This window comes from Paracoccus sp. SSJ (genome assembly GCF_030234105.1).
Lineage (GTDB): Bacteria > Pseudomonadota > Alphaproteobacteria > Rhodobacterales > Rhodobacteraceae > Paracoccus > Paracoccus denitrificans.
The window spans coordinates 1-111435 of the sequence record NZ_JASSPE010000010.1 but is presented as its reverse complement, the minus strand read 5'-3'; the positions used below and the strand labels follow the sequence as shown (position 1 = coordinate 111435).

The following is a 111435-nucleotide window of genomic DNA, read 5'->3' as shown; positions in this document are numbered from 1 at the left end:
ATGTCGGGCGGACGCCGGAATGGCAGGGCATCCCGGCGGTGGCGAACGGCCGGGTCTACCTGGCGCCCGCGGCGCCCTTCGGCTTCATCGACGCGCCGCCCTCGGTCAACCGGCTGGCGGGCTTGGTCTGGCTGTCGCACAAGCTTTACCCCGCCGCCGCAACGGGCGACCTGCGCGCCGAGATCGCCGATTTCTACGACCTCTTCTATGGCATGCGCCCCGACGAGGCTGCGCTGACGGGCCTGCTGGGTGAGTGACCGGCGCCTGACCGGGATGCTGGCGCTGGGGCTCGTCGTGGCGATGATGGCTGCGGCGGCGATCGGGCCCTTCGCCCTGTCGCCCGGCCGGATTCTGGCGGTTCTGTCCGGCGACAGGTCGGATGCGCAGGCGGTCACGGTGCTGTGGAACATCCGCCTGCCGCGGGTGATGGCCGCCGCCATGGTCGGCGCAGCGCTGGCGGCGGCCGGGGCGGCCTATCAGACCACGTTCCGCAACCCGCTCGTCTCGCCGGATATTCTGGGCGTGTCCGCGGGCGCGGGCTTCGGCGCGGTGCTGGGCCTGCTGCTGGGCCTGCCGGTGATGGCGATCCAGCTTCTGGGTTTTGCCATGGGGCTGGCCACGGTGGGGCTGGTCCTGGGCCTGACCCTGGCGCTGCGGGGCACCGGACAGGTGCTGGTCATGGTGCTGTGCGGCATCGCCATCGGGGCCCTGGCGGGAGCCGGCATTTCGCTGGTCAAGCTGCTGGCGGACCCCGAGCAGCAATTGCCCGCGATCACCTTTTGGCTGATGGGCAGCCTTGCCGGCGTGAAGCGCCCCGATCTGGCGGCTGCGCTTCCCGCGCTGCTGATCGGCGCCGCACCGCTGCTGGCCCTGCGCTGGCGGATCGGGCTGCTGGCCATGGGCGATGACGAGGCCCGGGCCATGGGCATCGATGCGACGCGCCTGCGGCTGCTGGTCATCGCCTGCGCCACGCTGATGACGGCGGCAGCGGTGGCGCTGGCCGGGGTGATCGGCTGGATCGGGCTGATGGTGCCGCATATGGCACGGCTGCTCACCGGGCCGCGCTTCGACCGGCTGCTGCCCGCCGCCATCCTGATCGGCGCGGGCTTCATGGTGCTGGTCGACACCGCCGCCCGCAGCATCGCGACGCTGGAAGTGCCGCTGGGCATCCTGACGGCGGTCTTGGATGCTCCGGTCTTCGTCTGGCTGCTGGCACGCGGGGCAAGGCCATGGAGCGAGTGACCCCGCTGATCGAGGCCCACGGCCTTGCCGTCGGCCATCGCGGCAGGGCACTGATCGCAGGTATCGAGCTGCGCCTCGATGCGGGGCGGGTGCTGTGCCTTCTGGGTCCGAACGGCGCCGGCAAGACGACGCTGTTCCGCACCCTGCTGGGCCTGATCCCGCCCATCGCGGGCGAGATCGCGCTGGACGGCCGGCCGCTGGCCCGGCTGACGCGCGCCCGGATCGCCCGCCACCTGGCGCATGTGCCGCAGGCGCTGGCCACGCCCTTCGCCTTCAGCGCGCTCGACATCGTGCTGATGGGTGCGGCCGCCGGCCTGGGGCCCTTCGACCGTCCCGGCAAGGCCGAGGCCGAGCGGGCCATGGCGGCGCTGGATACGCTCGGCATCGCCGATCTCGCGCATTCCGAGGTGACGCGGCTGTCGGGCGGCCAGCGCCAGCTTGTGTTGATCGCCCGCGCGCTGGCGCAGGATGCCGGCGCCATCGTCATGGACGAGCCGACGGCAAGCCTTGATTTCGCCAACCGGATCCGGGTGGGCCGGGCGGTCCGGGGGCTGGCACGCGCGGGCATCGGCGTGATCCTGTCCAGCCACGACCCCGACCAGGCGGCCGCGCTTGGCGACGACGCCCTGCTGATGAATCGCCACGGCGTGATCGCCTGCGGTCCCGTCGACGAAACCATGACCGCCGGGAACCTGACCCGGCTTTACGGCATCAGGGTCCGGCGCGAGCAAGGCTCGGACGGGCGCCTGCGCTTTTCCTGACAGGCCCCGCAGGCGGCCCGCCGGTCGGTCACTGCCGCGCCAGCCAGTCGGTGATGCTGCGGCGCAGGTTCGTCTCGCCCAGGGCGCGGGCATCGTCGATCAGCCGCCTCAACTCGCTCAGGTCGACCCGCCGGATCAGGTGCTTGACCGGCCCGATCGAGGCCGGACGCATCGACAGTCGCCGGAAGCCAAGCGCCGCCAGCGTCACCGCCTCGATAGGCCGGCCGGCATCCTCGCCGCAGAACGACACCGGCACCCGCGCCTCGTCGCAGCGCTGCACGATCTGGTCCAGCAGAGAGATGAACGAAGTGTTCAGCGTGTCATAGCGCCGCCGCACCCGCTCGTTCTCGCGGTCGGCAGCAAAGAAGAACTGCTTCAGGTCGTTGCCGCCGACCGAGATGAAATCGCACATCTCGAAGAACTTCTTCGGCGCAAAGGCCAGCGAGGGCGTCTCGAGCATCGCGCCGACCCGGATGTCCGAGGGCATCGCATGACCCAGCCGCTGTTCGCGCGCCAGTTGCTCCATCAGCAGCTTGTGCGCCTCTTCGAACTCGCCCATCTCGGTGATGAAGGGGAACATCACATGCAGCGGCCGCCCGACCGCGGCGCGGATCAGCGCCTGCAGCTGCATCCGCAGCACGCCGCGCTTGTCCAGCCCCACGCGGATCGCCCGCCAGCCCATGGCCGGGTTCGGCTCGTCCTGCGGCTTCATGTAGGGCAGCACCTTGTCCGAGCCGATGTCCAGCGTGCGGAACATCACCGGCTTGCCATGGGCGTTGTCCAGGACATAGGCGTAAAGCGCCGCCAGCTCGCCCCGGCGCGGCACACGGGTCCGGGTCAGGAATTGCAGCTCGGTGCGGAACAGCCCCACCCCTTCGGCGCCCGAGCTTTCCAGGCTGGGCAGGTCGGCCATCAGTCCCGCATTCATGTAAAGCTGGACCGTCGCGCCGCATTTGGCGGTGGCAGGCAGGTCGCGCAGCCCGGCGTAGCGTTTCTGCGCCTCGGCCTGCATGGCCATCTTGTCGCGAAACGCCTTGGCGACCGTTTCCTCGGGGCGCAGATGCACCACGCCCATGTCGCCGTCCACCAGGATCGGATCGCCGTTCAGCGCCTCGGAGGTGATGCGCTCGGCATGGATCACCAGCGGGATCGCCAGCGCCCGGGCCACGATGGCAGCATGGCTGCCGACCGAGCCCTCTTCCAGCACCACGCCCTTCAGGCGCCGGCCGTAATCCAGCAGCTCGGCCGGGCCGATGTTGCGGGCGACCAGGATCGGATCGTCGGGCATCTCGGCGCCAGTGTCGCGACCCTGCCCGGTCAGGATGCGCAAAAGCCGATTCGACAGGTCGTCCAGGTCGTGCAGCCGGTCGCGCAGATAGGGATCGGCGGCGCTTTCCAGCCGGGCGCGGGCCTGGCTTTGCTCTTTCTCGACTGCGGCTTCGGCGGACAGGCCCAGATCGATCGCCTCTTCCATCCGGCGCAGCCAGCTGCGGGAATGGGCGAACATGCGATAGGTTTCCATGACCTCGGCCGAATCGCCCGCCCCCATGTCGGTGGCGGCCAGCATCGAATCGACCGTGGTGCGCAGCATGGCCACGGCCTCGTTCAGCCGGGCCTTTTCCTTCAGCGGATCGTCGGCGACCGGGTTCGTGACCACGACGCGCGGCTCGTGCAGCCAGACGCGGCCCTCGGCGCAGCCCTCCTGCCCGGTGCCGCCGCGCAGCATGACCGGAAAGCGGTGGAGATGCGGCAGGCTGTCGGCCTGGGTGCCCAGAAAGGCGCCCAGCTCGGCCATCTCGGCCAGCACCATGGCGACGACTTCCAGGCCATAGACCTCGTCCTCGCTGAACTGGCGGGCGTCGCGGGACTGCACCACCAGCACGCCGAGCTTTTCGCCGACGCGCTGGATCGGCACGCCGAGATAGCTGGAATAAACCTCCTCGCCGGTCTCGGGCATGTAGCGGAAACCGGGCTCGGCGGGGGCGTTGGCGGTGTTCACATGCCGCCCGGTGCGGGCGACGCGGCCGACCAGCCCCTCGCCCAGGCGCAGCCGGGTCTTGTGCACCGATTCGGGCTTCAGCCCCTCGGTCGCGCACAACTCAAGCGTGTCGGGATCGCGGAAAAGATAGATCGAGCAGACCTCGGTCCCCATCGAATCGGCGATGTGATGGGTGATCTGGTCCAGACGGTCCTGGCCGCCCCCGGGGGCGGCCAAGGTTTCGCGCAGCCGCAGCAGCAGCTTGCGCGAGTCGCTTTCCTTGCGTTCGGGCATAATCCTCCCGCTTCAGCCTATCGGCCCGGATTCAGGGCTTTTCCAGTTCGAAGGCATCATGCAGCGCCTGAACCGCCAGTTCCATATACTTGCGGTCGATCAGCACCGAAATCTTGATCTCGCTGGTGGAGATCACCTTGATGTTGATGTTTTCATCGGCCAGTGCCTTGAACATGCGCGCGGCGACCCCGGCATGGCTGCGCATGCCGATGCCCACGACCGAGACCTTGGCGACCTCGGTGTCCACGACCAGGTCGTCATAGGCGATATGGCCGGCGGCCTTGGCATCCTCCATCGCCTTGCGGGCGCGGGCCACCTGGTTCACCGGGCAGGAAAAGGTCATGTCGGTCACCGAGCCGGGGTGATCCTCGTAATCCTTTTCCGAGATGTTCTGCACGATCATGTCCACGTTCACGCCGGCCTCGGCCAGCGGCGCGAAGATCGCGGCCGAGATGCCGGGGCGGTCCTCGACGGTGACCAGGGTGATCTTGGCCTCTTCGCGGGAATAGGCGACGCCGTTGACGACTTTCGATTCCATGATTTCATCCTCATCGCAGACCAGGGTGCCGCTGTTCTCGTCGGTTTCCTCGAACGAGGACAGCACCCGCAGGCGGACCTTGTAGCGCATCGCCAGCTCGACCGAGCGGGTCTGGAGCACCTTGGCCCCCAGGCTGGCGAGTTCCAGCATCTCCTCGAAGGCGATCTTCTTCAGCTTGCGCGCTTTCGAGGTGATGCGCGGATCGGTGGTATAGACCCCGTCCACATCGGTATAGATGTCGCAACGCTCGGCCCCGAAGGCGGCGGCGAAGGCGACGGCGGTGGTGTCCGAACCGCCGCGGCCCAGCGTGGTGATGCGGTTGTCCGAGCCGAGGCCCTGGAAGCCCGCGACCACGGCGACCCGCATGCCCTCGGCGAATTTCTGGTCGATATTGTCGCGCGGGATGCTGACGAACCGCGCCGCAGAATGCTGCGAGGTGGTGTTGATCGGCACCTGCCAGCCCTGCCAGCTGCGCGCGGGCACGCCCAGCTCCTGCAGGGTCAGCGCCATCAGCCCGGCGGTGATGTTCTCGCCCGAGGCGACGACGGCGTCGTATTCGCGGGCGTCGAACAGCGGCGAGGTCGCCTCGACCCAGCCGACCAGCTCGTTCGTCTTGCCCGACATGGCGCTGACGATGACGATCACGTCGTAGCCACGCTCGACTTCGCGCTGAACCTTCAGCGCTGCGTTCTTGATGCGGTCCAGGTCGGCAACCGAGGTGCCGCCGAATTTCATCACCAGAAGCGGCATTCCCTTGCCCCCAGCATCACCAGTTTTCCGGGGCGCCTTCTAGGGTCGGGACGGAAAAAGAACAAGGGGCGGCAGGCAATTCCCGAACTTTACAGTGCATTATTTTGCCTGCGCCGCCGCCGGGGCGGGCGGGATCTTGATACGACACGCGCCGGGCCGCAAAAGGACGGTCATGAAAGTGACGCATGACGAATCCACCTTTACCCTGACCGGAACGATCTGGTCGGCCACCTATCCCCTGGACGAGCTGCCGAAATGGCTGGCCTTCTATCGCGGCCGCAAGGCGCGCTTTCCCAAGGCCGGCAACAGCTATGACGCCACCATCGCCGCGCTGGAGGAACTGGAGCGGCGCCTGGCCGCCAAGACCTAGGCGCCGCTGCGGTCGCGCCAGCGGCTATGGATGTTCTCGCAATGGGCCGTTTCGGAAAAGACGCGGTCCATCAGCACCATGAAGGCGCTGCGCCAGGGCGACGGCGGCTGCCGATAGACGCGCGAGCAAAGCGGCTCGGATTGCTGTCCCCCAAGCGTCCGGTTGATGCAGACGGACGCGCTCCACCAAGCGTTCATGAGAACCTCACCTACTCATCAAAACACCTTCGATCAGACGAATGTGACGCCCGGGAAACAGCTGGGCGCCCATCCCGATATGAAGCGGCTGTGATGCAGCAAAGTCACGCTGGCTTTTTCGGCAGGCGGACCCGGAAACGGGCGGCCCGTGGGTCCCAAAGCACGCTGCGGAAAGGAAAGTGGTCGGGGCGAGAGGATTCGAACCTCCGGCCTACGGTACCCAAAACCGTCGCGCTACCAGGCTGCGCTACGCCCCGGACCTGTCGCGCTGTCTAGCGGCAGACCGCGCGGGGGGAAAGGGAAAACTGACGCCGTTCGTTCCGACGCGCCGCCTCAGTCGCAGGGCGCCAGCGCGCCGTCCTGCGGCAGGCGCGGATGCGACAGCACCATGCCGGGGCGGATGCCTAGCCGCGCCGCGTCGCCCCCCGGCACCTCCAGCACCATCAGGCGCTCGGGTTCAGGATCGCCGGGCGCGGCGCCGGGAATCTCGGTCTCGTCCAGCGGCTGCGCCATGGGATGGACGTGACGCACCTCGCCGCGCGCGTCGATGAAGATCATGTCGAGCGGGATCAGCGTGTTGCGCATCCAGAAACTGATTGGCTGCGGCGATTCGTAGATGAACAGCATGCCCTGCCCCGGCGGCAGGTCGCGGCGGAACATCAGGCCCCGCGCGCGTTCCTTGCCGGAATCGGCAATCTCGACCGAGACTTCGACGGGCGCGCCCCTGCCTTGGAACAGCGCCCGATCGGGATGGCATGTGGCCGCAAGGGCCAGGGATGGATTGTAGGCAAGAAGAGCTAGAAAAACCGTTGCGGCCCGCAACTTCATACCGCGCCCGCGACCAGCCGCAGTTTAGCGAGCGCGGCCGCTCCCCCCGGTTGCGACTGCCGCGCCTCGATCGCGGCTCTTTCCCAGGAAAGGATTTGCGCGGCCATCATCCCCCGCCGCCCATCGACCACCCGCAGCGCGATGGCCTCGCCCACGGCCAGGTCGGCAAAGCCCGAATGGCGCAGCACCTCGACGTGCAGGAACACGTCGGCCTTGTCGGCAAAGATGTTGGCAAAGCCGAATCCCTTGGCCTTGTCGAACCATTTCACCCGTGCCGGCAGCAGCGGCAGCTGCGCGATCTCTTCCGGCGTGGCCGAGCACAGATCGGCGATGGCCGGCATCGGCTCGCTGGCCGGGGGCGTGATCTCCAGCACCTCGACCGCCTGCATGCCGCGCGGCGTCTTCTGAATGATGGTAATGACATGAGAGCCCTCGGCAACCGAGCTCTGACCGAAATTCCTCAGCACGTTGGCGTGCAGCAGAATGTCGGCGCCTCCATCGGGATCGGTCAGGAAACCGAAGCCCTTGCTGCCATCGAACCATTTCACGACGCCCGCAATCTTGCGCTGTTGCCCGTCGTCTTCTTCCATGTCGTCCTGTCACCCGTTTGAAACCAGAAACAACCCGAAACTCCGGTTCCAGATCCTTCGATCTGGACTGAACGAAGGTGGAGCCGAATTGGTCAGGTTTTCCATACCATGGATAAATCCCGAACCCGCATCAAGGGCTAAGACGGCAGACTTGCCATAAACTTTGCGGAACTTCCTGCCCCTCATCCCGCAAGGCACTGTTTTCGCCCTGATAACTGGATTTTGTCCAGCGAAAGCGGTCATGCAGGCGGAAGGCGCCATCAGCCCAGAACTCGATCTGGACCGGATGAATTCGATAGCCGCCCCAATGCGGCGGACGCGAAGGATTCAACCCAAGGCTGATTCCCAGCCGCGCAACTTCGGCCATCAGCGCACCGCGGCTGGCCAAGGGCCGGCTCTGCCGCGAAGCCCAGGCGCCGATCTGCGATTGCAAGGGACGCGAGGCGTAATAGGCATCGGCCAGCTCCGGCTCGACCCGGGTGACATGGCCGCGCACGCGAATCTGCCGGCGCAGGGATTTCCAGTGCATGACGAAGGCGGCGACGCCGGTGGCCTCGATCTCGACCCCCTTGGCACTTTCGTAATTGGTGTAGAAGACAAAGGAACCGTCCGCCGCACCGCCCTCGATATCCTTCAAGAGCACCATGCGCGCATCTGGCAGGCCGTCCGCATCGACGGTGGCCAGCGCCATGGCGTTGGCGTCGTTCGGCTCGGTCCTCTCGGCCTCGGCCAGCCAGCTGCGCGCGATGGCGAAAGGGTCGTCGCCCGCGAAAATTCCGCCACGATCGCTCATGGCTGCCTGCTTGCCGACACTTGATGCCTCCTTGCAGTTGTCCTAATCCTGCTGAAAACCGAAGAAGCGCGAAGGACAGTAGCATGTCAAGTGACGGCGGGAATGGGCTGATGAAGGGTCGCCGCGGCCTCATCATGGGTCTGGCGAACGACAAGTCCATCGCCTGGGGCATTGCCAGGGCATTGGCCGAGCAAGGCGCCGAGTTGGCCTTTTCCTATCAGGGCGAGGCGCTCAAGCGCCGGGTCGAGCCGCTGGCCGCCCAGATCGGTTCGGACCTGCTGGCCGAATGCGACGTCTCGGACGAGGCATCCATCGACGGGCTGTTCTCGACCATCGCGGAACGCTGGGACAGCCTGGACTTCATCGTCCACGCCATCGGCTTTTCCGACAAGGAACAGCTGCGCGGCCGCTATGCGGAAACCACGCGCGACAACTTCCTGATGACCATGGACATCTCGGTCTATTCCTTCACCGCCGTGGCGCGCCGCGCCGCCGCGATGATGCAGAACGGCGGCTCGATGCTGACCCTGACCTATTACGGGGCCGAGCGGGTGATGCCGCATTACAACGTCATGGGCGTGGCCAAGGCCGCGCTCGAGGCGTCCGTGCGCTATCTGGCCGAGGATTTCGGCAAGGACGGCATCCGCGTCAACGCCATCTCGGCCGGGCCGATCAAGACCCTGGCCGCCAGCGGCATCGGCGATTTCCGCTATATCCTGAAATGGAACGAGCTGAACTCGCCCCTGCGCCGCAACGTCACCATCGACGATGTCGGCAAGTCGGCGGTCTATCTGCTGTCCGACCTGGGCTCTGGCGTGACGGGCGAAACCCATCACGTCGATTCCGGCTATCACATCGTCGGCATGAAGGCGGTGGACGCACCCGACATCGCCACGGCGAAAAAGGACTGATCCCCCGCGATGAGCGCCGAACAGGTCATCGCGCTTGTCTCGGCGCTGTCGCTGGCGATCCTGACCCCCGGCCCGGCGATCATCGCCACCGTGCAGACCGCCTTTGCCCATGGCCGCAGCCGCGCCCTGCCCTATGCGCTGGGGCTGGCCTCGGGCGCTTCGCTGTGGTGCCTTTTCGCGCTGGCGGGGCTGGCGGTGCTGTTCCGGCTGCATCCCGCGCTGTTCGCGGGGTTGAAGGTCTTTGGCGGCTTCTACCTGCTGTGGTTCGCCTGGACGCTGTGGCGTGCCTCGACCCAACCGCTGCCCAAGGCGGCAGGCGGCGTCTCCAAGGGCTATTGGGGCGGGATCGTGCTGAACCTGTCCAATCCCAAGCCCGCGCTGTTCTATGCCGCGCTGATCCTGTCGGTCTTTCCCGAGCCGATGGCGATCGCGCGGCAGGCGCTGATCTATGGCATCTGCCTGGGGACCGAGCTGTTCTGGTATGCGCTGGTCGCCGTTCTGATGTCGACAGCCATGATGCGCACGCGCTATTTTGCCGCAAAGTTCTGGATCGACCGGGCCGCCAGCGTCGCCATGGCGTTGCTGGGCCTGCTGTTGATCGTCAACCACTAAGGAGCCAGCATGAACGATCGCCTGCCCCATGAACGCGGATTCCACATCAGCTGGGACCAGCTGCACCGCGACGCCCGCGCCCTGGCCTGGCGGCTCGAGGATCGCCCGTGGCGCGCGATCCTGGCCATCACGCGGGGCGGGCTGGTGCCGGCGATGATCGTCGCGCGCGAGCTTGACGTGCGCGTGATCGACACGATCTCGGTCAAGTCCTATCGCGGCAAGGGCGGGCAGGAACGCGGCGCGGTCACGGTTCTGAAGGCCCCCGACCCGGCAGTGATGCTGGACGGCGACGGCATTCTGGTGGTGGACGACCTGGTCGATTCGGGCCGCACGCTGGAACATGTGCGCACCATGTATCCCAAGGCGCATTTCGCCACCGTCTATGCCAAGCCCAAGGGCCGGCCGATGGTCGAAACCTATGTGACCGAGGTCAGCCAGGACACCTGGATCTTCTTCCCCTGGGACATGGCGCTGCAATACGTCCAGCCCTATCGCGGCGAGGACTGAGCCCGGGGACGCACGGCGGTCGCGGGGAAATCCGGCGCGGGGCGAGGCAGCCGCCTATGCCTGCCTGAGCGGCAGGCATGTCGGCCCGCACGCCCCGCAAAGCCTCCTACTGCGCCGCCGGCTCCTGCGAGGGTTCGTCCGGCACCACCCCTTCGGGCGTGGCGCCGTCCTCCGGCTCCTGGCTGTCGCCCGAGGGGGCGGCCAGCCGGTTGTCCTCCCACTCGCCCGAGGCGACCTGGCCGGTGGCATAGCGCATCACCCCGGCGCCCTGCCGCTTTCCAGCGGTGAAATGCCCGGTATAGACGTCACCGTTGGCATAGGTCGCGACGCCCTCGCCATCGATCTCGCCCTCTTTCCAGCTACCCTCGTAGCGGAAGCCGTCCGGCGCGATCAGCCGCCCCTTGCCATGGCGCAGCCCGTCCACGAAGGAGCCGTCATAGGTCGTGCCGTCGGGATAGGTCGCCTGCCCCTGGCCATGCCGCTGCCCGTCGCGCCAGGCGCCGTTATAGACATAGCCGTCGGGATAGGTCATGCGGCCCTGCCCCTCGTTGCGGCCGCGCTTGAAGCCGCCCTCATAGACTAGGCCGTTGGCGTATTTGGCCACGCCCTGCCCCTCGATCACGCCGGCAATCCATTCGCCGTCATAGCTCGCGCCGTCCGGGTAGGTGATCAGGCCACGCCCGTCCGGCAGGTCGTTTTTCAGCGCACCCTCATAGACCGAGCCGTCGGGATAGGTGATGCGGCCCAGCCCTTCCATGCGGCCCTCGGCCCAGTCGCCGGTATAGACATAGCCGTCGGTGCCGGTGAAGGTGCCCACCCCCCACCGCTTGTCGGCACGGAAATCGCCCTCGTAGCGGTCGCCGTTGGCATAGGTGGCGATGCCCTTGCCCTCGCGCTTGCCATTGGCGAAGCGTCCCTCGTAGCTGTCGCCCGAGGGCTGGACCAGCTTGCCCTGCCCGGCCATCTGCCCGGCCGACCAGCCGCCCTCGTAGTTCAGCCCATCCGACATGGTCAGCTTGCCCTGCCCCGAGCGCTGGTTCGCCCGCATCTCGCCTTCGTAGCTGGCTCCGTCGGGATAGGTGATCTTGCCGACGCCCTCCTTGACCCCCGCCTTCCAGTCGCCCTCATAGCGATAGCCGTTGGGTTGGGTCAGCACGCCCTTGCCGTCGTGCAACGCGTTGACGAAGCCGCCCTCGTAGACCGAGCCGTTGGCGTAATGCGCCACGCCCTGGCCGGTGATCTGGCCGTCCAGCCAGTCGCCCTCGTAACTGCCGCCATCGGCATAGGTGATCTTGCCCTTGCCATGCGGCTTGCCCTTGGCAAAGGCCCCCTCATAGACCGACCCGTTGGGAAATTTCGCCGTGCCCTGGCCCAGGATCTCTCCCTCGACCCAATCGCCGGTATATTCGTAGCCCGAGGGCAGCCGGTATGTGCCGCGGCCATGCTGCTTGCCGTTGCGGAAGGTGCCCTCGTAGACGCCGCCGTCGTCGTATTGCTTGGTGATGACCGCCTGCGCGCCGGCCATGCCCGCGCCGGCAAGGATCACCGCGCAGGCGACAAGGGCTGCCTTCATGGGTGCTGCACTCCGCCTCGTTGCTGCTTTTGCCATCGGTTTATCCCAAGGGGTGCGCCGGCGCAAAGCCCGACTTTTCCTTTGCCGCGCCCTCGCCTATCAACGGGGGCAAGATCCGGTAAGGAAACGCCATGACCGACACGTTCCGCATCACCCTTGGACAGTTGAACCCGACCGTGGGCGATTTGCCCGGCAATGCCGCCATGGCGCGCGAGGCATGGGCCAAGGCACGCGAGGCCGGCGCCAACCTGCTGGCCCTGCCCGAGATGTTCATCACCGGCTACCAGACCCAGGACCTGGTGCTGAAACCCGGCTTCACGCAGGAAGCCATGGCCCATATCGTCGACCTGGCGCGGGACTGCGCCGACGGCCCCGCCATCGGCATCGGCGGCCCCTATGCCGAAGAGGACCGGCTCTACAACGCCTACTGGATTCTCAACGGCGGCAGGGTGGCGGCGCGGGTGCTCAAACACGAATTGCCGCACAAGCAGCTGTTCGACGAATGGCGGCTGTTCAATGTCGGGCCGATCTCGGGGCCCTACAGCCTGGACGGGCTGCGCATCGGCAGCCCGATCTGCGAGGACGCCTGGTGGCCCGAGGTCTGCGAAACCCTGGCCGAGACCGGGGCCGAGATCCTGCTGGTCCCGAACGGCAGCCCCTACCATCGCAACAAGCTGGACCTGCGCATGGGGCACATGGTCGCCCGCGTGGTCGAGACCGGCCTGCCGCTGATCTACCTGAACTCGGTCGGCGGGCAGGACGACCAGATCTATGACGGGGCAAGCTTCGTGCTGAACCCGGGCGAGGATGGCGGCGTGGTCAAGGTCATGCAGCTTGCCCCCTTCGACGAAATGCTGGCCCATGTCGATTTCACCCGCACGCCGCAGGGTTGGCGCGCGGCTCCGGGCCGGATGGACCACCAGCCCGACGAATGGGAACAGGACTACCGCGCCATGACGCTGGGCCTGCGCGACTACATGCGCAAGTCGGGGTTCCGCAAGGTGGTGCTGGGGCTGTCGGGCGGCATCGACTCGGCGCTGGTCGCAACCATCGCCAGCGACGCCGTCGGCCCCGAGAACGTGCGCTGCGTCATGCTGCCCAGCGAATACACCTCGCAAGCCAGCCTGGACGATGCCGCCGATTGCGCGGGACGGCTGGGCACGCGGCTGGACACCGTGCATATCGAGGGCGCCCGCGACGCGGTGGGCGATGCCCTGGCGCATCTTATGGCGGGCACCCAGCCCGACGCGACCGAGGAAAACATCCAGTCCCGCCTGCGCGGCGTGATGCTGATGGCGCTGTCGAACAAGTTCGGCGAGCTGCTGCTGACCACCGGCAACAAGTCCGAGGTCGCGGTCGGCTATGCCACGATCTATGGCGACATGGCCGGCGGCTACAACCCGATCAAGGATCTCTACAAGACCCGCGTCTTTCAGACCTGCCGCTGGCGCAATGAAAACCACCGCGACTGGATGCTGGGCCGCGCGGGCGAGGTGATCCCGCCGCAGATCATCTCGAAGCCCCCCTCGGCCGAGCTGCGCCCGAACCAGAAGGACCAGGACAGCCTGCCGCCCTATGAGGTGCTGGACGCGATCCTGGAGGGGCTGGTCGAAAAGGACCTGGCGCTCAAGGATCTGGTCGCGCAGGGCTTCGAGCCCGAGACGGTCAAGAAGGTCGAGACCCTGCTTTATGGCAGCGAATGGAAGCGTTACCAGGCCGCGCCGGGGCCGCGCATCTCGACCAAGGCTTTCTGGCTGGACCGCCGCTATCCGCTGGTCAACCGCTGGCGCGACCGGCTCTAGCGCGACGCGACCGCCCTGCCCTGGCCGCCGAACCCGGGGGCAGCCACCGCTGATGCGCGATCAGCCAGGTCTTGCCGCATGACGGCGGCCGATCTCGTTCGACGGCCGTCCGCCGCCTCCGGCAAGCAGTATGCGCCGGCAGCGACAAGGCGCCGACCGAGCCGGCGGATCAGACCACCACCGCCATGCGCTGCTGCTGGCCGACGTCGAAGACGCGCTTGTAGCGCTCGATCTCGTCCTGGGGGCCGGTGGCCTTCTCGGGATTGTCGGAAAGCTTGACGGTCGGCCGTCCCTCGGCCGCCACCGCCTTGCAGACCAGCGAAAACGGCGCCAGCCCGTCGCCCGGCACCAGCCCGCGAAAATCGTTGGTCAGCAGCGTGCCCCAGCCGAAACTGACCTTGGCCCGACCGTGGAAGCGGTGGAACAGGTCCTTGATCTTGTCCACGTCCAGACCGTCCGAAAAGATGATCAGCTTGTTGCGCGGGTCCTCGCCGCGCTCCTGCCACCAGCGGATCGCCGTCTCGGCGCCCTCGGCCGGGTCGCCGCTGTCGACGCGGATGCCGGTCCAGCCTGCCAGCCAGTCGGGCGCATGGTCCAGGAATCCCTTGGTGCCATAGGTGTCGGGCAGGATGATGCGCAGCATCCCGTCATGCTCCTCGTGCCAGTCGGCAAGCACGCGATAGGGCGCCTGGCGCAGTTCGGCGTCACTGTCGGCCAGCGCGGCATAGACCATGGGCAGTTCATGGGCATTGGTGCCGATGGCCTCGATGTCGCGGCGCATGGCGATCAGGCAGTTCGAGGTGCCGATGAAGCGCTGGTCGCCCAGCCCCTCGACCATGGCCTGAACGCACCAGTCCTGCCACAGGAAGCTGTGCCGCCGCCGCGTGCCGAAATCGGCGATGCGCAGGTCGGGGCCGAGCTTGCGCAATTCCTCGATCTTTTCCCAAAGCCGGGCCATGGCGCGGGCATAGAGCACCTGCAGCTCGAACCGGCCCATGTCCTTGAGGACGGCGCGCGAGCGCAGTTCCATGATGATCGCCAGCGCCGGGATCTCCCACAGCATGACTTCGGGCCATTTGCCCTCGAAGACCAGCTCATACTGGCCGTCGCGCTTTTCCAGGTGATAGGCCGGCAGGCGCAGGTTCTCGAGGAACTCCATGAAGTCCGGGCGGAACATCTGCCGCTTGCCGTAGAAGGTATTGCCGCGGAGCCAGGTGCTTTCGCCCCGCGTCAGCGACAGGCCGCGCGCATGGTCCAGCTGTTCGCGCAGCTCGCCTTCGTCGATCAGCTCGGCCAGGCGGATGCGACTGCTGCGGTTGATCAGGCTGAAGGTGACCTGCGTGTCGGGCCGGTTGCGGAACACCGACTGGCACATCAGCAGCTTGTAGAAATCGTCGTCGATCAGCGAGCGGACGATCGGGTCGATCTTCCATTTGTGGTTATAGACGCGGGTGGCGATATCGACCGTCGGGATCATCATGCCAGTGTCACCCCCGCCTTGCGCATGTCCTCGCGCGCCGCCTCGCGCGAGCCGTTCAGGTCGATGGCGCGGGTGGCGTCCTCGATCACGGTGGCGCGGAAACCCAGCTTCGCCGCATCGATGGCCGACCAGGCGACGCAGAAATCATGCGCCAGCCCGACAAAGGTCAGGTCGTCCATGCCGCGGTCGCGCAAGTATCCGGCAAGGCCGGTGGGGGTGCGGTGATCGTTCTCGAAAAACGCGGAATAGCTGTCGATATGCGGACGAAAACCCTTGCGGATCACCAGATCGGCGCAATCGGCGGCCAGCGTCGGGTGAAAGCCCGCGCCATCGGTCCCGATCACGCAATGCGCGGGCCAGAGCACCTGCGGCCCGTAGGGCATGTCCACGACCGAAAATGCCGCCGCGCCGGGATGGTTGTCGGCAAAGCTGGCATGGTCGTGGGGGTGCCAGTCCTGCGTCAGCACCACGGCGTCGAAATCCGCCATCAGGTCGTTGATCGCGGCGACGATCTCGTCCCCGCCGGCCACGGCAAGCCGCCCGCCCGGGCAGAAATCCAGTTGCATGTCGATGACGATCAGGGCCTTGGCCATCGCGCCTCTCCTGTTTCCCAGGAAAATTGGTAGGCGCAGGCGGCGGGGGCGTCAATGCGGCAACTTGATTGCACCCCCGCGCGGCGCTATGGCCAGCCCATGCTGATCGTCGCCGCGCTTTACCATTTCACCCGCTTTCCCGACCCCGAGGCGCTGAAGGCGCCGCTGGCCAGATGCGCCTGCACGAACGGGGTCAGGGGCACCTTGCTTCTGGCACGCGAGGGGATCAACGGCACCATCGCCGGCACGCGCGCAGGCATCGACGCGGTGCTGGCCCATGTCCGCGCCCTGCCCGGCTGCGCGGGGCTGGAATGGAAGGAAAGCACCGCCGAGACCATGCCCTTCGGCCGCATGAAGGTCCGCCTGAAGCGCGAGATCGTGACCATGGGCCAGCCCGACGTGGACCCCACCGCCGCCGTCGGCCGCTATGTCACGCCGCAGGACTGGAACGCGCTGATCAGCGACCCCGACGTGGCGGTGATCGACACGCGCAACGATTACGAGGTCGAGATCGGCACCTTCGCCGGCGCCGTCGATCCGGGCACGCGCAGCTTTCGAGACTTTCCCGCCTGGTGGCGCGAGAATGCGCATCGTTTCCACAACAAGCGTATCGCCATGTTCTGCACCGGCGGCATCCGCTGCGAGAAATCGACGAACTTCCTGCTGGGAGAGGGCGTGCCCGAGGTCTTTCACCTCAAGGGCGGCATCCTGAAATACCTCGAGGAAGTGCCCGAGGAGGAAAGCCTCTGGCGCGGCGAATGCTTCGTCTTCGACAAGCGGGTGAGCCTTGGCCACGGGCTGCGGCAGGGCCGCCACGAGCTTTGCCATGCCTGCCGCCGCCCACTGGCGCCCGAGGATCGCGCCCGCCCGGAATATGAGCCCGGCGTTTGCTGCCACCGCTGCGCCGGCGAATATACCGAGGCCGACCGCGCCCGTTTCCGGGAGCGCCAGCGTCAGGCCGAGCGGGGCGAGTGCTTCGTCGGGACTGTCGCCGATGATGAAGCCAACGAGACGGCAGGCTGAAATATCGATCCCTTTCAGTCCCTTGCAGAATATCTCGGATCACGCATCACGCCCCATCACGCCGGCTTGAGTCCGAACCCCCTGTATCGGCAGGCTTTTCCCCCGGCCCTTCGCCTGCTCGGCTAACGGCCCGTCACTTGTCCGTGCCGCGGCGCCGCAAAGCCTTCCAATCCGGGGCCCGGGTGGTAGGCAGGCGGTCCGAGTTAAATGGAGAACTCACCATGAAGAAAGTCGGATACGCAGCTTTGGCTTCGCTGATCGCCGGTGGCGCCTATGCGGGTGGCTATGTCGCCCCCGTGGTCGAACAGCCGGTCGTGGCGCCTGCACCCGTGACGATCACCCCCGAAAGCGACTGGACGGGCTTCTATGCCGGTCTGCAATACGGCAAGGGCAGCGGCGATCTTGGCAATCGCGGTGCGCTGGCCGATTTCGGCGATTACGACGGCTATGGCCTGCATGCGGGCTATCAGCGCGACCTGGGCCGCTTCGTCCTGGGCGGCGAGCTTGACTACAACAAGATCTCGCCCGACGAGAATTACGATGACGGCGACCTGACCCGGCTGCGTCTGCGTGCCGGTGCCGACATGGGCCGGTTCCTGCCCTATGTCACGCTGGGCGCGGCCAAGATTTCGGTCGATGACTTCTCGGAAACCGGGCTGACCTATGGCCTCGGCGCCGATTTCAAGGTCACCGAGCGCTTCACCGTCGGCGCGGAATACAGCCGCAGCGACTTCAAGGACGTGCTGGAGGACGAAACCGGCATCAGCGGCCGCGACCTGGACACCGATCTGGTGCAGCTGCGCGCCTCGTATCGGTTCTGATCCCACCGCGACAAGCAAGGCGCCCCTGCTCCGGGGGCGCTTTTCGTTTCGGGCGGCCGGTTATTTCACCTGCCCCAGCCGGCCTGCCGCGATGGCGGCCATGTTCAGGATATCGTTCACCGTCGAGCCGGTCGAGCAGATCTGGATCGGCAGCGGCACCCCGGTCAGGATCGGGCCGATCACCGTCGCCCCCGCCATCTCTTGCAGAAGCTTGACCGAGATCGAGGCCGAATGCCGGGCCGGCACCACCAGCACGTTGGCCGGCTCCTTCAGCCGCGAGAACGGGTATTTGGCCGCCTGCGAGGGGTTCAGCGCCACATCGACGGTCATTTCGCCCTCATACTCGAAATCGACCTTGCGCGTGTCCAGCACTTCGGTCGCATGGGCCATCTTCACCGCGCGTTCGCTGATCGGATAGCCGAAGTTCGAGAATGACAGGAAGGCCACGCGCGGCTCCAGCCCCAGCCCGCGCGCGACATGGGCGCCGCGGGTGGCGATGTCGGCCAGGTCCTCGGCTTCGGGCCATTCATGGACCAGCGTATCGCCCATCAGGACGACCCGGCCGTTATGCAGGACGGCGGTGATGCCCACGGCGCCATCGGCGGGGGTCACGTCGAAGACCATGCCGATCTGGGCCAGCACATGCGCGTTCTTGCGCGTCGCCCCCGTCACCAGCCCGTCGCCATGGCCATGCGCCAGCATCAGCGAGGCAAAGACGTGGCGGTCGCGATTGGCCAGCTTGACCGCATCCTCGCGGTCATAGCCCTTGCGCTGCAACCGGGTGTAGAGTGCCTCGTGATACTGGTCGAGATGGCGCGAATTGCCGGCATTCACCACGGTGATCTCGCGCGCGGCATCGCCAAGCCCGGCTGCCTCCAGCTTGTCCTTCACGTCGCTTTCGCGGCCGACGACGATGGACTGGCCCATGCCGCCGCGCTGCCAGGCCACGGCGGCGCGCAGCACGCGCGGGTCGTCGCCCTCGGCAAAGATCATCCGGGCCTGTGCCTGGCGGGCGCGGGCGTGGATGCCTTGCAGGATCGCCGCGGTCGGGTCCATGCGCGCCTTGAGCGACTGGACATAGCCTTCCATGTCGATGATCGGGCGACGGGCGACTCCGGTCTCCATGCCGGCCTGGGCCACGGCGGGCGGCACGACATGGATCAGCCGCGGGTCGAAGGGCGTCGGGATGATGTAGTCGCGGCCGAATTGCAGCTTGCGGCCATAGGCGACGGCGACCTCGTCCGGCACGTCCTCACGCGCCAGTTCGGCCAGCGCGCGGGCGCAGGCGATCTTCATCTCGTCGTTGATGGCGCGGGCATGGATGTCCAGCGCCCCGCGGAACAGATAGGGAAAGCCCAGGACGTTGTTGACCTGGTTGGGATAGTCCGAGCGGCCGGTGGCGACGATGGCGTCGGGGCGGACGGCATGGGCCTCTTCCGGCGTGATCTCGGGATCGGGGTTGGCCATGGCGAAGATGACCGGGTTCTCGGCCATGCCCTGCACCATCTCCTGCGTCACCGCGCCCTTGGCCGAGACGCCCAGGAACACGTCGGCGCCCTTCATCGCCTCTTCCAGCGTGCGGGCCCCGGTCACGACGGCATGGGCGGATTTCCACTGGTTCATGCCCTCGGTGCGGCCTTGGTAGATCACGCCCTTGGTGTCGCACATGATGCAGTTTTCATGCCGCGCGCCCATGGATTTCAGCAGTTCCAGGCAGGCAATGCCGGCGGCGCCGGCGCCGTTCAGCACGATGCGCACGTCCTCGATCTTCTTGCCCGACAGTTCCAGCGCGTTGATCAACCCCGCCGCGCAGATCACCGCCGTGCCGTGCTGGTCGTCATGGAAGACCGGAATGTCCATGAGTTCCTTGAGCCGCTGCTCGATGATGAAGCACTCGGGCGCCTTGATGTCCTCGAGGTTGATGCCGCCGAAGGTCGGACCCATCAGCCGCACGGCATCGACGATCGCGTCGGGATCTTCGGTGTCCAGCTCGATGTCGATGGCGTTCACGTCGGCAAAGCGCTTGAACAGCACCGCCTTGCCCTCCATCACCGGCTTGGAGGCCAGCGCGCCAAGGTTGCCCAGGCCCAGGATCGCCGTGCCGTTCGAGATCACGGCAACCATGTTGCCCTTGACGGTATAGTCATAGGCGGTCTCGGGGCGTTCGGCGATGGCCTCGACCGGCACGGCAACGCCGGGGGAATAGGCCAGCGACAGATCCCGCTGCGTCGCCATCGGGGTCGAGGCCACGATGTCGTATTTGCCCGGACGCGGCTCCAGGTGATAGGCCAGTGCCTCTTCCCGCGTGATGCGGGACTTGCGCGGGGTGTTGTCGTCGCTCATCCGGTGCCTCCTCCTCGTGACGTCCCGCAGCAATAGCGTCAGGGCCAGCCGAACCGAAAGGGGTAAAATCACCCGGCGGCGGCGTCAGGGGGTCATGGCGGCCAGAACCGCATCGCGATGCCCGCTCAGCGCGGTCGCCGCCGCGACCAGAGCAACCACGCCGGCGATCAGGTCGTGGCGCGGATCCCAGCTGCCATGGCGGCGCGCGATCCAGACCGTCACCGGATAGCATAGCACCTGCGACAATGCCTGGCCGATCAACAGCCCCGGCAGGCCGTAAAGCACCGCCCCGCTGGCGACCAGCGCGAAATAGATCGCCGCGCGCGAGGATTGCATGACGAAGAAGCCGCGCGAATCCCCGGCCGCCAGCGCCGCCTGCTCATAGCTGATCGGGATGACTTGCAGCATCTGGATGCAGGCGATGGCGACCAGGATGCCGCCCGCCGCCGCGTAGCGCGGATCGTAGAGCAGTTCGACCAGCGGCGGGCCGGCCCAGGCCAGCACCACCGCCACCACCAGCAGCAACGCCGTCAGCCCGGCGCGGGTGCGCGCCAGGATGCGGGCGTTCCCGGCGCTTTCGGCGGGCGGGTGCTGGCGATAGATCGGGATGAACAGCCGCCCGGCGATGGCCGAGCCCAGCATGGCCGGCACCGTCGCCAGGAACAGGCCGATATTGTAGATGCCCAGCTGGTTCAGGCTCAGCACCCGGCCCAGGATGATGCGGTCGCCCTGGAACAGCAGGAAACCGCAGATGGTGCTGAAAAAGATCCATTTGCCGAACTTCATCACCTCGGCGCGGGCCTCGGGCTCCATCCGCAGCCGGTTGCGGTGCCCGGGCAGGAACAGCCGGAACATCAGAAGCTGGGCAAAGGCGCCCAGCACGTTGCCCCAGACCAGCGCCCAGACCGATTGCAGGATCAGCGCCGCGGCGATGGTCAGCAGAATGCCGACAAGCTGGTTGCAAAGCTCGATCACAGTCAGCCGGCCCAGTTGCAGGTGGCGCGCGGCGGTGTCGATGCGCGTGGGGAAAAAGCCCCCCACGATCATCGAGCTGGCCGCCACCGGGAACACCCAGCCGAAAAGCGGCGCGTCGTAAAAGACCGCCAGCGGCCAGGCCATGAGCATGGCCGCTCCGAAGATCAGGAAGCCGCGGATGATCTTGAGCGTCCAGATCGTGTCGAGGAAATCCGGGTCGTCGCCGCGCTTGCTCTGCATGATCGAGGGGCCGAAGCCCATGTCGCTGAACATGGTCAGGCCGATCAGGAAGCTGGTGACCAGCGCCATCAGGCCGAAATCGTCGGGGCTGAGGATGCGGGTCAGGACCAGGTTGGACCCCAGCCGCATGATCTGGCCCAGCCCGAAATTGGCCATGGACCATGCGCCGCTGCCCAATGCCCGCGACGCGATGCTCTTGCCCGGAGCCGAGGCCGCGGCTGCGGTGTCGCTGCCATCCTGCCGGCTCATCAGCCCATCCCGTCGGTCGGCATGCTGACCACGCCGGGCGAAGGCAGGCCGGGGATCTGGCCGATCAGCCACAGGGCGATGAAGACGCCCAGCACCAGCAGCAGGATCATGTAGATGTTGCGCAGCCGGCGCTTGCGCAGATCGGCCGCCGTCAGCCGGTAGGGCAGCGACACCACCGGCCGGGTGCCGGTGACGCGGGTGAACTGGTCGCCGCGGCGCAGGACGGGATTGAGCAGCTCCAGGACAAAGGCCACCGCCAGAGCCAGGCCCATGCTGGCCCCTGCCCCCATCACCGCGCTTTTCTTGCGGTTCGACATGGCGGGATATTCCGGCGGCAGGGCGCGTTCCAGCAGCACGAAACGCTCGGCCTGGTCGTTTTCCATCAGCATCTGCTGGGTCTCGACCTGGGCCAGCTGGCGCGAGATCTCGTTATAGCGGTCCTGCAGGCGGCGCTGCTGGCGGGTCATGGCCTCAAGCTCGCGGCTGACCTCGGGCGCACGGGCGCGGGCATGGTCGATCTCGGTCCGGCGGATGGTGATCCCGGCCTTTTGTTCGTTCAGCTTGGCCAGTTGGGCGTCGATCAGCTCGGCCTGGCGGCGGATCACGTCCGAGCCGCCGCTAGCGACGCCGCTGTTCAGCCGCTCAAGCGTCCCTTCCAGCCGCTTGATCTCGGGATGGTCGGGCGACAGGGTCCGGCGCGCCTGCGCCAGCTCGACCTCGGCCGAGCGGATCTGCTGCACCAGCGAGGCCGAGGGCCGCGTCTCGGTCGCCAGGCCCCCCGCCTCCAGCGACAGCCGCTCGCGCTGCAAGGTCATGATGTCGCGGTCCAGCGCCGTCTCCATCTCGGTCAGCTGCGCCAGTTCGGTTTGCAGGAACTCCTGCGAGCTGGGCAGCGAATCCTCGTTGCGGGCGCTGAACTCGACCGCCTGCCGCTCCTGCTCGGAAAGCTGCTCGTTCAGGCGGCGTTCTTCGTTGCGCAGATATTCCTGCGATTCCAGCATGCGCAGCTGGCGGTTCTCGCGGTCGCGGTTCACCACGCTGTCGGCAAAGTCGTTGGCGATGGCGGCCGCGGTGGCCGGCGTCTCGGCCTGGGCGGTGATGACGATGGCGGCCAGCGACATGCGGGACTCGACCGAGACGCCGGGGGCGGTGATGCTTTCGATCCGGGTCGAGCTGCGCAGCGCGCCCAGCTTTTCGGTCTCGCTGAGCTGGGTATCGGCGAAAAGCCCCAGCCGCTGGATCACCTCGCGCAGGTTGGCGCGCGCCATCAGGCGCTGCTCGATCAACTGCACCCGGCGCGAGGCGGGCAGCGAGCTGTCGCTGCCCTGGTCGATGGCGGCCGGCATGTCCAGCTGGATGACCGCCGAGGCCTGATAGATGCGGGGCGAGGAAATGATCAGGTAAAAGGAAATCAGCACGCCCAGGACCATGATCGTCAGCACCAGCGGCAACCGCCGCCAGATCATCGAGATCAGATCCTGCAAGGATTGAATCGGTCCCAAATCTTGAACCCTGTCTCTCTCTGCTCAGTCTTCCGACTTGTTGAGGACCACGCCCATCACCGGCGGCATGCCGACCAGCAACCGCTCGCATTCCGCCATGTCGGCGGCGGTGCCGCGGCGCCCGTCGGCGACCAGCAGCAGCGCGTCGGCCAGCGGCAGGGCCGCCAGCGCCGCATCCTCGCCCAGAAGCGCGGCGGTGTCGATGACGGCGATCTCAGCGGGGTGACTGTCGTGCAGCCGCAGCATGGCCCGGGCCAATGCCTCGTCCTGCAAAAGCTCGGCCGCGCCGGGCTCGGCCCGCTCCGGGGCCAGCACCGACAGGTTCGGCACCTCGTCCACCCGCGAGACCAGCGGGTCCAGATCGCCGCCCTCGCGCAGCGCGGCCGAAACCGAGGCGCAGCCCGGAATGCCAAGCTGGCCGGCCACGCTGGGACCGCCCAGGTCGAGGTCGATCAGCGCCACCTGCGTATGCGGCTGGCGTGCCAGCGCCAGCGCCAGGTTCACCGCGACAAAAGTGCCGCCGGCGCCCGGCGTCACCGGAACCACGGCCAACCTGCTCCAGCCGCGGCTGCGCATCTCGCGCAGGATGCGGGTGCGCAGCAGCGAAAAACGCTGGGCGCTGACCTTGGCATGTTTCGCATCCGAGGCGGCCAGCGCCGCCTCGCGCCGAATGAACTTGCTCGATACGCGACCGCGCGTCGCATCGGGCGCAGCCGATCCTGCCGGCGTCCTGTCCGGGTCGTTCCCTTTCGCGGGCGTCAAACCTGTGGCCCCTCTGCCTCTGGTGAAATGGCGCCGCCCCAGGGGCGGCGGCCTGCCGATGACTTTCCCGGCAGCGTCATGGTAGCGTCCTCGCCATGAACGCGACAACCGAAAACACGCCCGATTCCGACGATGCGCCGCATTTCCCCGTGTCGCGTGGCCGATTCCTCATAGCCGGCCGGGCAGTCACCCTGGCGGGCGCCTCAACCTGTGATTGCCGCGCCGTGCGATTCGGCCGCGGCCGGTCCGCAAGCCCGGTGACCGCCCGATGACGCCCTGCACCATCATCCTGCCGGCCCATGACGAGGCCGGCTATATCGAAGCCTGCCTCGACAGCGTCCTGGCCCAGGATCACCAGGGGCCGGTCGAGCTGATCCTGGTCGCCAACGGCTGCACCGACGACACCGCCGCACGCGCACGCACCCATGCGCCCGCTTTTGCCGCGCGGGGCTGGCATCTGCGGGTCGAGGAACTGGCGCAGGGCGGCAAGATCGGCGCGCTGAACCATGGCGATTCCTGCGCCGGCCCGGGCGCGCGGCTGTATCTGGACGCCGACATCCGCATGACGCCGCGGCTTTTGTCGGGGATCATGCGCGTGCTGGACGTGCCGCAGCCGCGCTATGCCGGCGGGCGGCTGGTCGTCGCCCCGGCCCGCAGCGCCCTGTCGCGTGCCTATGCCCGGTTCTGGCAAAAGCTGCCCTTCGTGGCCCAAGGCGTCACAGGCGCCGGGCTGTTTGCGGTCAACGAGGCCGGGCGCGCACGCTGGGGGGCATTCCCGCCGGTCATCTCGGACGACACCTTCGTCCGGCTGCAATTCACGGAAACCGAGCGTTTCCTGGTCGACGAGCCCTATGAGTGGCCCCTGGTCGAGGGCTTCTCGCCGCTGGTGCGGGTGCGCCGGCGCCAGGATCAGGGCGTGGCCGAGATCGCCCGGCTGTTCCCGGAACTGCCCCCGCGCCAAGGCCATGTCCGCCCCGGCAAGGCAGAACTCGTGCGGCTTGCCGCCGCCGATCCGCTGGGCTTTGCCGCCTATGCCGCCGTCGCGCTGGCCGTGCGGCTGGGGCGCAACCGGCAAGGCTGGGCGCGCGGGCGCTAGCTGCCGCCGAACTCTTGCGCCACCTGCCAGGCAAGCTCCTGAAGCGCGGCCGCCTGGTCCTTCGGCACCGCGGGATAGGGGCCGCCGTCGCCGGGGATCTGGTTGGTCAGCCCGACAGGGCTTTTCCCGGTCAGCGTCGCGTAGTGGATCATGGCGATATAATAGTGTCCCCTCGCCTCGGACGGATGAATGTCGTCATCGAAGAAGTCGCGGATCGAGCCGGCGCCAGGAATGTCGCCGGCTTCGATGGCGTCGTGCAGCCGCACCATTCCCAGCCCGGCCGGGACCAGCCGCATCGGCTCGGCCCCCTGGGGCAGATCGCGGTTCACATGGTCGACGATCGACCGCCACAACGGCAGGTCCGCGACGATCCGGTCGCGCCAGGGCTTGGTCGGACCCGGTTCGATATAGTCCCAGGTCTGGTAGAGATAGGGCTTCACATCCGGGTTGGACTGCCGTGCCAGATCGACCCATTTCGTGGCGTAGCCGAGGCTGTCGTGATACTCCAGCGCCGGTGCCAGCGGCACGCGCTCGGTGATGACCAGCGCCTCCACGGCGTGACCCGGCAGCCATTCGCGCCCGTTCACCCCCTGGGCGTGACCGGCCTCCTTCCACTGCACCTCCAGCGGGGCGCCGTTGAGGATCTGCATCTCGACCGGCTCTTCCAGCAAGTGCTTCATCATGCCGGGAAGCGTCGGGCTGACGAGACTGTGCCCGATATAGAAAGCCGAGACGCTTTCAATTAAAAATTGCATGACCCCGGTCATATGAACAACCCTCGATTGCGAATTGGCTTTCGCAAGCATGGCATTCCCGCATTGCGGAATCCACTCAATTCAACCAGCAGTTGCCAATATAAATTCCAGACAACCGAATTGACGGCAGTTATGACGGGGAAACGAATTTTGCCCAATATGACCGCCCCGCTCCCGCCTCGGTCTTCCCTTGGGGAAGTTACTGTAAGATATTGTTTTTAAAAGAACCTATACTTTTGGTCAGTGTGAGAATTCGTTCTAGTTTTATTCAAATGCAAAGCTATACTGCCCTAGTAGTGATGAGGGCAGGTTTTCAAATGCGGCACACCACGGATTTCGATATAGAGACGTTCGACTCGGTGCTGCAATCAGCCCCCCATGAAAACACCATCAAGCCTGCCGGAGTCCGGTCCCTCTACGCCCGCTTCGGCAAGCGGCCGCTGGACGTGACCGCCGTGCTGCTGGCGGCGCCGATCGTGCTGACCGTGGTGCTGATCCTTGCGCTCGTCATCTGGTGGCATGGAGAGAAGCCCTTCTACACCCAGTTGCGGGTCGGCCGTTCCGGCCGCAGCTTCCGGCTGTGGAAGCTGCGCACCATGGTCGAGGATGCCGACAAGCGGCTGGCGGAATACCTGGCCGCCAACCCCGAGGCCAAGGCGGAATGGGACCTGACGCAGAAGCTGAAGAACGATCCGCGGATCACCGCGACCGGCCGCTTCCTGCGCAAGACCTCGCTGGACGAACTTCCGCAGCTGTGGAACGTGCTGCGCGGCGACATGAGCATCGTCGGCCCGCGGCCGATGATGATCGAGCAGGCGCCGCTTTACCCGGGGGCCGATTACTATCACCTGCGGCCGGGCGTGACCGGCCTGTGGCAGATCTCGGATCGCAACGACAGCACCTTCGCGGCTCGCGCCACCTTCGACGCCCGCTATGCTGCCGACCTGAGCCTCAGGGGCGATGTCGGGATCATCGCCAGGACCGTGGGCGTGGTGCTGCGCTGCACCGGCTACTGAGCGGTGCGGCCTGGCCGCATCTCATGCCGCTCGACACACCTGAAGCGCCGCCAGGCGACGAAAAGCGTGGCAGCCGTGCCGCTGACGACATAGACCAGCAGCGCAACCCAGAACGACAGATCGAAGGCGGCAAGCCCGATCAGCACGCTGGCCAACGCGACTGCGACACCAATGGTCAGGATGCCAGTCAGAGGCTTTCTCCACAAATGCACATGTGCTCAGATCAATAGTGCCAAAGAAACCCGGAATCGCTAGACAAACTTTAGTCCGTCCTGTGGGCATGCTGCATATTCGCCCATTGTTGGGCAAAAATAGGCGCCAACCAGCCGAAATGACCGGGCAATATAGCGGTGCGCCAGCTTTTCTTCCTGGATAGGGGATACCCTCCTTGCGAATCGGTTATTTGATCAATACTTACCCTCGCCCCTCGCACAGCTTCATCCGGCGCGAGATCGCCGCGCTCGAGGGCGAGGGTTTCGAAATCCACCGATTCGCCATGCGCGGGGACAAGGGCGCGCTGACCGATCCTGCGGACCTGGCCGAGCATGCCCGGACCGAGCGGGTGCTTGAAGCTGGGGCCAGGCGGCTTCTGGCGGATCTTTACCGGCAGGCGCTTGCAAAACCTGCGCAATTCGCGGCAGCCCTGCGGCTGGCCCGCCGCCGGGCCCGGGCCGGGGAATCCAGCCTTGCCCGGCAGTTGATCTACCTGGCCGAGGGCGCGCGCATCGCCGGCCGTGCGCAGGCGCTGGGGCTGGCGCATATCCACGCGCATTTCGGCACGAATTCGGCCAGGGTCGCCGCCTATTCGCGCCTGCTGGGCGGTCCGCGCTTCAGCTTCACGGTTCACGGACCAGAGGAATTCGACAATACCCTGGCGCTGGACCTGGGCGGAAAACTGGCGCTGGCCGAATTCTGCGTCGCCGTCAGCAGCTATGGCCGCTCGCAGATCGGTCGCTGGGCCGAGGCCGGGGATTGGGAAAAGATCCGGGTCGTGCATTGCGGGCTGGACCTGAACCGCTGGGCCGAGCCGTCCCCCCTGCCGCAGGGTCCGTTCCACATGGTCGCCGTCGGCCGTTTCGCCGAGCAGAAGGGCTTCGGCCTCTTGATCCGCGCCTTTGCCCTGGCATGGCGCCGCGACCCCCGGCTGCGCCTGTCGCTGGTCGGCGACGGAGAACTGCGCCCGCAGATCGAGGCGCTGATCGCGGCCGAGGGCATGGGCGGGGCCGTCCACCTGCTCGGCTGGCAGGACGAGGCCGGCGTCCGCGCCGCTATGGACGCAGCCCATGCGCTGGTCACCCCCAGCTTTGCCGAGGGCCTGCCGGTGGTCATCATGGAAGCCATGGCCTGCGCCCGTCCGGTGATCGCCACCTATATCGCCGGCATCCCCGAACTGGTCCGCCCCGGGCAAGAGGGCTGGCTGGTCCCCGCCGGCGATGCCGGGGCGCTGGCCGAGACCATGCTGCAAGCCTCCGAAACCGACCACGAGACGCTGGAGCGCATGGGTGCCTCGGCCCGCGCCCGCGTGGCGGAACGCCACGACATCCGCGAATCCGCCCGGCGGCTGGCCGCGCTGTTCAGCCGCTCCACAGGCTGAGCGCCAGCCAATAGCCTGCCGCCTGCCCCCAGCGCCCGCCGATCAGCCGGTCGCCCATGCAGGCGCGAAAGCGACGGGGCCCGATCACCGCCGGCACCGCGCGGAAATCCAGCATCCGCCCGGTCAGCGGATATTGCGCCTTGAACATCGCTTCCTTGGCGCAAAAGGCCAGCAAGGCATCCTTGGGGCCGCGCAGGCGGAAGGGCATGATGGTCTCGGCCAGACCTTCGGGAACGGAACGGTCGCAGGGCTCCAGATCGATCCCGACGCTTGCGCCCCCCGGCGGGGCGGCGATGGCGATGCAGTAATCGCCACCATGCGACAGGCTGGCGCGGATGCCCGGCGGCAGGTCGGGCTGGCGGTCGGCCCGTGCCGCAATGGGGCGCGTCGCCGGCAGGTCGTGCCCGGCCTGACGGATCGCCGCCCGCAAGGCCATGCGACCCAAGGCGAATTCGCGCCGCCGTTTCGGGACGGCGCGGGCGATGGCTCCGGCCTCCTCGGGCAAAAGCGGCGCGGGTTCGGCCGCAAGCGGCAGCACCGCACAGCCGTAGCCCGCAGGCAGCAGGCGCCGCGCCAGCGCGTCCAGCGCCTTGGCGCCGCTCACCGCGCGCCGCGCAACTGCGCCCGCAAGGCCCGGCGCCGGGCCATGGCATCGTCGGCCGCCAGAGCCGGCTCGGGCGCCATCGCCGGAGCGGCGGCCACCGGCGCAGCGACGGGCGCCGCCGGCGCGGTGCTGTTCGCCGGCGCCAGCGAGGCGACATGCTTCAGGAAGTCCGCCATGACCGGGAAGCGGAAGATATCCGTCACCCCCAGCCGCGGCAGCGCCAGCCGGTCGCGCATGGTCCGGTGCAGCTGGATCGCCAGCAGCGAATGCCCGCCCAGCGCAAAGAAATTGTCGCGCGGGCCGATCTGCTCCACGCCCAGCACCTCGGACCAGAGCGCCTGCACCGCCTGCGCCAGATCCTCGGTCGGAGCGGCATTTGCGGCAGCGGTGGCGGTCTCGACGGCCGCCGGAGCAGCCGCGGTCGGGACCAGGGCGACAGTCCCCGGCACCGGCAGATGCTTGCGGTCGATCTTGCGGTTCGGGGTCAGCGGCATCTTTTCCAGCCGCACGATCCGCCCCGGCACCATATGCGCCGGCAGATGCGCGACCAGCGCCTCGCGCAGCGCCTTTTCGCACAGATCGCCAGCCCCGGTGACATAGGCCACCAGCCGCTTGTCGCCGGGCGTGTCCTCGCGCACCAGCGCCACCGCCTCGCGCACGCCGGGCAGGGCCGCCAGTTGCGCCTCGATCTCGCCCAGTTCGATGCGGAAACCGCGCAGCTTTACCTGGTGATCGGCCCGGCCGATATAGTCCAGCCCGCCATCCTCGCGCCAACGCACCAGATCGCCGGTGCGATACATGCGCGCGCCCCAAGGCGCGGCACGATCCGCGGGCACGAAGGGATCGGGCCGGAAGGCCGCCGCCGTCAGGTCATCGCGCCGCCAATAGCCCCGCGCAACGCCATGACCGCCGATCCAAAGCTCGCCCTGCGCGCCGGGGGGCACCGGCACGCCGTCGCCGTCCAGCACATAGACCTGGGTATTGGCGATCGGCCGGCCCAGCGTCACCTCTGCGCCATCGGACAGGTCGGCCACCGTGGACCAGATCGTCGTCTCGGTCGGGCCATACATGTTGAGCACCCGCGCGCGCGTCGCCGCCTTGATCTCGGAGAGCAGCGAGGGCGGCAGCGCCTCGCCGCCGACCATCACGCATTTCAGCCCCGCCATCGCCGCCGCGACCTGCGGGTCCGAGACCAGGATCCGCGCCATGCTGGGGGTGCATTGCAGATGCGTCACCTTCCAGCGCCGGATCTGCGCGGCGATCGAGAAATCGCCGTCCTCGGGTTCCGCGCCATGCGGGTTCACCTGGGCCCGCAGCCGCGCCAGCAGCGGGAAACCGGCCATGACCTGCTCGGGTGCGATGCCATAGTCGATCAGGCAGGCGATCTCGCCCACGCCGATGGCCTTCAGTTGCTCGACCCGGGCGATGCCATCCTCGATGGAGCCGAAAAGGCCGGAATCCTCGAAATAGCGCAGGAAGGCGAATTCCAGGATGCCATCCAGTTCCTCTTCGGACAGCGAACCCAGGTCGATGGCCATCGGGTTGGTCATGCCCGCCGGACGGCGAAAGGCCGGAAAGTCCCAGGCATATTGCTTGACCAGCGCCGCGGCGCTTTTCAGGTAGTTCTTCATCGGCTCGCGAGCGATCTCGCGCGCCGTCTCGCGATCATCGGCCAGGCAGGTGTGCAGCATCAGCGTGACGGTAAAGCGCGCCGGATCATGGCCGGCCTCGCGCAGCGCCGCGTGATAGTCCTTGATGCGGCTTTCCACCGTATCGATGCTCTGCCCCAGCAGGTGGGTCAGCACGTTCATGCCCAGCCGCCCGGCCTCGACCCAGGTCTCGGGGTTGCCGGCGACGGTCATCCACAGCGGCAGTTCCCTTTGCACCGGACGCGGCTGCGTCACCACGCCGAACAGGCTGCCGTCCTTGCGCGGGAACTCCACCGCCTCGCCGCGCCACAGCCGGCGCAACTGGTCCACGCCCTCGGCCAGCGCCGCCTTGTTGTTCGGCGGCGCGTTCTCGGGGCGCAGCACGAAATCGTCCGGCTGCCAGCCCGAGGCGATGGCCAGCCCCGCCCGCCCCGAGGTCAGGTTGTCGATCACCGCCCATTCCTCGGCCACGCGGGCCGGGTGATGCAATGGCAGCACGCAACTGCCGGCGCGGACGGCGACGTTTTTCGTGACCGCCGCAACCGCCGCGCCCGAAACCGCCGGGTTCGGATAGGGTCCGCCGAAGGCGTGGAAATGCCGTTCCGGCGTATAGACCGCGACAAAGCCGTTCTGATCGGCGAAACGCGCGCCCTCCAGCAGAAGCTGGTATTTCTTCGGGCCGGGACCGTCGTCGTTGCCCCAGTAGAACAGGCTGAAATCCATGCCGCCCGAAACCTCGCGGCGCGGCTGGGTCGGCGCCGAGGACACCGCCAGCCGCGATTCCTCGCCCGCGATCACCAACCGCAATCCGCGCGCCAGCGACCAGAATATCTCGAGCACCGAGATGTCGAACGAAAGGCTCGTCACCGCCAGCCAGGCATCGCCCTGCTGGTGCGGGATCACCGCATCCATGCCGGCAAAGAAGTTCGCCACGTTGCGATGCTCGACCATCACCCCCTTGGGCCGCCCGGTCGAGCCCGAGGTATAGATCAGATAGGCCAGGTTCTGCGGCCCGACCGCACTGACCGGCGCCGCCACCATGCCATGCGGCAGGTCGGTCGGGATGGTCACCACCTGCGCGCCATGCGCAGGCAGCCGGTCGGCAAGGCCGTCCTGCACCAGCACCACCCCGGCGCCGCTGTCCTCGATATAAAGCTCGATGCGGTCGGCGGGGTAGTCCGGGTCCAGCGGCACATAGGCGCCGCCGGCCTTCCAGATCGCCAGCGCCCCGATCACCAGTTCAGGCGAACGACGGGCAAACAGCCCGACCGGCTGGTCCGGGCCGACGCCCATCTGCACCAGCTTCGCCGCCAGCGCATTCGCCGCGCGGTCAAGCTGGCCGCGGGTCAGCGTGCGATCCTCGAAGGCCAGCGCCACGGCATCCGGGTCGGCCCCGGCCATCTCGGCGATCAATTCGTGGATGCAGGCCAGCCGCACGTCCACCTGCGTGGCGTTGCGGGCGACCAGCAACTCCTCGCGCTCGCCCGCGTCCATCAGGGGGATGTCGCGCAACGCCGTGGCGCCGGGCAGCGCCAGGCCCCCGTCCAGCGCGCGGGCCAGCCGCTGCGCCTGCGCGGACGTGACCCGAGCCGGATCATGGTCCAGCCAGGCACCGTTTTCGGACAGGGTCACGGTCAGCGCCGCGCCCTTGACCGGGCCGCGGGCATCAAGACTGATCGCCAGATCCGGCACCGCCATGTCGCGCAGTTCGGGCGCGCGATGCAGCAGGTCGGCCATGAAAAAGCCGCGCTTCGCCTGATCGGCGATCTGCCCGGCCAGCGCCTGCCCCAGATCGGCCAGGGTCCGGTGGCCCGCCGCCTCGATGGCCAGCGGCTGCCAATCGGCGACGATCCCCGCCGCCTCGGGCCGGCCCTGGGGTCGCAGCGCCAGATCGAACCCGGCCTGCCCCGCCAGCCGCGCCAGCAGCGCGGCCGCCAGCGCGATCCGCTCGGGCGCGGCGCCGGGCATCAGTTGCACGCGCCGGATCGAACCCGAATCCTCGCCCGGCAGCACCGCCGGGTTCATCCGCGCCAGCCGCGCGCGCCAGAAACCGTCATGCTTCGCGGCCTGCTCGCCCAAGGCGGTCAGATGCGCACGTTCCTCGGCGGAAAGCGCCGGAACCACCGCGCCGACCGGCGGCAGCGCGCCGGCGAACTGTAGCCTTACCGCCCCATCCGCCGCCGCGATCAGCGCCGAGGCACCGTCATGGGACAGCACCGTGCCGGGCGGGGCGCTGGCGGGCTCGACCCCCTCGAAGCCCGTGACCAGCAACACGCTATCGGCCAGCGCCACCTTGGGCATGGCCAGCGGGTTCCAGTAGCCGCCATGGTCGAGACCGCGCACCAGCGCGCCGATCCGCGCGGCGGGTTGCGTAAAATCCAGCACCACCGCGGCTTCGGGACGCTTGTCGCGGCCGACATAACTGCGAAGCGACAGGTCCTGCCTGACCCGCTGCGGCCCGGCGCCCTCAAGCTGCGCCACCACATCGGCAAAGCTTTCGGCGCCGCGGGCAAAGCAGCGCGCATTCAGGGTCAGCGCGGTATCGTCGGGGCGGATCTCGAACAGGCGCTGGGTCAGGATGTCACCCTCGTCCACCCCGCCCTCGATCATGTGCCAGGTGATGCCGTGCTGCGGCTCGTCGCCGATGATCGCCCAGACCGGGGCGTTCAGCCCCGCCAGTTTCGGCAAAGGCCCGTCATGGAAATTGATCGCGCCAAGCCGGCCGCGCGCCAGCATCTCGGGGCGCAGAATCGACAGGTTGGCGACGCTGAAGAGCCAGTCGGCAGACGGAGCATCCGGGGCCATGGGCGCGTCCTGATCCTCGACCGCCAGCCCCGCGCCCTGCGCCCAGTCGCGCAGGTCGGGATTGCGCGTCACCACGGCGGCGATGCGATGCCCGCGCGCCAGCAGCGTCTCGGCCGCATGGCGCAGCAGGGATTCGTTACCCACCAGAATCGCGGAAAATTGCGTCATGGCTTACCCTTTTCAACATGAACGGGCTTTGGTTGCGAACGAAAGGCGTGGCGCATCAGCTGTGCCAGATGGCCCGGCGGCCCGTCCGGCTTGCGCCCCGACAACAGGCAGCGCAGGCTGAACACCCCCACGCCCCCCAGATGTGCGACCGTGGCCCAAAGCGCACCCAGCCGCCCATGATGTTTCTCGAAATAGCGCCGGCGCGAATCGTACCAGTAATCCGGCGCGCGCTTCCATTCCTTCATGCCGGTGCTGACCGAACCGATATGCAGCACCAGGCTTTCGACGACGTAATGGGTCTGCCAGCCCGCCTGCGCCGCACGGCGGCACAGGTCTGTCTCTTCGTAGTAAAGAAAGAACCCCTCGTCGAAGAGGCCGATGCGGTCCAGCACCTCCATGCGGATCATCATCGAGGCCCCCGCCGACCAGTCGACGCGACCCGATGCCTCGGGCTGCGGCAGCGCCACGATCCTGCGCCGCAGCAGGCGCGAGATGGGGCCGGTGCGGCTGGTCGCCTCGAACTCGCTCAGGGCGCTGGGAAAGCGAAAGGCGGAGCTGTGCGGCAGATCGTCGGTGCCGCGCAGGCGCGAGCAGGCGATCCCGGCCTGCGGATGCGCGCCCAGGTAATCGACCAGCGCCCGGATCGCGCCGGGCTGCGGAATCGCGTCCGAATTCAGCAGATAGACCAGGTCGGCGCGGCGCCCGTCCGGCAGGCCCAGGCGGATGCCGTGGTTGTTGCCGGCGCCGAAGCCGCCGTTCCAGCCCGATTGCACCACCGCGACGCGATCCGAAGGCCAGCCGCGCGCCTGCGCCCCGGCCTGCATCGCCTCATAGCTGCCGTCGCCGGAATCGTTGTCCACGATGGTCAGCCCGCCATCGATTCCCTGCATTTCGCGCAATGCGGCCTCGGCGGCCTGCAAGGACATCTCTGGCGTGCGCCAATTGAGCACGACGACATGGACGCTGGGCGGGGTTGCACGGGGTTCCATGGTCACTCCGCCGCCTTGATCCCGGCCGGGGCGTCCGCATCGGCATCGCGCAGGATCTCGCGCAGGACCGAGGCAAGGCGGCGCACGTTCGGCTCCAGCACCATCGAATCGTGGTCGCCCGGCACCTCGATCACCCGCAAATCGGGCATCCAGGGCGTCCAGCCGTTATCCTCGACGACATAATCGCGCCCGGAATTGATCCAGCGCCCGGCCGTCACCTTCCAGCGCTTGTCCAGCGGCGGGCGGAACATCACCACCGGCCCGGCCCAGACCGACAGCCGCATCTTGGGCAGCGCCGCGAGGAAGGCCGCCTCGATGGCCAGGTCGTGGAAGGCGCCGGTCGCCTGCGCGCCGACCTCGGCCTCGACCGCCTTGGCCTTGCTGCGGCGCCGGAACTCATAGGCCACGCGGTCGCGCAGCCATTTCCAGACGAAGCCCGGCCCGCCTTCGCGCAGCTCGCCCAGGCGGATCATCAGCCGGTCCTTGCGGCCGACCGGCTCGCGCAGCGGCAAGGGCGTGTCGAGCATGACCAGCATCGCCACCTCCTCGCCCGCCGCGCGCAACTGCCGCGCCATCTCATAGGCCGTCAGCCCGCCGCCCGAGAAACCGCCGATCAGATAGGGACCCTCGGGCTGCACCTGGCGCAGTTCCTCGATATAGTCGCGGGCGGCTTCGGCCAGATCCTCATGCGGCTTGTCGTCGCCCAGAAGGCCGCGCGCCTGGATGCCCCAGAAGCGGCGATCCGGCCCCAGCCGCTGCGCCAGCTGGCGCAGGTTCATGATATTGCCGAACATGCCGGCGACCATGAAGAAGGGCGTGCCATCGCCCCGCCCGCCCATATCGACGAGGAAGCGGAAGCGAGGCCGGGCCGAGACCGGCAATTCGCGCACATTATCGGGCGAGACCAGTTCGCGCGGGCCGGTGCGTTCCTCGACCAATGCGGCCAGTTGGGCAATGGTCGGCGCCTCGAAAAGCGTCGAGATCGGCAGGTCCACGCCGAATTTCTTGCGCAACTGGCCGAACATGCGCACCGCGATCAGCGAATGGCCGCCAAGGTCGAAGAAGCTGTCGGCGGCGCCGACCTGGGCGATGCCCAGGAGTTCGGACCAGATCGCCGCCAGTTCGGCCTGGATGCCCGGCGCCGGCGCGACGAAATCGCTGTCGAGGTCGGGACGCTCGAAGCCGCCCTCGGCGGGCGCAGCATCCTCGGTCACGCCGGCCTCGGCGATCAGCGCGGGCAGCGCCAGAGACGAGACATAGACCTGCGAAAGCCCGGTCGAGATCGCCCGGCTCAGCATCGCCGGGCCGATGGCGGCGGGGATGCCCTGGCTGATGTTGTGATGCAGGCGACGCTCGGCCGGGGACAGGCTGCGCGGCGGCTGGCTGCGCGCGGGCGTGGCGGAAATCGCCGCCGCCAGCTTGCGCAGCGCAAAGCCCTTGATTTCCGCGACAACCCCGCCGTCCGGCGCCGCCAGCACGATGTCGAATTGCGCCATGCCCTGCGCGTCGGTGTTCTCCCCGGCATTGCGGATGCGGCTGGTGACCTGCGCCGGCAAGGGCGCGTAAAGCCGGATCGAGCCATAGCCCATCGGCACCCAGAGATGCTCGGGCGTCCAGCCCTTGATCAGCTGCATGGCCCAGCCGGTGGCGATGTCCAGAAGCGCCGGATGCGCCAGCCATTCCCCGGCCTCGGCGGCGAATTCGGGGTCGAGCGACAGCTCCGCCACGCCCTCGTCGCCGGTGATGCGGAAACGGCGCAGCACCTTCCAGCGCGGGCCGAAAGCCATCCGGCCTTCCTGCGCCGAGGGGATGGCCGCACCCTGCCCGTCCCGGTCCCAGCCGCCGGCGGGTTGCAGCGCCTCGGGCGCCGCCTCGGGCAATCCGGCGACCAGCGCCGAGACATTCGGCTCGCCCTGCGGATCGTCCAGGATCTCGATGCGCATCGCATCGCCCTCGGGCGAGACGCGGGTGCTGACCAGCGCGGTGTCCGAGACCAGAACCGGGCGGCGGAATTCCAGGTCGCGGATCGCCAGCGGCAGGCTCAGCCCGCATTCCAGCGCCGCCTCGGCGACCAGTTCGATCCAGCCGGTGCCGGGCATCAGCGCCTGGCCGGCGGCGGTCTTGTGGCCGCCGATGATCCAGTCCTGCACCTTCAGCGCGGTGCGGAACTCGCGTCCGCCCGGCATAGGCAGGCTTTCGTCCAGAAGCGGCCGACCCTGCGGCACCGCCACGGCCGAGGCGGTGTCGAGCCCCATCGCCCGCGCCGCCATGCCGGCATCGGCCCAGACGCCCCAGTTGACCGCGACCACCCGGCCCAAGGCCGGCGGCGCCGAGCGCGCCACCGCGTTCAGGTATTCGTTGGCGGCGACGTAATCCGCCTGCCCCGCCGGCGCGATCACCGAAGAGGTCGAGGAAAACAGCACCGTCAGCCCGACCGGATTCTCGTCCAGCGCCTGGGCCAGCGCGCGGGTGCCCAACAGCTTCGGCGCCAGCACGTCCCAGGCCTCGTCGTCGGTCTTGGCCGCGATCAGGCTGTCGCGGATCACGCCGGCCGCATGCAGCACCACGTCGAGAAGGCCGAAGCGCGCCCGCGTCTCGGCCACGGCCCGGGCCATGTCCTCGGGCGAGGTCACGTCGGCGCGGATCGCCAGCACCTCGGCCCCCAGCGATTCCAACTGTCGCACCGAGGCGGCGACGGCGGGCGAATCCACCCGGCCGCGCGTGGTCAGCGCCAGCTTCGCCCCGCCCCGCTGCGCCAGTTCGCGCGCGATGGCCTGGCCGATGCCGCCGAAACCGCCGGTGATCAGGCAGGCGGCGCCCTGCGGGATGGCGGCCATGCCGTCATCCGTCAACGCAACCTTTTCAAGGCTTTGCTCAAAGCGGCGCCCGTCGCGCCATGCGGCGACGGCGGCGCCCGAGGGGGCCAGCGCCTCTTCCAGCAGGTTGGCGGCCAGCGCGTCCAGACCTTTCGCCGGCAGACGCACATCCACCAGCCGGGCGCGGACGTTCGGCATCTCATGCGGCATGACGCGGATCGGCCCGGTGGCGGTGGCCTTTTCGGGCACCGGCGCGGGCTCGTCCGCCACGCGCAGCGCGTCGTTGCAGACCGCGATCACTTCCAGCTTTGCATCCGGCAGTTCGGCACCGATGGCCTGCGCCAGATGCAGCAGGCCGAAGAAACCGCGCTCCAACTGGCTGTTGAGCAGGCTGGAGCCGGGGCGGAAACGCGCGCCCTGCGTCACCGACCACAGATGCAGGATGCGATCCGGCGCCATCTCCTGCCCGACCAGCGCGGCCAGCAGCATCTCATAACCCTCGCGGTCGGATTCCACCGGCAGGGTGAAGCGGCCCTGGCCCTTATCGGCAAAGGTATCGCCCACCTCGACCACCGCGACACGCTGGCCGCGGGACCGCAGCGCATCGGTCACGCGCTCGGCAAGGCCCAGCTCGTCGGCAAAGACCAGCCAGTTCTGCACACCCTGCACCATGGGCCCCTGCGGCCCGATCTCGATGGCGGGCGAGGCGAGTTTCCATGCCGGGCGCCAGCCCCAATCCGCGGGCTCCTCGATCCGGGCCAGTTCCTCGGCGGCCTCGGTCGCGGCATGGGTGGCCCGCTCGATGAAATAGCGCTTGCGCTGGAATGCATAGCCGGGCAGCGACAGGCGCCGCCGCCGCGCGCCGCCCCAGACCTGATCCCAGTCGACCTGCCCGCCGCAGGCCCAGAACCGCGCCAAGGCAGCCATGAAATAGCTGTCGTCGCCGGTGGCGTGATCGCGGTGGCGCAGCGTGGAGATCACCTGGTTGGCGGCGACCGCCGGATGCGCCTTGGCCATGGCCTGCATGGCGCGGCCGGGGCCCACTTCCAGGAACACCCGCCCCGGCACCTGCGCCAGATGCGCGATGCCGTCGGCAAAGCGCACCGTGCCGCGCAGATGCGCGACCCAATAGTCGGGGCTGGTGGCCTCGGCCGCGGTCAGCACCTGGCCCGAGCGGTTCGAGACGATCGGGATCTGCGGCGCATTCAGAGGGATCGAGGCGAGATAGGCGCGGAACTCGTCCAGGATCCCGTCGAGCAGCCGCGAATGGGCGGCAATGGAGATGGCGATGCGCTGGCATTCCACCTCGCGCGCTGCCATGCGTTCGGCAAAGCGGTCCAGCACCGCATCGGGACCCGAGACCACCGACAGGCCCGGCCCGTTCACCGCCGCAAGATCCAGCTCCAGCTCGGCCAGTTCGGCGGCGAATTCCTCGGGGGCCAGCGGGACCGACAGCATGCCGCCCGCCGGCACCCGGTCGAACAGCAGTCCGCGCAGGCGCACAAGGCCGATGCAATCCTCGAAGCTCATCACCCCCGCGATGCAGGCGGCGGTGTTCTCGCCCATGGAATGGCCGATCAGCGCGGCGGGCGTCACGCCCCAGCTGATCCACAGCTGCGCCAGCGCATATTCGGTGATCATCAGCAGCGGCAGTTGCAGCGAGGGCTGCAAGAGCCGCCGGTCCGCCTCGGCCTCGGCTCCCGGTTCGGGCAACCACAGCGCGCGCAGGTCGGTGCCATGCGCGGCCGCCATGTGGTCCAGGCCGCGGTCCATCCATTCGCGGAACACCGGCTCGGTCTGGTAAAGCCCGCGCGCCATGCCGGCATATTGTGCGCCGCCGCCGGGCAGCATGAACACCGCCTCGGCCGGGTCACCCGCCTGCTGGTGGTCAAAGACCAGCAGCGGATCGGGATCGGCCAGAAGCCGCGCCGCCTCGGCCGCCGTCTCGGCCACCAGCACGCGGCGGCGGTCGAACTGACGCCGGCCCTGCGTCAGGGTAAAGGACAGGTCGGCCATGTTCACGGCCGGGTTGGCCTGCAGCCAGCCCGCCAGCGCCGCCGAATTGGCATCCAGCGCCGCCTTGCTGCGCCCCGAGACGGCGACGATATGGAACGGCCAGTCGGATTCCCCCGACTCCTCGGCCAGCGGCGGTTCCTGCACGATCACATGCGCATTGGTGCCGCCGACGCCCAGCGAGTTCACCCCGGCCCGGCGCGGTCCCGGCACCGGCCAGTCCGAAAGCCGGTCGTTGACCTGGAACGGCCCGCCCTCGAAGTCGATGGCCGGATTCGGCGCCTCATAGCCCAGGCTGGGCGGGATCTTTCCGTGATGCACCGCCAGCGCCGACTTGATCAGCCCGGCGCTGCCCGCCGCCGTGTCGAGATGGCCGATATTGGTCTTGACCGAGCCGATGCGGCACGGCCCCTGCCGCGTGCCGTCCGAGACCCGCGCATAGGCCTGGTTCAGCGCCGCCACCTCGATCGGGTCGCCCAGCGCCGTGCCGGTGCCGTGGCATTCGACATAGCCGATGCTGTCCGACGCAAGGCCCGCCATCGCCAGCGCCTCGGCCACGGCCTGCGCCTGACCCTCGACGCTGGGGGCCAGATAGCCCGCCTTGGCCGCGCCGTCGTTGTTGATGGCCGAGCCCTTGATGACCGCCCAGATATGGTCGCCGTCGGCCAGCGCGTCCCTGAGCCGCCGCAGCGTCACCACCGCCGCGCCGCTGCCGAAGACGGTGCCCTGCGCGCGATGGTCGAAGGCATGGCAATGGCCGTCGGGCGACAGGATCTCGTTCTCCTTGTAGAGATAGCCCAGCCCGTGCGGCAGCTCGATGGTCACGCCGCCGGCCAGCGCCATGTCGCATTCGCCCGATTGCAGCGACTGGCAGGCCATGTGGATGGCCACCAGCGAGCTTGAGCAGGCGGTCTGCACGCTGATGCTGGGCCCCTTGAGGTCGAAGACATGGCTGACGCGGGTGGACAGGAAATCCTTGTCGTTGCCGGTATGGCGCAGCAGGAAATGGCCGACGCCATCGACCAGGTCGCGGTTCGAGCAGACGTTCCAGTAGTAATAGCTGCCCATGCCGCAGCCGGCCCAGACGCCGATATTGCCGGCGAAACGCTCGGGCGCGTGCGCGGCATCCTCAAGCGCGTGCCAGCAGGTTTCCAGGAACTTGCGGTGCTGCGGGTCCATGATCGCCGCTTCCTTGGGCGACAGCCCGAAGAACTCGGCGTCGAATTCGTCGAACTGCTCCAGCACCGCCGCCGAGGGGACGTAATTCGGGTCCGAAAGCCGTGCCCGGGACTCGCCTCTCGCGATCAGGTCGGCCTCGGGAATGCGCCGGATCGATTCGACCCCGCGGCACAGGTTGTCCCAGTATTCGGTGACCCCCGGGGCGCCCGGAATCTGGGCTGCCATGCCGATGATAGCGATATCACTGTCTTCAACGGCGCTTTGGTCCAAGGCCATGCGGTGCCTCTTTCAACTCGTGCAAGGCCCTTGTGGGCTGCAATGATTTAACAACTGACGCGCGTATCCGGCATAACGAATCCGGCGCTTTGGACCAACCTATAAAACCGTCCGCAGGCCTGCCTTTTTAGGCAGAATCCGCTCGGCCGCGGTCAGATCGGCCTGATCCGAGGCGCCCTGCCGCAGCCGGCGGGCATTGCCCAGCAGCGCCCCGGCGGTCAGCCAGGTCAGCGGCGTCATCGTCGCGTTCGGGATCAGGTCCAGCATGTTCATCGCCAGCATCAGCGCGACCGCACCCAGCACCACCATTTCCTTCTTGCGCGGCGGGTTCCTGCCCCCCGGCATGGCCCGCAGCAGCGCGAAGATCGGCGTCAGCAGCAGCAGGAACTGCGCCAGATAGCCGAAGATGCCGCGCGCGCCGACCATGATCACCCATTGCCCGTCCGGCACCGAGGCCAGCCGGCCGCTGTAGGGATCGTAGAACAGCGGCCGCCCCCAGCCGCCCCAGCCGAAGACCGGCCGCTCCATCGCGCGCTCCAGCAGCGCCTCTTCGTTCATCAGGCGGAATTCCAGCGACTGCCCGCGATCGGGCGAGATCGACATGGCCAGGTCCACCACGCCCTGCAGCGGCATCCAGGGTGTCGTGCGCAACGTCGGATAGGAAAAGGCCACGGTGGCCACCAGCGCCGCCACCAGCACCATCACGCGCGGCCGCGCAAAGGCCACCAGCGGCGCCGCCATCAGCGACTGCAGCAGCGCGCCCGCCGATTTGCACAGAAAGACGATGCAGCCCAAATAGATCGCGATCAGCAGGTTGCGCCGCGTGCGGTCGTTGCGTGCGATGGCGATGGCCGACAGGAAGGCGGTCATGGTCATCAGCGCCACCCACAGCGGATGCTCCAGAAAGACGATGGGCCGATAGCCGCCATAGCGGATGGTCTGGATGAAATCGTGCTGGAAATAGCCATAGACCCAGACGTTGATCTGCGGGCTCAGCCGCAGTTCCGCCAGCATGGGGATCGAATACCACAGCACGCCAAGCAGCAGGCAGCGGATCCACAACTCGGCCCCCTTGGCGTTCCAGAGCAGCCTGTAGCCCATGAAGAAGGGCAAGAACAGCAGCGCCTGCACGATCAGGTCGGCGATTCCCTGGCTGATCGACATGCCGGGGCGATAGTTTATGCCGTCGATCAGCGGATCGGGATTGGTTATCGCCGTCATGATGGGCGAGATGAAGTTCAACGCCACAAGCAACAGCACCCAAGGCCCCATGGGCGGCGGGGCCGGCTCGTCCCGGGCCTGGTCCCTGGTGACGAAATAGACCATGACGGCGGCGGCGAGCGCCGGAATCATGTGCTTGTTCAGGCCGGGAAAGGCCGGCAGGTCGATCTCGACCAGTTGCGGCAGCAGCAGGTAGCCGGCAAAGATCGACCAGATCAGCGCCCGTTCCCGCTCCATGCGCTGGAACAGGACCGCCACGACCACCGGCCAGGTCAACAGCACCATCAAGGCCAATATGGGCATGGCCCGACTCCCGTCCCGCGGCAGGGCCGCCTTCTCGACCGACGGCCGGAAGGACGTTGCAATCCCCTCGCCGCCAACACATCCTGCCGCCAGTTCCGGCCGGACCCGAGGCGTATCATGCATTTCAGCTTTCCCGACGGCAATGCCGTCCGCATCAATTGCCGGGATTCTTCCGCGCTGCTTGCCGCCGTGCGACAGAGACTGGCGGACGAGCACGGCTTCGCCATCGCCACGATCAACGTCGACCACCTGCAAAGGCTGGGCGAGGATGCCCGCTTTCGCAGCGCCTATGCCGCACATGACCTGATCTGCGCCGACGGCAATCCCATTGTCTGGCTGTCGCGGATCGCCGGCCGGCCCGTGGCGCTGGCACCCGGCTCGGACCTGGTGCTGCCGCTCGCCGCCGAGGCGGCGCGGGCCGGCCTGCCGGTGGCGCTGATCGGCAGCAGCGACGAATCGCTGGCCCTTGCCGCGCAAAGCATGCAGGCGGCGGTGCCCGGGCTGCGGGTCGCGCTGACCCATGCGCCGGGCTTTCCCTTCGACCCGATGGGCGAGGAAGGGGCCGAGATCATCGCCCGCATCCGCGCCTCGGGCGCGCGGCTGTGCTTCCTGGCGCTTGGCGCTCCGCGGCAGGAACTGTTCGCCATCCGCGCCCGCGATGCGCTTGGCGACGTGGGCTTCGCCTCGATCGGGGCCGGGCTCGACTTTCTTTCGGGCCATCAGCGCCGGGCGCCGCAGCTCATGCGCCGGCTGAAGCTGGAATGGCTGTGGCGGATGCTGTCCAATCCACGCCGGCTGTTCGTGCGCTATGCCAAAGGCTTCGCCATCCTGCCCGGCCATCTGCGCCGGGCGCTGGCGCTGCGCGCCGGAAACGACGAGGCGCCCAGATAAAAGAGGGACGCCGCAGGTCGCGGACGCCCCGAGGCTCAGGTCCAGTCGAAATGCAGGCTGTCCGCCAGGGTCAACGCATGCAGGGTGCCCGCCCCCTGCCCCTCATGCTGTGCCAGCAACTGGCGATAGGCGTCCAGAAGCTCGCCGTGATTCCAGCCGGAAGCATGCGGCACGCCCTCGGCCGGCCCGTCGAAGACCGCGCGGGCGGGCGTTGGGCCGTGCGAGGCCGGGCCGGGGGCATCCTGATCCACCGTCTCGGCAAGCGTGCCTTCCAACGGGGCGGCGGCGGCCGTCTTGGCCGCGGCGCCGTCCTCGGCCTGCATGGTCTGCGCCGCCTGCATGGTCTGCGCCGGAGCCTGGCTGTTCTGCGCAGCGGTCAGCGGAATGCCCATCTGGTTCAGCACGGCGCGGGTCAGGGTCGCCGGAGCGACGCCCTCGAGGATCAGCCGCTCGCCGTTTGGAAAGGACAGGACCGCATTGCCGTTCTGCCCGGAAATCCGGACATCGCCCACATCGACCCGATTGCCCTGCGCATCATGCAGCCCGGTGACGTTCAGCCGGTCGCCGTGGCGCAGGATGTTGCCGCCCGCGTCGCGCTCGTCGCCGACCTGGAAGGCGCGGATGGTATCGACGCCGAAGCCGTCGTTCAGGATCAGAACGTCGCGCGCCGCATCCCGCGCGGCCAGGCCGCCATTCGCGGCATGGATATCGTCGGTCATCGAGATGAAGTCGTTGCCGCGACCGCCGTTGATGGTATCGGCGCCCTGGCCGCCCTCGATCGTGTCCCTGCCGGCGCTGCCGGTGATGCGGTCGTCGCCCCAACGGGTGTTGATCTGGATGCCCCGCGCATTCACGCCGATATCGGCATTCGCCGCGCTGACCGTGTCCCGGCCCTCATGGGTCCAGAACTGCTCGAACTCGCGAAAGACCAGCGTGCCGTTGGCCTGCGGATAGCTGGCATGGCCGGCGCTGCGGCTGGTGAACACCACATTGGCGCCGACGCTGTTCTCTCCGTCGCCCTTGGCCCATATGTTCAGCAGGTCGTGGCCGGCACCGCCGACCAGCGTGTCGCGGCCGATGTTCTGGATCGGCGCCATGCCGCCATTGTTGCCCCAGCGCACATTGTCGTCGCCCGCCCCGGCATGGCCGAAGTCGTTGCCCTGCGAGGGCATCAGCAGGTCGTTGCCGTTGCCGCCATAGATGGTGTCGTTGCCGTTGCCGCCGTCCAGCACGTCGTCGCCCGGTCCGCCATGGACATAGTCGTGGCCGCCGCCGCTGTTGATGGTGACGCCATGCACCGGCGTGTGGTTGACGCCCGAGCCGCGCGCGGCGTTCAGCTTGGAGCCCTGGGCGCTGATCCAGTCGTTGCCCGCGCCGGTCTGGAGCCGCTCGAAGCCCACGAAGTTCAGCCGGTTGCCAAAGGCGTCCAGGGCATAGCCGTTCTCGCTGGTGTTGAAGGTGACGCGAAAGCCGTCGGCGCCGTTCAGGTGCAGCCGGTCGCCGCCGGCCAGGTCGCCGTAAGGATTGGGGTCGTAGCGCTCTTGCGCGCTGCCGCCGTGATAGATGTCGAGATTGCCGCGGGAGTTCGCGTCCTGATTCCAGATCAGCACATCCGCCCCCGGCCCGCCATGCACGGAATCGCTGCCTGCACCCCCGTTCAGCGTGTCGTTCCCGCCAAGGCCGGTAATCGTATCACGCCCCGCAGTTCCGCGCAGGCTGTCATTGCCCGCCGTCCCAGAAATCACGGCCATGTCTGTCCCCAGTTCGATGTCGATGGGGATAGGCTTCGAAAAACAGCACAATATCCCGCCCGTTCGCCTATCCGGGGCGGATTAGAGTGAATCGGCCAGAACCGTTGCACCTATCCTTTTGGACAGGAAACCGCCGGTTTTTCTGATGTGTTTCGCGTTGGAGTTGTGGGTTTCTAGGTGTTCCGTTCCTTTCCGTTCCATCCATGGCGTTGCGCCGACCGGCTCGTCCCGCCCGGAAACGACAGCCTTGCCGCCCCTGATCGGCGAATCGGTCGCATCCCGCGATTGAGCCTGCCCGTGTCATCACCACCGCAGGATGCTCAACCGCAATCCGTCGTGAATCCGGGGCCTTCGACGATCCCTTGGCCCGCCCTTGGATGAGGCGCCGAGGGGACACGCGAAAGACCGCCGCACGCTACGGCCGATCCGGCAGGTTTTCGCCGATCTAACCCGATCCGCGGCCGCAAGTTCAGCTGTGTTTTTGGGCAGGTGCCGGGCCGGGGGCTCAGCCGGTCAGAACCAGCCAGCCGGCCCCCGGCGCCGCAAGACGCACCTGCGCGCCGGGGCTTGGCAGTTCGGCCCCCGGTTCGTTGAAACGGTCCAGCACCACCTCGCGCCCGGCCGCCCGCGCCCGCAGGCGCTGGACCGAGCCCAGGAACTCGACGCCGGTGATCTCGGCCGGGATGCCATCGGGCGCAATGCGCAGGCTTTCGGGCCGCGCCGCCAAGGTGATGCGCCCGGCGGGCAGCGGCCGGTCCAGCGCGATCTCGGCGCCCTCGACCCGGACAAGGCCGCGGGCAGCGTCCAGCACCTCGGCCTCGAAGCGGTTCAGCGTGCCAACGAAGCCGGCGACGAAATCCGTGGCGGGCTGGTTGTAGATCTGCGCGGGCGTGCCGGTCTGGTCGGCGATGCCCTTGTGCATGACCACGATGCGGTCGGAAATCGACAGCGCCTCTTCCTGGTCATGGGTGACGAAGATGGTGGTGATGCCAAGCTGCTGCTGGATCTCGCGGATCTGGTTGCGCAAGCTGACGCGGATCTTGGCATCCAGCGCCGAAAGCGGCTCGTCCAGCAGCAGCACCCGCGGGCGCGGCGCCAGGGCCCGGGCCAGCGCCACGCGCTGCTGCTGGCCGCCCGAAAGCTGCCAGGGATAGCGCCCGCCCAGGTCGGGCAGGCCGATCAGGTCCAGCATCTCGGCCACGCGGCCGGCGCGGTCGGCGCGCGGGACGCCGGCGACGCGCAGGCCGAAGCCCACGTTCTCGGCCACGGTCAGGTTCGGGAACAGCGCATAGGACTGGAACACCATGCCGATCTGGCGCTGGTTCGGGCGTGCCCGGGTCACGTCCTGCCCGTCGATCACCACCCGGCCCGCCGTGGGCGTCTCGAACCCCGCGACCATGCGCAGCACCGTGGTCTTGCCGCAGCCCGAAGGGCCCAGGAAGGACACAAACTCGCCCTTCTCGATGGCCAGGTCGAAGTCATGCACGACCCGGGTCGCGCCAAAGGATTTCTGCAGGTGATCAAGGGTCAGGAAGCTCATGTCGGTCGTATCCGTGTGCCGAACAGGCGGGAAATCAGCTGCATCAGCCCCATGCAGCCCCAGGTGACGGCAAAGGCGATCACCGCCAGCGCCGCCGGCTCATAGGCGCGGTTCGCACCCAGAAGCTGCATGTAGGGGCCGAAGGCCGGCCGGTTCAGCAGCGCCGCCATGGTGAATTCGCCGATGACGATGGCAAAGGACAGGAAGGCGCCCGACATCACCGCGCCCAGCACGTTGGGCAGGATCAGCCGGCCGATGATGCGCACCCAGCCGGCACCCAGCGATTGCGCCGCCTCGGTCAGCGAGCGCACGTCCAGCGTCGACAGCCCGGTATCGACGGCGCGATACATGTAGGGCAGCGCCAGCGTGGCATAGCCGCACAACAGCAGCAGGTTGGTGCCCGAGGCGGTGCCGGTCAGCGGCAGCACCGACGAGGTATTGTAAAGCCGGATATAGCCAAAGACGACGACGATCGCAGGAATGACCAGCGGCAGCAGGGTGATGAACTCGATGACCGGGCGCAGCCGCGGCAGGCGCAGCCGCACCCAATAGGCGGTCGGCACCACGATCAGCACGCCCAGCACGATGGTCAGCAGCGCCATGGCCACCGAATAGCTGAAGGTGGCGCGGAAATTCGGGTCCGACAGCACCGAGCGATAGGCGTCCAGCGAATATTCCCCGCGCCGCATCCGCAGCGAGAACTCGATGGTGCCGATCAGCGGCAGCAGGAAATACAGCCCGCCGACGATCAGCGCCGCCCAGGACCAGACCCGCCTCATCGCATCCACCGTTCGGCACGGGCGCGCATGACGACATAGGCAAGATTGGCAAGGCCCGTGACGACGATCATGCCGAAGGCCATGGCATAGCCCAGATGCGGGTCTTGCAGCACGTCGCCCCGGATCTGCGCGAACAGCATGATCGGCACGATGGACAGCGACGAGCCGGTCAGCGCATAGGCCGTCGCCACCGCCCCGAAACTGTTGGCGAACAACAGCGCAAAGGTGCCCAGCAGCGACGGGAACAGGATCGGCAGCGCCACCATGCGCCAATATTGCCCGGTCGAGGCGCCCAGCACCTCGGCCGCCTCGCGCCATTCGCGCTTGAGCCCCTCCAGCGCCGGGGTGATGATCAGGATCATCAGCGGGATCTGGAAGAACAGATAGGTCAGCGTCAGGCCCCAGAACGACAGCAGGTTGAAGCCCATGGCATAGATGTTGATGCCGAACCATTGCCGCAGCAGCATGGTCACCAGCCCCACCCGCCCCAGCGTGGCGATGAAGGCAAAGGCCAGCGGCACGCCGGCGAAGTTCGAGGCGACGCCCGAGAACGTCATCAGCGGCCCCTTGATCCAGCGCGGCACGCCGCCCATGATCACCGCCGCCGCCATGGCAAAGCCGATCAGGCAGCCAAGCAGCGCCGAGGCCAGCGAGATCTTGATCGAGATGGCAAAGCTCGACACGATCCGCGGCGAGGCCAGCCCGGCCAGATTGGCCAGCGTGAACTCGCCCTGCGGGTTCTGGAATGCGCCGATGACGATGTTCATCGTCGGCAACACCAGAAACAGCAACGCAAAGGCGAAAAAGGGCACCACGCCCAGCCAGTTCCAGCCGATCTGTCTCATTCCGTCTCGCAAGTTCGGGGGCGGCCCCGCCATCCAAGCGGGGCCGCCGCGCCTTATTCCTGGACCGCCGCGCCGACGGTGCCGTCCCAGCCCTCGGTCACGACCTTCTTGTTGGCCTCTTGCTGCTCCAGCGACGGGAAGATCGCCTTTTCATAGGCTTCGGCCGGGGGCAGCGCGCCCAGCAGTTCCTGCGGGATCTTGCCGTTGGCCGCCAGATCGTTGAAGCGGATCGGGTGGCAATAGCCCTTGAGCCAACCCAGCTGGCCCTCGTCCGAATACAGGTATTCCATCCACAGCTTGGCCGCGTTCGGATGCGGCGCATAGGCCGAGATCGCCTGCACATAGACGCCCGCGACCACGCCGTCCTCGGGGATGATCACCTCGACCGGCGGGTTGCCGTTCAGGCTGTCGCGCCAGGAAAGCAGGTTGTAGTCCCAGGCGGTGACGATGGGCGTCGCACCCTGGGCGATGGTCGCCGACTTGCCGATGACCGGGACGAAATTGCCGGCCTTGTTCACATCGGCCATCAATTCCATGCCCTTCTGGCCGGATGCCTCGCCCGGCTCGCCGCCATTGGCGATGCCCGCCGCCATGACCGAGATGATCGCCTGGGCCGAGGCGCGCGGATCGCCCGCCAGCGCGAAGGCGTTCGCGTATTCCGGCTTGGTCAGGTCCTTCCAGCTTTGCGGCGCCTCGTCGATCAGGTCGGTGTTCACGCCAAAGGCCATCACGCCGTAATAATCGCCATACCAATAGCCCTCGGCATCCTTGGCATCGTCGGGAATCGTGTCCCAGGCCGCGACCTTGTAGGGCTGGATCAGCCCCTCGGCCTTGGCCTGCGGGCCGAAGGACAGGCCCACGTCGATCACGTCGGGCGCCTGCGGCCCCTTGTTGTCCTTGTTGGCGCGGATCGCCTCCAACTCGTCGGCCGAACCCGCGTCGGGGTTCAGCTCGTTGACCTTGATCTCGGGGTATTTCGCCTTGAAGCCCTCGATCACGCCGCCGTAGTTGCACCAGTCATGCGGCAGGGCGATGGTGGTCAGCATGCCCTCGGCCTTGGCGGCCTCTTCCAGCGCCGCCAGGTCCTGGGCCACGGCCGCCCCCGAACCCGCCAGCAGGGTCAGCGCGGCCAGTCCTGCCGCGGTCGATTGAATGGTCATTGGTCAACTCCGTTCCAGAACACGCCCCATCGGCGGCTGGATGCCACCTAGCGGCCCCCCATGACAGTCTTGCGACAGGAAGGCCCTGCTGGCAAAGCTTTTTTTCGCGGTTGACCCAAGGGAACCACGCCCAGCCCCGGCCGCTCAGGGCACCAGCACCAGCCCCACCTTCATGGCCCTGCCGCCGATGCGGTATTCGGCCTCGACCCGGTGGCCGGGCTGGGCGGGATGCAGCGTGCCCAGCGAACCCAACGAGATCACCGAGCCGGGCTTCAGCTCATAGCGGCCCTGCTGGACCAGCCACAACACCACGTCCAGCGGATGGCCCAGCAGCATCTCGCCCGAGCCGGTGCCGATGCTCTTGCCGTCAAGTTTCAGGTTCACCGTCAGCGCCGCCAGATCGGCGACCGGATCGCGCAATTCGGAAATCGGGATGCCCCGCCCCAGCACGCCGCGCCAGGGCGTGACGCCATAGGCCACCATCAGGGGTCCGGTCGGCACCACGTCCTTTTGCAGCGCCAGGTCGGGCAATTCGATGAAGGGCCGCACATCCTTGAGCGCGGCCGCCACCTCTTCGCGCGTCCGGGCCTGCATGATGGCGGAACTGCCCACGGTCACGACCAGATCGGCCTCGAAAAACGGGTCGCGGCCGCCCTTTAGGCTGAGCCGCGCCCCGTCCGGCAGCAGCATCGGCGCGAACAGCGCTCCGGCCACCGGCTCGGACACGCCGAACCGCTCTTGCACCGGCTTCGAGGTGAAGCCGACCTTCACCCCGACCGGAGCGCCCAGTTCCGCCTCCAGCACGCTGCGGAAACTGGCATAGGCGCAGGCCCCCTCCTCGACGGTGCGCACCAGCGGGTCGGGCAGGCGCTGGCCGGCGATCCAGCCGCGCGCGGCGTTCTGCATCAACGAGACATCCGGGCAGGCTGCGACGGCCACGCCCGCGAACGGCAGCATGATTGCGCCCAGAATCAACGATTTCATCGCCACCGCCCCAAGACTGTTTTCCCGCAGACGATGCCGCAACAAGGGGCGGCTGTCACCGGGATTCTTGCGTTGCTGCGGCAACTTGCCCGCATCCTGTTTGCATCGGCCCGCGCATCCCCTAGAAGAACGGGACCGCAGGCGACAAGGCTGGACATGAGCGACCAACCCACCCCGATGATGGCGCAGTATCTCGCGATCCGCGAGGCCAATCCCGGCGCGCTGCTGTTCTATCGCATGGGCGATTTCTACGAGATGTTCTTCGAGGACGCGGTGGCCGCCGCCGCCGCCCTCGACATCGCGCTGACGAAACGCGGCACCCATCTGGGCGAGCCGATCCCGATGTGCGGCGTGCCGGTCCATGCCGCCGAAAGCTACCTGCTGACGCTGATCCGCAAGGGCTTCCGCGTCGCCATCGCCGAGCAGATGGAGGATCCGGCCGAGGCCAAGAAGCGCGGCAGCAAATCCGTCGTCGCCCGCGATGTGGTGCGGCTCGTCACCCCCGGCACGCTGACCGAGGAATCGCTGCTGGAGGCGCGGCGGCACAATTTCCTGGCCAGCTTTGCCAGTGTGCGCGATGAATCGGCGCTGGCCTGGGTGGACATCTCGACCGGCGCCTTCCGCGTCATGCCCTGCCCGCCGGCGCGGCTGGCCCCCGAACTCGCCCGCCACGCGCCACGCGAATTGCTGGCGGCCGAGGGCGCGAACCTCGATGAGATCGCCGCCGAGGCGGGGGCCGCGCTGACGGAACTGCCCGGCGGCAGCTTCGACAGCAGCGCGGCGACGCGCCGGCTGTGCGCGCTGTTTTCGGTCGAGACGCTGGACGGGTTCGGCCAGTTTTCCCGCGCCGAACTGGCCGCCATGGGTGCCATCGCCGATTACCTGGAACTGACGCAAAAGGGCCGGATGCCGCTGATCCGCCCGCCGGTGCGCGAGGCGCTTGGCGGCGCCATGCAGATCGACGCCGCGACACGCCGCAACCTGGAGCTGACGCAGGCCCTGTCCGGCGGGCGCGAGGGCAGCCTGCTGGCCGCCATCGACCGCAGCGTGACGGCGGGCGGCGCGCGGCTGCTGGAACGCCGCATCAGCGCCCCCTCGCGCGACCTGGACGAAATCCACGCCCGGCAGGCGGCGGTGGCGCATCTGGTGGACGAGCCGCGCCTGACCGCCGATCTGCGCGAGGCGCTGTCGCGCGCGCCCGATATGGACCGTGCCCTATCGCGACTGGCGCTGGAGCGGGGCGGGCCGCGCGACCTGGCCGCAATCCGCGCCGGGCTGACGCAAGGCGCGGCCATCGCCGCAATGCTGGGCAACGACGAGATCGCCGTGCTGGCCGAGGCGGCGCGCGACCTGACCGGCCACGACGCGCTGATCGACCTGCTGGACGAGGCGCTGGTGGCCGAACCGCCCTTGCTGGCGCGCGACGGCGGCTTTGTCGCGCCGGGCTATGACGAGGACCTGGACGAAACCCGCCGCCTGCGCGACGAGGGCCGCGGCGTCATCGCCCGCATGCAAGCCGACTATATCGCCGAGACCGGCGTGCAGAGCCTGAAGATCAAGCATAACAACGTCCTGGGTTACTTCATCGAGACGACTTCGACCCATGCGGAACGGATGCTGGCCCCGCCGCTGAACGAGCGGTTCATCCACCGCCAGACCACGGCGAACCAGATCCGCTTCACCACGGTCGAGTTGTCCGAACTGGAAACCCGCATCCTCAACGCCCGCGACCGCGCGCTGGAGATCGAGCGCGAGATCTTTGCCCGCCTGTCCCGCGCCGTGCTGGACCAGGCCGGCCCCGTCGGGCAGGCGGCCCGCGCGCTGGCCGAGATCGACCTGACCGCCGCTTTCGCCGACCTCGCCTCGGGCGAGGGCTGGGTGCGCCCCGAGGTCGATGCCAGCCGCGCCTTCGTGATCGAGGGCGGCCGGCACCCGGTCGTGGAGCGTGCGCTCAAGCGCAAGGGCGAGGCTTTCGTCGCCAACGACTGCGCGCTGACCCAAGGCGAGACCCCGGCGATCTGGCTGCTGACCGGCCCGAACATGGCCGGAAAATCGACCTTTCTGCGCCAGAATGCGCTGATCGCCATCCTCGCGCAGACGGGCGGCTTCGTGCCCGCGCGCCGCGCCCATATCGGGCTGGTCAGCCAGCTTTTCAGCCGCGTCGGCGCGGCGGACGATCTGGCGCGCGGCCGCTCGACCTTCATGGTCGAGATGGTCGAGACGGCGGCGATCCTGAACCAGGCCGACGACCATGCGCTGGTGATCCTGGACGAGATCGGGCGCGGCACCGCGACCTGGGACGGGCTCAGCATCGCCTGGGCGGTGATGGAGCATCTGCATGCCACGAACCGCTGCCGGGCGCTGTTCGCCACGCATTACCACGAGATGACATCGCTGTCGGCGCGCCTGCCGGGCGTCGAGAACGCCACCGTCGCGGTGCGCGAATGGGAGGGCGAGGTGATCTTCCTGCACGAGGTCAGGAAGGGCGCCGCCGACCGCTCCTATGGCGTGCAGGTGGCGCGGCTGGCGGGGCTGCCGCCCTCGGTTGTGGATCGCGCCCGCGACATCCTGCACCAGCTGGAAAGCGGCGAGCGGCAGGGCACCGGCAAGCCCGCCGCGCTGCTCGACGACCTGCCGCTGTTCCGCGCCGCGCCGGCACCCGCAGCCGCGGGCAAGGCGAGGCCCTCGGTGGTCGAGGATCGCCTGCGCAGCCTGAACCCCGACACGATCAGCGCCCGCGAGGCGCTGGACCTGGTCTATGAGCTGCGCGGCATGCTGGATGGCGAGCCGTGACGGCGGGCGGCGCTAGATCGTCACCTTGACGAAACTGTCGCGCAGCGCGGCGGACCAGGCGGCGGACATGGCCATGAAGGCCGGGTCGCCCTCGAGGATGCGGCGCTTGTGGCTGACCCGGCAGTCGTCCTTGCGGATCACCGCAAGGTCCAGCGGCATCCCCACCGACAGGTTCGAGCGCAGCGTCGAATCCATCGACAGAAGCACCGCCTTTTGCGCATCGGCCAGCGAGGTGTCGGGCCGCACCACCCGGTCCAGGATCGGCTTGCCGTATTTATGCTCGCCGATCTGCAGAAACGGCGTGTCCTCGGTCGCCTCGATGAAATTGCCCTCGGGGTAGACCAGGAACAGCCGCATCTCGCCGCCCGCGCGCTGGCCGCCGACGATCATGCTGGCGCTGGCCTGCTGGTTCAGGTCGCGGCATTGCTCGACGATCTCGCGCCGGGTGCGGTTCAGCGTCTGGCCGATGATCGTCGCGACCTGAAGCATGGTCGCGGCATGCATGATCGAGCTGGTCTCGTCGGCCTCGGGCAGGTCGATGGCCTCTTGCAGCCGCGCGATGGTGGTCTGGGTCAGCGACAGGCTGCCGGCGGTCAGGATGGCGATCACCCGCTCGCCCGGCTGCTCGAAGAAGAACATCTTGCGATAGGTCGAGATATTGTCCAGCCCGGCATTCGTCCGGGTATCCGAGAGCAGAACCAGCCCTTCGTTGAGCTTCAAGCCGACGCAATAGGTCATGACCGTTTCCTGGCACAGAATTCCCCGAGGAATACGACCGCCCCGCGCCCCGTGCAACCGGGGTTACTGCTCCATCTCCTCGACCTGCACCCGCACGTCCAGGCTTTCCTCGCCCGAGCCGAAGGTGGTGCCGCGCACAGGCGCCGCATCGTCCGCGTCCAGCCCCGAGCCCAGCCGGACATAGCGGTCGTCCGGGCAGCAGGCATTCGCGGCGTCGAAGCCGACCCAGCCGAGGGAGCCGACATGGATCTCGGCCCAGGCATGGGCGGCGTCATGCGGCTCGCCCCCGGCATTGGAATGCAGATAGCCCGAGACATAGCGCGCCGGCAGGCCGCGTTCGCGGGCGCAGGCGATCAGCGCATGGGCATGGTCCTGGCAGACCCCCTGCCCCAGCGCCAGGGCCTCGGCGGCGGTGGTATGCGCCTCGGTCACGCCCGGCTCATAGGCGATGGCCCTTGCGACGGCCGCGGCCAGCCGGTGCGCAAGGTCCAGCCCGTCCTCGCCCTGTTCGGAAAGGGCAAGGTCGCGCAACGCCGCGTCGATCCGGGTCGCCGCCGTGGGGCGCAGATAGACCAGCGGATTCACCGTCTCGCGGTGGCCGCGCAGCACGCCGGCGGTGTCGCGGGTCTCGACCTGGCCGGCGATCGAGACCACGATCTCCTGCACCGGGCCGCGCACGGTCCAGCCCTCGATCCAGTCGCCGGCACCGTCGCGAAATGCGGCGCCGCGCTGGCCGCCGCTGACCGAAATCGTCCAGTCCGCGACCCGCTGCCCCTCATGGACCGAGGGCGTCAGCCGCAGGCTCTGCACCAGTCCCTGCGCCGGCGGATCGTAGCAATAGCTGGTCTCGTGGGTGATCTTCAGCCGCATCGTCCGCCCCCTACATCCGTCCGCTCAGGTAATCGTCATGCACGGCATTCGAGATGCTGGCCACCTCATTGATGAACCAGGACAGGAACTCGTGCAGCCCCTCGTCGAAGATCGCCTCGATGTCGCGGGCGATCAACTGCTCCAGCGTCTCATGCGCGCGGGCCGAGGCGCTGGCCGGCACCGCGGCGCCATAGCGGCGCACCAGCCCGTCCAGATGCCAGACCGCCTCGTAAAGCGAGGTCAGAAGCGAACGCGGGCTCTCGCCGTTCAGGATCAGGAAATCCGCGACCTTGCTGGCCGTCACCTCGCCGCCATAGGCCCAGTGGAACGCCCGATGCGCCGAAAGCGCGCGCAGGATCACCTGCCATTGGTAATTGTCGAGGCCCGAGCCCACGAACTCGACCCGCGGCAGCAACACGAAGTATTTCACGTCCAGCAGCCGGGCGGTGGCGTCGGCACGTTCCAGCGAATAGCCCAGATTGATGAAATGCCAGCCGTCGTTGCGCAGTTGCGTGGCGTTGATCGCCCCGCGCACGGTCGAGCTGTGCCGGGTGGTGAAATCGGTCAGCATGGCGGGGTCGAGCTGGCCGCGCGACCGGCGTTCCAGCGCCCGCAGATCCTGATAGGCGCTGTTCAGCGCGTCCCAGACCTGGCTGGTCAGCGCCGTGCGCACGATCCGCCCGCCCTCGCGCGCGCGCTCGATGCACGAGGCGACCGAGGAAGGGTTGGCATGGTCGAAGAACAGCCAGGTCTCGACGTTCTCCTGGGTGATCTCGTCGCCGTAGCGCTCGGCAAAGGCGGCCTGCGCGCCCGAGGCGCGCAAGAGCGATTCCCATTCGTTGCGATAGCCCTCGGCGGTGTTCGGCAGCAGGGTGATGCGCGCACCCACGTCCAGAAGGCGGGCGGCGGTTTCGGCGCGCTCCAGATGGCGGCCCATCCAGAACAGGTTGGCGGCGGTGCGGCTGAGCATGGCTGGCCCCTTTCCTATTCCGACAGAACCCAGGTGTCCTTGACGCCCCCGCCTTGCGACGAGTTCACCACCAGCGAGCCCTCGCGCAGCGCCACGCGGGTCAGCCCGCCGGGCACCAGCTCGATCCGGTCGCCGCAAAGGCAGAAGGGGCGCAGATCGACGTGGCGCGGCGCCACGCCCTCGTCGACAAAGGTCGGGCTGGTGGACAGCGCCAGCGTGGGCTGGGCGATGTAATTGCCGGGATCGGCCTTGATGCGCTCGGCAAAGGCCTCGATCTCGGCCTTGGTCGCGCGCGGCCCGATCAGCATGCCGTAGCCGCCCGAGCCATGCACCTCCTTGACCACCAGGTCCTTGAGGTTGGCCATGACATAGCGGTAGTCGTCGTCCTTCCACAGCGTCCAGGTCTGGACGTTGTTCAGGATCGGCTCTTCGCCCAGATAGAAGCGGATCATCTCGGGCACGAAGGTATAGACCGCCTTGTCGTCGGCCACGCCCGCGCCGGGCGCCGAGGCGATCGAGACCCCGCCCGAGCGCCAGACATCCATCAGCCCCGGCACGCCCAGCATGGAATCGCGGCGAAAGCACAGCGGGTCGAGGAACTGGTCGTCGATGCGGCGATAGATCACGTCCACCCGTTTCGGCCCCTGCGTGGTGCGCATGTAGACGAAGCCGCCGTCGACGAACAGGTCGCTGCCCTCGACCAGCTCCACCCCCATCAGGTTGGCAAGGAAGCTGTGCTCGTAATAGGCGCTGTTGTAATGGCCGGGCGTCAGGATCACCACGGTCGGCTCGCCCTCGCATTTCGCCGGCGCCACCGAGGCGAGCGTGCGGCGCAGCAATTCGGGATACTGGTCCACCGGCTCGATGCGGTTGTTGCGAAACAGCGCCGGAAACATCCGCATCATGATCTCGCGGTTCTCCAGCATGTAGCTGACGCCCGAGGGGGTGCGGCAATTGTCCTCCAGCACATGGAACTCGTCCCGGCCGGTGCGCACGATGTCGATGCCGACGATATGCGAGAACACCCCGCGCGGCGGCACGAAGCCGACCACCGCCTTTTCATAGGCGGCGTTCCGATAGACCAGCGGCGCCGGGATGCGGCCGGCGCGCACGATCTCGCCCCGGCCGTAGACATCGCGCAGAAAGGCGTTCAGCGCCCGCGCCCGCTGCTTGATGCCGCGCTCCAGCCGGCGCCATTCGCCTTGCAGGAACACCCGCGGCATCATGTCGAAGGGGATCAGCCGGTCCGGGTCGCCGCCCTCGCCATACACGGCGAAGGTGATGCCGATGCGGCGAAACAGCGCCTCGGCCTCGGCCTGCTTCATCTGGCGGATCTCGGCCGGCATGGTCTCGATCCAGTCCGAGAGCATGGCGTAGGGCTCGCGCACCAGGCCGCCATCGACCATTTCATTGTAGTAAATCGTCATCGCTGCCACCCTTCCCTGTGCCCATGATCTTCGCATCCTCGCTGGCGCTGTCCACAGCAGCGGCGCCTGCGGCCAAAACGAAATCAGGGTTTGACGAGCGCCGGGCCTTTTCTGCCGAAATAACAGGCAAAAAAGGCCGACACGGCTCGGGGGAGGCGGAAAGGATGGGAAACCGGCCGCAACAGGGCTGCCGATTCCGCGGGCAGTGCCTCAGACGATGATCAGGTCGTCCTGCAATGCGGCGATATTGGCAAACCCGTTCAGCGTAAGCACATTGCCGTTGCCGAAATCGAAGACGGTATTGCCGCCCGCGACATGGGCGAGTTGCAGGACCTGCGCCACGCTGCGCGCACCACCGCCCCAAAGCGCGTCGTCGATGCGAAGCGTATCCAGATCGTCCTGAAAATCGCCCACGACATCCCGGCCGCCCTGAAAGACGAAATGATCGGCACCGGCCCCGCCCAGCATGGTGTCGTCGCCCTGGCCGCCGATCAGCAGGTCGGCACCGGCGCCACCCTCCAGCCAGTCGTCACCCTGGCCGCCAAACAGCAGATCGTTGCCCTGGCGGCCCAGCAGCGTGTCGTTGCCGAAAAAGCCCTCCAGCCGGTTGGCATGGGCATTGCCGGTCAGCCGGTTGGCCAGCCCATTGCCGCTGCCGTCCTGCGCCGCGTTCGAGATCAGCACCAGGTTCTCCAGATTGGCGTCCAGCCGCAAGGTGACGGTAGAACGCACGGTATCGATGCCCTGCCCCGCCGCCTCGATGATCTGGTCCCGGCCATCGGTGACATAGACGTCGTCGCCCGCGCCGCCCTCAAGCCGGTCGGCACCGCCCTGGCCGTTCAGCGTGTCATTGCCGGCCCCCCCGCGAAGCGTATCGTTGCCGGTCCAGCCGCGCAGGATGTCGTTGCCGTTGCCGCCGATCAGCAGGTCGGCCCCGGCGCCGCCGCCCAGCACGTCCCAGCCGTTGCCGCCATACAGCGTGTCGTTGCCCTGACCGCCCAGCAGCGTGTCGTTGCCGGAAAAGCCCTCCAGCCGGTTGGCATGGGCATTGCCGGTCAGCCGGTTGGCCAGCGCATTGCCGCCGCCGTCCTGCGCCGCGTTCGAGATCAGCACCAGATTCTCCAGATTGGCACCCAGTTGCAGGGTGACGGTAGAACGCACCGTATCGATGCCCTGCCCCGCCGCCTCGACGATCTGGTCCCGGCCATCGGTGACATAGACGTCGTCGCCCACACCACCCACAAGTCGGTCGGCGCCGCCCTGGCCGTTCAGCGTGTCATTGCCCGCCGCACCACGAAGCGTGTCGTTGCCGGCGCCGCCGCGCAGGATATTGTCGGCCCAGTTGCCGATGACCAGATCGTTGCCACGGCCGGCCTGCGCGTTCTCGATCAGCGTGCCGGGCATGATCGAGATATTGCCCACCAGCCCATAGGCGTTGGACGACGTCCCCGCCACCAGCGAAATGCGCTGGCCACGCGTGTCGGTGCCCAGGTCCAGCATGTCCACGCCGCCCTGGTCGAAGATGGTAAAGGCGATGTCGTCCCGCGTATCCGCATTGCGCAGCAGCGCCGCGATGGTGGCATAGCTTGGCCCGGCATTGGTGGTTTCGCCATAGGTATTGTTGCCGGTGCGGATCGCGGTCGGACCGTAAAGCCGCTGGATCGCCAGGATGTCGGCGGTCATGGGCGAGGCGATATAGGCAAAGCTGGCATCGACCCAGACATTCTCCGCCTGGTCGAAATAGGACATCACCGATGCCTGCCAGCTGTCGTTCAGATAGTGGTTGTTCACCCCCAGGACGGCGCTGCCGTTGTAGTTCCCCGCATGACCCAGCCCCAGGGCATGGCCGATCTCGTGGATATAGGTCTGATAGCTGTAGCTGTTGTAGCCCGTGCCATAGCTGATCAGCCAGTCCAACCCGATATTCACATGCGAGCTGACGATGCGGTCGCCGCTGGTCATCGACGAGGACCAGGCCCCCCAGTCGCTGTCGTCGAAGGTGATGTGGATGGTCGCGTTCGGCCCGGGATTGCGGTTGAAGACGATGCCCGTCACCTGCGCCCAGGCCGACAGCGCCATGCCGGCCAATTGCCGCCCCTCCTGCGTCAGCCCCGACAGGTCCACGTTCAGCACATCGCCCTGCCCGACATCGAAGGCGCGGCGCGACCGCCCGGTCGCCTCCCAGTAGCCGTCGGTCAGCTGCAGGGCGATCTCGGCCATGGTGAAGTGGTGCGTCGGCCCCGTCGCCGCCAGATTCAGGCTGTAGGCGCCCGAGTAAAGCCCGGCATAGCTGCCCGCCTCCAAGTAATAGGTGCCGGGCTGGGCCACGTTCAGCACCAGGCGCGAGTTCAGCCCGTCGCCGTCGTCGTTCTGGGCGACCTGCACGCCATCGTCGTCCATGACCCGCAAATACGGATCGTAGACGCCGGCCGCGCCGCGCGAATCCAGCGTGATGACATAGCTGCCCGGTTGCAACTCAACGCGCACCCAATCCCTGTCGCCCGCGCTCAGGGTGCCGTTGAACGTGTCCCCCACCGCCATCGCATAGCCGGTCGAGCGCCCCGCCGGCGCATCGCCGCCCTCGGTGCGGACCGCGCGGACGACCGCGGCCGTCTCGTGCAGGGTCGTGCCGGCGGCATCGGCAAAGGTCAGGTTTCTGCCCGTGAGCGTCATGGAATCGTCCTTGTGCGAAATCAATTACGTGCGGCTTGCGAAAGCGCGGTTTCCAGCAGCGCCCGGGCAAGGGCCCGGACCCGCTCATCGGGAATCGAGGGCCGATCCGTCACCGACAGCACGATCTCCTCGCCCTGGTGCCGGCCCGAGGCGCTCTCGACCGTCAGCCTGGCGCGCAGGATGTCGGGGCGCGGGCTTTCGGCATCCAGGACCAACTGCGTCCAGGGCATGCCTTCGGGCCGCGCATCGTGCTGGCCCAGCGCCTCGTCCAGCGCAGCGCATAGCTGCGCCACCAGGGCATTGTCGCCCGGGGGGCAGGTCAGCCTGGCAGGATCCGCCACCGCGCCGGTCACGACGCAGGCCGCTAACAGGGTTGCCGGCAGCAGGGCAAGGCGCATGGCGTCGTCTCTCGTGCGGATGCGGGGGTCATTCGGATCAATGGTTAACCCGCTCCGCCCGAACATGCCAACGCAACGCAGGAACAACCGGCGCAAATCACGTCATCCGACCCGCAATTCATGAAAATGCCGTGCATTTCCGGCCCCTGATGCGCAGGAAATCCGCCCGGCGCTTACCGGATGGTAAAGGTTTCCGGCCTAGAAGGGGATCGCACCACACCGAAACGACGGAACCGAAAATGCAACTGACACTGCTGCTCCAGCCGGACGGGCTGACGATCCGCGTCGATGAAAAGCGCCTCGACGCCGCCATCGCCACCGCCTTCAAGGACCGCGTGCGCGGCCTGATCGCGCGGGGTGGACCACATGTGACGCTGGATCTGGGCGGGGTCGAATTCATGGACAGCTCGGGCCTTGGCGCGGTGATCGCGATCTACAAGGCCATGCCCGCCGGGCGGCAGTTGACGCTGACCGGGCTGACGCCGAATGTCGAGCGGGTGTTCCAGCTGACCCGGATGCATACCGTGCTGACCATCCGCAAGACCGGCGACGCGCCCGAGCCCCCCGGTGACCCCGACCCGGGGCAGAAAAGGCCCGAAGAATGAACGCCTCGCCCGAACCTGCCGGAAGCCGGCTGCGTCGCCCTCCGCCCCGACGCCAGCCGATGTTTCACCGCATCTTCCGTGCCGATCCCACAACCGTGCGCGCCGCGCTGCTGTTTCTGCGCGAAAGGTTCGACGGCAGCGCCGGGGACGAAGTGATCGCCAAGCTGGAACTGGCACTGGCCGAAGTGCTGAACAACATCTGTGAGCACGGCACCCGCTACGAGGCCCTGCGCCTGGACGGGCGGGCCCATGCGCCGCTGATCCATCTTTGCGTCGCGCGCCATGTCGGCGGCATCGCCTGCGCGGTGACCGATGACGGCCGGCCGCTGCCGGCCTCATGCCTTGCCGCGCATGGCCTGCCCTGGACCGCTCCGCCGCCCCGCGACGCCGAGGCGATCCTGCTGCTGCCCGAAGGCGGTTTCGGCTGGTTCCTGATCCAGGACCTGACCGCCTCGCTCAGCTATTTCCGCGAGGGGCGGCGGAATTTCCTGGCCTTCATCGTTCCGGTGACCGAGCCGCTGCTGCAAAACGCTCCCGCAGCCGGCACGACCTGAGGGGCCGGGCGATCAGTTCAGCCCGAACTGCAACGGATAGCGGCCGTCCTGGAATTCGCCGAACATCTCCGTCACCTCGGGATGTTCCAGCGGTTCGCCCGAATAATCGGGCACCAGGTTCTGCTCGGAAACATAGGCGACGTAATAGGTCGCCTCGGTCTCGGCATAGAGGTGATAGAACGGCTGGTTGCGCGACGGCCGCGAATCCTCGGGGATGGATTCGTACCATTCCTCGGTATTGGCGAATTCCGGGTCCACGTCGAAGACCACACCGCGGAACGGATGTTCGCGATGACGCACCACCTGGCCCAGATTGTATTTCGCGCTCTTGGACGGAATCCGCATCTCACCGTTCCTGTTTGGCGCGGCTCTTACAGCCCCGTGGCCCCGCTGTCCACCTGTCGGCTGCAAACCGCCCCGCCAGGTGCGAGTTTCTCACAGGCCGGGGCTGCGATCATCCGAAATCCGCATCACGCCGGGGGCCAGGCCGACTCCTGGGCCGGATCGGCCACAGCGGCCGGGCATGCGAAGCCGGTGCGGCCGGTGCTTCGTCACGGCGGCAGGACACGGGAGGGTTCAGCGGGCCGGCAACCCCTCGCCCGGCTCCAGCGCCACGGTAGAGATCGACATCTTGGCCGACCCCTCCTTCACCTGATCGGCATGGGCCAGATAGACCAGGACCTGATTTTGCTCGTCATAGATCCGCTTGACCCGCAGCGACTTGAAGATCAGCGAGCGCGAGGCGCTGAACACCTCCTCGCCCTTTGGGCCGCGCCGGATGTCGCCAAGCCTGACCGGCCCCGTCCGGCTGCATTCGATGGCGGAATTCGAGGGATCCTCGAACCAGTTTCCCTGGCTCAGCCGATCGATCACCGAGCGGTCGAAATAGGCCAGATGGCAGGTCACGCCCTGCACCCCGGGATCGGCGATGGCCTCGACGATGATGTCGTTGCCGACCCAGTCCACCCCGACCTTGCCGACGATCTCGGCCGAAGCGGGCACGGCCGTCAGCAGCAGGGCAGCGATCCATGGCTTCATCTCGACCTCCAGGCAGCGGAACCGGATGGAGGATGGCAAGCCCGCCCCGCCGCCGCAAGCCCCTTGGCCGGGGTATTCGTCCGGGCCTGCGGACCGGCGGCGGAAATGCGGCCGGCTGTGGCGCTCGCCGGAATCGCCGCCACGGGGTCCGAAGAGCCGGTCTCCGGCCCGCCGCATGGCGCGGCGCCCGCCCTGCTAGCCGGTCTTCAGCCTAGCCGGTCTTCAGCCGGCTTTCGATCAGCAGGTCGGCCTCGTCCAGGATGGGATGCGCGACCGAGACGATATGCGCGTTCACCCGCTTCAGGTCGCGCAGGATGTCCAGATGCAGCGAGGAGGTTTGCTGGCTGTCCGCCTGCCCCTCGCGCAGCCGCATCAGGTGGCGCTGCGCCGACAGTCGCTCCAGCCGCCGGATCTCGACCTTTTCCTCCATCAACTGCCGCGCCAGGTCGCGGTCGCGGGTCATGAAGACGGTCTGGGCAAGCTGCAGGTTCTCGATGGTCATCAGGAACAACCCGTCGAGTTCGCGATAGCCCTCGTCGGAAAAGCGCAGGGACAGCGCGGCCTTCTTGCGAATCTCGGGACCGAGTCCCTTGTCGATGATGTCGCCCACATGCTCCAGGTTGATGACGTAGTCGAGGATGGTGATGGCCTGGCGCCGCTCATCCTCGCCCGCCTCGCGGCCCAGGCGGGACAGGAAGCTCTTGACCTCCTGCTGCATGCGGTCCACCCGCTCCTCCAGCACCGAGACCTCGGCCAGGGGCGCATCGTCGCCGCGGGCAAAGGCGGTGCGGGCCTGCTGCAACATCCGCTCGACCACATCGCCGATGGCCAGCGCCGCGCGGCTGGCGCGGGCCAGCGCCACGGCGGGGGTGTCCAGCGCATGCCCGTCCAGCAACTGCGCCTCGATCGGCGGCGGCTGCTCCTCTTCGCGCAGGATCAGGGCGGTCAGGCGGGTGACCAGCCCCGAGAAGGGCCAGATCACCGCCGCCAGCACCAGGTTGAAGGCCAGATGCGCCTCGACCGCCAGCCCCGTCTCGGGCAGGGGCACGGCGGACAGAAGCTGCGCCACCTGCCCGGCCAGGGGCAGCGCCACAAGACAGCCGACGGCACGCACGATCAGGTTGCCCAAGGCGACGCGGCGGGCGGCGATGCCCTGCCCGGCCGTGGCCAGCACCGGCGGGATCGCCCCGCCCAGATTGGCGCCCAGCACCAGAACGACGGTCAAGGCCGGCTCCATGCCCAGAGACAGCACCAGCATCACCACCGCCAGAGAGGACGAACAGATCACCGCCAGCCCCGCCGCGATGGCCAGCGCCACCGGCCAGGCATTGCCCAGCATGGCCAGAAAGGCCGCCATGGCCGCGGATTCGCGCAAGGGTTCGGTCGCATGACCCAGCAAACCCAGCGACAGCAGCATCAGTGCAATGCCGATCAGCGCCAGCCCGCCGCCCGACCAGCCCCGGCGATCCTGGCGGCGCAGCACGTAACCGACCAGCAGCAGCACCGGCACCAGCGCCTCGATCCCCGAGGCGACGATCCACGCGGTCAGCGCCGTGCCCAGATTGGCGCCCAGCAGCACGATCTGCGCCATGCGGGGCCGGATCATGCCGCGATCCACGAAAGAGGCCGTCATCAGCGCCGTCGCGGTCGAGCTTTGCAGCCCCAGCGTCGCCACCAGCCCGGAAACAAAGGCCCGCAACCCGGTGCGCGTGCCCCGCCCCAGCACCATCTTGAGCCTGACACCGAAGGCGCGCACCATCCCGTCGCGGACCAGTCCAAGCCCGAAAAGCAGCAGCGCCACGGCGCCGGCCAGCTGGAAGATCACGGAAAGGGACTGCACGGCGCTTCACCTCCTGACGCGCCGCGAGGGGCGCGCCTCCCCTGATATTTGGCCCCGGATGCGCGGGGGTCAATGGATGCGGGGGATTTGAGACATTTCCCGCCGGTGCGATGGCGCCCCTGCCACAGGGCGGGGCTCAGGGCGCCGGAATCGGCTCGCGCCCGGCCTCGCCCAGCAGATGCAGGCCGGTTTCGTCGAAGACGACCACGCTCAGCGGCCCGCCATAGGCCGCGCCGGTATCGATGGCCAGGCGATTGCCGAAATGCGTCACCCGCTCGACCGGGGTGTGGCCATGCACGACCAGCATGCCGTGATCGCCGGCATGGTCCAGGAAGCCCTTGCGGATCCAGACCAGGTCGTGCTCGGTCTGCCGGGCCAGATCGACGCCGGGGCGGATGCCGGCATGGACGAACAGCGCCTGCGGGATCAGATGCCACAGGGGCAGCGCGTCCAGCCAGCGCAGATGCGCCTGGGGCACGGCGCGCAGCGTCTCGGCATGGGTGCCGTCGTGGTCGCGGATCTCGACGCCATAGGAGCCCAGCGTCTCGGCCGCGCCCAGCGACGGATGGTCCAGCCAGTGCCGGCCCGAGGCGAGGCCGGGATCGATCCAGCCCGGCTGCCGGGCAAAGCGCGGCAGGAAACGGTCGTGATTGCCCTTGAGCACGATCCATTGCCGCCCCTCGGCCTGGCCGCGCATCAGGTAATCGACCACGCCGCGCGAATCCGGGCCCCGGTCCTGAAGATCGCCGACATGGACCAGCGTGCCGCCGCCGCCATGCGCCGCATCGTCGCGCGCGATCAGGTCATGCGCCGCCCTGAGCAGTTCCAGATGGCCGTGAATGTCGCCGATGGCATAGGTCCGCATGCCGCCCCCGCAAATGAAAACCCCCGGACCCTAGTCCGGGGGTTTGCAAGGTTCAAACCTCGAATTGCAGCGGACGCACCTGCAGGAACTTGCCGGTGGCGCGCAGGGCCTCCAGCGCCTCGGGCTTCAGCGGCTCGTCAAGATAGAGGATGGCGATGGCATCGTCCCCGGTCTTGGTGCGGCCCAGGGTGAAATTGGCAATGTTCACGCCCAGATCGCCCAGGGTCATGCCCAGCGCGCCGATGACGCCCGGCACGTCCCTGTTGCGGGTATAGAGCATGTGCTCGCCGATCTCGGCATCGACATTGATGCCGCGGATCTGGATGAAGCGCGGCTTGCCGTCGCTGAACACCGTGCCGGCGATGGACCGCTCGCGGGTGTCGGTCACCACGGTGGCCTTGATATAGCCGTCGAAGACGCCCGACTTGGCCTGCGTCGTGGTCGCCACCTGCACGCCGCGCTCGGCCGCCATGACCGGGGCCGAGACCATGTTCACGTCCGGGTTCGTCGCCTGCATCACGCCCGCGATCACCGCGGCGTTCAGCGCCTTGAGGTTCATCTCGGACGCAACGCCGTCATAGAGCACGTTGATCGCCTTGATCGGCTCGTCGGTCATCTGGCCGATAAAGGCGCCCAGATGGCCGGCCAGCTTCAGCCACGGCCCCATCACCGCCGCCTCCTCGGCCGTGACCGAGGGCATGTTCAGCGCGTTCTGCACCGCGCCGGTCAGCAGATAGTCCGACATCTGCTCGGCGACCTGCAGGGCGACATTCTCCTGCGCCTCGGTGGTCGAGGCGCCCAGATGCGGCGTCACCACCACGTTGGGCAGGCCGAACAGCGGGCTCGCGGTCGCGGGCTCGGTGGCAAAGACGTCCAGCGCCGCCCCGGCGACATGGCCCGATTTCAGCAGGTCGGCCAGCGCCTCCTCGTCAATCAGCCCGCCGCGCGCGGCATTGATGATGCGCACGCCCTTCCTGGTCTTTTCCAGGTTCTCGCGCGACAGGATGTTGCGGGTCTTGTCGGTCAGCGGCACATGCATGGTGATGAAATCGGCCTTGGCCAGCAGCTCGTCCAGCTCGACCTTCTTCACGCCCAGATCCTTGGCGCGCTCTTCCGACAGGAAGGGATCATAGGCCAGGACCTTCATGTGCAGGCCCAGAGCCCGGTCGATCACGATCGAGCCGATATTGCCCGCCCCGATCACGCCCAGCGTCTTGTTGAACAGCTCGACCCCCATGAAGCGGTTCTTCTCCCACTTGCCCTCATGGGTCGAGACGCTGGCCTCGGGCAGTTGCCGGGCCACGGCGAACATCAGCGCGATGGCATGCTCGGCGGTGGTGACACTGTTGCCGAAGGGCGTGTTCATCACGATCACGCCCTTCTTCGAGGCGGCCGGAATGTCCACGTTGTCCACACCGATCCCGGCGCGGCCGATCACCTTCAGCTTGCCGGCATTCTCCAGCAATTTCGCCGTCACCTTGGTGGCCGAGCGGATGGCAAGGCCGTCATACCGGCCGATGATCTCGGCCAGCTTCTCCTTGTCCTTGCCGACATCCGGCAGGTAGTCCACCTCGACGCCGCGGTCGCGAAAGATCTGGACGGCGGTTTCCGAAAGCTTGTCCGAAACAAGAACCTTGGGCATTTCTCTATCCTCTGGATATGCGGGCGGCGCGCAGGACCAGGGCCCGCGCAGCGTCTTCTTCGTTCGATAAATACTCCGGGGGGCGCGGGGGGCAGCGCCCCCCGTTCACCGTCAGGCCACTTCCGCCTGCGCCTCGATCTCGGCCTCGAAGGCATACTCGATCCAGGGCATCAGCGCCGCGACATCCGCGGTCTCGACGGTCGAGCCGCACCAGATCCGCAGGCCGGGGGGCGCATCGCGATAGGCGCCGGCGTCCAGCGCCACGCCTTCCTTCTCCAGCCGCTTGGCGACGGCTTTGGCGAATGCGGCACCGTCCTTGATGCGCGGATCGGTGAATTTCAGGCATACGCTCGTGGTCGAGGCGGTGGCCGGATCCTCGGCCAGATCGGCGATCCAGTCGCGGCCGGCGATGAAGTCGCGCACCGCTTTCGCATTCGCCGCGGCCCGCGCCACCAACGCCTGGCGGCCGCCCAGCGATTGCGCCCATTTCAGCGCCACCAGGTAATCCTCGACGCACAGCATCGAGGGCGTGTTGATGGTCTCGCCCTTGAAGATGCCCTCGATCAGCTTGCCGCCCTTGGTCATGCGAAAGATCTTGGGCAGCGGCCAGGCGGGGGTATGGGTTTCCAGCCGCTCGACGGCGCGCGGGCTCAGGATCAGCACACCATGCGCGCCCTCGCCGCCCAGCACCTTCTGCCAGCTGAAGGTCACGACATCCAGCTTGTCGAACGGCAGATCCATCGCGAAGGCGGCCGAGGTGGCGTCGCAGATGGTCAGCCCGGCCCGGTTCGCAGGGATCGCGTCCCCATTCGGCACGCGCACACCCGAGGTAGTGCCGTTCCAGGTAAAGACCACGTCATTGTCGAAATCGACCTGGGCGAAATCCACGATCTTGCCGTAATCGGCCTTGCGCACCACCGCATCCAGCTTGAGCTGCTTGACGACGTCGGTGACCCAGCCCTCGCCAAAGCTTTCCCAGGCCAGCATCTCGACCTTGCGCGCACCCAGAAGCGACCACAGCGCCATCTCGACGGCGCCGGTATCCGAGGCGGGAACGATGCCGATGCGGTAATCCGCCGGCACGCCCAGGACTTCACGGGTCAGGTCGATGGCCTCGGCCAGCTTGGCCTTGCCGATGGCGGCACGATGCGAGCGGCCCAGCGGCGCGTCGGCAAGCATGTCCAGCGAGAAATTGGGGATCTTGGCGCAGGGGCCCGAAGAAAAGCGCGGATTGGCCGGCCGCGCGGCCGGAGCAGTCTTGCCCATGATGTTAGCCTTCCAGCTATAAGCGCCGCGTTGGGGCGGCGTGTCCCGCTGACCGCCTTAGCGCCGCCGAAAGATTCTCGCAAGAAAAAATTGCAAGCCATGCTTGCGACAGATTCCCGGTATGAATCCGACTGATTGATCCCCCGCACCGCTTTGGCTAGTGCTGCCGGAAACAACCGCCGAGGGGGCCTTCATGTTCACCGTCACGATCCTTGCCGCGCCCAGCCGCGCGGACCTGCCCGCCTCGCTTGTCGACGATCTCCGCCGCGCCTGGGATGGCGGGCATGTCATCTGGCTGGCCCAGGGCGTTGCCGCGGAATTTCCCCTCGCCGCCGAGCCGGCGGATTTCTGGCAGGCCTGGGAACGGCTCCAGGCCGAGGGTTTCGACCTCGCGATCCAACCCACCCTCGGCCGGCGCAAGGCAGTGCTGCTGGCCGACATGGATTCGACCATGATCCAGCAGGAATGCATCGACGAACTGGCCGATGTCGCCGGCGTGGGCGAGCGTGTCGCCGCCATCACCGCCCGCGCGATGAACGGAGAGCTGAACTTCCACGAAGCCCTGCTCGCCCGCGTCGGCCTGCTTGCGGGCCTGCCGGAAACCGCCATCGGCGAGGTGCTGGAAAGCCGCATCACCCTGGCGCCGGGCGGCCGGCAACTGGTCGCCACCATGCGCGCGCAGGGCGGCTATGCGGCGCTGGTCTCGGGCGGCTTCACCGATTTCACCGGCCCGGTCGCCGGCGCGCTGGGTTTCGACGAGCATCGCGCCAACACCCTGCTGGCCGAGGAAGGCGTGCTGACCGGCCATGTCGCACTGCCCATCCTGGGCCGCGAAGCCAAGGTCGAGGCGCTGCGCGAGATCGCCGCCGCGCGCGGCCTTGTCCCCGCCGACGTGCTGGCGGTGGGCGACGGCGCCAACGACCTCGACATGCTGAAACTGGCCGGCATGGGCGTCGCGCTGCATGCCAAACCCGTGGTCGCGGCCCAGGTCGGCCTGCGAATCAACCACGGCGACCTGACCGCGCTGCTTTACCTGCAAGGCTACGCGGCCGAGGAATTCGCCCAGTAGTCATGCGGGCATCGCCGCATCACCCCGCGGCAAAGCGCAGGGTGCAACCCGGCGTGAACTTGCGGTCATGACCGTTCGGTGACAGAAGCAGGGGATGAATCCGCGCCTCAAAGCCCTTGCCGTGCATCTGCTGACCGCGACCGGAGCGGTGCTGTCCATGCTTGCCCTGCTGGCCGCCGTCCGGGCGGAGTGGTCGCAGATGTTCTTCTGGCTGGTCATCGCCCTGATCGTGGACGGCGTCGACGGCCCCCTGGCGCGACGCTATCACGTCAAGACCAACTGGCCGACCTATGACGGCGTGTTGATGGACCTGATCATCGACTACCTGACCTATGTCTTCATCCCGGCCTATGCGCTGTTCATGTCGGGGCTCTTGCCGGGCTGGACCGGCTGGATCGCGATCATCGCCATCACCTATGGCAGCGTGATCTATTTCGCCGACACGCGCATGAAGACCCGCGACAATTCCTTTGCCGGCTTCCCGGCCTGCTGGAACATGGTGGTGCTGGTGCTGTTCGCGATCAAGCCGGATTTCTGGCTGACCCTCGTCATCGTCGTGGCGCTGGCGATCACCATGTTCACCAACGTGAAATTCATCCACCCGATGCGGACCGAACGCTGGCGCGCGATCTCGCTGCCGGTGACCGTGGCCTGGGTCGGCTTTTCGGTCTGGGCGGTGCTGGTCGACTTTCATCCCGAAAGCTTCGCCCGCTGGGGGCTGCTGCTCAGCTCGCTCTGGCTGATGTTTGCGGGCCTCGCGCAGCAGCTGACCGAGCGGCGGGCTTGATCGCCGAGCGATTTGCCGGGAAGCTGCGCCCAGGGATCAGCCTAAGGGGGACAGGGATGTTCGCGAAATTCATGCAGGCCGCCGCCATGGCGGCCGTTCTGGCCACGCCGGCGCTGGCAGCACAGGATTCGATCACGCTGGCCATGGTGCTGGAGCCGCCGAACCTGGACCCGACCGGGGGCGCCGCCGCCGCCATCGACGAGGTGGTCTATGCCAATGTCTTCGAAGGGCTGACCCGCATCGCGCCCGACGGCAGCGTGCAGCCCGGCCTGGCCGAAAGCTGGGAAAGCGACGATGGCCGGACCTACGTCTTCCACCTGCGCCCCGGTGTGACCTTCCACGACGGCAGCGCCTTCGACGCGCAGGACGTGATCTTTTCGCTCGACCGCGCCCGAGCACCCGACAGCACCAATGCCCAGAAGGCCCTGTTCGAGGGCATCGAGACGGTCGAGGCGATCGACCCGCAGACCGTCCGCGTCGCGCTCAAGGCCCCGGACGGCGGCTTCCCCTTCAAGATGGCCTGGGGCGACGCGGTGATGGTGGACCAGGCCAGCATCGGGGACATCGCCACCAAGCCCGTCGGCACCGGCCCGTTCCGCTTCGGCGAATGGCGGCAGGGCGACCATATCCGGCTCGACGCCTTCGACGGCTACTGGGGCGAGAAGCCGGCGCTCAGGACCGCCACCTTCCGCTTCATCTCCGACCCCAGCGCCGCCTTCGCGGCGATGATGGCGGGCGATATCGACGCCTTCCCGATCTACCCCGCGCCCGAGACGCTGCCCCAGCTGCAATCCGATCCGCGCTTCAAGGTGCTGGTCGGCACCACCGAGGGCGAGACGATCCTGGCCATGAACCACAAACACCCGGCGCTGGCCGACATCAAGCTGCGCGAAGCCATCGCCCATGCCGTCAACCGCCAGGAAATCATCGACGGCGCCATGTTCGGCTACGGCACCCCCATCGGCACGCATTTCGCGCCGCACCACCCCGATTACGTCGACCTGACCGGGAAATCGCAATACGACCCGGAGCTGTCGAAAAAGCTGCTGGCCGAGGCAGGGACCCAGAACCTGACGCTGCGCCTTGCCCTGCCGCCGACGCCCTATGCCCGCCGCGGCGGGGAAATCGTGGCGGCCGAATTGCGCGCCGTGGGCATCCAGACGCAGATCACCAACATGGAATGGGCGCAATGGCTTGAGCAGGTGTTCAAGAATGCCGATTACGACCTGACCATCATCAGCCATGTCGAGCCGATGGATATCGGCATCTATGCCCGCAGGGACTATTACTTCAACTACCGGAACCCCGCCTTCGACGAGACGATGGCGAAACTCGACGCCACCACCGATCCGGCCGAACGCTCGGCACTGCTGAAGCAGGCGCAGGAAATCCTGGCCGACGACCATGCCAACGCCTTCCTGTTCCAGATGGCGAAGACCGGCGTTGCCAAGGCCGAGATCGAGGGCCTGTGGGAAAACACCCCCATGCCGGCAAACGACCTGACCCAGGTGCGCTGGAAGGAATAGCGGCGCCCCCTTCCTTGCGCGCCCGGCTTCTTCGTTCCTCAAATACTCAAGAAACGCCGCAGCCGGTGCGGCGCTTCAGTTCTTCAGCACGAGGCAGCGCCCGCCCAGGCCGCGCAGCCGGTTGCAGAATGCGTGGGCCTCGGTCTTCGACGAATAGCCGATCTGCGCGGTATAAAGCTTGCGCGGCCCGCCCGAGACCTTGCGATGCACGTAGCTCACGCGCTTGCCGCCCAGGATCGGCCGCAATTGCCGGTTCAACCGCGCGACTTGCTGGCTGACGCCGGAATGGCTGGGATGGGTGGCGACGATCACGCCCCAGGGCCAGGGATGCTCGGGGGTCTGGAACTCGCGCAGCTTGCGCTTGCCGGCCAGCTCGATGCAGGCGTCGCGGAAGGGCCGCTCCTTGTCCAGCCGCACATCCAGCCGGGCCGGAGGGGTGTCGCGCCAGATCCAGGCCGTCTGGCCGGTGATCGCCTGGACATAATCCTGCGTCTCCCATGGCAGGCCGCCATTTTGCGAGACGAAGCGCGCGGCCCGGTTCTCGCCGCCGTTATAGGCGACGGCGGCAAGGCCCACATTGCCAAAGCTCGCGGTCAGCGTCGCCAGATAGCGCGCCGAGGCCTCGATGGCCTTGGCCGGGTTGAAGGGATCGTCCAGCCCGACCATCTCGGCGGTGCCGGGCATGAATTGCGCGATGCCCATGGCGCCGACCGGGCTGATCGCGCCCGGCTCGAACAGGCTTTCCTTCCACAAGAGCCTGGCGAAGAAATGCGGGTCCAGCCCGTTCTTCCCCGCCGCCCGCTCGATGGCCGAGCAGACATCGGGCACATAGCTCGCAAGCGAGATGCAATAAAGCCCGTCGTCGGTGCAGCGCAGCGTCTTGGACGGGCGCGGGGCGCGCAGCCCCAGAAGCGCATCCACCGCCTCATAGGCGGGGGCCGCGGTGGCGGCCAACACGGCGACAAGGGTCAGGACCAGACGGCGCATGCGAAGACTCGGGCGGTTCGGACAGGTTCCAGATAGCAGCCGGCGCGCGGCTTGGAAACCGCGCCCGCGCCTACTCGGCCTTCTTGCCCTTGGCCGCCCCGCCCTTGGCCGGCCGGGCCGGGTCCGCGGTCGCCTTTTCCTTTGCCCTTGCCGCCTTGCGCTCGGCCCTGGCGGCTTCCTTCTCGGCGGCTTTGGCGGCCTGTTTCGCGGCCTTGCGCTCGGCCTTCTCGGCCTCTTTCACGCGCTTCTTCTCGGCCTTCTCGGCCTCCTTGATGCGCTTGCGCTCGGCCTTGTCCGGCTTGGGCAGGACCGGGCGCTGGGGCTTGGCCGCCTCGACAGGTGCGGCGGCGGAGGCCGGGGCCGGGGCAGCGGAGGCGACGGCGGGCTCGGTCGCCTCGCCCTGCTCCTTGCGGCGGCGCTTTTCGGCGGCGGCGCGGCGCATCGCCTGGGACAGCGCCTTGCGCACGGCCTCGTCCTGCTCGCTTTCCTTCATCGCGCGCAGGTCGCGCTGCAAGGCGGTCAGCGCGGACTGGTCCAGCAGGCGCAGCGCGGCGGTCTGGGTCTGTTCGACAAGCGCATCCAGATCGCGCGAGGCGGTGGTGGTCTGATCGGCGGGCTTGGCCATGGGGCTCTCTCCTGACAGGCGCATTGCGCGCGAAATCTGCCACGGGCAGCCGGCGCTGACCAGAGAAAGAAACGCCCCGGCCGTGGACGGGCCGGGGCGTGAAAGAGCGGCAGAGCGGGCGGCGCTATTGCGCGGACTGGACCTCGGCGGTCTGCACCTCGCCCCCCGCCGGCGCTAGGTAGCCGTTGGGCAGTTCGACCAGCGGCCCCTCCAGCGCCCGGCTTTCCGTCTGGGTGCGGACCTTGACCGTGGTGCCGTTGGGGATGTCGTGGAACAGGTCCATGATGTCCTGGTTGAACAGGCGGATGCAGCCGGCCGAGGTGGCCTTGCCGATCGAGGACGGGTCCATGGTGCCGTGGATGCGATACATGGTGTCGCGCCCACCCTTGTAGAGATACAGCGCGCGCGAGCCCAGCGGGTTGTCCACCCCGCCGCGCAGCCCGCCCTTGAGCGGGCCGTAAAGCTCGGGCTGGGTGCGGACCATGTTCGCGGTGGGCGTCCAGCTGGGCCAGGCATGCTTGCGGCCGACCGACGCCGTGCCCTGGAAGTTCTTGCCCGCCTGGCCGACTGCGACGCCATAGCGCATCGCCTCGCCGTTCCCCAGCACATGATAAAGGAAGCGCGCATAGGGATCGACGACGATGGTGCCGGCTGCCTCGGGACCGTTGTAGGGAACGCGCTGGCGGCGGTTGCGCTCGGTCAGGTAGGCGGTGCGGACGGCATGGATCTCGATCGGCTCGCCATTGGGGCCGGTATCGGTCCGCGCGCCATAGACGCCGTGATCGGGCGGCGGGGCGGCCGGAGGTTCGGGGGTGGGCGCGCAGGCGGCAAGGCCCAGGCCCATCGCCAGCAGAAGCGGAGCAAGGCGCATCGGTGTTTCCCTTCGTAACGCGCCGCACCCGGGAAGGATGCGGCCGTGGCAGCAGTGACATCGCGTCGGATGACGCGCCCGGCCCGAGCAGAGGGCGGGCAGGAGTTACAGCCCCTTATCAGCCTTTCCGGTCCTGTGGCGTCAAGCCTCGGACCCCGGGGATATGCGCAATCGTTACCGAACTGTTGCCGAAACGCGCGGTTTTTCGCGCCTGCCGGGGCGAAACGACGGGTTTCGGAACCCGCGCAGGGCGGAAAGCGTTTGCCTGCCTGACCGGCCAGGTGCCGGAAAACCTGCAAGGGAGGACGCTTTCATGACCCTGACCGCCCTGCTCATCACCCTGATCATCGGCGCGATCGCCGGCTGGCTGGCCGGAGTGATCGTCAAGGGCCATGGCGAGGGCCTGCTGATGAACATCGTCATCGGCATCCTGGGCGCGGTGATCGCGGGCTGGCTGTTCCCGATGCTCGGCATCGGCATGAGCGCCTCGGCCCCGATTCTCGGCACGATCATCTTCGCCACGCTCGGCGCGGTGATCCTGCTGGTGGTGCTGCGGCTCGTCAAACGGGCCTGACCCCGCCGAATTGCCAGAAAGGGGGCCCTGAACGGGCCCCCTTTTTCATGCCTGCCGCGATTTTCAGGCGCGGGCGGGTTGCAGCGCCGGCCGGCCGGCGGCCTTTGCCCCGCGCATATAGCGGGCATAGCCCAGATCCTCGGCGGCGATATCGGGCTTGCGGCCCGAGATCAGGTCAGCGATCAGCCGCCCCGAGCCCGCCGACATGGTCCAGCCCAGCGTGCCGTGGCCGGTGTTCAGGTAAAGGTTCGGGATCGGCGTCGCGCCGACGATGGGCGTGCCGTCCGGCGTCATCGGGCGAAGCCCGGTCCAGAACAGCGCCTGATCCGCATCGCCCGCGCCGCCGAACAGCTCGCCCACCGATTTCGCCAGCGTTTCCTTGCGCCGCGGGTTCAGGCTCAGGTCGTAGCCAGCGATCTCGGCCAGCCCGCCGACGCGGATGCGGTCGCCCAGGCGGGTGATCGCGACCTTGTAGGTCTCGTCCATCACCGTCGAGACCGGCGCACGGCCTTCGTCCTGGATGTCGATGGTCAACGAATAGCCCTTGAGCGGATAGACCGGCAGCTTCAGCCCCAGATGCCGCACCATGCGCGGCGAATAGGAGCCCATGGCCAGCACATAGCGGTCGGCGGTCAGCCGGCCCTTGTCGGTGCGCACGGCGCTGATGCGGCCGCCCTCGGCCTCGAGCGCCTCGATGCTGACGCCCCAGCGGAAGGTCACGCCCGCCTCTGTCGCCATCTCGGCCAGACGGTTGGTGAACAGGAAGCAATCGCCGGTCTCGTCGCCCGGCAGCCGCAGCCCGCCGACGATCCGCTCGGCCGAGCCGGCCAGCCCCGGTTCGGCGGCGACGCAGCCGTCGCGGTCCAGGACCTCGAAGGGCACGCCATCGGCCCTGAGCACCTCGATATCCTTGCCGGCCGCATCCAGCTGCTGCTGCTTGCGGAACACCTGCAGGGTGCCCTGCGTGCGCTCGTCATAGCGGATGCCGGTTTCGGCCCGCAACTCGCCCAGGCAGTCGCGGCTGTATTCGGCCAGCCGCACCATGCGGCTTTTATTGACGGCATAGGCCGAGGAGGTGCAGTTCGCCAGCATCCGCGCCATCCAGGAAACGCGCTGCCAGTCCAGCCTGGGCTGGACGACCAGCGGCGCATGGCGCTGGAACATCCATTTCAGCGCCTTCAGCGGCACGCCGGGCGCCGCCCAGGGCGAGGAATAGCCGGGCGAGATCTCGCCGGCATTGGCAAAGCTGGTTTCCAGCGCCGGGCCTTCCTGCCGGTCGATCACCGTCACCTCATGCCCGGCCTTGGCCAGATACCAGGCCGAAGTGACGCCCAGGACGCCAGCACCAAGAACGACGATCTTCATATTCGCGCACCTCCCAGATCCAAGTTGAGAGGAAGGATAGCAGCCCGGAAAGAAATGAAATCCCGATTCCGTCGCAAGATCGCAGGTGTTAGGCAAATACATCCCACATTAATATAGTATTATCGAATATTCTTCGATGATATGCTTTCAATGCGGAAGAAATGGCGTGCGCGGCAAGAATCGGCCGCCCCGATTGCGGCCCGGAGAGGCTCTGCCTAAGGTTGGGCGTATCGCCGCGCGCCCCAGATTTTTCGGATCATGCCAGCCCCTGCCCGCAAGAGCCCCTTTGCCCCGTTCCGCCATCGCGACTTCCGCCTGCTCTGGTCGGCGACGCTGATCTCGAATTTCGGCGGGCTGGTCCAGGCGGTGGGGGCGGCCTGGATGATGACGCAGCTGACCGATTCGGCGACGCTGATCGCGCTGGTGCAGGCATCCAACACGCTGCCGATCATGCTGTTTGCGCTGCTGTCGGGCGCGCTGGCCGACATCTTCGACCGCCGCACGCTTCTGCTCGGGGCACAGGTCTTCATGGCCGCGGTCTCGGTGCTGCTGGCGGTGCTGACCTGGCAAGGCTGGATGACGCCCTTGCTGCTTTTGTCGCTGACCTTCCTGATCGGGGTCGGACAGGCGATCTACAACCCGCCCTGGCAGGCCAGCATGCAGGACCTGGTGCCGCGCGACGACCTGCCGGCGGCGGTCTCGCTGAACTCGGTCGGCTTCAACCTGATGCGCTCGGTCGGTCCGGCGGTGGGCGGGATCATCACCGCCGCCTTCGGAGCAGCCGCCGCCTTTGCGGTCAATGCCGCAAGCTACATCCCGCTGCTGGGCGCGCTCACGCGCTGGCATCCGGTGACGCCGCCCCGCGTCACCACGCCCGAGCCCTTCGTCGCCGCCGTGGGCGCCGGCCTTCGCTATGTGGCGCTGTCGCCGAACCTGGTGCGGGTGCTGTCGCGCGGGGCGCTGTTCGGCTTTTCGGCCATCGTCGTCATGGCGCTGTTGCCGCTGGTGGCCAAGCAGAACCCCGCGGGCGGCTCGCTGCTGTTCGGCCTGCTCCTGGGCTGCTTCGGCCTGGGCGCGATCTGCGGCGCGCTGATCAACCCGCTGGTGCGCGAAAGGCTGGACAACGAGAACGTGGTGCGCGTCGCCTTTGCCGCCTTCGGCGCCTCGGCACTGATGCTGGCCCTGACCGAAAGCACCTGGCTGCATGCGTTGGCCATGCTGCCGGCGGGCGCAAGCTGGGTGCTGGCGCTGTCGCTCTTCAACGTCACGGTGCAGCTTTCGACGCCGCGCTGGGTGGTGGCGCGGGCGCTGGCGCTTTACCAGACCGCGGTCTTCGGCGGCATGGCGGCGGGCAGCTGGGCCTGGGGTTCGGTCGCCAACAATTACGACGTGAACACGGCGCTGATCGCGGCCTCGGTGCCGCTGTTCCTGGGCGCGATGCTGGGGCACTGGCTGCGCATCCCCGAATTCGGCACGCTGGACCTCGACCCGCTCAACCGCTTTCGCGAGCCCGAGCTGGCGCTGGACCTGCGCGGCCGTTCGGGCCCGATCATGGTGATGGTCGATTACGAGATCGACCAGAAGGACGTGCCGGAATTCCTGCGCCTGATGGCGTTGCGCCGCAATGTGCGCCGCCGCGACGGGGCGCGGAACTGGGCGCTCTTGCGCGACCTGGAGCATCCCGAGCGCTGGACCGAAAGCTATCACATCGCCACCTGGGACGAATACGTGCGCCACAACCTGCGCCGCACCAAGGCCGATTTCGAGACCTACCAGGACCTGAACAAGCTGCATCGCGGCACCGAGCCGCCCATCGTCCACCGCATGATCGAGCGCCACACCGTCAGCCTGGACGACGACGTGCCGCTGATCGGCAAGCTGGAAGTGCCCTGAGCGCAAAGGCGGCTTTACCGGCGTGGCAAGCCGGACTAGCGTTTCCCCATGCTGCGCTATTTGATCCGCCGCCTGATCTCGCTTGGCCTGAGCCTGCTCGTGGCCTCGGCGCTGATCTTTTCGGTGGTCGAGCTGGTGCCGGGCGATCCGGCCAGCTTCATGCTGGGCACCGGCGCGCAGCCCGAGACGGTGGCCGCGCTGCGCCAGCAGATGGGCTTGGACCTGCCCTTGCCGCTGCGCTACCTGCATTGGCTGGGCGGGGTGCTGACGGGCGACCTGGGTCACAGCTTCACCTACAAGACGCCGGTGGCGGGGATGATCCTGGACCGCATGCAGGTCTCGTTGCCCCTGGCACTGATGGCGCTGGCGCTGGCGGTGCTGATCGCCCTGCCCATCGGCATGTTCGCCGCCGCAAGGCGCGGGCGGACGGGCGACACGGCGGTCATGGGAGCGACGCAGATCGGCATCGCGCTGCCGAATTTCTGGTTCGCCATGCTGCTGGTGCTGCTTTTCGCGGTGAACCTGCGGTGGCTGCCGGCGGGCGGCTTTCCGGGCTGGAGCCATCCCGGCGCCGCGCTGAAATCGCTGCTCCTGCCCGCCGTCGCGCTGGCGCTGCCGCAGGCGGCGATCCTGGCGCGCGTGCTGCGCTCGGCCCTGGTCGAGACGCTGGGGCAGGACTATATCCGCACCGCCCGCGCCAAGGGGCTGACCGCCGGGCAGGTGCTGTCGCGCCATGCGCTGCGCAATGCGCTGATCCCGGTGCTGACCATCCTGGGGATGCAGTTCTCGTTCCTGCTGGCCGGGGCGATCATCATCGAGAACGTCTTCTACCTGCCCGGCCTGGGCCGGCTGATCTTTCAGGCGATCACCCAGCGCGACCTGATCGTCGTGCAAAGCGCGGTGCTGGTGCTGGTCGCGGCGGTGATCCTGGTCACCTTCCTTGTCGACCTGTCCTATGCGCTGGTCGATCCGAGGTTGCGCAAATGAGGGCCTCGCTGATCCTCGGCACCCTGCTGTCGGGGCTGGCGCTGGCCGCGGCGCTGGTCTCGTTTCTCTGGACGCCGGCCGACGTGACGCAGCTTGCCATCGCGCAGAAGCTGCTGCCGCCCTCGGGCCAGCATTGGCTGGGCACCGACCATTTCGGCCGCGACATGCTGTCGATGATCATGGTCGGCGCGCGCACCTCGATCGCCGTGGCGCTGGTCGCGGTCGGCATCGGCATGGGCTTCGGCGTGCCCCTGGGCCTCTTGGCGGCCGCCCGCAGCGGCGGCTGGCTGGACGAGGTGGTGATGCGCGGCAACGACCTGGTCTTTGCCTTCCCCAGCCTGGTCATCGCCATCCTGATCACCGCGGTGCTGGGGCCTTCGGCGCTGAACGCGATCATCGCCATCGGCATCTTCAACATCCCGGTCTTTGCCCGCGTCACGCGCGGGGGCGCGCTGCCGATCTGGACGCTGGACTATATCCGCGCCGCGCAGGTCGCCGGCAAGGGCGCCGGCCGGATCAGCATCCAGCACATCCTGCCGAACATCGCCAACCTCCTGATCGTGCAGGGCACCATCCAGTTCAGCCTGGGCATCCTGGCCGAGGCGGGCCTTTCCTATGTCGGGCTGGGCGCGCAACCGCCCACGCCAAGCTGGGGCCGGATGCTGGCCGAGGCGCAGACCATGGTGGCACTTGCCCCGCATGTCGCCATCATCCCCGGCCTTGCCATCGTCGTGACGGTGCTGGGGCTGAACCTGTTGGGCGACGGCTTGCGCGACGCGCTGGATCCCAGGTTGCGCAGGTCGCCATGATCCAGACCAGCCGCCTTTCGGTCGAGATCGGCCCGCATGAGATCCTGCGCGGCATCGACCTGCACTTGCCGCCCGGCCAGATCACCGGGCTGGTCGGCGAAAGCGGCTCGGGCAAGTCCATGGCCGCGCTGGCGATCATGGGCCTGCTGCCCGAGGGCATGCGGACCGAAGGCCGGGTGGATCTGGACGGCCGGAACCTGCTGGAACTGCCCGAGCGCGATCTGTGCCGCATCCGTGGCAAGCGCATCGGCATGATCTTTCAAGAGCCGATGACGGCGCTGAACCCGCTGATGACCATCGGCGACCAGGTGGCCGAGGTGCTGCGCAGTCATCAGGGGCTGGACCGCAAGGCCGCGCAGGAACGTGCCCGCGACCGGCTGGACCGCGTCGGCCTGACCGCGCCGCGCTTTCCGCTGACGCTTTACCCGCACGAGTTGTCGGGCGGCCAGCGCCAGCGCGTCGCCATTGCGCTGGCCATCGCCTTGCGTCCCGACCTGCTGATCGCCGACGAGCCGACGACCGCGCTGGACGTGACCACCCAGGCCAAGATCCTCGACCTGCTCAAGGCGTTGGTCCGGGACGAGGGGATGGCGCTTCTGCTCATCACCCACGACCTTGCCGTGGTGGCGGGCATCGCCGACCGCGTGGCGGTGATGCAGCACGGGACCATCGTCGAGGAAGGTCCGACCGAACAGGTGTTTCGCCAGCAGCGCCACCCCTATACCCGCGCGCTGTTCGCCGCCTCGACCCATCAGCCGCGGCTGGTGCTGCCCCGAGCGGAGCCCCGGCCGCTCTTGCAGGTCGAGGGGGCGGTGCGCGAATATCCCCTGCCCCGCCGCAGCCTCGGCGAAGCGCGCGGCAGCCTGCGGGCGGTGGACGGGGTCGGCTTCCGCATTGAGGCCGGGGAATCGGTCGGGCTGGTCGGCGAATCCGGTTGCGGGAAATCGACCCTGACACGGGCGATCCTGGGGCTCGACCCGCTGCAGGGCGGCCGCATCCTGCTGGACGGACAGGAGGTCCGGGCCGGTCGCGCCATGCCGGCCGGGCTGCGCGCCAAGATGCAGGTGGTGTTCCAGGACCCGTTCGGCAGCTTCGATCCGCGCTGGCGGGTCGAGCGGCTGGTGGCCGAGCCCTTTCACCTGACCGGCCTGCCCCGCGACTGGCGCGAACAGGTGGCCGAGGCGCTTTACGAGGTCGGTATCGCGGGCGACGCCATGCGCCGGCATATCCACGAATTTTCCGGCGGCCAGCGCCAGCGCATCGCAATCGCCCGGGCGTTGATCATCAAGCCCCGGCTGATCGTGCTGGACGAGGCGGTCAGCGCGCTGGACGTGCGGGTGCGGGCGCAGGTCCTGGACCTGCTGGCAGGGCTGCGGGTCAGCCACGGCCTGGCCTATCTGTTCATCAGCCACGACCTGTCGGTAGTGCGCCAGATCACCGACCGGGTGATGATCATGGAAAAGGGTGGCATCGTCGAGACCGGCCCGACCCACAAGGTGATGGACGCGCCCGAGCATCCCTATACGCAAAGCCTGCTGGCCGCGACGCCGCGCATACCGGTGGACTGGCACGTTCACGAACAGGTCAGCAGGGTTGCACTTTCGACCCCGGCGCCATAGGTGCTGCGGGCTATTTCGACAGCGGACCGACAGATGGCACGCAAGGATCACCGCAGCCGCCCGGCGGGCCCGGGCGCGGAAGAAACCGGCAACCGGAGCATCTCCGGCGGCCTGCTGCCGGCCATGCCCGAATCGCCTATTCCCGACTGGGCGCCACGCAACCGGACGCCCGATCCGCTGTCCCGACCCGCCGCACAGCCCGAGCCCTGCGACGCCAAGGGCTGAAGCGCCCCGGGGAAAACCGGGATCGCCGCCCGGACATTGCTTGCAATATGCTGATTTCAGGGGATGTTTCCGGGCTTGTGAGATGCGGCCCGGCCCGAATGACAACAGGCCCCGCGCAGCCGCAGGGCCTGTTGCTCCTCCCCTGTCATGGCGGCCAGCCTCCCCGCGTAGCCGCCCAGGTATTCTTGCTGGTCAGGCCCCGATCAACTCTGCCTGACGCACGATCACTTGTGCCTGACGGATGGACGCTATGTCAACCAGTCTACCTTTGTATACCGTCGCGCCTGCGCCGGTCCGCTTGGCTTCCTCCATCGCGGCCAGGATCTCACGCGCCTCGGTCACGGCCTTTTCGCTGGGCGAGAAGACCTCATTGGCCAGCGCCACCTGCTTGGGATGGATCGCCCATTTCCCGACCATGCCCAGCGTGGCCGAGCGGCGGGCCTGCGCGCGGAAGCCCTCGTCATCGCTGAAATCGCCGAAGGGGCCGTCGACCGGCAGCACGCCATGGGTGCGGCAGGCGGCGACGATGGCGGTCTGCGCCCAATGCCAGGGGTCGGACCAGTATTTCGCCCCCTCGTGCAGCATGTAGTAGTTTTCCTGGGTGCCGCCGATGCCCGTGGTAGCCATGCCCATGCTGGCGGCGAAATCCGCCGCGCCCAGGCTCATCGCCTGCAACCGGGGCGAGGCGGCCGCAATCTCTTCTACATGGGCGATGCCGGCGGCGGATTCGATGATCACCTCCAGGCTGATGCGCTTGGACCGCCCCTTGGCCGCCTCGATGGCGGTAACCAGCGCATCCACGGCATAGACGTCCGCGGCGTTGCCGACCTTGGGGATCATGATCTGGTCCAGCCGCTCGCCGGCCTGTTCCAGCAGGTCCACCACGTCGCGATACCAATAGGGCGTGTCCAGCCCGTTGATCCTGACCGACAGCGTCTTGGCGCCCCAGTCGATGTCGCCGATGGCCTGGATCACGTTCCTGCGCGCCTGCGCCTTGTCGTCGGGCGCCACCGAATCCTCAAGATCCAGGTTGATGACGTCGGCGGCCGAACCGGCCATCTTTTCGAATAGCGCATCGCGAGAACCGGGGCCGAAAAGCTGGCAGCGGTTCAGGCGGGCGGGCGCAGGAGGTTGCGTGCGGAAGGACATGGCTTGCCTTTCGAGTAAGGATGTTTCAAACGGCGCTGCGAAACTGATAGATAATTGCTGCGCCTGCATCAAGCTGATTTTGCATCTGCGAAATCCCGCCCATCTTGACGCCTTGCCGCTTTAGGCGCAGGACCGCGATGCAAGCCCCTGGGACAGGAGAAACGACATGACCCGCACCGTCTATCTGAATGGCGACTATCTGCCGGAAACCGAAGCCAAGGTCTCGATCTTCGACCGCGGTTTCGTGATGGGCGACGGCGTCTACGAGGTGACGAGCGTGCTGGACGGCAAGCTGCTGGATTTCGCCGGCCACATGAAGCGGCTGACCCGTTCGCTGGACGAGCTGGGCATGGGCAACCCGCTTGGCGACGACGAATGGCTGCTGGCGCATCGCAAGCTGCTGGAGCTGAACGCGTTGACCGAGGGCATGGTCTATCTGCAGGTCACGCGCGGCAATCCCGGCGACCGCGACTTCGCCTATCCGCCCGAGGACACGCCGCAGACCGTGGTCATGTTCACCCAGTCCAAGCCCGGCCTTGCCGACAATCCGCAGGCGAAAACCGGCATCCGGGTGATCTCGATCCCCGACATGCGCTGGCACCGCCGCGACATCAAGACGGTGCAACTGCTCTATCCCTCGATGGCCAAGATGGAGGCCAAGCATCGCGGCGCCGACGACGCCTGGTTCACCGAGGACGGTTTCGTGACCGAGGGCACCTCGAACAACACCTATATCGTCAAGGACGGCAAGATCGTCACCCGCCAGCTGTCGAACGACATCCTGCACGGCATCACCCGCGCCTCGCTCCTGCGCTATGCCGCCGAGGCGCAGATGCAGATCGAGGAGCGCCCCTTCACCATCGAGGAGGCGCAGGCGGCGGACGAGGCGTTCTTCACCTCGGCCTCGGCCTTCGTGCTGCCGGTGGTCGAGATCGACGGCGTGCAGCTGGGCGGCGGCAAGCCCGGCCCGGTGGCGGCCCGCCTGCGCGAGCTTTACCTGGAAGAGTCGCGCAAATCGGCGATCTGACCGGCCGGACGGAAACCGGGAAAGGCGCGCGGGCCGGCCCTGCGCGCCTTTCTCATGGACCGGGCCGGGGAATCAGGTCGCGGCCGCCTCGCGTTCCAGGGTGATGGTGCCGACGTCGCGGGCCAAGGTATCGCGCAGAATGGCCACGTCCTGGCCGTCCAGCACCACGCGCACGTCGTCGCCGTCCTGGACCAGCGCATATTCCTCGGCACCGGCATAGCCTTCGGCCAGGGTGATGGTGATCGTGTCCTCGCCGCCATAGGTGATCTCGGCGGCGCCCCCCGCATCGCTGCGCAGCACGATCAGGTCGGCGCCGTCGCCGCCCTCGACGATGTCGCCCGCCCCGGCATGGATCGTATCCTCGCCCGCACCGCCCAGCAACGTATCGGGGCGCTCGGGATCCGAGGCATCGGGCGACAGGATCAGGTCGTCGCCATCCTCGCCGTCGATATAGACGGAACCGCCGTGATCCTCGATCCGGTCGTCGCCCGTGCCGCCGGTGATCGAGTGATTGCCCAGGTTGGTGATGATCGTGTCGTTGCCCGAGCCGCCGTCGATGGTGTCGTCGCCCTCGTCTGCATCCAGGTCATAGGCGCCGTAAAGGTCGTCGTCGCCGCCCAGGTCGATCTTGTCGTCGCCCGGGTCGGCCAGGACGGTATCGTCGCCGTAGCCGGTGCTGATCAGGTCGTCGCCCAGACCGCCATCGACAAGATCGTTCCCGTCCAGACCCTGGATGGCGTCATCGCCGTCGGTGCCGGTCAGGGTATCGTCCCCTTCGGTGCCCACGATGAAGGTATCCCGATCACGGGGGTCTTCGTCGGACCCCTCGGGCGCATGGTCGTCGTCATTGCTCGACACGACCGAGCCGATGCCGACAAGGCCCAAAAGTCCCAGCATCAGGAAAATGGTCTGGTTCATCTTGAAGTCTCCGAAGCGGTTGACGGCAAGATAGACCGGGCCCGCCCCGGGCGGCAACCGTCACTGAACCGGATAGTTCTTCCCCGGCAAAGAAAAGCCGCCCCACGGCCAGCGGCCGGCCGCAGGGGCGCGCGACGCCCCCACGGCATCGCCGCTCAGTGCCCCAGGATCTGGCTGAGGAACAGCTTGGTGCGCTCGGACCGGGGGTTGTTGAAGAACTCCTTCGGCGTGTTCTGCTCGACGATCTGGCCCTGGTCCATGAAGATCACCCGATGCGCCACGGCCTGGGCAAAACCCATCTCATGCGTGACGCACAGCATGGTCATGCCATCCTCGGCCAGCTCGATCATGGTGTCCAAGACCTCCTTGATCATCTCGGGGTCCAAGGCCGAGGTCGGCTCGTCGAACAGCATGATGCGCGGCCGCATGCACAGCGAGCGTGCGATGGCCACCCGCTGCTGCTGGCCGCCCGACAGCTGGCCGGGATATTTATGCGCCTGCTCGGGGATCTTGACCTTGGTGAGGAAATGCATGGCCGTTTCCTCGGCCTCGCGCTTGGGGATCTTGCGCACCCAGATCGGCGCCAGCGTGCAGTTTTCCAGGATCGTCAGATGCGGGAACAGGTTGAAATGCTGGAACACCATCCCGACCTCGGAGCGCACCTTGTCGATGTTCTTGAGGTCATGGGTCAGTTCGGTCCCGTCCACGATGATCTTGCCGGCCTGATGTTCCTCGAGCCGGTTGATGCAGCGGATCAGCGTCGATTTCCCCGACCCCGAAGGGCCGGCGATCACGATGCGCTCGCCGCGGCTGACGACCAGGTCGATGTCGCGCAGCACATGGAAGGTTCCGTACCATTTGTTGAGATTGACGATCTCGATGGCAGCCTCATGGCCTGCGGCGGGGATCGCGGTGGTTTGGGTGGTCATGTGCGCCTCCTCAGCGGTGGTCGCGCTTCAGCCGGCGTTCCAGATACATGGAATAACGCGACATGCCGAAGCAGAGGATGAAGAAGATCGCGCCGACGAAGATATAGGGCTCCCAATAGGCGCCTTTCCATTCGAAGCTTGCGCGGATGGTATCGGCCATGGCCTTCAGCGGGTCGAACAACCCGACGAAGACGACCAGCGTGGTGTCCTTGAACATGCCGATGAAGGTCGAGACGATGCCGGGGATCGAGATCTTCAGCGCCTGCGGCAGGATGATCAGCCGCTGCGCCTTCCAATAGTCCAGCCCCAGCGCGTCGGCAGCCTCGTATTGGCCCTTTGGCAGGGCGGCAAGGCCGCCGCGGATCACCTCGGCCATATAGGCGGCGGCGAACAGCGTCACCATGATGATGACCCGCAGGATGATGTCGAAATTCGTGCCCGGCGGCAGGAAATAGTTGAGCAGCAGCGAGGCCACGAACAACAGCGTGATCAGCGGCACGCCGCGGATGAATTCGATGAACATCACCGCCAGCAGCTTGATCACCGGCAGGTCCGAGCGCCGGGCAAGCGCCAGGATCACCCCCAGCGGCAGGGACAGCGCGATACCGGCCACGCCGATGGTGATCGACAGCACGAAGCCGCCGAACTGGTCCGAGGATACCGGCCGAAGCCGCAGCGGCAGAACGCCCGCCAGCGCCGAAGCCAGCGGACCGGACAGCAGCAGCCACCAGGCCGCCGCCACCACCACCGCCAGCGCAAAGGCCAGCAGGCCGAACCGCGCCGCAAGCACCCGCCAGACCGCGAAGCCAAGGCCGAAGCCGGCCAGCACCATCGCCTCGCTCCAGAGCGAGCCGCCCCAGAGCAGCCAGACGGCGATGAAGGGATAGACCAGGCTCGCCAGCAGCGACCATTGCGGGCGCGTCTCGATCAGCGCCGCCCAGGCCAGCATCAGCACGGCCATGCCCAGCAGCGCGGCCACGGGGGCGCCCAGCAGGGCGGCGATGACGAAGGTCAGCACCATCGACAGGCCCAGCACGATCCGCCGCGCCTTGGCGCTTTCGGAAAACAGCACCGGCGCCAGTGCCAGGAACAGCAGGCCGAAGGCCAGCACCGGGCGCCAGTAAAGCACCTGCGGATAGAAGCCGAACATGAACTGGTTCCAGCGGTGCTTGATCAGGGCAAAACAGGCACCCGAGGCGCCCTGCCCCCAGGTTTCGGCGATGATCTGCCGGCATTCTGCCATGCTGCCGGCGTTCCAGACGGAATGCGAAAGCCACGGGCCGACGGTGCTGAGGATCAGCCAGACGATGCCCAGCCCGACGAAGGTCAGCGCGATGTTCAGCGGCCCTGAGAACAGGTTCTCGCGCAGCCATTTGATCGCGCCGGATTCGGCCAGCGGCGGCGGCTCGGGCGGCAGCATGGTCTCGCGGACATAGGCGACGGTTTCGGAATGCGTCTCGCTCATCTCACCGCTCCTTCAGCTTGACGCGGCTGTTGAAGATGTTCATCCCGGCCGAGATGATCAGGCTGAGCGCCAGATAGATGCCCATCATCAGCACCATCGCCTCCATCTCGCGCCCGGTCTGGTTCAGCGTGGTGCCGCCCAGCGTGCCGCGCAGGTCCATGTAGCCCACGGCGATGGCAAGCGAGCTGTTCTTGGTCAGGTTCAGGTATTGCGAGATCAGCGGGGGCACGATCACCCGCAACGCCTGGGGCAGCACGACCAGCGACATGGTGCGGCGCGGGCGCAGTCCCAGCGCAAAGGCCGCCTCGGTCTGGCCGCGGCTGACGGCCAGGATGCCGGCGCGCACGATCTCGGCGATGAAGGCGCCGGTATAGAGCGTCAGTGCCAGCCACAGCACCACGAAGGCGTTGTCGAGGTTGATGCCGTCGGCGAAGTTGAAGCCGCGCAGCACCGGCGGAACCAGATGCAGGCCGAAATACCAGGTCAGGAACAGCACCGGGACGACGAACATCGCCAGGCTGATCCACCAGGTCCGCGGCCGCTTGCCGGTCCGGTCCTGCACCCGCTGCGCCCAGTTGCGCAGCACGCGCCAGCCGGTCCAGGCGGCGGCGATGACCACGGCAAAGGCGATGAACGCCCAGCTGATCCCCTCGCGCCCCAGCGAGATGGTGCCGGGCGGGTTGGTCATGCCGATCGAGGGGATGGCGGTATAGCGGTTCGTGGGCGCGATCATGTCGAACAGGATCATGTTCGCCGCCGGATTCTCGCCGCGATAGGCGTTGGGCGGCGGCATGACCTCGGTAAAGATCGCAAGGCAGACCAGGATCCACAACAGCAGGGGGATGTTGCGGAAGACCTCGACATAGACCGTCATCAGCCGCGCGATCAGCCAGTTCGAGGACAGCCGCAGCACGCCCACGATCACGCCCAGGATCGTCGCGGCGATACAGCCCAGGATCGAGACCAGCAGCGTGTTCAGCAGCCCGATCACGGTGGCGCGCAGATGGGTGTCGTCGGAATTGTATGGGATAAGCTGCTGCGGGATGTCGTATCCCGCGCGGCGGAAAAGGAAATCGAAGCTGAGCGTCTTGCCCATGGCGGACAGGTTGCGCAGCGTGTTGTCGATCAGCCAGCTCGCCGCCAGCATCACCAGGATGAAGACGATGGCTTGCAGGGTCAGCGAGCGGTAGCGCCGATCATAGATCAGCATCGACAATCGGAACGGCGGATTGTCCGCCCCCGTATAGGTGACCATGTATTAACCCCCTGTATCCGGCTTGGGTGACGGGCCTTTGGCCTCTGGCTTGCCGGCTTTCATTCGGGGCGCGCGGGGGCGCATGTTGTCCCCGCGCGCCCTTCGTTCAGATGCGATTACCGGAAGGGCATCGCATACATCAGCCCGCCTTGGGTCCATTGCGCGTTCAGGCCGCGCGCCAGGCCGATCGGGGTCTGTTCGCCGATGGTGGCGGCAAAGATCTCGCCATAGTTGCCGCCGGCCTTGATGGCGCGCTTGGCCCATTCGGCGTCAAGCCCGATCATCTTGCCCAGATCGTCGGTGGTGCCCAGCAGGCGCTGGACTTCCGGGTTCTGCGAGGATTTCGCCAGCTCGTCGATATTGGCCGAGGTGACGCCGTATTCCTCGGCGGCGATCAGCGCGTAAAGCGTCCAGCGCGCGATGTCGCCCCAGTTGTTGTCGCCATGGCGCACCGCCGGGCCCAAGGGCTCTTTCGAGATGATCTCGGGCAGGATGATGTGGTTTTCCGGGTCGGCAAAGCTGGCGCGGGTCGCGGCCAGGCCCGAGGCGTCGGTGGTATAGGCATCGCAGGCGCCGGCCATGTATTGCTGTTCGCCCTCGGCGTTGCTGTCGATGTTGACCGGCTGGTAGTCCATGTTGTTGGCCTTGAAGTAATCGGCCAGGTTCAGCTCGGTCGTGGTGCCGGTCTGGATGCAGATCGTGGCGCCGTTCAGCTCTTTCGCCGAGCTGACGCCCAGATCCTTGCGGACCATGAAGCCCTGGCCGTCGTAGTAGTTGACGCCGATGAAGTCGAGCTTGAGGTCGGTGTCGCGCTGGAAGGTCCAGGTGGAGTTGCGGGCCAGAAGGTCCACCTCGCCCGAGGAAAGCGCCGTGAAGCGGGTCTGGCCGGTGGTCGGCACATATTTGATCTTGGTCGCATCGCCCAGCACGGCCGCGGCCATGGCCTTGCAGAAGGCGACGTCGAAGCCGGACCAGTTGCCGTTCGCGTCAGGGGCGGCGAAGCCGATCAGGCCGGTATTCACGCCGCAGTTCAGCACCCCGCGGGCCTTGACCTCCTTCAGCGTGTCGCCTTCTGCGGCCAAGGCACCCGAGGCCGCCAGCGCGACCGCCGTCACAGAGCCGAAGAATACAGATTTCTTCATTGATTTCCCCACTGTTGTTCCCGGACTCGTCCAGGAATGAGCCAATGCAAGGCCCGTTGGCGAGCCCGTTTGAGCAAGGAGCATTTATGCCCCCATAAGCGGCATTGTGCCGATGGAGGCCGATGCGTCAAGAAAGAACCAAAACGCGTCCGTCAGCCGCGGGTGAGATGCCAGAACCGCTCAGAATCGCGCATCGCGGCCAGACGGCCTGCGGCCTGCGCCTCGGCCTCCTCGTCCCGGCCCCAGCGTTCTGCCTGAAATTCCTCGTCAATCCGGGACAGGGCATGGGCGGTCGGCGCGTCGATCCGCCCCCGAATCACCGCCAGCCCCAGGATCAGCGAGCCCGGCAGAGTCACCAGATCGTGCAGCGCCGTCAGCCCGAAGGGATCGAGCGATGCGACCTCTGCCCGCAATTTCAGCAGAACGACCGGATCCTGCGGCACCGGGATCACGCCATGGGTGATGCGCAGCGGCGCCCGCAGTTCGGTCGCCGCCCAGTCGATCAGCGGATCCCAGCCCTCGGCCTGGGCGCGCACCAGCGCCTCGGGCGCGTCGGCGCGATAGGACAGCAGGTCCGTGCCGCCATAATCGCCCAACATCGCCGCCACCGCGTCGAATTGCGGCGCCACCTTCTCGATGGCGGAATTGGCCGCGCGGGTCAGCGGCATGGCATTGGGGTCGATCACCTCCTGCACCGCCTGCCATTCCTCGGCGATGGCCAGCGCCAGCGCCTCGGTCGGCAGGCGCAGCGGCTGCTTGCCCGGCGTGCGCAGGGGACGCTCGTCCAGAAGAACGGCCCAGCCGCCCTCTTCCTTGTGGATCCCGACGGATGCCCAGAAACGGCGCGCCTTCCATTCACTCATCGGCCCACTCCAGCAGTGCGCGGGTCAGCGCGGGATAATCCGGCGCGATCAGATGGGCGCCGGCCGCATGCAGTTCCTCGACCGGGCAAAAGCCCCAGCCGACGCCGAAGCCGGCCACGCCGGCCGCCCGCGCCATTTCCATGTCGAAGGTGGAATCGCCCACCATGACCGCGCGCGCGGCCGGCACGCCGGTTTCCGACAGCGCGCTTTCCAGCATGGCCGGATGCGGCTTGGACGGATGGCCGTCCGCCGATTGCCGCGTGATGAAGCGCCGCGTCAGCCCATGCGCATCCAGGATCGCCGCCAACCCCCGCGCCGGCTTGCCGGTAGCGATGCCCAACAGCACCTCGTCCCGCGAGGCCAGCGCGTCCAGGCATTCCAGCGCGCCGGGATAAAGCGGCGGCAGCGCCCCCGCCGCGCGCGAGGCGATGAAGGATTCGCGATAGCCGGCCACGACGCGCTCATGCAGGTCGGGGCCCGCGCCGGGCAACAGCTGCGCCACGGCGACCGGCAGCGACAGGCCGACGATGGACAGGATGCGCGCGGGCTCCATCTCGGGCAGGCCGGCGACGCTCATGCCCTGGTTCATCGCCTGGGTGATCTCGTGCTGGCTGTCGACCAGCGTGCCGTCGATGTCGAAGATGACCAGTTTCATGCTGTCTCGGCAAAGGGGTCTTCGGGCACGTCGTTCTCCGACCAGCCCAGCGTCTTCCAGGTGCGCGCCATATGCTCGGGCAAGGGCGCGGTGACGGTGATCAGCTTCTTGGTGATCGGATGCTCGAAGCGGATCATGCGGGCGTGCAGGTGCAGCTTGCGGCTGATCTCTCCGCCAAGCTGGGCGCCCCAGCCGTCGCCCAGGTTCTCTTGCCCAGAGCCGCCGTATTTGCCGTCGCCGACGATGGGATGGCCGATCTCGGCCATATGGGCGCGCAGCTGGTGGGTGCGGCCGGTGACCGGCACCATGGCCACCCAGCTGACCCGGCCGCCCAGGGCATCCAGCACGGCATAGTCGGTATGGGCACGCTTGGCGCCCTCGGTCGCAGCGACGGCCGAGGGATGCACCGCCATCATCTTTTCGCCCTCGCCGCCCCTGCCCCGGCCCGGCGCCTTCACGAGCCCGTATTTGATCGAGCCCATGCGCGGATGCGGAACGCCCGCCACGGCGGCCCAATAGATCTTGCGGGTCAGGCGGTGGCGGAACGCCTCGCTGAGCGCGCGCGCGATCCGGTCGGTGCGCGCCAGCAGCAGCACGCCCGAAGTGTCCTTGTCCAGCCGATGCACCAGCTTGGGCCGGTCCTTGTAGCCGAACATCAAGGCCGCGGTCAGCCCGTCCACATGCCGGTCGCCCTGCCCCGAGCCACCCTGCGAGGGCAGGCCCGGCGGCTTGTTCAGTGCGATAATATGCTCGTCGCGCCACAGAACGCAGGACTGGATCATCTCGGCGTCGGATTGCTTCACCGACGCTTTCGGCGCGGCGGGCGGCGGCGCGCCCTCGGGCAGCGGCGGCACGCGCACCTCCTGCCCGGGTTCGATGCGGGTATTGGCCTTGACCCGGCCGCCATCGACGCGCAGCTGGCCGGTGCGGCACATCTTTTCCACCGCGCCCTGGGTCAGTTGCGGAAACCGCTTCTTCAGCCAGCGGTCGATGCGCTGTTCGCCCTCGTCCTCGCCGACGCGGATGGTCTGCACGCCGCTCATGCGAAAAGCCCCCGACCGACGGTCAGCCCGGCGATCACCGCCGCCAGCGACAGCACGACCGAGCCCAGCACATAGCCAAGCGCGGTGGCCATCTCGCCCCGTTCCCACAGGGTCATGGTGTCCAGCGCGAAGGCGGAGAACGTGGTGAAGCCGCCCAGCATCCCGGTCAGCAGGAAAGGCGCCAGATGCTGCCCGCCCCGATGCGCCAGCAACGCCGCCAGCAGCCCCATGGCCAGGCAGCCGGCGATGTTCACGCTCAGCGTGCCCAGCGGAAAGCCGGGGGTCAGCCGCCCGGCCAGGATATTGACCCCATAGCGCGCCGCGGAACCCAAGGCCCCACCCAGCGCGACCTGAAGGAAAGTGTGTTTCATGCTTTGTCCTCTGTCCGCCGCTTCTGACGCAGCCCGGCGAACCATTCAACGCGCTTTTTCAGGTCGCGCTCGAATCCGCGCTCGACGGGCAGGTAGAAGACCGGGCGCTTCATGCCGTCGGGGAAATAGTTCTGCCCCGAAAAGGCGTCCTCGGCATCGTGGTCGTAACGATAGCCGGCGCCATAGCCCTGTTCCGACATCAGCCCGGTGGGCGCGTTCAGGATATGCTTGGGCGGCATCTGGCTGCCCGAACGCCGCGCCAGGTCGCGCGCCGCCTTGTAGGCGGCATAGCCGGCGTTGGATTTCGGCGCCAGCGCCAGATAGATGGTGGCCTGCGCCAGCGCCAGCTCGCCCTCGGGGCTGCCCAGCCGTTCGTAAAGCGCCCAGGCGTCCAGGCAGTGGCGCTGCGCCGCCGGGTCGGCCAGACCGATATCCTCGATCGCCATGCGGGTCAGGCGGCGAGCCAGATAGCGCGGATCCTCGCCGCCCTCCAGCATGCGCGACAGCCAGTAAAGCGCCGCATCCGGGTCGCTGCCGCGCACCGATTTGTGCAAGGCCGAGATCAGGTTGTAATGCTCATCCCCCGACTTGTCGTATTTCGCCGCGCGCCGCATCAGCCGCTGCGCCAGCTGTTCGGGGTCCAGCTTGTCCTTGACCTTCCAGGCCATGACCTGCTCGATCAGGTTCAGCACCGTGCGGCCGTCGCCATCCGCCATCTCCAGAAGCCGGTCGCGCGCCTCGGCGGTCAGCGGCAGAGCCCGGCCCAACTCCTGCTCGGCGCGTTGCGCCAGACGCTCCAGATCGGCCAGACCCAGCCGCTCCAGCACGATGACCTGGGCGCGGGACAAAAGGGCCGCGTTCAGTTCGAAACTGGGATTCTCCGTGGTGGCACCGACCAGGGTGATGGTGCCGTCCTCCATATGCGGCAGGAAACTGTCCTGCTGCGCCTTGTTGAAGCGGTGGATCTCATCGACGAAAAGCAGAGTGCCGCGGCCCTGCTGGCCGCGCAGGCGGGCGGCGTCAAAGACCTTGCGCAACTCGGGCACGCCCGAAAAGATCGCCGAGATCTGCACGAAGGCCAGGTCGGTCTCCTGTGCGAGGAGCCGGGCGATGGTGGTCTTGCCGACCCCGGGCGGACCCCAAAGGATCAGCGAGGACAGGCTGCCGGCGCCCAGCATGGCGCCCAGTGGGCCGTCGGGGCCAAGCACCTTGTCCTGGCCGACGACATCGGACAGCCGGGCCGGACGGATCCGGTCGGCCAAGGGACGCGCCACCGGGCGCGCAGGATCGCCCGAAGGGGGCGCGGTGTCGAAAAGGTCTGCCATGCGGGCGACATGTTACGCCGCCCGCATCACGCGCGAAAGGCCCTCCACCCAAAGCGGCCCATCAGTGCATCTTGGCCGCCAGGTTGATCGAGACGCATTGGAAATAGCCATCGTCGATCCAGACCACCGGGCCCATGGCCTGTGCGTCCAGACCGCAGGGCACCAGCCAGCGCGGCCAGGTCGAGGCGACCAGGCAAACCAGGCGCGAGGCGCCAAGCTCACGCGCCGAATTGGTCATCTCGGCAACCAGGTTGAAATGCACCCGGCGGCGTTCCCGCTGCGGGATCGTGTGGTCGACGAACAGCCGGCTGGCCTCCCAGGTCCCGGCTTCGACCGGCGCCGGCTCGTCCAGCAGGTTCTGCGGGATCGAGCCGCCCAGAAGGTCGAGCTGGGCATCGCGGATCATATAGGAATACATGCCACAGCGCGCCGTGGTGGGGGTCAGCCGCACGCCGGCCAGAACCCGGCCGTTTTCATGGATCGCCACCCAGCGGCTCATCGGGGTGTCGTATTGGTCGAACTCCATGTCGTCCGTCTGGGGCAGGTTCCAGCGCTTCTGGACGATGAAGCTTTGCTTGCGGGCGCGGAAGATATTCGCGAACAGCTCGCCGTGATTGTGAAGGTTGGCGAAGGAAAGTGTGGTGGTCTGCATGGTCTTCTCCTGGGGTTCTTGGTGGTGGTGGCCCCCAGGTGTAAACCGCAACGGCGGACGGACCGTATTACAGCAAGCGGTAATCCTTGGCCCGTTGCAGCGCCTCGGCCGTCGTGCGCGCCATGAGTCGTTCGCGCGCCGAGATGAGACGTGCCTTGAATGCGCTTTCCGTTATGCCAAGCTTGGCAGCCGCCGCTGCATGACGATCCCCCTCTGCGATACACCGAAGGGCCTCTTGCTGAGCCTTCGTCAGGCTCTCCGGCGGCTCCGTAATCTCGTGAAGCCGTCGTAGCGTTGCCGAGATCACGTCGATCTCGTCATCCGTGAATTCCCGCTTGTCATGGGCAAATGCTGCGATGGTGCGCGACTTGATCGGCCCATGCGCGACGACCAGGCCATAGTGCAGGCCGTGATCCGCCGCATCCTGAAGAATCGAAAACGGGTCGGGAATCGGCAGCACGCTCCAGCGGCAGGCCCCGGTCGTCGAAAAGCCCCAGGCGATGGTGGGGTCGCGCAAGGCATAGGCCCGTTCGGAATAGCGCTGGGCCCATTCCTTGTTATAGGTCTGGAACTGCATCAGCGGTGCAGCGAAACGAATGTGCAGCCCGATGAAATAGCCTGCCGGAGCAAGCTTTTTCAACTTGGCGAGTGCTGCATTGATTTCCGCGCGAGACGACATGACTTTTTGGACAGATTGCGTTTTCTTCGGGTTACCAGGAAAAATGGCACGGTTCTCAGGGTATTCAAGCAATACCGTGCTTGCGAGCGACGTTTTTCGGAATGCCGTCGGGTCAACCCGAAGGCACGACTAGCTTTACCCGCCTTTTGCCCCCAAGTGCAAGCAGCCCTCACCCGCTGCAATTCCCGTGTGTTTTCTTCTGCGCGGGACAACCAGTGATGGAAAAAGAGCCGTTTGATTCATTCGGAACGCGACCGGCAGAGTTTCGAACTGTTGCAAAAAAGCCCGCAGCCACGAACGCGGCTGCGGGCCCATACCATCGCTTAACCCTAAGAAAGGGTTAAATTTCTTACGATTCGTCGGCGGCCGATTCGGCTTCCAGGCGGGCGCGGTCGGCGGCACCCTTGGCGCTGGTGTCGCGCTCGACGAATTCGATGATCGCCATCGGAGCCATGTCGCCATAACGGAAACCGGCTTTCATGATGCGAACATAACCGCCTTGGCGGTCCTTGTAGCGGGCGCCGAGCACGTCGAACAGTTTCGCGACATGGCTGTCCTGCTTCAACTGGGCGGCAGCCTGACGGCGAGCGTGCAGATCGCCGCGCTTGGCAAGCGTGATCAGCTTCTCGACGATGGGGCGCAGTTCCTTGGCCTTGGGCAGGGTGGTCTTGATCTGCTCATGCTCGATCAGCGAGCCGGCCATGTTGGCGAAAAGCGCCTTGCGGTGCTCGTGGGTGCGGTTCAGACGGCGATAGCCGCGGGCGTGACGCATGATGTTTCTCCTTCACGTCTTTTGCTTTGTCCGGCAGCCCATGCGTGCGGGCCGCTCTCCTTGGGGCGGGATGCCCGATCTTCCGGGGACGCGGGCGGCGTCCCCGGTATTCCTGTTCAGAACTGGTCGTCGAAACGCTTGGCCAGGTCTTCGATGTTTTCCGGCGGCCAGTCCACGACATCCATGCCAAGGTGCAAGCCCATGCCGGACAGCACTTCCTTGATCTCGTTCAGCGACTTGCGGCCGAAGTTCGGAGTGCGCAGCATCTCGGCTTCGGTCTTCTGGATCAGGTCGCCGATATAGACGATGTTGTCGTTCTTGAGGCAGTTCGCCGAACGCACCGACAGTTCCAGCTCGTCCACCTTCTTCAGCAGGCGCGGATCGAATTCCAGCCCGTCCTCGGCATCCGAGCGGGTGGCGGTTTCCGGCTCGTCGAAGTTGACGAAAACCGAAAGCTGGTCCTGGATGATGCGCGCGGCATAGGCCACGGCGTCTTCCGGGGTCAGCGAACCGTCGGTCTCGACCTTCATGGTCAGCTTGTCATAGTCCAGCACCTGTCCCTCGCGGGTCGGCGTGACTTCGTAGCTGACGCGCTTGACCGGCGAGAAGATGGCGTCGATCGGGATCAGGCCGATGGGCGCGTCCTCGGGACGGTTCTTGTCGGCGGCGACATAGCCCTTGCCGTTGGCGACGGTCAGTTCCATGTGCAGCTCCGCCCCCTCGTCGAGATGGCAGATGACATGGTCGCGGTTCAGGATGGTGATGCCGGCGGATTCCTGGATGTCGCCCGCCTTGACCTCGCCCGGCCCCTTGGCCGAAAGCGTCAGGCGCTTGGGCGCATCGACGTCCATCTTCAGCGTCACGCCCTTGAGGTTCAGGACGATGTCGGTCACGTCCTCGCGCACGCCGGGGACGGACGAGAACTCGTGCAGCACGTTGTCGATCTGGACCGAAGTGATGGCCGCGCCCTGAAGCGAGGACAGCAGCACCCGGCGCAGCGCATTGCCCAGCGTCAGGCCGAAGCCGCGTTCCAGCGGTTCCGCGACGACGGTGGCCACGCGGGACGAATCGGCGCCCGGCTTGATTTCAAGCTGGGTCGGCTTGATCAGTTCAGCCCAATTCTTGTGGATCATGCGTTTGCCTCCATACCAGTTTCCGACCCATGACCGGTGGTCGGAAACGCCCGAGGTGAAATGCGAAAAGCGCGCCCCGCGCGGAAAGCCCGCGCGGAACGCGTCAAATTCTTGACCGATCAGACCCGGCGGCGTTTCGGCGGGCGGCAGCCGTTATGCGCGATCGGGGTCACGTCGCGGATCGCCGTGATGTTGAAGCCGACGGCGGCCAGCGCACGCAGCGCCGATTCGCGGCCCGAACCGGGACCCTGAACCTCGACCTCCAGCGTGCGGACGCCGTGTTCCTGCGCCTTCTTGCCGGCGTCTTCGGCGGCCATCTGCGCAGCATAGGGGGTCGACTTGCGCGAGCCCTTGAAGCCCATGGTGCCGGCCGACGACCAGGAGATCGCATTGCCCTGCACGTCCGAGATCAGGATCTTGGTGTTGTTGAAGGACGAGTTCACATGCGCCACGCCGGTGGCGATGTTCTTGCGTTCCTTGCGCTTGATACGGGTTTTATCGCGTGCCATGTCCGTTCCCCTTACTTCTTCTTGCCGGCGATGGGCTTCGCCGGGCCCTTGCGGGTGCGGGCATTGGTGTGGGTGCGCTGGCCGCGGACCGGCAGGCCGCGACGATGGCGCAGCCCGCGATAGGACCCCAGGTCCATCAGGCGCTTGATGTTCATCTGCGTCTCGCGGCGCAGGTCGCCTTCGACGGTCAGGTTCGCGTCGATATATTCGCGGATCTGCAGGACTTCGGCATCCGACAGTTCGTTCACGCGGCGGGTCGGCTCGATGCCGACGGCGGAGACGATCTCGTCGGCGAATTTCGAGCCGATCCCGTGGATATAGGTCAGTGCGATCGGGACGCGTTTCCCGGTCGGAATGTTGACGCCAGCAATACGAGCCACGCGTTTTTCCTTTTCCATGTTGCGGTTCCGTAGCGCCGGAACCTTTTTTCACAACCAAAGACCCGAAAGCCATGCCTTCGGGCCTTGAAGCGATCCCCGGAACATCCGGGTGATTCTCTTGCGAGATGCTGCGAATTAAGGGATTCGCAGCCCGAGGTCAAGCCTAGGCGGGGATCTTGTCCATCACCTTCGCGACCTGGGCCGCCACCTCGTCGATCTCGGCCAGGCCGTCGACCGGGTTCAGGTTGCCCTTGACATAGTAGTAACCGATCAGCGGCGAGGTCTTCTTGTAATATTCCATCAGCCGGGTCTTGAGGCTTTCCTCATTGTCATCGGCGCGCCGGCGCAGGTCGGTCGAGCCGCAGACGTCGCATTTGCCCGGCTCCTTCGTCGGCTTGGTCACGTCGTGATAGACCTCGCCGCAATTGCCGCAGGTGAAGCGGCCCGAGATACGCGACACCAGCGCGGCATCATCCACCCGCATCTCGATCACGGCGTCGATGCGCTGGTCCATCTCGGCCATCAGCGCCTGGAGCGCGTCGGCCTGCGCCAGCGTGCGCGGGAAACCGTCGAAGATGAAACCCTTGCCGCCCTGCCCCAGCTTTTCGCGGATCAGGCCGATGACGATCTCGTCCGTCACCAGCTCGCCCCGGTCCATCACCTCGGCCACGCGCTTGCCCATCTCGGTCCCCGAGCTGCGCGCCTCACGCAGCATGTCGCCGGTCGAGAGCTGGACGAGACCGCGCTCGTCGATCAGACGCCGAGCCTGCGTGCCCTTGCCTGCGCCGGGCGGGCCCAGCAGAATGATGTTGATCGCCATGTCGTCGTCCCTCTCCTACCCTTATGGTGGGTTTCCCTCAGCGACGTGCCGGGGCCTTGCGGGGCTTGGCCGCCCCAGTCTTGCCACGCTTGCCGCGCAATTGCGATTTTTCGATCAAACCTTCGTATTGATGGGCGAGCAAGTGGCTTTGCACCTGGTTGATCGTGTCCATGACGACGCTGACCACGATCAGCACCGAGGTTCCGCCGAAGTAGAAGGGGATCGCCAGCTGGTCGCGGATGATCTCGGGCAGCAGGCAGACGAAGGCCAGGTAGGCCGAACCGATCACCAGCACCCGGGTCACCACATAGGTCAGGTAATCCTCGGTCCGCTTGCCCGGGCGGATGCCGGGAATGAAGCCGCCCTGGTTCTTCAGGTTCTCGGCCACGTCCTCGGTCTTGAAGCTGACGTTGTAGGTGTAGAAATAGGTGAAGAACACGATCATCGCCGCGAAGAACAGCAGGTAGAGCGGCTGGCCGGGACCGAAATAGGCCAGGACCGTCGACATGATCGGGCCGGTCTGGTTGCCCGAGAAGGTCGAGATCGTCACCGGGAGGAGCAGCAGCGAACTGGCGAAGATCGCCGGGATCACCCCCGCCGGGTTCACCTTGATCGGCAGATGCGACGACTGGCCGTCATAGACCTTCATCCCGACCTGGCGGCGCGGATACTGGATATGGATCTTGCGCAGGGCGCGTTCCATGAACACCACGAAGGCGATCACCGCGGCGACCATGATCATCACGCCCAGGATCACCGGCGTCGAGACGGCGCCCGAGCGGCCCTGGGCTAGGAATTGCGCCAGGTGGCCGGGGATCTCGGCCACGATGCCGACGAAGATGATCAGCGAGATACCGTTGCCGATGCCGCGGGCGGTGATCTGCTCGCCCAGCCACATCAGGAACATGGTGCCGCCGACCAGCGTGATCACCACCGAGGCGCGGAAGAACATCCCCGGCTCATGCGCGAGGTTGCCGTGCTCCAGGCTGACGGCAAGGCCCCAGGCCTGGAACAGCGCCAGCGCCACCGTGCCGTAGCGGGTGTACTGGTTGATCTTCTTGCGGCCCTGCTCGCCCTCTTTCTTCATCTGCTCCAGCGCCGGGACCATCGAGGCCAGCAGCTGCACGATGATGGAGGCCGAGATATAGGGCATGATGCCGAGCGCAAAGACGCCCATCCGTCCCAGCGCGCCGCCGGTGAACATGGACAGGATGCCGCCGATGCCGGCCTGCGCCTGGTCCATGAAGTTGCGCAGCGCGGCGCCGTCGATGCCGGGCACCGGGATATAAGTGCCGAGGCGGTAGATGATGAGAAGTCCGAGGGTGAACCAGATTCTCTGGCGCAGCTCGGTCGCCTTGCCGAGCGCGCCCCAGGAAAGGTTCGCGGCCATCTGTTCTGCGGCTGACGCCATGCTTCGTGCCCCTTCGTGGCAGCGCCGCCGGATCGTTTCCCGATCCCGCGGCGCCTGGAAAACTTGACAGCTATCTATGGGGCGCGGGCGCGCCCTTCAACAGCTTATTCGGCCGCGGCTGCTTCTTTGGCCGGGCGGCTGACGGTGATCTTGCCGCCGGCCTTCTCGATGGCCTCGACGGCGGCCTTCGACGCACCGGCCACGGACAGGTTCAGCGCAGCCTTGATCTCGCCCTTGGCCAGCACGCGCACGCCGTCCAGCTTGCGGCGGATGACGCCGGCGGCGACCAGAGCATCCTCGGTCACGTCGGCTTTCGCGTCCAGCTTGCCCGCGTCCACGAAGGCTTGCAGCTGGCCCAGGTTCACCACCGCGAATTCCAGGCGATTCGGCTTCGAGAAGCCGCGCTTGGGCAGGCGGCGATAAAGCGGCATCTGGCCGCCTTCATAGCCGTTCAGCGCCACGCCCGAACGCGAGGTCTGGCCCTTGATACCACGGCCGGCGGTCTTGCCTTTGCCCGAGCCGGGGCCGCGTGCAACGCGCTTTTTCTTGCGGTTGGCGCCGGGATTGTCGTGCAGTTCATGCAGTTTCATATCGCTTCTCCTTGGCCGGAAGCGCCCCATGAAGCGAAGGGGGCGGACACGGCATTTCTTGCTTGTTGAGTCGTCAGTATCCCAAGGGACACCGGCGGCTTCTACCGGCTGCGCCTCTCGGGGTCAAGCTGGCAAGGCCGGGCGGGCGGTGGCGTCAGAATTCCAGCCAGCTGCCCAGTCTCAGCGCCAGTTCGCCCTCGCCTGCTAACGGTGCGATCACACCCAGTTCCAGCTTCGCCGGACCAGCCAGATCGCGCACGGCCGAGACCGCCAGCTTGCCGGAAAGGCCGGTATCGTCGCGCTGCTCGAACCGGAACCGGTTGACCAGCATCAGCTTGTCCCGTGCATGCCAGCCCAGCGTCAGGTCCAGCTTGTGCGTGGTCTGGGGCGTCAGATAGGTCGGATCCTCGTAGATCACGTCCGGCTCCTCGGGGTATTCCTGCCTCACGATGGCGAGTTTCGAGCGGCTTTCGACTGCCAGCCAGCCGCCGCCGGGAATGCGGCGCAGCAGCGGAATGCTGTCGAACCCCCGGCCCCAGGCCGTGCCGAACTGCCCCATCGCGTGATAGCGCCCGTCGCGACGGATCGCACCAAGGCCCAGCGAAACCGCGCGACGGTTCGGCCCCTTCCCCGACAGCGCCCGCTGCCACCAGAGCATCAGGCTGCTTTCCCCGGCACTACCGTGGCCCAGGTCGAATCCGAGCATGTTGCCGGCACTCAGCCCATATTCCCCGTAAACACTGGCATGGCTGTTCCCCGCCCGGTCCCGCTCGACCGAGAGCGTGGCGAAGAAGCCGCCGGGATCGCGAGCCCAAGGCCCGGCCAGCGCGCCCGAAGACAGCACCAACGCCGCCAGACAGCAGAGAATGCCGCGCATGTTCCGCCCCCATCCCTCGCCCCCGGTTCACCTCTCGCTAAAGGGAAACAGTTAGCAAAGCGTTAACGCGGCAAAGCAAAACGCCCCGGATCTCTCCGGGGCGTTCCGAAATCCTGCGAGGGGCTGAAATCAGCCGCGCTCTTCGATGATGACGGCCAGATGCGGGATCTTGGCGACCATGCCGCGCACGGCCGGAGTATCTTCCAGCTCGCGGGTGCGGTTCATCTTGTTCAGGCCCAGGCCCTTCAGCGTCTCGCGCTGGATGGCCGGACGACGGATCGGCGAGCCGATCTGCTTCACGACGATGGTTTTAGCCATATGCCTGTCTCCTTACGCTTCGACGGCGGCTTCGGCCGGCTTGTCGTTGGACGGCAGGATCTCGGCCACCTTCTTGCCGCGGCGCTGTGCGACGTTGCGGGGCGAGGCTTCCTTCTTGAGGCCGTCGATGGTGGCGCGGATCATGTTGTAGGGGTTTTGCGACCCCTGCGACTTGGCCACCACGTCCTGGACGCCCAGCATCTCGAACACGGCACGCATCGGGCCGCCGGCGATGATGCCCGTGCCCGGAACGGCGGTGCGCATGATCACCTTGCCGGCGCCGTGACGCCCCTCGATGTCATGGTGCAAGGTGCGGCCGTCGCGCAGCGGCACGCGGATAAGGCTGCGCTTGGCCTGCTCGGTCGCCTTGCGGATCGCCTCGGGCACTTCCTTGGCCTTGCCCTTGCCGAAGCCGACGCGGCCACGCTGGTCGCCCACGACCACCAGAGCGGCAAAGCCGAAGCGCTTGCCGCCCTTGACGGTTTTCGAAACGCGGTTGATCGCTACCAGACGATCGGCGAATTCCGGGGTTTCCTCGCGCTCTTCGCGGCGGCCCCGACGGTGTTCACGTTCTGCCATAAGGCATTTCCTCATACGCTGGCGCGCGCTTCGCGCCGTTAAAGCCGATCCAGGTGGGCCGCCGTCCAAGCGAACGGCCCCCGGATCATCGGGGTGGCGCAATCGCCACCCGCAATCGTCAGAACTTCAGGCCGCCCTCGCGGGCCGCATCGGCAAGCGCCTTGATCTTGCCGTGGAACAGGAAGCCGCCGCGGTCGAAGATCACCTCTTCGACACCGGCCTTCTTCGCGCGTTCTGCAATGGCGGCGCCGATCTTGGCCGCCGCTTCGACGTTGTTCTTGCCGACGACGCCCAGATCCTTTTCGAGCGACGAGGCAGCGGCCAGGGTGACCCCCTTCACGTCGTCGATCACCTGGACGCTGATGTTCTTGGAAGAACGGTGGACGGAAAGTCGCGGACGACCGTCCGAGATCTTCCGCAACTTGTTCCGCACGCGCAGGCGGCGCTTCTGGAACAGCTCTCTTTTGTTCAGTGCCATTTTTGCGCCCCTTACTTCTTCTTGCCTTCCTTGCGGAAGACGACCTCACCCTTGTAGCGGATGCCCTTGCCCTTGTAGGGCTCGGGGCGGCGCCACTCGCGGATGTTCGCGGCGACCTGGCCGACCAGCTGCTGGTCGATGCCTTCCACCACGATCTCGGTCTGTTTCGGAGCCGAGATGGTCACGCCTTCCGGCGTTTCGAAGTTCACGTCATGCGAATAACCCAGCGCGAGCTTCAAGGTCTTGCCCTGCATCTGGGCGCGGTAGCCGACGCCCTGGATCTCCAGCTCTTTCTTGAAGCCTTCGCTGACGCCGACGGTCAGGTTCTCGACCATCGAGCGGGTCATGCCCCATTGCTGACGGGCGCGTTTCGACAGGCCGCGCGGGGTCACCTTGACGGCGCCCTCCTCGATGGCCAGCGTCACGTCGTCGGTCGCAGTAAAGCTGCGGGTGCCTTTCGGACCCTTGACCTCGATGGTCTGGCCCTTGATCTCCGCGGTCACGCCCTTGGGGAGGGCGACCGGCTTTTTACCAATCCGAGACATCTCTGCCCTCCTTAGAACACGGTGCAGAGGACTTCGCCGCCGACATTGGCGCTGCGAGCCGCTGCATCAGACATGACGCCCTTCGGCGTCGAGACGATGGAGACACCGAGGCCGTTGCGGACCTGCGGCAGTTCCTTGGCGCCGGCATAGACGCGGCGGCCAGGCTTGGACACACGGGCCAGTTCACGGATGACCGGAGTGCCTTCGTAATACTTCAGGCTGATTTCCAGTTCCTTGTGACCGGCTTCGGTCGTCACTTCTTCATAGCCGCGGATGTAGCCTTCGGCTTTCAGCACGTCCAGAACCCAAGCACGCAGCTTGGAGCCCGGCGTACGGACGGTCGACTTGCCGCGCATCTGAGCGTTGCGGATGCGGGTCAGCATATCGCCGAGCGGATCGTTCATCGACATATTGCCCCCTTACCAGCTCGATTTGACCATGCCGGGGATCTGGCCGAACGAGCCGAGCTCGCGCAGCATGATCCGCGACAGTTTCAGTTTACGGTAATACGCGTGCGGACGGCCGGTCAGTTGGCACCGGTTGTGCAGACGCGTGGCCGAAGAGTTGCGCGGCAGTTCAGCCAGTTTCAGGCTGGCCTTGAAGCGCTCTTCCATCGGCAGGGACTGATCGTGAATGATCTCGTTCAGCGCGGCGCGCTTGGCGGCGTATTTCTGAACCAGACGTTCGCGCTTCTTCTCGCGCTCGACCATGGATTTCTTAGCCATATCTTCTTCCCTCCGCGATCAGCTGTTGAACGGCATGTTGAATGCCTTCAGCAGCGACTTCGCTTCCGCGTCGGTCCGCGCGGTGGTGCAGATGATGATGTCCATCCCCAGAACTTCGTCGACCTTGTCGAAGTTGATTTCCGGGAACACGATATGCTCCTTCAGGCCCATGGCATAGTTGCCGCGGCCGTCGAAAGCCGAGCCCTTCACGCCGCGGAAGTCGCGGACGCGGGGCAGCGCGATGTTGATCAGGCGATCCAGGAACTCATACATCCGGTCGCCGCGCAGGGTGACCTTGCAGCCCAGCGGCATCTCTTCACGGACGCGGAAGCCGGCGATCGACTTCTTGGCCTTGGTGATGACGGCCTTCTGACCCGCGATCAGCGAAAGCTCCTCGGCGCCCTGCTTGACCTTCTTGGTGTCCTTGACGGCCTCGCCGATGCCCATGTTCAGGACGATCTTGTCCAGGCGCGGGATCTGCATGTCGTTCTTGTAGCCGAACTCTTCTTTCAGCGCGGCGCGGATCGTCTCGCGAAACTGCGCTTTCAGACGCGGCGTATAGGTGGCTTGGTCCAGCATCAGATCACGTCTCCCGTGGTCTTGGCGAAACGGACCTTCTTGCCGTCTTCCTCACGGAAGCCGACGCGGGTCGCTTTGCCGTTCTTGTCCAGCAGCGCGAGGTTCGACAGGTCGATCGGCATGGCCTTCGCCACGCGGCCGCCCTGGCTCGTCTGGGTCTGGCGCTGGTGACGGATGGCGATGTTGATGCCATCGACCACGGCCTTGTTCTCTTTCGGGAACACGGCAGAGATCTCGCCCTGCTTGCCCTTGTCCTTGCCGGTCAGCACGACGACCTTGTCGCCCTTCTTGAGCTTCGCAGCCATCACAGCACCTCCGGCGCAAGCGAGATGATCTTCATGAAGTTCTTGGCCCGCAGCTCGCGCACGACCGGCCCGAAGATACGGGTGCCGACGGGTTCGCCCTGGTTGTTCAGGATGACGGCGGCGTTGCGGTCGAAGCGGATCGAGGTGCCGTCCTCGCGCTTCACTTCTTTCGCGGTGCGCACGACGACGGCCTTGCGGACGTCGCCCTTCTTCACGCGACCGCGCGGAATGGCTTCCTTGACGGAGACGACGATGATGTCGCCCACCGACGCATAGCGACGGTGCGAACCACCCAGAACCTTGATGCACTGCACCCGGCGTGCGCCGGAGTTGTCAGCGACATCCAGATTGGTCTGCATCTGGATCATTTGGTTACTCCCGACCTTTGGGGACCGGCAGCACCGGCCCCAGGGTATCGATTAAACTGGGCCTCAGGCCGAAACTTCAGCAGTTTCGGTCAGGACGGTCCAGCGTTTGGTCTTCGAGATCGGCGCGCATTCGACGATGCGAACGGTGTCACCGACCTTGAACTGGTTATCCGCGTCATGGGCGCGGTATTTCTTGGACGAACGCACGGTCTTGTGCAGCAGCGGATGCTTGAAGCGACGCTCGACCAGGACGGTGACGGTCTGTTCGTTCTTGTCGCTGACGACCTTGCCTTGCAGGATGCGTTTGGGCATGGACCGGGCTCCTTAATTCGACGCCGCGGCTTCCGCCGCTTTCTGGTTCAGAATGGTTTTCACACGGGCCACGTCGCGGCGGACGGTGCGCATGCGGGCGGTCGATTCGAGCTGGCCGGTGGCCTGCTGGAAGCGCAGGTTGAACGCTTCCTTCTTCAGCGCGAGCAGCTGTTCTTTCAGCTGATCAGGCGTCTTGTCTTTCAGTTCCTGCGCTTTCATGCGCCTCTTCCTTTCAACATCACCGGAGAGCCCCTGCCATGCAGGGCCACCCTGATTCCGGTGGAGTTTCATGTGAAGGCTTGCCCATACAGGCTTGCCCGGCTTTTGGCAACCCCGATTGTCCCGAGGCGCCGCAAATGCAGCGCCCCGCCACTTTCGCGGCGGGGCGCAATCCGGAAGCGGTGGCGATTACCAGTCTTCGCGCGCGACGATGCGGGTCAGCACCGGCAGCTTCTGCGCGCCCAGGCGCAGCGCTTCGCGGGCGATGGTATCGTTCACCCCGTCGATCTCGAACATGATCCGGCCGGGATGGACGCGGGCGGCCCAGTAATCCACCGAACCCTTGCCCTTACCCATCCGCACTTCGGTCGGCTTCGAGGAAACCGGCACATCCGGGAAGATCCGGATCCAGACCCGACCCTGACGCTTCATGTGGCGGGTGATCGCGCGGCGAGCCGCTTCGATCTGGCGGGCGGTGACGCGCTCGGGCTCGATGGCCTTCAGCGCGTAGGAGCCGAAGTTCAGGTTGAACCCGCCCTTGGCCTCGCCATGGATGCGGCCCTTGTGCTGTTTGCGGAACTTGGTCCGTTTCGGTTGCAGCATTGCTTCTTCTCCTTAGCGCGCGTCGCGGTCGCGATCACGGCGCGGGCCGCGGGGCGACGGGCCGTCCTGCGCTTCGGTGGCGCGGCGGTCGCGGGCCTGCGGATCGTGCTCCATGATCTCGCCCTTGAAGATCCAGACCTTCACGCCGATGATCCCGTAGGGGGTCGAGGCCTCCGACAGCGCATAGTCGATGTCGGCGCGCAGCGTGTGCAGCGGCACCCGGCCCTCGCGATACCATTCGGTGCGGGCGATCTCGGCGCCGCCAAGGCGGCCCGACACGTTCACCCGGATGCCCAGGGCACCCATGCGCATGGCGTTCTGCACCGCACGCTTCATGGCGCGGCGGAACGACACCCGGCGCTCGAGCTGCTGGGCGATCGACTCGGCCACCAGCTGGGCGTCCAGTTCGGGCTTGCGAACCTCGACGATGTTGAGGTGCAGTTCCGAACCGGTGAAGTTCGCCAGCTTCTTGCGCAGGGTCTCGATATCGGCGCCTTTCTTGCCGATGATGACACCCGGGCGCGCGGCATAGATCGTCACGCGGCATTTCTTGTGCGGACGCTCGATCACGACGCGGCTGACGCCGGCCTGCTTCGCTTCCTTCTTGATGAAGTCGCGGATCTTCAGGTCTTCCAGCAGCAGATTGCCGTAGTCCTTGTCATCCGCATACCAGCGGCTGTCCCAGGTGCGGTTGACCTGGAGACGCATCCCGATGGGGTTTACCTTCTGACCCATTACGCGCGCTCCTCGACCTGACGCACCTTGATGGTGATTTCCGAAAACGGCTTCATGATCTTGCCGTAACGACCACGGGCGCGCGGACGGCCACGCTTCATGACCAGGTTCTTGCCGACCCAGGCCTCTGCGACAATCAGGTTGTCCACGTCGAGGTTATGGTTGTTCTCGGCATTGGCGATGGCCGATTGCAGGCATTTCTTGACATCGCCCGCAATGCGCTTGGACGAGAAGGTCAGGTCGGCCAGGGCCTTGTCCACCTTCTTGCCGCGGATCATCGCCGCAACCAGGTTCAGCTTCTGCGGCGAGGTGCGAAGCATCTTGGTCTTCGCAAACGCCTCGTTCTCCGCCACGCGGCGCGGATTCTGTTCCTTACCCATGACGCTTACTTCCTTTTCGCTTTCTTGTCGGCGGCGTGACCGTAATAGGTCCGCGTCGGCGAATATTCACCGAACTTCTGGCCGATCATCTCCTCGGTCACCGAGACCGGGATGTGTTTCTGGCCGTTATAGACGCCAAAGGTCAGGCCGACGAATTGCGGCAGGATGGTCGAACGACGCGACCAGATCTTGATGACGTCCGACTTGCCGGACTCGCGGGCTTTCTCGGCCTTGCGAAGCACATAGGCGTCGACAAAGGGGCCCTTCCAAACAGAACGTGCCATGGATCAACGCCCCTTCTTCTTCGCGTGACGCGACCGCAAGATATACTTGTCGGTCGATTTATTCGAGCGGGTCCTGGTGCCCTTGGTGCCTTTGCCCCAGGGGGTGACCGGGTGACGGCCGCCCGAAGTCCGACCCTCACCACCGCCATGCGGGTGGTCGATCGGGTTCATGGCGACACCGCGCACGCTCGGGCGGATGCCCTTGTGACGGTTGCGACCAGCCTTGCCGAAGTTCTGGTTCGAGTGGTCCGAGTTCGACACGGCGCCGATGGTGGCCATGCATTCCTGGCGGACCAGGCGCAGCTCGCCCGAAGACAGGCGGATCTGGGCATAGCCGCCGTCGCGGCCGACGAACTGGGCATAGGTGCCGGCCGAGCGGGCGATCTGGCCGCCCTTGCCGGGCTTCAGCTCGACGTTGTGGACGATGGTGCCGATCGGCATGCCGCTGAAGGGCATGGCGTTGCCGGGCTTCACGTCGACCTTGGCGCCGGCGATCACCTTGTCGCCCACCGCCAAACGCTGCGGGGCCAGGATATAGGCCTGCTCGCCGTCTTCGTATTTGATCAGCGCGATGAAGGCGGTGCGGTTGGGATCGTATTCGATCCGCTCGACCGTCGCCGAAACATCGAACTTGGTGCGTTTGAAATCGACGATGCGATAGAGACGCTTCGCCCCGCCGCCCTTGCGGCGCATCGTGATCCGTCCGGTGTTGTTCCGGCCGCCGTTCTTGGTCAGCCCCTCGGTGAGGGATTTGACCGGGCGCCCTTTCCAAAGCTCCGAACGGTCGATCAGAACCAGCCCCCGCTGGCCAGGCGTCGTCGGCTTATACGACTTGAGTGCCATGCTTTCTGTCTTCCGTTGCTTTGGACCTGAGGTGGTCCGTTTCAGTCAAAAGGCGACGGCCCCGCTGCCGGGGCCGTCGATTCGTCGGCTTCTTATCAGAGGCCGGTCGAGACGTCGATGCTGTTGCCAGCTTCCAGCGTCACATAGGCCTTCTTCACGTCCGAACGGACGCCGGGGCGGCCGCGGAAACGCTTGGTCTTGCCCTTGGTGATGGTGGTGTTGACCGCCTTCACCTTGACGTTGAACAGGGCCTCGACGGCCTGCTTGATCGCCGGCTTGCTCGAATCCTTGGCCACTTCGAAGACATAGGCGTTGGCATCGGAAACCAGCGTCGCCTTCTCGGTGATGATCGGCTTGACGATCACGTCGTAATGTTCGGGTTTCACGCTCATTTCAGGCGAGCCTCCAGAGCTTCGACACCGGCGCGGGTCAGCACGAGCGTATCCCGGCGCAGGATGTCATAGACGTTGGCACCCATCGAAGGCAGCACGTCGACGCCTTCCAGGTTGCGGGCGGCACGGGCGAAGTTCTCGTTCACCTCGGCGCCGTCGATCACCAGGACCCGCTTCCAGCCGTTTTCCTTGACCGCCTTGGCGACGGCCGCGGTCTTGGCTTCCGCGATGTTCAGGCTGTCCACGACGACCAGTTCACCCGCGGCGGCCTTGGCCGACAGCGCATGCTTCAGGCCGAGCGCGCGGACCTTCTTGGGCAGGTCGAAGGCGTGCGAGCGCGGGGTCGGACCCTTGTAGACGCCGCCGTGACGGAAGATCGGAGCCTTGCGGCTGCCGTGACGGGCGCCGCCGGTGCCTTTCTGGCGATAGATCTTCTTGGTCGAGTAGCTGACATCCGACTTGCCCAGCACCGAATGGGTGCCCGCCTGCGCCTTCGCACGCTGCCAGCGCACGACGCGATGCAGGAGGTCCGCACGCGGCTCGAGCCCGAAGATGTCATCGCTCAGGTCGATGTCCCCGGCCTTGCCGGCATCGAGCGTGATAACGTCGAGTTTCATCAGTTGTCTCCTTCGGGCGCGGCGGCCTCGGCAGGGGCGGCAGCCTCGGCCTGGACAGCTTTCGAACGGGTCGCAGCCGGGAAAACGGTGCTTTCGGCCAGCGGCTTCTTCACGGCGTCCTTGATGGTGACCCAGCCGCCTTTCGAACCCGGGACCGAACCCTTGACCATGATCAGGCCACGCTCGGCATCGGTCTTGACGACCTGCAGGTTCTGGGTGGTGACGCGCACCGCACCCAGGTGACCCGCCATCTTCTTGCCCTTGAACACCTTGCCGGGGTCCTGGCACTGGCCGGTCGAGCCGTGCGAGCGGTGGCTGATCGACACGCCGTGCGAGGCGCGCAGACCGCCGAAGTTGTGCCGCTTCATCGCACCGGCAAAGCCTTTACCGATCGAGGTGCCGGCGATGTCGACATACTGGCCTTCGAAGTAATGGTCGGCGACGATTTCCTCGCCCACTTCGACCAGATTCTCGGGCGAGACGCGGAATTCCGCGATCTTGCGCTTGGGCGCGACATTCGCCTTGGCGAAATGGCCACGCAGCGCGGCGGTCGTGCGCTTGGCTTTCGCCTCGCCCGCGCCGAGCTGCAGCGCCACATAGCCGTCTTTCTCGGCGGTGCGCTGAGCGATGACCTGCACGTTGTCGACGTGCAGAACGGTGACGGGCACCTGACGCCCGTCTTCCAGGAACAGCCGGGTCATGCCCAGCTTCTTGGCGATAACACCAGTCCGCAGCATGATAGCCTCCTTACACCTTGATCTCGACATCCACGCCGGCGGCGAGGTCGAGCTTCATCAGGGCGTCAACGGTCTGGGGGGTCGGATCGACGATGTCCAGCAGGCGCTTGTGCGTGCGGATTTCCCACTGGTCGCGGGATTTCTTGTCGATATGCGGACCGCGCAGAACGGTGAATTTCTCGATCTTGTTGGGCAGCGGAATCGGGCCGCGGACCTGCGCGCCGGTGCGCTTGGCGGTGTTCACGATTTCCTGCGTGCTGGCATCCAGGACGCGGTAATCGAACGCCTTCAACCGGATGCGGATATTCTGGCTTTGCATTCTCATCCCTCTTGCGGGGAACTCAAGTTGAGAGGCTGACGACACACCACGCACCACCAGCGTCGAACCGTATAAACAAGAGCAGGCCGCCCCATGATATGGCGGCCCGGCATAAGGCAACCGATTCTGGAAAGATCGGCAGCGATGCGGCTACATGCACGAGCAGGCCCGGCACGTCAAGGGGGTCTGGCCTCCTTGCCTTGATCTCTGCTGTCGTTCCGCCCGGAACCCGGGCATCGCCTTGCATGGGGGTATGGCCCAGGTGACGATTATCGCCATTCTGTTCGCCCCGCTGAGGGTGTGGGCCCCCAAGGAAATATTGTGGTCGCTTGCCGATGCAGGGCACCCCGACGAACGCCATGAGCGACGTTTGAAATCGGTGCGGTTCGTCTACCCGGACTGAGATCTGCCAACGGCGAAGGCCGCTCCTTTTGGAGCGGCCCTGTCATCGCGATATCCCTTGCGGGATCACCCGATGGTTCCTGGCGGGGCCGCGGCCTTGGGCCGCCGCCCCTGACGGATCACTTCAGGATCTTCGACACGGAGCTTGCAGCGCGTCTCGGGACCCTTCCGTGATCCTGACGGATCACTTCAGGATCTTCGACACCACGCCGGCGCCGACCGTGCGGCCGCCCTCGCGGATCGCGAAGCGCAGCTTCTCTTCCATCGCGATCGGAGCGATCAGCTCCACCTCGAACTTCAGGTTGTCGCCAGGCATCACCATCTCGGTGCCTTCCGGCAGCTTCACCGTCCCCGTCACGTCCGTCGTCCGGAAGTAGAACTGCGGACGGTAGTTCGCGAAGAACGGCGTGTGACGGCCGCCCTCTTCCTTGGTCAGGATGTAAGCCTCGGCCTCGAACTCGGTATGCGGCGTCACCGAGCCGGGCTTCGCAAGGACCTGGCCGCGCTCGACGCCGTCACGCTCCACACCGCGCAGCAGCGCGCCGA

At 67.0% G+C, this 111435-nt stretch carries 112 protein-coding genes and 1 tRNA gene (1 of these 113 only partly in view); 28 read left to right on the top strand and 85 right to left on the bottom strand.

Features of this window, described 5'->3' with window-relative positions; all coding sequences use genetic code 11:
- The 3 genes in view from QPR87_RS12930 to QPR87_RS12920 are tightly spaced (each overlapping or abutting the next) and all read left to right on the top strand, a layout consistent with a single transcriptional unit that may run on beyond the window.
- Nucleotides 1-257: the end of an iron ABC transporter substrate-binding protein gene (locus tag QPR87_RS12930; protein WP_285049796.1), read on the top strand. 775 nt of this gene lie to the left of the window's left edge; 257 of the gene's 1032 nt are visible here — the last part of the coding sequence; the start codon falls outside the window, past its left edge; the stop codon is at nt 255-257.
- Nucleotides 250-1242, top strand: a complete 993-nt coding sequence (locus tag QPR87_RS12925) for a FecCD family ABC transporter permease (RefSeq protein WP_502921614.1) — start codon at nt 250-252, stop codon at nt 1240-1242. Before QPR87_RS12930 ends, QPR87_RS12925 begins: the two co-directional genes overlap by 8 nt.
- On the top strand, nt 1230-2003 hold the full coding sequence (locus QPR87_RS12920) for an ABC transporter ATP-binding protein (protein ID WP_285049794.1): 774 nt from the start codon (nt 1230-1232) through the stop codon (nt 2001-2003). Before QPR87_RS12925 ends, QPR87_RS12920 begins: the two co-directional genes overlap by 13 nt.
- A 28-nt stretch (nt 2004-2031) precedes the next feature.
- Here the strand turns inward: QPR87_RS12920 and ptsP are convergent, their stop codons facing one another.
- Both ptsP and QPR87_RS12910 read right to left on the bottom strand, forming a co-directional pair.
- Nucleotides 2032-4275: a phosphoenolpyruvate--protein phosphotransferase gene (gene ptsP, locus QPR87_RS12915; protein ID WP_230998699.1), complete on the bottom strand. Its 2244-nt coding sequence runs from the start codon at nt 4273-4275 to the stop codon at nt 2032-2034.
- Between the two features lie 31 nt (nt 4276-4306).
- Complete coding sequence (locus QPR87_RS12910) at nt 4307-5563, bottom strand: aspartate kinase (protein ID WP_011747201.1); 1257 nt, start codon at nt 5561-5563, stop codon at nt 4307-4309.
- Between the two features lie 172 nt (nt 5564-5735).
- Between QPR87_RS12910 and QPR87_RS12905 the strand changes: the two genes are divergently transcribed.
- Complete coding sequence (locus QPR87_RS12905; RefSeq protein WP_041530092.1) at nt 5736-5933, top strand: hypothetical protein; 198 nt, start codon at nt 5736-5738, stop codon at nt 5931-5933.
- On the opposite strand, the gene QPR87_RS12900 is transcribed toward QPR87_RS12905, so the two are convergent.
- The 5 genes from QPR87_RS12900 to pdxH form a co-directional block, all read right to left on the bottom strand.
- Nucleotides 5930-6130: a hypothetical protein gene (locus QPR87_RS12900; RefSeq protein ID WP_104491355.1), complete on the bottom strand. Its 201-nt coding sequence runs from the start codon at nt 6128-6130 to the stop codon at nt 5930-5932. The two genes, QPR87_RS12905 and QPR87_RS12900, sit on opposite strands and share 4 nt — an antisense overlap.
- Before the next feature lie 180 nt (nt 6131-6310).
- Nucleotides 6311-6387 (bottom strand) — tRNA-Pro (locus QPR87_RS12895).
- 76 nt (nt 6388-6463) lie between these two features.
- A complete protein-coding gene (locus QPR87_RS12890; RefSeq protein WP_011747200.1) occupies nt 6464-6958 on the bottom strand; it encodes a DUF192 domain-containing protein in 495 nt (164 codons plus the stop codon).
- Nucleotides 6955-7548, bottom strand: coding sequence for a cold-shock protein (locus QPR87_RS12885; RefSeq protein ID WP_285049788.1), 594 nt, complete (start codon nt 7546-7548; stop codon nt 6955-6957). Before QPR87_RS12885 ends, QPR87_RS12890 begins: the two co-directional genes overlap by 4 nt.
- A 130-nt stretch (nt 7549-7678) precedes the next feature.
- Nucleotides 7679-8341, bottom strand: coding sequence for a pyridoxamine 5'-phosphate oxidase (gene pdxH, locus QPR87_RS12880; RefSeq protein ID WP_285049786.1), 663 nt, complete (start codon nt 8339-8341; stop codon nt 7679-7681).
- An 83-nt stretch (nt 8342-8424) separates the two neighbouring features.
- Between pdxH and fabI the strand changes: the two genes are divergently transcribed.
- Genes fabI through gpt form a run of 3 tightly spaced genes read left to right on the top strand, consistent with a single transcriptional unit; the run spans nt 8425 to nt 10371 of the window.
- Entirely contained in the window at nt 8425-9252 is an 828-nt protein-coding gene (gene fabI / locus QPR87_RS12875; protein WP_011747197.1) for an enoyl-ACP reductase FabI, read from the top strand.
- 9 nt (nt 9253-9261) lie between these two features.
- Entirely contained in the window at nt 9262-9864 is a 603-nt protein-coding gene (locus QPR87_RS12870) for a LysE family translocator (RefSeq protein ID WP_104491351.1), read from the top strand.
- 9 nt (nt 9865-9873) lie between these two features.
- Entirely contained in the window at nt 9874-10371 is a 498-nt protein-coding gene (gene gpt, locus QPR87_RS12865; RefSeq protein WP_011747195.1) for a xanthine phosphoribosyltransferase, read from the top strand.
- 106 nt (nt 10372-10477) lie between these two features.
- Here the strand turns inward: gpt and QPR87_RS12860 are convergent, their stop codons facing one another.
- Entirely contained in the window at nt 10478-11944 is a 1467-nt protein-coding gene (locus QPR87_RS12860; protein WP_104491350.1) for a 2-isopropylmalate synthase, read from the bottom strand.
- 131 nt (nt 11945-12075) lie between these two features.
- Here QPR87_RS12860 and QPR87_RS12855 point away from each other — a divergent pair, with 131 nt between their 5' ends.
- Nucleotides 12076-13746 carry an NAD+ synthase gene (locus tag QPR87_RS12855; RefSeq protein ID WP_285049781.1) on the top strand — a complete coding sequence of 557 codons (1671 nt, stop codon included), beginning with the start codon at nt 12076-12078 and terminating at the stop codon, nt 13744-13746.
- A 169-nt stretch (nt 13747-13915) separates the two neighbouring features.
- Here the strand turns inward: QPR87_RS12855 and pncB are convergent, their stop codons facing one another.
- Nucleotides 13916-15226, bottom strand: coding sequence for a nicotinate phosphoribosyltransferase (pncB, locus tag QPR87_RS12850; protein ID WP_285049780.1), 1311 nt, complete (start codon nt 15224-15226; stop codon nt 13916-13918).
- Nucleotides 15223-15819, bottom strand: a complete 597-nt coding sequence (gene pncA / locus QPR87_RS12845) for a bifunctional nicotinamidase/pyrazinamidase (protein ID WP_011747191.1) — start codon at nt 15817-15819, stop codon at nt 15223-15225. The genes pncB and pncA overlap by 4 nt, the downstream gene beginning before the upstream one ends.
- A 99-nt stretch (nt 15820-15918) precedes the next feature.
- On the opposite strand from pncA, the gene trhO reads away from it, so the two are divergent.
- Both trhO and QPR87_RS12835 read left to right on the top strand, forming a co-directional pair.
- The gene (gene trhO, locus QPR87_RS12840; RefSeq protein WP_285049820.1) at nt 15919-16842 is read left to right on the top strand and encodes an oxygen-dependent tRNA uridine(34) hydroxylase TrhO; all 924 of its coding nucleotides are present in this window, start codon (nt 15919-15921) and stop codon (nt 16840-16842) included.
- A 221-nt stretch (nt 16843-17063) separates the two neighbouring features.
- Nucleotides 17064-17663 carry an outer membrane protein gene (locus QPR87_RS12835; protein WP_011747189.1) on the top strand — a complete coding sequence of 200 codons (600 nt, stop codon included), beginning with the start codon at nt 17064-17066 and terminating at the stop codon, nt 17661-17663.
- Nucleotides 17664-17723: 60 nt separating this feature from the next.
- Here the strand turns inward: QPR87_RS12835 and QPR87_RS12830 are convergent, their stop codons facing one another.
- The 4 genes from QPR87_RS12830 to QPR87_RS12815 all read right to left on the bottom strand — a co-directional run bounded on the left by QPR87_RS12830 (nt 17724) and on the right by QPR87_RS12815 (nt 23734).
- Complete coding sequence (locus QPR87_RS12830; protein ID WP_285049778.1) at nt 17724-20006, bottom strand: NADP-dependent malic enzyme; 2283 nt, start codon at nt 20004-20006, stop codon at nt 17724-17726.
- Between the two features lie 84 nt (nt 20007-20090).
- Nucleotides 20091-21470 carry an oligosaccharide flippase family protein gene (locus tag QPR87_RS12825; protein ID WP_104491347.1) on the bottom strand — a complete coding sequence of 460 codons (1380 nt, stop codon included), beginning with the start codon at nt 21468-21470 and terminating at the stop codon, nt 20091-20093.
- A complete protein-coding gene (locus QPR87_RS12820; RefSeq protein WP_285049776.1) occupies nt 21470-22954 on the bottom strand; it encodes a GumC family protein in 1485 nt (494 codons plus the stop codon). Before QPR87_RS12820 ends, QPR87_RS12825 begins: the two co-directional genes overlap by 1 nt.
- 42 nt (nt 22955-22996) lie before the next feature.
- Nucleotides 22997-23734, bottom strand: coding sequence for a P-loop NTPase family protein (locus tag QPR87_RS12815; RefSeq protein ID WP_285049775.1), 738 nt, complete (start codon nt 23732-23734; stop codon nt 22997-22999).
- A gap of 268 nt (nt 23735-24002) precedes the next feature.
- On the opposite strand from QPR87_RS12815, the gene QPR87_RS12810 reads away from it, so the two are divergent.
- Nucleotides 24003-24830, top strand: a complete 828-nt coding sequence (locus tag QPR87_RS12810; protein WP_285049773.1) for a glycosyltransferase family 2 protein — start codon at nt 24003-24005, stop codon at nt 24828-24830.
- Here the strand turns inward: QPR87_RS12810 and QPR87_RS12805 are convergent.
- Complete coding sequence (locus QPR87_RS12805) at nt 24827-25585, bottom strand: hypothetical protein (protein ID WP_285049772.1); 759 nt, start codon at nt 25583-25585, stop codon at nt 24827-24829. The genes QPR87_RS12810 and QPR87_RS12805 overlap by 4 nt on opposite strands.
- Before the next feature lie 317 nt (nt 25586-25902).
- On the opposite strand from QPR87_RS12805, the gene QPR87_RS12800 reads away from it, so the two are divergent.
- On the top strand, nt 25903-26601 hold the full coding sequence (locus QPR87_RS12800) for a sugar transferase (RefSeq protein ID WP_230998634.1): 699 nt from the start codon (nt 25903-25905) through the stop codon (nt 26599-26601).
- Here the strand turns inward: QPR87_RS12800 and QPR87_RS12795 are convergent.
- Nucleotides 26595-26756, bottom strand: a complete 162-nt coding sequence (locus QPR87_RS12795; protein WP_230998633.1) for a hypothetical protein — start codon at nt 26754-26756, stop codon at nt 26595-26597. The genes QPR87_RS12800 and QPR87_RS12795 overlap by 7 nt on opposite strands.
- A 233-nt stretch (nt 26757-26989) precedes the next feature.
- On the opposite strand from QPR87_RS12795, the gene QPR87_RS12790 reads away from it, so the two are divergent.
- Entirely contained in the window at nt 26990-28195 is a 1206-nt protein-coding gene (locus QPR87_RS12790; protein ID WP_285049769.1) for a glycosyltransferase, read from the top strand.
- Here the strand turns inward: QPR87_RS12790 and QPR87_RS12785 are convergent.
- The 5 genes from QPR87_RS12785 to QPR87_RS12765 form a co-directional block, all read right to left on the bottom strand.
- On the bottom strand, nt 28176-28799 hold the full coding sequence (locus QPR87_RS12785; RefSeq protein ID WP_285049768.1) for a 4'-phosphopantetheinyl transferase family protein: 624 nt from the start codon (nt 28797-28799) through the stop codon (nt 28176-28178). The genes QPR87_RS12790 and QPR87_RS12785 overlap by 20 nt on opposite strands.
- Nucleotides 28796-33421: a MupA/Atu3671 family FMN-dependent luciferase-like monooxygenase gene (locus QPR87_RS12780; RefSeq protein WP_285049767.1), complete on the bottom strand. Its 4626-nt coding sequence runs from the start codon at nt 33419-33421 to the stop codon at nt 28796-28798. The genes QPR87_RS12785 and QPR87_RS12780 overlap by 4 nt, the downstream gene beginning before the upstream one ends.
- Nucleotides 33418-34410 carry a glycosyltransferase family 2 protein gene (locus QPR87_RS12775; protein WP_285049766.1) on the bottom strand — a complete coding sequence of 331 codons (993 nt, stop codon included), beginning with the start codon at nt 34408-34410 and terminating at the stop codon, nt 33418-33420. Before QPR87_RS12775 ends, QPR87_RS12780 begins: the two co-directional genes overlap by 4 nt.
- A gap of 2 nt (nt 34411-34412) precedes the next feature.
- On the bottom strand, nt 34413-40694 hold the full coding sequence (locus tag QPR87_RS12770) for a type I polyketide synthase (protein WP_285049764.1): 6282 nt from the start codon (nt 40692-40694) through the stop codon (nt 34413-34415).
- A 99-nt stretch (nt 40695-40793) separates the two neighbouring features.
- The gene (locus QPR87_RS12765; RefSeq protein WP_011747175.1) at nt 40794-42218 is read right to left on the bottom strand and encodes a hypothetical protein; all 1425 of its coding nucleotides are present in this window, start codon (nt 42216-42218) and stop codon (nt 40794-40796) included.
- A gap of 117 nt (nt 42219-42335) precedes the next feature.
- Between QPR87_RS12765 and QPR87_RS12760 the strand changes: the two genes are divergently transcribed.
- Nucleotides 42336-43109 carry a WecB/TagA/CpsF family glycosyltransferase gene (locus tag QPR87_RS12760; RefSeq protein WP_285049762.1) on the top strand — a complete coding sequence of 258 codons (774 nt, stop codon included), beginning with the start codon at nt 42336-42338 and terminating at the stop codon, nt 43107-43109.
- A gap of 35 nt (nt 43110-43144) precedes the next feature.
- Here QPR87_RS12760 and QPR87_RS12755 read toward each other — a convergent pair whose 3' ends face one another.
- The 6 genes from QPR87_RS12755 to QPR87_RS12730 all read right to left on the bottom strand — a co-directional run bounded on the left by QPR87_RS12755 (nt 43145) and on the right by QPR87_RS12730 (nt 50168).
- Nucleotides 43145-44860 (bottom strand): calcium-binding protein, encoded by a 1716-nt coding sequence (locus QPR87_RS12755; RefSeq protein ID WP_285049761.1) that lies wholly within the window; start codon nt 44858-44860, stop codon nt 43145-43147.
- Nucleotides 44861-45365: 505 nt separating this feature from the next.
- On the bottom strand, nt 45366-46400 hold the full coding sequence (locus QPR87_RS12750; protein ID WP_011747172.1) for an ABC transporter ATP-binding protein: 1035 nt from the start codon (nt 46398-46400) through the stop codon (nt 45366-45368).
- Nucleotides 46397-47179 (bottom strand): ABC transporter permease, encoded by a 783-nt coding sequence (locus tag QPR87_RS12745; protein WP_011747171.1) that lies wholly within the window; start codon nt 47177-47179, stop codon nt 46397-46399. The genes QPR87_RS12750 and QPR87_RS12745 overlap by 4 nt, the downstream gene beginning before the upstream one ends.
- Entirely contained in the window at nt 47176-48024 is an 849-nt protein-coding gene (locus QPR87_RS12740) for an ABC transporter permease (RefSeq protein ID WP_285049759.1), read from the bottom strand. Before QPR87_RS12740 ends, QPR87_RS12745 begins: the two co-directional genes overlap by 4 nt.
- Nucleotides 48025-48077: 53 nt before the next feature.
- Entirely contained in the window at nt 48078-49184 is a 1107-nt protein-coding gene (locus QPR87_RS12735) for an ABC transporter substrate-binding protein (RefSeq protein ID WP_285049758.1), read from the bottom strand.
- A 144-nt stretch (nt 49185-49328) separates the two neighbouring features.
- Nucleotides 49329-50168: a 2-keto-4-pentenoate hydratase gene (locus tag QPR87_RS12730; protein WP_011747168.1), complete on the bottom strand. Its 840-nt coding sequence runs from the start codon at nt 50166-50168 to the stop codon at nt 49329-49331.
- A gap of 156 nt (nt 50169-50324) precedes the next feature.
- Between QPR87_RS12730 and mutS the strand changes: the two genes are divergently transcribed.
- The gene (gene mutS, locus QPR87_RS12725) at nt 50325-52961 is read left to right on the top strand and encodes a DNA mismatch repair protein MutS (RefSeq protein ID WP_285049756.1); all 2637 of its coding nucleotides are present in this window, start codon (nt 50325-50327) and stop codon (nt 52959-52961) included.
- A 12-nt stretch (nt 52962-52973) separates the two neighbouring features.
- Here the strand turns inward: mutS and QPR87_RS12720 are convergent, their stop codons facing one another.
- The 6 genes from QPR87_RS12720 to QPR87_RS12695 form a co-directional block, all read right to left on the bottom strand.
- A complete protein-coding gene (locus QPR87_RS12720; RefSeq protein ID WP_041529777.1) occupies nt 52974-53699 on the bottom strand; it encodes a proteasome-type protease in 726 nt (241 codons plus the stop codon).
- 63 nt (nt 53700-53762) lie between these two features.
- Nucleotides 53763-54569, bottom strand: a complete 807-nt coding sequence (locus tag QPR87_RS12715) for a transglutaminase family protein (RefSeq protein ID WP_104491334.1) — start codon at nt 54567-54569, stop codon at nt 53763-53765.
- 10 nt (nt 54570-54579) lie between these two features.
- A complete protein-coding gene (locus QPR87_RS12710) occupies nt 54580-55539 on the bottom strand; it encodes an alpha-E domain-containing protein (protein ID WP_011747164.1) in 960 nt (319 codons plus the stop codon).
- A 14-nt stretch (nt 55540-55553) separates the two neighbouring features.
- The gene (locus QPR87_RS12705) at nt 55554-56966 is read right to left on the bottom strand and encodes a circularly permuted type 2 ATP-grasp protein (protein ID WP_230998628.1); all 1413 of its coding nucleotides are present in this window, start codon (nt 56964-56966) and stop codon (nt 55554-55556) included.
- A 210-nt stretch (nt 56967-57176) separates the two neighbouring features.
- A complete protein-coding gene (locus QPR87_RS12700; RefSeq protein ID WP_285049752.1) occupies nt 57177-59639 on the bottom strand; it encodes a M10 family metallopeptidase in 2463 nt (820 codons plus the stop codon).
- A 20-nt stretch (nt 59640-59659) separates the two neighbouring features.
- On the bottom strand, nt 59660-60037 hold the full coding sequence (locus tag QPR87_RS12695; RefSeq protein ID WP_285049750.1) for a hypothetical protein: 378 nt from the start codon (nt 60035-60037) through the stop codon (nt 59660-59662).
- 239 nt (nt 60038-60276) lie between these two features.
- Here QPR87_RS12695 and QPR87_RS12690 point away from each other — a divergent pair, with 239 nt between their 5' ends.
- Nucleotides 60277-60642 (top strand): STAS domain-containing protein, encoded by a 366-nt coding sequence (locus QPR87_RS12690; protein WP_104491331.1) that lies wholly within the window; start codon nt 60277-60279, stop codon nt 60640-60642.
- A gap of 59 nt (nt 60643-60701) precedes the next feature.
- Nucleotides 60702-61196, top strand: a complete 495-nt coding sequence (locus QPR87_RS12685) for an ATP-binding protein (RefSeq protein WP_285049748.1) — start codon at nt 60702-60704, stop codon at nt 61194-61196.
- A gap of 12 nt (nt 61197-61208) precedes the next feature.
- Here the strand turns inward: QPR87_RS12685 and hspQ are convergent, their stop codons facing one another.
- From hspQ to QPR87_RS12655, 6 genes are all read right to left on the bottom strand, one after another.
- The gene (gene hspQ / locus QPR87_RS12680; RefSeq protein ID WP_011747158.1) at nt 61209-61541 is read right to left on the bottom strand and encodes a heat shock protein HspQ; all 333 of its coding nucleotides are present in this window, start codon (nt 61539-61541) and stop codon (nt 61209-61211) included.
- Between the two features lie 231 nt (nt 61542-61772).
- The gene (locus QPR87_RS12675) at nt 61773-62234 is read right to left on the bottom strand and encodes a CreA family protein (RefSeq protein WP_011747157.1); all 462 of its coding nucleotides are present in this window, start codon (nt 62232-62234) and stop codon (nt 61773-61775) included.
- Between the two features lie 211 nt (nt 62235-62445).
- Nucleotides 62446-64074 (bottom strand): Na/Pi cotransporter family protein, encoded by a 1629-nt coding sequence (locus QPR87_RS12670; RefSeq protein ID WP_285049746.1) that lies wholly within the window; start codon nt 64072-64074, stop codon nt 62446-62448.
- A 136-nt stretch (nt 64075-64210) separates the two neighbouring features.
- On the bottom strand, nt 64211-64939 hold the full coding sequence (locus QPR87_RS12665; protein WP_285049745.1) for a metallophosphoesterase: 729 nt from the start codon (nt 64937-64939) through the stop codon (nt 64211-64213).
- Nucleotides 64940-64991: 52 nt separating this feature from the next.
- Nucleotides 64992-66581: a phosphoglycerate dehydrogenase gene (gene serA, locus QPR87_RS12660; RefSeq protein WP_285049743.1), complete on the bottom strand. Its 1590-nt coding sequence runs from the start codon at nt 66579-66581 to the stop codon at nt 64992-64994.
- A 111-nt stretch (nt 66582-66692) separates the two neighbouring features.
- Entirely contained in the window at nt 66693-67847 is a 1155-nt protein-coding gene (locus tag QPR87_RS12655; protein ID WP_011747153.1) for a phosphoserine transaminase, read from the bottom strand.
- A gap of 193 nt (nt 67848-68040) precedes the next feature.
- Between QPR87_RS12655 and serB the strand changes: the two genes are divergently transcribed.
- From serB to QPR87_RS12640, 3 genes are all read left to right on the top strand, one after another.
- Nucleotides 68041-68916 (top strand): phosphoserine phosphatase SerB, encoded by an 876-nt coding sequence (serB, locus tag QPR87_RS12650; protein ID WP_285049741.1) that lies wholly within the window; start codon nt 68041-68043, stop codon nt 68914-68916.
- Nucleotides 68917-69010: 94 nt separating this feature from the next.
- The gene (locus tag QPR87_RS12645; protein ID WP_011747151.1) at nt 69011-69703 is read left to right on the top strand and encodes a CDP-alcohol phosphatidyltransferase family protein; all 693 of its coding nucleotides are present in this window, start codon (nt 69011-69013) and stop codon (nt 69701-69703) included.
- Between the two features lie 56 nt (nt 69704-69759).
- Nucleotides 69760-71229: an ABC transporter substrate-binding protein gene (locus tag QPR87_RS12640; protein ID WP_104491325.1), complete on the top strand. Its 1470-nt coding sequence runs from the start codon at nt 69760-69762 to the stop codon at nt 71227-71229.
- Between the two features lie 75 nt (nt 71230-71304).
- Here the strand turns inward: QPR87_RS12640 and QPR87_RS12635 are convergent, their stop codons facing one another.
- From QPR87_RS12635 to QPR87_RS12625, 3 genes are all read right to left on the bottom strand, one after another.
- Nucleotides 71305-72216, bottom strand: coding sequence for a lytic transglycosylase domain-containing protein (locus QPR87_RS12635; RefSeq protein ID WP_104491324.1), 912 nt, complete (start codon nt 72214-72216; stop codon nt 71305-71307).
- A gap of 70 nt (nt 72217-72286) precedes the next feature.
- The gene (locus QPR87_RS12630; RefSeq protein ID WP_285049739.1) at nt 72287-72841 is read right to left on the bottom strand and encodes a hypothetical protein; all 555 of its coding nucleotides are present in this window, start codon (nt 72839-72841) and stop codon (nt 72287-72289) included.
- 124 nt (nt 72842-72965) lie between these two features.
- Nucleotides 72966-73712, bottom strand: coding sequence for a L,D-transpeptidase (locus QPR87_RS12625; RefSeq protein ID WP_285049738.1), 747 nt, complete (start codon nt 73710-73712; stop codon nt 72966-72968).
- 313 nt (nt 73713-74025) lie between these two features.
- On the opposite strand from QPR87_RS12625, the gene QPR87_RS12620 reads away from it, so the two are divergent.
- On the top strand, nt 74026-74286 hold the full coding sequence (locus QPR87_RS12620; protein WP_011747145.1) for a GlsB/YeaQ/YmgE family stress response membrane protein: 261 nt from the start codon (nt 74026-74028) through the stop codon (nt 74284-74286).
- Between the two features lie 63 nt (nt 74287-74349).
- Here the strand turns inward: QPR87_RS12620 and QPR87_RS12615 are convergent, their stop codons facing one another.
- Nucleotides 74350-75651, bottom strand: coding sequence for a D-amino acid dehydrogenase (locus tag QPR87_RS12615; protein WP_104491321.1), 1302 nt, complete (start codon nt 75649-75651; stop codon nt 74350-74352).
- A 258-nt stretch (nt 75652-75909) separates the two neighbouring features.
- Here QPR87_RS12615 and QPR87_RS12610 point away from each other — a divergent pair, with 258 nt between their 5' ends.
- The 5 genes from QPR87_RS12610 to QPR87_RS12590 are packed head-to-tail and all read left to right on the top strand — an operon-like array spanning nt 75910 to nt 81184.
- Nucleotides 75910-77544 carry an MFS transporter gene (locus tag QPR87_RS12610; protein ID WP_285049736.1) on the top strand — a complete coding sequence of 545 codons (1635 nt, stop codon included), beginning with the start codon at nt 75910-75912 and terminating at the stop codon, nt 77542-77544.
- A gap of 48 nt (nt 77545-77592) precedes the next feature.
- A complete protein-coding gene (locus QPR87_RS12605; RefSeq protein WP_285049735.1) occupies nt 77593-78531 on the top strand; it encodes an ABC transporter permease in 939 nt (312 codons plus the stop codon).
- On the top strand, nt 78528-79340 hold the full coding sequence (locus tag QPR87_RS12600; protein WP_230998616.1) for an ABC transporter permease: 813 nt from the start codon (nt 78528-78530) through the stop codon (nt 79338-79340). The genes QPR87_RS12605 and QPR87_RS12600 overlap by 4 nt, the downstream gene beginning before the upstream one ends.
- Nucleotides 79337-80959 (top strand): ABC transporter ATP-binding protein, encoded by a 1623-nt coding sequence (locus tag QPR87_RS12595; RefSeq protein WP_285049734.1) that lies wholly within the window; start codon nt 79337-79339, stop codon nt 80957-80959. The genes QPR87_RS12600 and QPR87_RS12595 overlap by 4 nt, the downstream gene beginning before the upstream one ends.
- 33 nt (nt 80960-80992) lie before the next feature.
- On the top strand, nt 80993-81184 hold the full coding sequence (locus QPR87_RS12590; RefSeq protein WP_041529776.1) for a hypothetical protein: 192 nt from the start codon (nt 80993-80995) through the stop codon (nt 81182-81184).
- A gap of 192 nt (nt 81185-81376) precedes the next feature.
- Here QPR87_RS12590 and QPR87_RS12585 read toward each other — a convergent pair whose 3' ends face one another.
- On the bottom strand, nt 81377-82333 hold the full coding sequence (locus QPR87_RS12585) for an L-malyl-CoA/beta-methylmalyl-CoA lyase (RefSeq protein WP_041529775.1): 957 nt from the start codon (nt 82331-82333) through the stop codon (nt 81377-81379).
- Between the two features lie 166 nt (nt 82334-82499).
- On the opposite strand from QPR87_RS12585, the gene QPR87_RS12580 reads away from it, so the two are divergent.
- Nucleotides 82500-83360, top strand: a complete 861-nt coding sequence (locus QPR87_RS12580; protein WP_230998613.1) for a D-amino-acid transaminase — start codon at nt 82500-82502, stop codon at nt 83358-83360.
- A 72-nt stretch (nt 83361-83432) separates the two neighbouring features.
- Here the strand turns inward: QPR87_RS12580 and QPR87_RS12575 are convergent, their stop codons facing one another.
- The 40 genes from QPR87_RS12575 to rpsJ all read right to left on the bottom strand — a co-directional run bounded on the left by QPR87_RS12575 (nt 83433) and on the right by rpsJ (nt 110487).
- Nucleotides 83433-84278 (bottom strand): calcium-binding protein, encoded by an 846-nt coding sequence (locus QPR87_RS12575; RefSeq protein WP_285049733.1) that lies wholly within the window; start codon nt 84276-84278, stop codon nt 83433-83435.
- Between the two features lie 155 nt (nt 84279-84433).
- Nucleotides 84434-85207 carry an amino acid ABC transporter ATP-binding protein gene (locus QPR87_RS12570; RefSeq protein ID WP_011747136.1) on the bottom strand — a complete coding sequence of 258 codons (774 nt, stop codon included), beginning with the start codon at nt 85205-85207 and terminating at the stop codon, nt 84434-84436.
- A gap of 10 nt (nt 85208-85217) precedes the next feature.
- Nucleotides 85218-86672, bottom strand: coding sequence for an amino acid ABC transporter permease (locus QPR87_RS12565; protein WP_011747135.1), 1455 nt, complete (start codon nt 86670-86672; stop codon nt 85218-85220).
- A 1-nt stretch (nt 86673) separates the two neighbouring features.
- Nucleotides 86674-87927, bottom strand: a complete 1254-nt coding sequence (locus QPR87_RS12560) for an amino acid ABC transporter permease (protein ID WP_011747134.1) — start codon at nt 87925-87927, stop codon at nt 86674-86676.
- Nucleotides 87928-88043: 116 nt separating this feature from the next.
- Nucleotides 88044-89069 (bottom strand): amino acid ABC transporter substrate-binding protein, encoded by a 1026-nt coding sequence (locus QPR87_RS12555; RefSeq protein ID WP_011747133.1) that lies wholly within the window; start codon nt 89067-89069, stop codon nt 88044-88046.
- A gap of 152 nt (nt 89070-89221) precedes the next feature.
- The gene (locus QPR87_RS12550) at nt 89222-89932 is read right to left on the bottom strand and encodes an ATP12 family chaperone protein (protein WP_285049731.1); all 711 of its coding nucleotides are present in this window, start codon (nt 89930-89932) and stop codon (nt 89222-89224) included.
- Entirely contained in the window at nt 89925-90587 is a 663-nt protein-coding gene (locus QPR87_RS12545; protein WP_285049730.1) for an HAD-IA family hydrolase, read from the bottom strand. The genes QPR87_RS12550 and QPR87_RS12545 overlap by 8 nt, the downstream gene beginning before the upstream one ends.
- Nucleotides 90584-91630, bottom strand: coding sequence for an RluA family pseudouridine synthase (locus QPR87_RS12540; protein WP_285049729.1), 1047 nt, complete (start codon nt 91628-91630; stop codon nt 90584-90586). Before QPR87_RS12540 ends, QPR87_RS12545 begins: the two co-directional genes overlap by 4 nt.
- Nucleotides 91627-92001 carry a fluoride efflux transporter CrcB gene (crcB, locus tag QPR87_RS12535; protein ID WP_104491314.1) on the bottom strand — a complete coding sequence of 125 codons (375 nt, stop codon included), beginning with the start codon at nt 91999-92001 and terminating at the stop codon, nt 91627-91629. Before crcB ends, QPR87_RS12540 begins: the two co-directional genes overlap by 4 nt.
- On the bottom strand, nt 91998-93326 hold the full coding sequence (locus QPR87_RS12530) for a replication-associated recombination protein A (protein ID WP_285049727.1): 1329 nt from the start codon (nt 93324-93326) through the stop codon (nt 91998-92000). Before QPR87_RS12530 ends, crcB begins: the two co-directional genes overlap by 4 nt.
- A 61-nt stretch (nt 93327-93387) precedes the next feature.
- On the bottom strand, nt 93388-93978 hold the full coding sequence (locus tag QPR87_RS12525; protein ID WP_011747127.1) for an acyl-homoserine-lactone synthase: 591 nt from the start codon (nt 93976-93978) through the stop codon (nt 93388-93390).
- A gap of 67 nt (nt 93979-94045) precedes the next feature.
- Complete coding sequence (locus QPR87_RS12520) at nt 94046-94657, bottom strand: autoinducer binding domain-containing protein (protein ID WP_011747126.1); 612 nt, start codon at nt 94655-94657, stop codon at nt 94046-94048.
- 349 nt (nt 94658-95006) lie between these two features.
- Nucleotides 95007-95429, bottom strand: a complete 423-nt coding sequence (gene rplQ / locus QPR87_RS12515; RefSeq protein ID WP_011747125.1) for a 50S ribosomal protein L17 — start codon at nt 95427-95429, stop codon at nt 95007-95009.
- A 116-nt stretch (nt 95430-95545) separates the two neighbouring features.
- Nucleotides 95546-96562 carry a DNA-directed RNA polymerase subunit alpha gene (locus QPR87_RS12510; protein ID WP_024844073.1) on the bottom strand — a complete coding sequence of 339 codons (1017 nt, stop codon included), beginning with the start codon at nt 96560-96562 and terminating at the stop codon, nt 95546-95548.
- A 119-nt stretch (nt 96563-96681) separates the two neighbouring features.
- Nucleotides 96682-97071, bottom strand: a complete 390-nt coding sequence (rpsK, locus tag QPR87_RS12505) for a 30S ribosomal protein S11 (RefSeq protein ID WP_011747123.1) — start codon at nt 97069-97071, stop codon at nt 96682-96684.
- Between the two features lie 11 nt (nt 97072-97082).
- On the bottom strand, nt 97083-97451 hold the full coding sequence (rpsM, locus tag QPR87_RS12500) for a 30S ribosomal protein S13 (RefSeq protein ID WP_011747122.1): 369 nt from the start codon (nt 97449-97451) through the stop codon (nt 97083-97085).
- Nucleotides 97452-97614: 163 nt separating this feature from the next.
- On the bottom strand, nt 97615-98271 hold the full coding sequence (locus tag QPR87_RS12495) for an adenylate kinase (protein ID WP_011747121.1): 657 nt from the start codon (nt 98269-98271) through the stop codon (nt 97615-97617).
- Between the two features lie 37 nt (nt 98272-98308).
- Nucleotides 98309-99682 carry a preprotein translocase subunit SecY gene (gene secY / locus QPR87_RS12490; RefSeq protein ID WP_011747120.1) on the bottom strand — a complete coding sequence of 458 codons (1374 nt, stop codon included), beginning with the start codon at nt 99680-99682 and terminating at the stop codon, nt 98309-98311.
- Between the two features lie 104 nt (nt 99683-99786).
- Complete coding sequence (gene rplO / locus QPR87_RS12485; protein WP_011747119.1) at nt 99787-100272, bottom strand: 50S ribosomal protein L15; 486 nt, start codon at nt 100270-100272, stop codon at nt 99787-99789.
- Nucleotides 100273-100426: 154 nt separating this feature from the next.
- Complete coding sequence (locus QPR87_RS12480) at nt 100427-101149, bottom strand: hypothetical protein (RefSeq protein ID WP_285049717.1); 723 nt, start codon at nt 101147-101149, stop codon at nt 100427-100429.
- Nucleotides 101150-101278: 129 nt separating this feature from the next.
- Nucleotides 101279-101467 carry a 50S ribosomal protein L30 gene (gene rpmD, locus QPR87_RS12475; protein WP_011747117.1) on the bottom strand — a complete coding sequence of 63 codons (189 nt, stop codon included), beginning with the start codon at nt 101465-101467 and terminating at the stop codon, nt 101279-101281.
- A 12-nt stretch (nt 101468-101479) separates the two neighbouring features.
- A complete protein-coding gene (gene rpsE, locus QPR87_RS12470; protein WP_011747116.1) occupies nt 101480-102046 on the bottom strand; it encodes a 30S ribosomal protein S5 in 567 nt (188 codons plus the stop codon).
- A 118-nt stretch (nt 102047-102164) separates the two neighbouring features.
- The gene (gene rplR / locus QPR87_RS12465; RefSeq protein WP_011747115.1) at nt 102165-102524 is read right to left on the bottom strand and encodes a 50S ribosomal protein L18; all 360 of its coding nucleotides are present in this window, start codon (nt 102522-102524) and stop codon (nt 102165-102167) included.
- Nucleotides 102525-102535: 11 nt separating this feature from the next.
- Nucleotides 102536-103069 carry a 50S ribosomal protein L6 gene (gene rplF, locus QPR87_RS12460; protein WP_011747114.1) on the bottom strand — a complete coding sequence of 178 codons (534 nt, stop codon included), beginning with the start codon at nt 103067-103069 and terminating at the stop codon, nt 102536-102538.
- An 11-nt stretch (nt 103070-103080) separates the two neighbouring features.
- On the bottom strand, nt 103081-103479 hold the full coding sequence (gene rpsH / locus QPR87_RS12455) for a 30S ribosomal protein S8 (protein WP_011747113.1): 399 nt from the start codon (nt 103477-103479) through the stop codon (nt 103081-103083).
- A 9-nt stretch (nt 103480-103488) separates the two neighbouring features.
- A complete protein-coding gene (gene rpsN / locus QPR87_RS12450; protein WP_011747112.1) occupies nt 103489-103794 on the bottom strand; it encodes a 30S ribosomal protein S14 in 306 nt (101 codons plus the stop codon).
- Nucleotides 103795-103812: 18 nt separating this feature from the next.
- Nucleotides 103813-104373 (bottom strand): 50S ribosomal protein L5, encoded by a 561-nt coding sequence (gene rplE, locus QPR87_RS12445; RefSeq protein WP_011747111.1) that lies wholly within the window; start codon nt 104371-104373, stop codon nt 103813-103815.
- Nucleotides 104373-104678: a 50S ribosomal protein L24 gene (gene rplX / locus QPR87_RS12440; RefSeq protein WP_011747110.1), complete on the bottom strand. Its 306-nt coding sequence runs from the start codon at nt 104676-104678 to the stop codon at nt 104373-104375. The genes rplE and rplX overlap by 1 nt, the downstream gene beginning before the upstream one ends.
- Nucleotides 104678-105046 carry a 50S ribosomal protein L14 gene (gene rplN / locus QPR87_RS12435; RefSeq protein ID WP_010400243.1) on the bottom strand — a complete coding sequence of 123 codons (369 nt, stop codon included), beginning with the start codon at nt 105044-105046 and terminating at the stop codon, nt 104678-104680. The genes rplX and rplN overlap by 1 nt, the downstream gene beginning before the upstream one ends.
- Before the next feature lie 63 nt (nt 105047-105109).
- The gene (gene rpsQ / locus QPR87_RS12430) at nt 105110-105358 is read right to left on the bottom strand and encodes a 30S ribosomal protein S17 (RefSeq protein WP_011747109.1); all 249 of its coding nucleotides are present in this window, start codon (nt 105356-105358) and stop codon (nt 105110-105112) included.
- Nucleotides 105359-105370: 12 nt separating this feature from the next.
- Nucleotides 105371-105577, bottom strand: coding sequence for a 50S ribosomal protein L29 (rpmC, locus tag QPR87_RS12425; RefSeq protein ID WP_041529773.1), 207 nt, complete (start codon nt 105575-105577; stop codon nt 105371-105373).
- 189 nt (nt 105578-105766) lie between these two features.
- Nucleotides 105767-106180, bottom strand: a complete 414-nt coding sequence (gene rplP / locus QPR87_RS12420) for a 50S ribosomal protein L16 (protein ID WP_011747107.1) — start codon at nt 106178-106180, stop codon at nt 105767-105769.
- Between the two features lie 12 nt (nt 106181-106192).
- On the bottom strand, nt 106193-106915 hold the full coding sequence (gene rpsC / locus QPR87_RS12415) for a 30S ribosomal protein S3 (protein WP_011747106.1): 723 nt from the start codon (nt 106913-106915) through the stop codon (nt 106193-106195).
- The gene (rplV, locus tag QPR87_RS12410; protein WP_011747105.1) at nt 106915-107295 is read right to left on the bottom strand and encodes a 50S ribosomal protein L22; all 381 of its coding nucleotides are present in this window, start codon (nt 107293-107295) and stop codon (nt 106915-106917) included. Before rplV ends, rpsC begins: the two co-directional genes overlap by 1 nt.
- 5 nt (nt 107296-107300) lie before the next feature.
- On the bottom strand, nt 107301-107579 hold the full coding sequence (gene rpsS, locus QPR87_RS12405; RefSeq protein ID WP_010400236.1) for a 30S ribosomal protein S19: 279 nt from the start codon (nt 107577-107579) through the stop codon (nt 107301-107303).
- Nucleotides 107580-107582: 3 nt separating this feature from the next.
- Complete coding sequence (gene rplB / locus QPR87_RS12400) at nt 107583-108422, bottom strand: 50S ribosomal protein L2 (RefSeq protein ID WP_011747104.1); 840 nt, start codon at nt 108420-108422, stop codon at nt 107583-107585.
- A gap of 95 nt (nt 108423-108517) precedes the next feature.
- Nucleotides 108518-108814 (bottom strand): 50S ribosomal protein L23, encoded by a 297-nt coding sequence (locus tag QPR87_RS12395; protein WP_011747103.1) that lies wholly within the window; start codon nt 108812-108814, stop codon nt 108518-108520.
- On the bottom strand, nt 108811-109431 hold the full coding sequence (rplD, locus tag QPR87_RS12390; protein WP_011747102.1) for a 50S ribosomal protein L4: 621 nt from the start codon (nt 109429-109431) through the stop codon (nt 108811-108813). The genes QPR87_RS12395 and rplD overlap by 4 nt, the downstream gene beginning before the upstream one ends.
- Nucleotides 109431-110168 (bottom strand): 50S ribosomal protein L3, encoded by a 738-nt coding sequence (gene rplC, locus QPR87_RS12385; RefSeq protein ID WP_230998609.1) that lies wholly within the window; start codon nt 110166-110168, stop codon nt 109431-109433. The genes rplD and rplC overlap by 1 nt, the downstream gene beginning before the upstream one ends.
- Before the next feature lie 10 nt (nt 110169-110178).
- Entirely contained in the window at nt 110179-110487 is a 309-nt protein-coding gene (gene rpsJ / locus QPR87_RS12380) for a 30S ribosomal protein S10 (protein WP_010400227.1), read from the bottom strand.
- A gap of 253 nt (nt 110488-110740) precedes the next feature.
- Between rpsJ and QPR87_RS12375 the strand changes: the two genes are divergently transcribed.
- Complete coding sequence (locus QPR87_RS12375; RefSeq protein WP_285049696.1) at nt 110741-110890, top strand: hypothetical protein; 150 nt, start codon at nt 110741-110743, stop codon at nt 110888-110890.
- Nucleotides 110891-111073: 183 nt separating this feature from the next.
- Here the strand turns inward: QPR87_RS12375 and QPR87_RS12370 are convergent.
- Nucleotides 111074-111435: EF-Tu C-terminal domain-related protein (locus QPR87_RS12370; protein WP_502921613.1), on the bottom strand; the 362-nt coding region annotated here is incomplete at its 5' end.

Excerpts from the sequence above, each read along its gene's own strand:
- QPR87_RS12920 (WP_285049794.1), top strand. The coding sequence starts at position 1,230 with ATGGAGCGAGTGACCCCGCTGATCGAGGCCCACGGCCTTGCCGTCGGC.
- ptsP (WP_230998699.1), bottom strand. The coding sequence starts at position 4,275 with ATGCCCGAACGCAAGGAAAGCGACTCGCGCAAGCTGCTGCTGCGGCTG.
- QPR87_RS12910 (WP_011747201.1), bottom strand. The coding sequence starts at position 5,563 with ATGCCGCTTCTGGTGATGAAATTCGGCGGCACCTCGGTTGCCGACCTG.
- QPR87_RS12905 (WP_041530092.1), top strand. The coding sequence starts at position 5,736 with ATGAAAGTGACGCATGACGAATCCACCTTTACCCTGACCGGAACGATC.
- QPR87_RS12900 (WP_104491355.1), bottom strand. The coding sequence starts at position 6,130 with ATGAACGCTTGGTGGAGCGCGTCCGTCTGCATCAACCGGACGCTTGGG.
- QPR87_RS12890 (WP_011747200.1), bottom strand. The coding sequence starts at position 6,958 with ATGAAGTTGCGGGCCGCAACGGTTTTTCTAGCTCTTCTTGCCTACAAT.
- QPR87_RS12885 (WP_285049788.1), bottom strand. The coding sequence starts at position 7,548 with ATGGAAGAAGACGACGGGCAACAGCGCAAGATTGCGGGCGTCGTGAAA.
- pdxH (WP_285049786.1), bottom strand. The coding sequence starts at position 8,341 with ATGAGCGATCGTGGCGGAATTTTCGCGGGCGACGACCCTTTCGCCATC.
- fabI (WP_011747197.1), top strand. The coding sequence starts at position 8,425 with ATGTCAAGTGACGGCGGGAATGGGCTGATGAAGGGTCGCCGCGGCCTC.
- QPR87_RS12870 (WP_104491351.1), top strand. The coding sequence starts at position 9,262 with ATGAGCGCCGAACAGGTCATCGCGCTTGTCTCGGCGCTGTCGCTGGCG.
- gpt (WP_011747195.1), top strand. The coding sequence starts at position 9,874 with ATGAACGATCGCCTGCCCCATGAACGCGGATTCCACATCAGCTGGGAC.
- QPR87_RS12860 (WP_104491350.1), bottom strand. The coding sequence starts at position 11,944 with ATGAAGGCAGCCCTTGTCGCCTGCGCGGTGATCCTTGCCGGCGCGGGC.
- QPR87_RS12855 (WP_285049781.1), top strand. The coding sequence starts at position 12,076 with ATGACCGACACGTTCCGCATCACCCTTGGACAGTTGAACCCGACCGTG.
- pncB (WP_285049780.1), bottom strand. The coding sequence starts at position 15,226 with ATGATGATCCCGACGGTCGATATCGCCACCCGCGTCTATAACCACAAA.
- pncA (WP_011747191.1), bottom strand. The coding sequence starts at position 15,819 with ATGGCCAAGGCCCTGATCGTCATCGACATGCAACTGGATTTCTGCCCG.
- trhO (WP_285049820.1), top strand. The coding sequence starts at position 15,919 with ATGCTGATCGTCGCCGCGCTTTACCATTTCACCCGCTTTCCCGACCCC.
- QPR87_RS12835 (WP_011747189.1), top strand. The coding sequence starts at position 17,064 with ATGAAGAAAGTCGGATACGCAGCTTTGGCTTCGCTGATCGCCGGTGGC.
- QPR87_RS12830 (WP_285049778.1), bottom strand. The coding sequence starts at position 20,006 with ATGAGCGACGACAACACCCCGCGCAAGTCCCGCATCACGCGGGAAGAG.
- QPR87_RS12825 (WP_104491347.1), bottom strand. The coding sequence starts at position 21,470 with ATGAGCCGGCAGGATGGCAGCGACACCGCAGCCGCGGCCTCGGCTCCG.
- QPR87_RS12810 (WP_285049773.1), top strand. The coding sequence starts at position 24,003 with ATGACGCCCTGCACCATCATCCTGCCGGCCCATGACGAGGCCGGCTAT.
- QPR87_RS12805 (WP_285049772.1), bottom strand. The coding sequence starts at position 25,585 with ATGCAATTTTTAATTGAAAGCGTCTCGGCTTTCTATATCGGGCACAGT.
- QPR87_RS12800 (WP_230998634.1), top strand. The coding sequence starts at position 25,903 with ATGCGGCACACCACGGATTTCGATATAGAGACGTTCGACTCGGTGCTG.
- QPR87_RS12780 (WP_285049767.1), bottom strand. The coding sequence starts at position 33,421 with ATGACGCAATTTTCCGCGATTCTGGTGGGTAACGAATCCCTGCTGCGC.
- QPR87_RS12775 (WP_285049766.1), bottom strand. The coding sequence starts at position 34,410 with ATGGAACCCCGTGCAACCCCGCCCAGCGTCCATGTCGTCGTGCTCAAT.
- QPR87_RS12770 (WP_285049764.1), bottom strand. The coding sequence starts at position 40,694 with ATGGCCTTGGACCAAAGCGCCGTTGAAGACAGTGATATCGCTATCATC.
- QPR87_RS12765 (WP_011747175.1), bottom strand. The coding sequence starts at position 42,218 with ATGCCCATATTGGCCTTGATGGTGCTGTTGACCTGGCCGGTGGTCGTG.
- QPR87_RS12760 (WP_285049762.1), top strand. The coding sequence starts at position 42,336 with ATGCATTTCAGCTTTCCCGACGGCAATGCCGTCCGCATCAATTGCCGG.
- QPR87_RS12755 (WP_285049761.1), bottom strand. The coding sequence starts at position 44,860 with ATGGCCGTGATTTCTGGGACGGCGGGCAATGACAGCCTGCGCGGAACT.
- QPR87_RS12750 (WP_011747172.1), bottom strand. The coding sequence starts at position 46,400 with ATGAGCTTCCTGACCCTTGATCACCTGCAGAAATCCTTTGGCGCGACC.
- QPR87_RS12745 (WP_011747171.1), bottom strand. The coding sequence starts at position 47,179 with ATGAGGCGGGTCTGGTCCTGGGCGGCGCTGATCGTCGGCGGGCTGTAT.
- QPR87_RS12740 (WP_285049759.1), bottom strand. The coding sequence starts at position 48,024 with ATGAGACAGATCGGCTGGAACTGGCTGGGCGTGGTGCCCTTTTTCGCC.
- QPR87_RS12735 (WP_285049758.1), bottom strand. The coding sequence starts at position 49,184 with ATGACCATTCAATCGACCGCGGCAGGACTGGCCGCGCTGACCCTGCTG.
- QPR87_RS12730 (WP_011747168.1), bottom strand. The coding sequence starts at position 50,168 with ATGAAATCGTTGATTCTGGGCGCAATCATGCTGCCGTTCGCGGGCGTG.
- mutS (WP_285049756.1), top strand. The coding sequence starts at position 50,325 with ATGAGCGACCAACCCACCCCGATGATGGCGCAGTATCTCGCGATCCGC.
- QPR87_RS12720 (WP_041529777.1), bottom strand. The coding sequence starts at position 53,699 with ATGACCTATTGCGTCGGCTTGAAGCTCAACGAAGGGCTGGTTCTGCTC.
- QPR87_RS12715 (WP_104491334.1), bottom strand. The coding sequence starts at position 54,569 with ATGCGGCTGAAGATCACCCACGAGACCAGCTATTGCTACGATCCGCCG.
- QPR87_RS12710 (WP_011747164.1), bottom strand. The coding sequence starts at position 55,539 with ATGCTCAGCCGCACCGCCGCCAACCTGTTCTGGATGGGCCGCCATCTG.
- QPR87_RS12705 (WP_230998628.1), bottom strand. The coding sequence starts at position 56,966 with ATGACGATTTACTACAATGAAATGGTCGATGGCGGCCTGGTGCGCGAG.
- QPR87_RS12700 (WP_285049752.1), bottom strand. The coding sequence starts at position 59,639 with ATGACGCTCACGGGCAGAAACCTGACCTTTGCCGATGCCGCCGGCACG.
- QPR87_RS12695 (WP_285049750.1), bottom strand. The coding sequence starts at position 60,037 with ATGCGCCTTGCCCTGCTGCCGGCAACCCTGTTAGCGGCCTGCGTCGTG.
- QPR87_RS12690 (WP_104491331.1), top strand. The coding sequence starts at position 60,277 with ATGCAACTGACACTGCTGCTCCAGCCGGACGGGCTGACGATCCGCGTC.
- QPR87_RS12685 (WP_285049748.1), top strand. The coding sequence starts at position 60,702 with ATGTTTCACCGCATCTTCCGTGCCGATCCCACAACCGTGCGCGCCGCG.
- hspQ (WP_011747158.1), bottom strand. The coding sequence starts at position 61,541 with ATGCGGATTCCGTCCAAGAGCGCGAAATACAATCTGGGCCAGGTGGTG.
- QPR87_RS12675 (WP_011747157.1), bottom strand. The coding sequence starts at position 62,234 with ATGAAGCCATGGATCGCTGCCCTGCTGCTGACGGCCGTGCCCGCTTCG.
- QPR87_RS12665 (WP_285049745.1), bottom strand. The coding sequence starts at position 64,939 with ATGCGGACCTATGCCATCGGCGACATTCACGGCCATCTGGAACTGCTC.
- serA (WP_285049743.1), bottom strand. The coding sequence starts at position 66,581 with ATGCCCAAGGTTCTTGTTTCGGACAAGCTTTCGGAAACCGCCGTCCAG.
- QPR87_RS12655 (WP_011747153.1), bottom strand. The coding sequence starts at position 67,847 with ATGGGCAAGACTGCTCCGGCCGCGCGGCCGGCCAATCCGCGCTTTTCT.
- serB (WP_285049741.1), top strand. The coding sequence starts at position 68,041 with ATGTTCACCGTCACGATCCTTGCCGCGCCCAGCCGCGCGGACCTGCCC.
- QPR87_RS12645 (WP_011747151.1), top strand. The coding sequence starts at position 69,011 with ATGAATCCGCGCCTCAAAGCCCTTGCCGTGCATCTGCTGACCGCGACC.
- QPR87_RS12640 (WP_104491325.1), top strand. The coding sequence starts at position 69,760 with ATGTTCGCGAAATTCATGCAGGCCGCCGCCATGGCGGCCGTTCTGGCC.
- QPR87_RS12635 (WP_104491324.1), bottom strand. The coding sequence starts at position 72,216 with ATGCGCCGTCTGGTCCTGACCCTTGTCGCCGTGTTGGCCGCCACCGCG.
- QPR87_RS12630 (WP_285049739.1), bottom strand. The coding sequence starts at position 72,841 with ATGGCCAAGCCCGCCGATCAGACCACCACCGCCTCGCGCGATCTGGAT.
- QPR87_RS12625 (WP_285049738.1), bottom strand. The coding sequence starts at position 73,712 with ATGCGCCTTGCTCCGCTTCTGCTGGCGATGGGCCTGGGCCTTGCCGCC.
- QPR87_RS12620 (WP_011747145.1), top strand. The coding sequence starts at position 74,026 with ATGACCCTGACCGCCCTGCTCATCACCCTGATCATCGGCGCGATCGCC.
- QPR87_RS12615 (WP_104491321.1), bottom strand. The coding sequence starts at position 75,651 with ATGAAGATCGTCGTTCTTGGTGCTGGCGTCCTGGGCGTCACTTCGGCC.
- QPR87_RS12610 (WP_285049736.1), top strand. The coding sequence starts at position 75,910 with ATGCCAGCCCCTGCCCGCAAGAGCCCCTTTGCCCCGTTCCGCCATCGC.
- QPR87_RS12605 (WP_285049735.1), top strand. The coding sequence starts at position 77,593 with ATGCTGCGCTATTTGATCCGCCGCCTGATCTCGCTTGGCCTGAGCCTG.
- QPR87_RS12600 (WP_230998616.1), top strand. The coding sequence starts at position 78,528 with ATGAGGGCCTCGCTGATCCTCGGCACCCTGCTGTCGGGGCTGGCGCTG.
- QPR87_RS12595 (WP_285049734.1), top strand. The coding sequence starts at position 79,337 with ATGATCCAGACCAGCCGCCTTTCGGTCGAGATCGGCCCGCATGAGATC.
- QPR87_RS12590 (WP_041529776.1), top strand. The coding sequence starts at position 80,993 with ATGGCACGCAAGGATCACCGCAGCCGCCCGGCGGGCCCGGGCGCGGAA.
- QPR87_RS12585 (WP_041529775.1), bottom strand. The coding sequence starts at position 82,333 with ATGTCCTTCCGCACGCAACCTCCTGCGCCCGCCCGCCTGAACCGCTGC.
- QPR87_RS12580 (WP_230998613.1), top strand. The coding sequence starts at position 82,500 with ATGACCCGCACCGTCTATCTGAATGGCGACTATCTGCCGGAAACCGAA.
- QPR87_RS12575 (WP_285049733.1), bottom strand. The coding sequence starts at position 84,278 with ATGAACCAGACCATTTTCCTGATGCTGGGACTTTTGGGCCTTGTCGGC.
- QPR87_RS12570 (WP_011747136.1), bottom strand. The coding sequence starts at position 85,207 with ATGACCACCCAAACCACCGCGATCCCCGCCGCAGGCCATGAGGCTGCC.
- QPR87_RS12565 (WP_011747135.1), bottom strand. The coding sequence starts at position 86,672 with ATGAGCGAGACGCATTCCGAAACCGTCGCCTATGTCCGCGAGACCATG.
- QPR87_RS12560 (WP_011747134.1), bottom strand. The coding sequence starts at position 87,927 with ATGGTCACCTATACGGGGGCGGACAATCCGCCGTTCCGATTGTCGATG.
- QPR87_RS12555 (WP_011747133.1), bottom strand. The coding sequence starts at position 89,069 with ATGAAGAAATCTGTATTCTTCGGCTCTGTGACGGCGGTCGCGCTGGCG.
- QPR87_RS12550 (WP_285049731.1), bottom strand. The coding sequence starts at position 89,932 with ATGAGTGAATGGAAGGCGCGCCGTTTCTGGGCATCCGTCGGGATCCAC.
- QPR87_RS12545 (WP_285049730.1), bottom strand. The coding sequence starts at position 90,587 with ATGAAACTGGTCATCTTCGACATCGACGGCACGCTGGTCGACAGCCAG.
- QPR87_RS12540 (WP_285049729.1), bottom strand. The coding sequence starts at position 91,630 with ATGAGCGGCGTGCAGACCATCCGCGTCGGCGAGGACGAGGGCGAACAG.
- crcB (WP_104491314.1), bottom strand. The coding sequence starts at position 92,001 with ATGAAACACACTTTCCTTCAGGTCGCGCTGGGTGGGGCCTTGGGTTCC.
- QPR87_RS12530 (WP_285049727.1), bottom strand. The coding sequence starts at position 93,326 with ATGGCAGACCTTTTCGACACCGCGCCCCCTTCGGGCGATCCTGCGCGC.
- QPR87_RS12525 (WP_011747127.1), bottom strand. The coding sequence starts at position 93,978 with ATGCAGACCACCACACTTTCCTTCGCCAACCTTCACAATCACGGCGAG.
- QPR87_RS12520 (WP_011747126.1), bottom strand. The coding sequence starts at position 94,657 with ATGTCGTCTCGCGCGGAAATCAATGCAGCACTCGCCAAGTTGAAAAAG.
- rplQ (WP_011747125.1), bottom strand. The coding sequence starts at position 95,429 with ATGCGTCACGCCCGCGGCTATCGCCGTCTGAACCGCACCCACGAGCAC.
- QPR87_RS12510 (WP_024844073.1), bottom strand. The coding sequence starts at position 96,562 with ATGATCCACAAGAATTGGGCTGAACTGATCAAGCCGACCCAGCTTGAA.
- rpsK (WP_011747123.1), bottom strand. The coding sequence starts at position 97,071 with ATGGCACGCGATAAAACCCGTATCAAGCGCAAGGAACGCAAGAACATC.
- QPR87_RS12495 (WP_011747121.1), bottom strand. The coding sequence starts at position 98,271 with ATGGCGATCAACATCATTCTGCTGGGCCCGCCCGGCGCAGGCAAGGGC.
- secY (WP_011747120.1), bottom strand. The coding sequence starts at position 99,682 with ATGGCGTCAGCCGCAGAACAGATGGCCGCGAACCTTTCCTGGGGCGCG.
- rplO (WP_011747119.1), bottom strand. The coding sequence starts at position 100,272 with ATGAAACTGCATGAACTGCACGACAATCCCGGCGCCAACCGCAAGAAA.
- QPR87_RS12480 (WP_285049717.1), bottom strand. The coding sequence starts at position 101,149 with ATGCGCGGCATTCTCTGCTGTCTGGCGGCGTTGGTGCTGTCTTCGGGC.
- rpmD (WP_011747117.1), bottom strand. The coding sequence starts at position 101,467 with ATGGCTAAAACCATCGTCGTGAAGCAGATCGGCTCGCCGATCCGTCGT.
- rpsE (WP_011747116.1), bottom strand. The coding sequence starts at position 102,046 with ATGGCAGAACGTGAACACCGTCGGGGCCGCCGCGAAGAGCGCGAGGAA.
- rplR (WP_011747115.1), bottom strand. The coding sequence starts at position 102,524 with ATGGCACTGAACAAAAGAGAGCTGTTCCAGAAGCGCCGCCTGCGCGTG.
- rplF (WP_011747114.1), bottom strand. The coding sequence starts at position 103,069 with ATGTCTCGGATTGGTAAAAAGCCGGTCGCCCTCCCCAAGGGCGTGACC.
- rpsH (WP_011747113.1), bottom strand. The coding sequence starts at position 103,479 with ATGTCGATGAACGATCCGCTCGGCGATATGCTGACCCGCATCCGCAAC.
- rpsN (WP_011747112.1), bottom strand. The coding sequence starts at position 103,794 with ATGGCTAAGAAATCCATGGTCGAGCGCGAGAAGAAGCGCGAACGTCTG.
- rplE (WP_011747111.1), bottom strand. The coding sequence starts at position 104,373 with ATGCTGGACCAAGCCACCTATACGCCGCGTCTGAAAGCGCAGTTTCGC.
- rplX (WP_011747110.1), bottom strand. The coding sequence starts at position 104,678 with ATGGCTGCGAAGCTCAAGAAGGGCGACAAGGTCGTCGTGCTGACCGGC.
- rplN (WP_010400243.1), bottom strand. The coding sequence starts at position 105,046 with ATGATCCAGATGCAGACCAATCTGGATGTCGCTGACAACTCCGGCGCA.
- rpsQ (WP_011747109.1), bottom strand. The coding sequence starts at position 105,358 with ATGCCCAAACGCATCCTGCAAGGCAAGGTCGTCAGCGACAAGAACGAA.
- rpmC (WP_041529773.1), bottom strand. The coding sequence starts at position 105,577 with ATGAAAGCGCAGGAACTGAAAGACAAGACGCCTGATCAGCTGAAAGAA.
- rplP (WP_011747107.1), bottom strand. The coding sequence starts at position 106,180 with ATGCTGCAACCGAAACGGACCAAGTTCCGCAAACAGCACAAGGGCCGC.
- rpsC (WP_011747106.1), bottom strand. The coding sequence starts at position 106,915 with ATGGGTCAGAAGGTAAACCCCATCGGGATGCGTCTCCAGGTCAACCGC.
- rplV (WP_011747105.1), bottom strand. The coding sequence starts at position 107,295 with ATGGGTAAGGAACAGAATCCGCGCCGCGTGGCGGAGAACGAGGCGTTT.
- rpsS (WP_010400236.1), bottom strand. The coding sequence starts at position 107,579 with ATGGCACGTTCTGTTTGGAAGGGCCCCTTTGTCGACGCCTATGTGCTT.
- rplB (WP_011747104.1), bottom strand. The coding sequence starts at position 108,422 with ATGGCACTCAAGTCGTATAAGCCGACGACGCCTGGCCAGCGGGGGCTG.
- QPR87_RS12395 (WP_011747103.1), bottom strand. The coding sequence starts at position 108,814 with ATGAGCGTGAAACCCGAACATTACGACGTGATCGTCAAGCCGATCATC.
- rplD (WP_011747102.1), bottom strand. The coding sequence starts at position 109,431 with ATGAAACTCGACGTTATCACGCTCGATGCCGGCAAGGCCGGGGACATC.
- rplC (WP_230998609.1), bottom strand. The coding sequence starts at position 110,168 with ATGCTGCGGACTGGTGTTATCGCCAAGAAGCTGGGCATGACCCGGCTG.
- rpsJ (WP_010400227.1), bottom strand. The coding sequence starts at position 110,487 with ATGCAAAGCCAGAATATCCGCATCCGGTTGAAGGCGTTCGATTACCGC.
- QPR87_RS12375 (WP_285049696.1), top strand. The coding sequence starts at position 110,741 with ATGGCCCAGGTGACGATTATCGCCATTCTGTTCGCCCCGCTGAGGGTG.